This window comes from Citrobacter sp. RHBSTW-00524 (genome assembly GCF_013747755.1).
Classification (GTDB): Bacteria; Pseudomonadota; Gammaproteobacteria; order Enterobacterales; family Enterobacteriaceae; genus Citrobacter; species Citrobacter braakii.
Genome location: NZ_CP056421.1, coordinates 3,737,228 through 3,852,570, shown reverse-complemented (window position 1 = coordinate 3,852,570; position 115,343 = coordinate 3,737,228). Strand labels below are relative to the sequence as shown.

The window sequence follows — 115,343 nt, the reverse complement described above, 5'->3', positions numbered from 1 at the left end:
TCTCCATACAAATGCAGCGCGCCAACGGCTACAACATAGTGACCGGCAGGCATCGCCCTGAGTCGATCGCGCCAGGCCGCATTACGCTGATGCATTAAAACGTCATACAGCGACTGGCTAAAAGTATTGGGTAGAGTGAGTTCGCTATTGCGTGGCGGTGTTTTAAGCCACCAGCCCATCATCTGTTGTAGCAGTCTGGCATTGGTATGCCAGTGCGTCAGGGTATCGTCCAGTAGAGCCAGTCCGTTATCGGGTAACTGACACAACAGCTCGATTTGGCTGGATGCGCCTTCCAGCTCGATTATGGGTTTATGCACCTGTTTTGCCGCATTCAGAAGTTGGTAATCAATGCCGTATTCTGCCCGCAACCCCAACTGCTGCGCCTGCGTTGCCTGCAAGACCATGGCGATTTGCCACAGCGGCTGGGTAGACAGCAGGGAAGGGGAAATACCCAGCTCGTCGGTGACTTTGTGCAGATTATCTAGCAGCTCTGGGCTGATGCGCTCTTCCAGTGCGGCAAAGGTCGGAAGGTTGGCAAACGGCGCGTCGTCGCCGGAAACATCGGCTTCGACAATGAGCGCATCGGCACGCTGGAGCTTTTTGAGTAATTTGGCAGGCAGAGGCGCCATATCGCGGCTGCCCATGTGAATACTGCCAATCAGATGAAAATGGCGGTTTCCGGGCAAGGAGATGTCGATGGCAGGCCAGGTATAGTGGTTGCCGCGTAGCGCGGTGAAGAATGATTTTACCCGGTACAACAGATCCATACGGCCTCCCTAAGTAGACTTCCATGCTAGCGCGTGGTCCTGGAAGGTGCAAATACACTTCATCATTCCCTCAGCCTCTTTATTGGCAGCGAGCAAAAACCCCAGTCACATAGTTGGCTATGCTCCTGGGGTTTTTATACTTGCCGCCTTGAGGCAACGCGAATGATTTGGTGCTCTGTTCAGAGCGACATTCGGTAAAGGCTTACTCTTTAGGTTTGAAGCGCAGCAGTCGGTTAGCGTTGCTCACCACGGTAATGGAGGAGAGCGCCATCGCCGCCCCGGCAACGACCGGGTTGAGCAGTGTTCCGGTGAACGGCCACAAAATCCCGGCGGCAACGGGGATACCGATGCTGTTATAGATAAACGCGCCGAGCAGGTTCTGCTTCATATTGCGCAGCGTTGCCCGGGAGATAGACAGCGCATCGGCAACGCCCATCAGGCTATGGCGCATCAGCGTAATCGCGGCGGTTTCAATCGCCACATCGCTGCCGCCACCCATGGCAATCCCTACGTCAGCCTGAGCCAGTGCAGGCGCATCGTTGATACCATCACCGACCATGGCAACCTGACGCCCCTGGCTCTGCAGACGTTTAATCGCCTCGGCTTTACCGTCCGGCAGAACGCCAGCAATCACCTCATCAATACCCGCCTCTTTGGCAATGGCGTTGGCGGTCGTTGGGTTGTCGCCGGTGAGCATCACCAGACGATACCCGGCGCGGTGCAGACGCTGGAGTGCTGCCACGCTGTCGCTACGCAGAGGATCACGTACCGCTAACAGCGCTGCCGCTTTACCGTCAATCGCTAACATTACTGGGGTTGAGCCTTGGGAAGCCTGAGCGGTGATTTCAGCCTCCATTTCAGTGGTATCTACCTGCTGTTCATTGAGCAGCGCCTGGTTTCCCAGCAGCAGCGAATGACCTTCCGTTTCGCCACTGACGCCTAAACCGCGCAGCGTACGGAAACCGTTGACCTGCGGCAGCGTGACATCACCTGCTTTGTCCAGAATCGCCCTGGCTAACGGGTGGCTGGAACCCTGTTCAAGGGCCGCTGCCAGACGAATTGCCAGCGCTTCGTCGGTATTGCCAAACGTTTTGATGGCGACAACCTGTGGTTTGCCTTCAGTTAGCGTCCCGGTTTTATCAAACACGATGGTATCGAGCGTGCTGGCGCGCTGCAGCGCATCGGCATCACGTACCAGCACCCCAAATTCAGCGGCACGCCCGACGCCGGAAATAATCGACATCGGCGTTGCCAGACCCAGCGCACAAGGGCAGGCAATAATCAGGACGGTGGTGGCGATTACCAGCGTATAGACAATCTGCGGCGCCGGTCCAAAGAAATACCAGATAGCCGCACTGACCAGCGCAATGGCGACCACGACCGGAACGAACACCGACGAGATGCGGTCGGCCAGTTTGCCAATCTCCGGTTTGCTGCTTTGCGCCTGGCGCACCATACGAATAATGCGCGACAGCGTGGTGTGACTGCCAACAGCGCTGGCGCGGAACAGCACGCTACCGTCCTGTACGACCGTACCGGCGTGGACGCTATCGCCTGCACCTTTTTGCTGTGGAATCGGCTCACCGGTCAGCATGGCCTCATCCAGCCAGGCTTCACCCTGAGTGATTTCGCCATCAACCGGAACGCGGTCACCGGTGGTCAGGCGCAGCAACATTCCAGCCTGCACCTCTGCCAGCGGCACGTTCTTTTCACCTTCGTCAGTGACGACGCGTGCGGTCGGCGGTGTCAGATCGAGCAGTTTTTCCAGTGCTTTAGACGAGCGTTGGCGAGCCCGCGCTTCCAGCATGTGTCCGAGGTTAATCAGACCGATAATCATGGCACTGGCTTCATAATAGAGGTGTCGCGCTTCCATCGGGAACCATTGCGGCCAGAGGTTGACGCTCATGGAATAGAGCCATGCCACCCCCGTACCCAGCGCCACCAGCGTATCCATGGTCGCGGTGCCGTTCATCAGGCTTTTCCACGCATTGCGGTAAAAGTGACCGCCCGCGAAAACCATCACGGCAAGCGTTGCCAGACCAATCATCAGCCACAGGCTGCGGTTGTCGTCGCTCACCATCATGTTGTCGCCAATCATGCCCCATACCATCACCGGGATACCCAGGAGCAGCGCGACGGCTGCCTGCCAGCGAAAACGTTTCATGGTTGCCACGGCGGTTTCTTGCTGACGTTCGCGACGCTTAGCATCATCTTCAATCGCTTCTGCGCCGTAGCCCGCTTTTTCAACCGCCTGTACTAAGTCTGCGGCGGAGGCACTGCCCATTACCAGCGCAGTGCGTTCCGCCAGGTTTACCCGTGCCTGCGTGACGCCCGGTACACTTTGCAATGCATTTTGTACGCGGGTCACACAACTGGCGCAGCTCATGCCGTTTAACAGCAACTGTTGGCTGTCATCATCAGCCGTAGCTGCCGGAAGCTCGGAAGGGACCGCTGCCAGTGCTTCCGACGGGATTGATGACTCCGTCAGCGGTTTAGCCTTTGGGTGGCTTAACTCCGCGCCGTAACCGGCTTGTTTAATGGTTTCAATCAGCGCTTCTGCGCTGGCGCTCCCGGTAACATGCGCTTCTGTCACGGTGACATCCGCTTGCTCAACGTCCGGACGTTGTTCCAGACTTTCTTTAACGCGTTTTACGCAGTGACCACAGGACAGGCCGTCCAGGGTTAGATCGATTGTTTGAGACATAACCAACTCCTTTTTTGCAGGATTAACTGACTGTGATAAAGGTTAAACCTTCCAGCAAGGGGAAGGTCAAGGGCGTTTTTAGAAAAGGTGAAAAAAGGGTGTAAAGGGAGAAAAACGGGAACGCCACGTCAGGGGTTCCCGGTCTGTTATTGATTGAGGACGATAATCGGCGTTCGATGCTCCGGTTCATTTATGACCGTGAGATCGGCACCGTACAGCGCGTTCAGCGACCGTTGCTTCAGGACATCCTGCGGATATCCGTTATCAACTATCCTGCCGCGTTCCATCAATACCACACGGTCGGCATAGCGCGCCGCGAGGTTGAGATCGTGCAGGACGCAGCAGACGTTAAACTGCCGTTCACGCACCAGACGACGTAGCAGACGAAAAAGGTGCTGCTGGTGGTGAATATCCAGCGCGGAGGTGGGTTCATCAAGAAACAACCATTTCGGCCCAGGCTCGGGCTCCCAAAGCTGAACCAGCAGGCGCGCCAGTTGTACCCGCTGTTGTTCTCCTCCCGAGAGATGCCGGTAATCGCGTGCGGCCAGCGCCTGGCAATCACACAATGCCATGATGTACTCCGTTTCATCGCCCGTGTTGCGCGTACGATACGGATGTCTGCCCATGCGAATGACCTCCTGAACGCTAAACGGGAAGGCCATATGACTATTCTGGCGCATCACGGCACGGGTTTTTGCCAGCTCGGTGATTGACCACTTGTCCAGCGGCTTGCCAAACATGCTACAACGCCCACTGTGGGGCTGCAGATATCCCGTAAGCTGGCGTAGCAGCGTCGATTTCCCGGCTCCGTTCGGGCCAAGAATCGCGATGATCTCTCCATCAGGTAGCGTCAGGGAAACGTCGTCGGTCAGTCGTCTTCCCTGAATGTGGTAGACCAGATTTTCAGCGACGATCATGACACCCTCCGGCTACGCAGTATTAACCACAGGAAATACGGTCCACCGATCAGGCTGGTTAACAGGCCAACGGGCATTTCGGCTGGCTGAACAAGTGTGCGGGCCAACGTGTCGGCAATCAGGAGTAAACAGGCACCGGCCAGCGTAGAGCAGGGAATCAACCAGCGATGATCGGCACCGGTCGTCATTCTGATCAGATGTGGGATCACCAGGCCAATAAAACCAATTACGCCGCTGACGGAAACCGCAGCGCCAACCAGGAGCGAACTGAGCAACAGTAACTGCTGACGCTTACGTTTGACGTTTACGCCGAGGTAATGCGCCTCTTCATCACCCAACTGCAGTAAATTAAGCGTTCCCGCCATGCAGATGGTTATAACAATGGCTGGAAGAATAAACGTGCTGGCAACCAACAGCGTTGGCCACTGGGCCTGGCCGAGATTTCCCATCATCCACAATGTAAGTTGACGTAGCTGCTGCTCGTCGCCCACATAGCTCAGTACGCCAATAGCCGAACCGCACAGGGCATTGATAGCGATACCGGCTAACAGCAGTTGCATCATTCCACCGTGGTTATGACGCTGGCTTATCAGGAAAATAATCGTGCAGACCACCATGCTGCCTGCGACGGCAAAAATCATCTGCTCATACAGCACCAGCACTACGGGGAACGAAAATGGGATAACTATCGCGATGCCGACCATCAGCGCGGAGCCGCTGCTGACGCCAAGCAGGCCAGGATCGGCCATCGGATTGCGGAAAAGTCCCTGCATGATGACCCCAGCCGTCGCCAGCGCAGCACCGACCAGAACGGCCAGCAGCACGCGAGGCAGGCGGATGTTTAACCAGATATCACGATATTCGTCGTTGAACAGAGCGCTGAAGCTAATGTTCAGCGCCCCCTGGCTGGCACCGAAGAGCATCAGAGCAACCAGCAAAAGAGAAAGACCCGTCAGGATGCTGACGGAAGAAAGCGAGTCCTTAAGCACGTAACGCTCCATAACGTCTTTGCGGCGCGGAGTTCCCGCGCCGTGAGGGGTTTACGCGGGTTTCAGTCCCGGCTCAACCAAACTGTAAATCTGGTTATTGAGTGCCGGCGCAGTGGCCAGTTCGTGAATATGCTTCGCAACATCTGCACGCATTACAAAGCCGTGACACTCCTGAGCCTGTATTCGTTGCGCCTGGCCGGTGGCTGCACCGTTCAGCAAACCGCCGGGGCGGAGAATGGCGTAGTCCAGTCGACTGGTTTGTAGCCAGCTTTCAGCCAGCGATTTTTCCCGTACAGCCTGACCAAATGCGGCCTTTGCGCGTGAAGAAAGAAAAGGCCAACTGTCACCGCAGCCGAGTGAGGTCACCAGAATCATGCGCTTGATCTCCGCTTTTTCTGCTTCATCAATGACGGTTCTGTGCGCCAGATAATCCTGGGCGCCGCCCATGGAGGAGATCACCGTGGCATGTTGACCCGCTGCGCGACAGGCACAGGCGGTGACCTGACTATCGCAGGCGTCGCCGATGAAGACCTGCACACCTTTTTCCTGCAACCCAGCAGCGACCTGTGCGTTGCGAACGACAGCAATCATCGGACGTTGTTCCGCCAGTGCGAGTTCAAGCGTTTTCGCACCGACGCCGCTACCACCCGCACCAAAAATGAGCCATGGAGCCATCAGGCATGTTCCTTTAAAGATGAAGACAGCGCGTGAAAGGCGCTGACCTGTTCGGCCAGTAGCTGTCGATGTTCATCCCGACCGAGGAAAATTTTGAACATCGCGCTACCCGCCTGGTTAAAGAAGAGAATGGACGCGGTGTCCATTCCCATAAATTTGCGTTCAATCAGGGCAATATGCGTACAGTTTTCTGCCTTGATATGACCGGTCATGCCTTTTTTGCCGCGCAGGTTGAAGTAGCCATGACGGTGGAATCCGGAAGGTAATTCCCCGGTGAATTCCAGAATGACATCAGCAGTATGGACCAGGGTGGTGACTTTGCCCCATTCGCTGACGGTTTCCCAGACGGTATCAAATTGATCGCCGGAAACCAGCGTCGGGGAGGGGAGGTTTTTCACCACCTCCAGCAGCGTGGTGTTGTACTGGGCAGCGATAGCTTCCAGCGTACCGTCCGGTTCAGTTTTCAAAAAATCCTGTAAAGAGACATGGCTCATAATTCACTCCTGGTATGGTTGTTCTACCGCAATGCGCGGCGCGTTAAGTGCCTGAATAAGTTCATCAAGAGACTGCAAAATATTGCTTGCCCAAAAACGCCCTTCATTGGTCAGGCGCACGCAGGTGCTGGCATCTCGCGTCAGTCCTGCGTGATGCCATTGGGTCAGTAGCGGGGTTAGTTTTTGTGCATGAGGCGTCAGTTCATCCAGCGGAACGCGGGCCGTTTCAATGCCCGCCTGGAGAGTGTGTCGCCACTGGAAACCACGCTCGGCGGTACGCATCATCATCATTAGCGGTTTTTTCCCGGCGGCGATAGATTCATGCCATGTCGTCAGATTGCGCTCGACCATCCAGGAATAGCCATTGACTGATCCCCCGGCGCCAGAGCCGAATGCCAGACAGTCCGCTCCCTGTTTAATCAGCAGGTTGTACAGATTGCGTTCACGCGTGGTACGCGCCCAGTGGCTGTTGCTGATGCAGCGCCAGCCCGCGCTGTCCATGAAATCGCAACCCTGAAGATAGAGATCGCGACGTTCGGCGGGAGAGGGAACGGTTGTGCGCCCGGTTTCAACTGCTTTGCCAAGCGGTGTATTGGGGATCAGGTTCAGCGCATAAAGATCTACGCCGTCGAGGCCAATGTCACGGGCAATCGCCAGATCGTCGCCCCACAGTTTTGCATCTTGTCCTGGCAGACCAAACAACAGATCGCATACCACGGCGGCACGATCCCGTTTTACCAGCCCCTGCATAAAGGCAATTGCGGTCGGGCCGTCCGAGGTGCGCGCCATTTTCTTGCGGATCCGGCTGTTAAAAGATTGAATACCGATCGAAAACCGATTGGCACCAGCGTCAAGGCAGGCATCAATTCGCGCATCGTCAAAATTGAGCACTCGTCCCTCAATGGTAATTTCGCAGTCCGGCGCCAGCGGTAACTTTTCACGAAGCGCGGTGATGATTCTGCCCAGATCCCGTGCTGACAGCGCTGAAGGCGTACCGCCGCCAAAATAGACGGCGTGAATTGGGGCTGACTGATGTAATGCGCTATCGGCTTCCATCTCGATTTCGCGCAACAGCGCGTTGGTGTAGCGGGCGCAGTGATCTTCTTCGAACCGGTTTTGATAAAAACCACAGAAAGTACAATGCGTTGCACAAAAAGGGATATGCAAGTACACCAGCCGTTTACGCGGCGGGGTAGGCTGGCTGATAACATCCTGCCAGGTTTGTGACAATAGCTCTTTGGCAATCGGGATCGCCCCGCGCCATGGCATTGTGGCGCGGCGATCCTTAAAGGGCTGACTTCCCTCAAGCGCAAAATGCGCGGTGAGATCCAGCGAGTGTTCAGTTTTCATTCTTTTTTATAAATCCAGTTAGTGAGGCCAGAATTGCTGGTGCAGGGCTTCAACCGCATCGGCGACGCGAGGCCCCATTCCCAGAATCAGCGCCTGGTCTACCGCCACAATGCGCTGATTTTTCCAGGCCGCAGTGTGGGTAATACCGGCAATCGCGCTCAGACGAGCTAGATCGCCATCCACCATTTGCGACGTCACCACGATCACCTCCGGGTTGGCGGCGATCAGCGACTCCGCGCTGTAACTTTTATACTGCGCGTGGGTGGCGACATTTTGTGCACCTGCAAGGGTCATAATGGCATCGGCAACGCTGCCCTTGCCGGCGACCTGCGGCGCGCTGCCGCCAGCGGAGAGAATGAACATGGCTTTGACCGGCGCATTTTTCGCCGCCACGCTGTGCTGAACACGATCCAGACGTTGATGCAGGCGATTGACCAGCGCTTCACCTTGTTCAGGAATGCGCAGCGTTTGAGCCAGCTCCCGAATGTTGGCGTACATCTGCTCGACGGTGGCCGGTACGCGCGGCAATGTAACGACGTTAACTTTCTGCGCCCGGAGCTGATCCAAAACGATTTGAGGGCCTGCATCCTGCCAGGTGATAAAGCTGTCTGGGTGCAGCGATAAAATGCCCTCGCTGCTTAACTGCTTCCAGTAGCCGATATGCGGGAGTGCGGCAGTTTCAGGTGGGTACGAGGTGGTTTCATCGACGCCAACCACCCGGTTGCCGACGCCCATGGCGTAAATCAGTTCGCTAAGCGAACCGCCCGCCACCACCAGGCGGTCAGCGGACTGGGCGCTGAAAACACAGGCGAGGCTCAGTAAGCCAATCATGAGTTTTTTCATCGTCAGAAATTCCACGCAAAGCCAACAGCGGCATTGAAACCAGCGTCTGGGATAGATTCATGCGCGGTTCTGTAACGCTTGTCGGTCAGGTTGTTGAGCGCGAGGTTGACCTGATACTGGTCCTGCGGACCAAACTCGGTGTTGAATGCGAGGTTAAGCGTGGCCCAGCCTGGATAGTTTATTTCCGTGGTGCCGGTATTATCTTTGGCGCGGGACGCCGCGCGAATAAAGACATCGGACGTCACGTTAGCGACATTCATCAACCAGGTATGTTTCAGGCCAACGCGCCCGGTCAGCGTGGGTTCGCCGGTATCCCAGGTTTTTATGGTGTTGCCTTCGTATTGACGGCGAATGAGATTACCGCTCAGGTAGGGGGAAACCGCCCAGCCGTTGTATTCTGCGGTTAATTCCATGCCCCAGGTTTTGGCACGATCGATGTTGTCGTAGTAGTAATAGCCGCCGCGGGAAGAGGTGGTGTTGCCGTTGCAAACGGGTTGGCCTGAACAGGCCAGACTGGCGATATAGTCTTTGGCTTCGGAGTAATAAATGGCGCCGTCAATCAGCCACATATTCCCTTTATACCGCGCGCCCAACTCATAGTTATTTGAGTGTTCCGCCTTCAGGTTTGGGTTGCCGTAGGTAACGCTGCCGCCGGCGGATGTCTGCATGAACAATTGAGTAAGCGTGGGGAAGACATAGCCCTGGGCGTATGCAGCCCGAAGTTCAAGATCTTCAAAGCCGGAATAGCGCAGGCTGGTCGAGGTCACCAGTTCATCATCGTGAACGGAATTTCCCCCGGTGGATTGCCAGGTGGTGCCGCTGCTTTGGATAGTTTGCGTATCGTTGCGATTGAGTTTCGAAGACAGCCAGTACTGGCGTGCGCCCACGGTCCACGTCCAGTCATCGGCAAAGCGCCAGTCGTTTTGCGCGAACAGTGAGGTGTTGCTTTGTTCTGCTTCGTTATATGACAGGGTACGGGTTTGCGTATCGAAGAAGCCGGTAGCCGCGGTCTGGCGTGTACTGCCGTCCGTGTCCTGTTTTATTTTGTCATGCTGATACTGAGTGCCAATCACCAGCGTGTTGTTAGCCGGAAGGGAGATATTGCCCTGCAGCGTTACACCCTGGGTATATTGTTTGTCGTTGGTATTGGTTTGATTGCTTACCGTCAGCGCTTTAATCATCGGGCTGGGGATAATCTGGGTCGTTTTGACCCGGTTTTCAAATTTGCGCTCTATTGTCTGGGTGTATGCGTCAAAATGGATGTTCTTCAGGTAATCCCCGTCGGCCGCGTAGTCGTAGAAAAGACCGATTTTCTCGCGTTCCAGCTTAGGAATTTTGACGCTAAAGTCGTCGAACTGACCTTCGGGATCGTCAAACCAGGTTTGAGTGGATAGCTTATAACGGTCGAGTGAGAGCCCAATTTTGTGGCGATCGAGGTTGTAGCCAAGCCACACTCCCTGACCGTTATTACGGAAGTTGGTGTCGGGCAATCTTCCGTCAGGTGTATCGCGATCCCCCTGGTCGGAATAGCTGCCATTGATGCGGTAGTCAAAGTTACCGATGCTTCCCCAGGCTGCCGCTGACTCTTCCCATCCTGCCGTTGCGGAGTTATAAACAGCCTTAACGCTACCACCCAAAGGCTTATCGCCGCCTTTTTTGGTAATAAAGTTCACGACGCCGCCAATTGCCTGCGAACCATAGAGGACAGAATAAGGGCCTTTGACCACTTCAATACGTTCCAGCGCGGATTCGTCAATCAGTAAACCGGCTCCGTAGTTTTGTCCGGCACGTTGGTAGCTGACGACCTGGCCGTCTATCAAAATCAGCACCCGCGAAGAAGCTTCGCCACGGATACGAATTTGTTTCCGACCTGCGAGAGCGTTATCGGTAACTTCGACGCCGGGGATATCTTGTAAATCATCAGCAAGAGAAACGCTGGTGGAGTTTTGTAGCGTCTGGCGATCGATAACCTGAATGGTTGCCGGGCTATCCCAGAGACTACTTTCTGTGCGGTTAGCCGTAACGATCACCGTATCTTCGTCGGACGTTGAACCGTGTGTTGGAGAGGTCGCTGCAAAAGTAGCGCCGGACATGCATAATGTCAGGGCTGAAAGAATAAATGGCCTTTGGTTAATCCGTGGCAACATAAGAGAACCTTTATTGAATGTAAATGATCATCATTATCATTCGCGTTTGTATATAAAATTGTTTCCCTTTGTTCAAGATGAAAGGTGCAGAACCGATACATCTTTTGATTTGAGTCAATTTTGCGTGGTCAATAAATGCTGAAATGTGATCTGAATCGGATATAACAATGTGAATTAAAAGGATTTGTGCATCGCTGTGATGGTGGAAGATGCGCGGGGTTCTTGGGTAAAGGATTACGGCAATGTGGGCTATAATGTGGCTCAGTACCAACAAGATCAGCGGGGGAAATGTGAATATTAGCGATGTTGCGAAAAAAACCGGTTTAACCAGCAAAGCGATACGCTTTTATGAAGAAAAGGGGTTAGTGACGCCGCCGCTGCGTAGCGAAAATGGCTATCGCACATACAACCAACAGCATCTGAATGAGCTTACGCTGTTACGACAGGCACGACAGGTTGGTTTTAACCTGGAAGAGTGCGGCGAGTTGGTGAACCTGTTTAACGATCCGGCGCGTCACAGCGCAGATGTGAAAAAGCGTACGTTAGAAAAGGTGGCGGACATTGAGCGCCATATCAGCGAGCTGCAGGCTATGCGCTTGCATTTGTTGGCGCTGGCGGAGAGTTGCCCTGGCGATGACAGCGCTGAATGCCCGATTATTGATAATCTCTCCGGCTGCTGCCACCATAAAGCGAAGGCTTAACGGGGTGGCGGATTAAGCATAAACACCACAGTGCCGCGGTACCACGGTGATTTCTCAAGCTGCGCTTCAGCCTGCGGGTCCCGGCTACCGTTTTGTACCAGCCCCAGCTTAAATGGAATGCGCAGACGACTGAGGGCGGGCAGATACGCCTGATAATTCGGTACCGTGTGACGTCCCTGATAGCTCTGGACCACCAGTTCATCGACCGCCAGCGCGTTCAGCGTGGCGACGTCGCCCGTTTTTGCCCAATCCAGTAGTCCGGTTACGCCAAGTGCAAACTCGGTCGGTAGCCGTTGGCGTAACTGCTGCAGAAAGTGGGCGTAATCGGCAAGCTGATGGGTCGCCGCGTCAAAATCAACCTGCAGGCCGATGACGTGATTTCCGGCCGCCTGCCAGCGTTGCATCAAGCGTATGATGCGCGCCGGGATCTCCTCCGGTACGTCGAGTGTGGTAAAGCGCACGGTCAACCAGATAGAGGGGAAAGTCAGGCGATTAACCGGCAGTCCTAGACGCTGGAACACCACGTTACCTGAACGAACCAGGACTTCGCCCTGATGCAGATAGACTGTTTGTGCGTTTTTCAGCTCGTCACTGGCCTTCACTCCGGACCATAGCCAGAAGGCCGGATGTTCACGGGCGGCGACGATTTCCGCCGCCTGTGCCTGGCCGAGTAGCAGCGCAGTTACCAGTAGTATTTGAGTTTTTGCGCCCACGGACTTCCCGGATACTGCGTTTTCAGTTGGGTGAACCAGCCTTTACGCTGTAGTTTATCCACTTCCTCACCGCCGCACTCGTTAGAGCCTGACGGCGCATAGCACATGATGGCGCGATACAGCGCAAAGCTCTTATCTTCAACCTCTGCTTTTGGCGATGTGATCACCTGCTGGTAGTAGCTTTGCCTGTCGAACTGGCCGAACGGTTTCTTGCGCGAGATTGCTGATTCAAGCACATCGTTGCCGGAACTGTTTTTCCATAAATCAACGTGGGTTTGCGTAGTGCGGAAAAATTCGCCTAAGCAGTTCAGGGCGTGGGCATCATGTGCTTGTTTGCTCAGAACCGTTACCGTTTCATTGAGGCTGCGACAGGTATAACCGCTCTCGGCAGAGTCGCCGTTCCAGTCGAAAATACTCAGATTAACGTCATCAAACGCTTCGCCAATGACCGGCGGCGTAATGGCGCTGGCCAGTTTTCTGTCATTCAGCCAGTCGTCAAAGCGATGCTCAGTGAGATCCCGCACCAGCAGCGTATGCAGGGCGATGGTACGCTCTTCGTTATTAGGACCGTGGACGGCTTGCTGGCGCAGTAGTTCAGGCGTGGCCTGGGTTTTCAGCACCTGCGAGCGAAAGCGCAGGTTGGTTACTGCGCTTTCCGGGGCGAAAATTGCCGCCACGTCGCCGCTATAAACCAGCGTCGCGGCTAGCTTAGCCTGCACATACTGCTGCTGTTCGTTATCCTGGCTGAGCTTCAGCAATGTCTGCCAGAAATCACGTGCCGTGGTCCATTTCTGCTGGCCCATCAGCGCTTCGCCGTACAGCACCTGTTCGCTGAAGGCCAGCGTATCGTGGGCCGGAAGTTTCTGCGCTGGGGTAACTGCCGAAATAATCGCCGCGTAGTTGCCCGTTGCCAGCCACAGATTCAGCTGCAGATCGCGCCATAGCGGCAGTTTTTGGCTCTGCTCAAACACCGGTTTGCTGGCGTCAAGCTGGGCCTGCGTCAGCGTTGGTTTGTTGTTGTTATTCAGGCGCAATGCGCGCAGCAGTTCGATATAGCTGACAAGCGGCGCATCGGGGAAAGCCTCCACCACGGACTGTTTGTAGAACGCCATGCCGTAGACATTATCGTATTCGATGACGATCTCACGCAGTTGCTGTGCGTCAGCCGACTGCTGGAGCGTCTGCTCATACAACCCCGCCAATTGCGGCCACGCCTGTAAATACCAGTTGATACGACGCAGCATACCGTGCGAGGAAGCGGCGTACAGGCCTTGCGGGTAGTGTTGCAGATAGGCTTGCGCCAGCGTCTGAGCCTGAGAAGCGTCCTCGCGGTTAATTTTTGTGATATCAAAATCGCCGTACTCGCCCACGCTGTTCTGGCTGCTTTTGTTCAACGCCGCACGTATCAGCATGTATTGCGCGGTCTCAGCCAGCCACGGACGATCGCTTTTGGCTAGCTGAGCGAAATCCTGTTCGGCGCTGGCATAATCACCGGCATAAAAACTGGCGGCCGCTGCCAGATAGCTTTTGTAGGACTGAGCTGGAGAATCTGCCGGGAGAGTGGCAAGCGATGACTCAATCTGCTCGCGGGTTGCCCCGGATAACAGTCCTGTGCGCGCCTGGGCCAGGGCCTGACGCTGATTTGCCGTTAACGTTGAGTCGGCCAGCAGTGCGGCAAAAAATGCGCTGACGCTCGCGGTATTATTCGAAACATGACGGTTCTCAAGCTCAGCGTCGTTGACGTTTATTTCGTCTGCGCTAATGTTCAGTTCGGCTATCTGTCGGGACAGGGGGCTGTCTTCGGCAGATACCTGCGCTGCGGCTGGCTGCGGGGCAATGTCATCCCACTGCGGATGATACGCAAAATAGAAATCGCGGGAGCGGGTGATGTCCGCCGGCATCGACTGCACCGGCAGAGCAAATGATTTCTCCTGGCTCAGCAGCCGCAGCAGGTTATCGCGGCTGTCGTTTTCCGGGTTGAAGGTGGGCGTGCCTTTCAGCAGGCAGCTGTCGTCGCTCCATTTGCAGTCTTCCATATCGAAAGAGGCGAATACCTGCGGGGCGGCGATCAATAATGAGCAAAGGGCAAAGGCAAGGGGTGTCTTCCTGACCATAGTCTTATTTCCTGTCTTTTTAGTGTGATACCGCTGTAATAATCAGGGTAATTCCCTCAACGGCAATAACTTCAACCTGCGTTCCGGCGCTCAAATCGTCGCGGGCGCTGACGGGCCATGAGCTGTCGCCGACGCGCATGTGTCCGCGGCCATTGACCAGGGCGGTTTCCAGAATAAATCGACGGCCAACCAACTGCTGCCCGCGCTGGTTAAGATGGCTGTCGGCGGGTTTCTGATCTTGTACACGCCTTGCCAGCCACTTCCACCACAGCCAGGCCGCCAGCAGGGTGAGTACGGCGAACATCGCCCCCTGCCACGCCCAGTCAAGCGGGATAAGCCACACCACCAGGCCGGTAATCACCGCCGCCACGCCGCTCCACAGCAGATAGCCGTTACCGCCCAGCATCTCGGCGGCGAGTAGCAGACCGCCGAGGCTGAGCCAGAAGATGTGCGGGTGCACCAGAATCATCGCTATCATGATTTTTTCCGTTCGCTGGCGCTGTCTTTCACCAGTTCGGCGATCCCGGCAATAGACCCCATCAGGCTGCTGGCATCCAGCGGCATCATCACCACTTTGCTGTTATTCGACGAACCGATGTGCTGCAGCGCTTCGGTGTATTTCTGCGCCACGAAGTAGTTCACGGCCTGAATATCCCCGGCGGCAATGGCCTCCGAAACCATCTGCGTCGCGCGGGCCTCGGCTTCTGCGGAACGTTCACGCGCTTCAGCCTGTAAAAATGCCGACTGGCGTTCACCTTCCGCTTTGAGGATTTTCGACTGTTTCTCACCTTCGGCCTTGACGATTTCTGCCTGACGGATCCCTTCCGCTTCAAGAATATAGGCGCGCTTGGTACGTTCGGCTTTCATCTGCGCGTTCATGGCGTCGATAAGTTCTGCTGGGGGACGCACATCGCGGATTTCAATACGGGTGATTTTAATGCCCCAGGGATTAGTGGCCTCATCAACGATATGCAGCAGGCGCGTGTTGATGTTGTCACGCTGGGAGAGCATTTCATCGAGTTCCATCGAGCCGAGAACGGTACGAATGTTGGTCATGGTCAGGTTGATGATCGCCAGTTCCAGGTTGCTGACCTCATAAGCCGCTTTTGGCGCGTCGATCACCTGAATAAAGCAGACGGCATCGATCGCGACGTTGGCGTTGTCTTTGGAGATGACTTCCTGAGAGGGGATATCAAGCACCTGTTCCATCATGTTGATCTTACGACCGATGCGGTCCATGAACGGTACAACAAGGTTTAAACCCGGTTGCAGGGTTTTGGTGTAACGGCCAAAACGCTCGACCGTCCACTGATATCCCTGCGGGACGATTTTGACGCCAGCACCGACGATGACCAGCGCGACAAAAATGAGAATAGGAATAAAAATGAGCATTGATGAAACCTCCTGTTGTGTTGTCCTTTACTGCCTCATTAGTCAAATTATACCCGATTTATCAAGGTGGGCTCCCCTATAATAAATTACAGGGATAGACTGTCTGCACGAAAGAGGTAAAAAAGGGATTGGTAATGGAAGAAAGCAGCATTCTGCTTCAGTTAAAAAATGTCGCATGGCAGGCAGGGGCGACGCAGGTTCTCAATAACATCTGTTTTAATCTCCGGGCCGGAGAATTTAAGCTGATTACCGGCCAGTCTGGTTGCGGTAAAAGTACGTTACTCAAGATAGTGGCGTCATTAATTAGCCCGACTGCCGGTGAAATTCTCTTTGAGGGCAAGGAGATAAACACTCTTAAGCCTGAAACATATCGCCAGCAGGTCTCTTATTGTGCGCAAACGCCCGCGTTGTTTGGTGACACCGTTTACGACAACCTCATTTTCCCCTGGCAAATCCGCGATAAACGTCCGGATCCGGATGTGTTTCTTGCCGATCTGGCCCGTTTTGAGCTACCCGAAACGATCCTCAAAAAAAATATCAATGAGCTGTCTGGCGGCGAAAAGCAACGCGTCTCATTAATTCGTAATTTACAGTTTCTGCCAAAAATCCTGCTGCTTGATGAAATTACCAGCGCGCTGGATGAAGCCAATAAACGGAATGTGAACGAATTAATTCACCACTATGTTCGCGATAAGAATATTGCTGTGCTGTGGGTGACGCACGACAAAGATGAAATTAATCATGCGGATAATGTCATAACCCTTCAACCGCACGCCGGGGAAATGCAGGAAGTAAGCAATGAACGAGCATAATATTACCAATGAATCACTGGCGTTAGCGATGATGCTGGTGGTGGTCGCGATACTGATCAGCAACAAAGAAAAACTGGCGCTGGAAAAAGATATTCTCTGGAGCGTTTGCCGGGCGGTGGTTCAGCTTATTATCGTTGGCTATGTGCTGAAATATATTTTCGGCGTTAACCACAGCATTCTAACCTTATTGATGGTGCTGTTTATCTGTTTCAACGCGGCCTATAACGCGCAAAAGCGCAGTAAATATATTGATAAAGCTTTTCTCTCGTCATTTATCGCCATCACGGCGGGGGCGGGGTTAACGCTGGCGGTGCTGGTTCTGTCAGGCTCTATCGAGTTTACCCCAATGCAGGTGATCCCAATTTCCGGCATGATTGCAGGCAACGCGATGGTTGCGGTAGGGCTGTGTTACAACAATCTGGGGCAGCGGTTTAACAGCGAACAGCAGCAAATTCAGGAAAAACTCAGCCTCGGTGCGACGCCGAAAGTGGCCTCCGCGCCGCTGATTCGCGACAGTATTCGCGCTTCGCTTATCCCGACGATCGATTCAGCGAAGACCGTGGGACTGGTGAGTTTACCGGGGATGATGTCCGGGTTGATCTTTGCAGGTATTGATCCGGTAAAAGCGATTAAGTATCAGATTATGGTGACGTTTATGCTGCTTTCGACCGCCAGTCTGTCAACCATTATCGCCTGCTACCTGACCTATCGGAAGTTCTATAATTCACGTCACCAACTGGTGGTGACGCATTTGAAAAAAACCTAATGGAGTACCGGATGGCGCGGGCCTACGGGGAGATTGTAGGCCCGATTAGCGCAAGCGCCATCAGGCAAATGCAGCGGATTAGTACAACAGCGCGTACAGCTGGCGGCGGTATTTCGAGGCCAGCGCATCGCCGGTGCCCAGTGCGGCAAGGATCTCCTGGAAGGTTTTACGCGCCTGACCGTCGGCTGCAGTGAGATCTTTCTTCAGGTGACTGAACAGCAATTCCAGCGATTCCTCGTTACGTCCGACCTGGTGTAACTGAATGGCCAGTTGAGTTGCCAGCGCCGCATCCTGTGGATTGCTGGCGACCTGCTGCTGCAACTGTTGGATTTCAGGTGTATCAGCCGCCTGCTTCAGCAGTTCGATCTGTGCCACCAGCCCCTGATAACGGGTGTCCTGATCCTGCAACGGGATAGTTTTCAGCACCGCTTCGGCTTCGTCAGAACGGTTCAGGGCGATTTGCGTTTCCGCCAACAGCAGACCAATTTCGCTGCTCTGGTTGGAGATCTGCCAGGCTTCTTTCAGCAGCGGCAGCGCATCAGCGTGATTGCCGGCTTCGATGAACTCGATCGCCTGGCGCGCTTTCAACTCTTCTTCGCTAGGTAACACTTTCTCCAGCAGCGCGCGAATAACTTCTTCCGGCTGCGGGCCCTGGAATCCATCTACCGGCTGACCGTTCTGGAACAGATAAACCGTGGGGATCGCGCGCAGACCAAACTGGGAGGCGATCATCTGCTCGGCGTCGCAGTCTAACTTGGCGAGAATAAACTGACCGTTGTACTGAGCAACAAGGCTCTCCAGTACCGGCGTTAATTGCAGACAATGCTGGCTGCGCTCAGACCAAAAATAGAACAGGACCGGCGTGGTCATCGACTGTTCAAGGGTCTGCTGGAGGTTCGATTCGTTAATGTTAACAATATTCTGTGTGGACATGGAGTTACTCTCTTTTGTCGATTTCTTGTTACATGGGGGCTGACGCGCGTGCTTCAACTCAACCGTGTAAAATTTTGTCCATTATGCGGCCTGGCAACAGGCGCTTCAGTAGCATAACTGCCCAGGTCACCAGCGTAACCGGATAACGCAGCTTTGGTTTGTCGCTCTCAAACGCATGACGCACTTTGGCGACAACCGCTTGTGGCTCCAGCGTAAAACGCGCGGCAATTCCGGGGTTTTCCACGGGAGCATCGCTCTGGGTCTGGTTGACGTTTTCGGTAAAGCGGGTGCGAATAGGGCCAGGCTCAATCAGGCTGACCTTAATCCCGCTGTGGCGCAGCTCCATACGCAGCGCGTCGGACCAGGCTTCCAGCGCATATTTGCTGGCGGCATAGGCCCCGCGCCCCGGCGTTGAGATCAATCCCATTACCGACGAGGTCATCACAATTCGTCCTTCGCCGTGGGGTAGCATGGCGGGTAACAGGCGCATGGTAAGCTGATGTGCGCCAAAGAAGTTGGCGGAAAACTGCTGTTCCATCTGCTCGCGGCTGATGGTGGGCAGTGGGCCATAGACGCCGTATCCGGCGTTGTTAAAGATCCCATACAAACGATTATCGGTCAGGGCGATCACCTCATCAGCCGCGCGATCTACGCTCTCGGGTGAATCCAGATCCAGCAATATGCCGGTGAATCCCATGCTGTTCATACGCGCCACATCGTCAGGTTTGCGACAGCCCGCCAGAATTTGAAAACCCTGGCGCTTTAGCTCAAGCGCGCTTTCCAGACCGATTCCGCTGGAACATCCTGTTATTAAGACCGATTTTTGCATAACTTTACCTGTCAGGATCTCCGTTGTTTTACGAGTCGTGATTTACTAGAGGAGTGAGATGTTGCGCCATCCAGTCGGCAATAAACGGCTGGGCGTCACGGTTAGGATGAATACCATCATCCTGCATCCACTGGGGTTTCAGATAAACCTCTTCCATAAAAAAGGGCAGCAGAGGTATATCAAACTCTTTGGCGAGTTTTGGATAAATCGCGCTAAAGCTTTCATTATAACGGCGACCGTAGTTTGCCGGCAGACGAATTTGCATCAGCAGCGGTTCGGCATTTGCTGCTTTCACATCCTGCAGAATCGTGCGCAGGGTTTGTTCGGTTTGCGCAGGCGCAAAACCGCGCAGACCGTCGTTGCCGCCAAGTTCGACCAGCACCCAGCGCGGCTGGTGCTGCTTCAGTAATGCAGGCAGACGGGCCAGACCCTGCTGCGAGGTGTCGCCGCTAATACTGGCATTCACCACCGGCGTTTTGGTTTGCCATTTATCATTAAGTAGCGCAGGCCACGCGGCGCTGGCGGACATACGGTATCCGGCGCTCAGGCTGTCACCCAGAATTAATAACGTGTCCGCTGCGGCGGCGCGGAAAGTTAACAGGACCAGGAACAGGAAAGGCCAATGCCAGCGGAAAACATTGTTGAAGTTCATCATCTTAAGAAATCCGTCGGTCAGGGTGATCATGAGCTATCCATCCTTACCGGAGTTGAACTGGTTGTCAAACGCGCCGAGACCATTGCGCTGATTGGCGAGTCGGGTTCAGGAAAATCCACACTGCTGGCGATCCTCGCCGGGCTGGACGATGGCACCAGCGGTGAAGTCAGCCTGGTGGGGCAGGCGCTGCACACCATGGATGAAGAAGCCCGGGCACAGCTGCGGGCGCGACACGTGGGTTTTGTCTTCCAGTCATTCATGTTAATTCCGACCCTTAACGCGCTGGAAAACGTCGAGTTGCCCGCGTTGTTGCGCGGCGAAAACAGCGGAAAAAGTCGCGACGGGGCAAAAACGTTGCTGGAGCAACTGGGGCTGGGAAAACGTCTTGATCATCTTCCGGCCCAGCTTTCCGGTGGGGAGCAGCAGCGCGTGGCGCTGGCGCGGGCGTTTAACGGTCGTCCTGACGTGCTGTTTGCCGATGAACCGACGGGCAATCTGGACCGCCAGACCGGAGACAAAATCGCCGACCTGCTGTTTTCTCTGAACCGGGAACATGGCACCACCCTGATTCTGGTGACCCATGATTCTCAACTGGCGGCGCGTTGCGATCGGCGTTTACGCCTGGTGAACGGACAGTTGCAGGAGGAGGCATGATTGCACGCTGGTTCTGGCGCGAATGGCGCTCGCCTTCATTACTGATTGTCTGGCTGGCGCTGAGCCTGGCCGTGGCCTGCGTGCTGGCGCTGGGCAATATCAGCGATCGTATGGAAAAGGGGCTGAGCCAGCAAAGCCGTGAGTTTATGGCGGGAGATCGGTCGCTGCAAAGTTCGCGTACCGTGCCGAAAGCGTGGATTGACGAGGCGCGACAGCGTGGCCTGAAAGTGGGCGAACAGCTGACCTTTGCCACTATGACCTTTGCCCGGGATACGCCGCAGTTGGCGAACGTCAAAGCGGTGGATGATGTGTATCCGATGTATGGCACGTTGCAAACCAATCCGCCGGGACTGAAACCTCAGCCAGGCTCGGTACTGCTGGCTCCGCGTCTGATGGCGTTGCTGAACTTAAAAATCGGTGATTCCATCGACGTGGGTGATGCCACGCTGCGCATCGCCGGGGAAGTGGTGCAGGAGCCGGACGCCGGTTTCAATCCGTTCCAGATAGCGCCGCGCCTGATGATGAACATGGCGGATGTCGAAAAAACGGCGGCGGTCCAGCCGGGGAGCCGTGTGACCTGGCGCTATAAATTTGGCGGGACACCGCAGCAACTGGAAGCCTATGAAAAATGGCTGCTCCCGCAGTTAAAGCCTGAACAGCGCTGGTATGGGCTGGAGCAGGATGAAGGGGCGCTGGGGAAATCACTGGAGCGTTCGCAACAGTTCCTGCTGCTGTCGGCGCTGCTAACCCTGCTGCTGGCGGTCGCTGCGGTTGCCGTGGCGATGAGCCATTACTGCCGCAGTCGTTACGATCTGGTGGCTATTCTGAAAACCCTTGGCGCGGGCAGAGCACAGTTGCGCAGGCTGATTGTTGGTCAATGGCTGATGGTGCTGGCGCTGTCTGGCGTGACCGGAGGGTTATTCGGGCTGTTGTTTGAACGCGTGCTGGTGGTATTACTTAAGCCGGTACTGCCCGGCGAACTGCCGCCTGCCAGTCCCTGGCCGTGGCTATGGGCATTAGGCACCATGACGGTCATTTCTCTGCTGGTGGGGTTACGCCCTTACCGTTTGCTGCTGGCGACTCAGCCAGTGCGGGTACTGCGCCGTGACGTGGTGGCAAACATCTGGCCGCTGAAGTTTTATTTGCCGGTGGTATTGATAGTCGTGATTGCCCTGCTCGCCGGACTGATGGGCGGAAGTCCGCTGCTGTGGGCCGTGCTGGCCGGAGCGGTAGTGCTGGCGCTTTTGTGCGGGGTGCTCGGCTGGATGCTGCTCAACGTGCTGCGTGGCCTGACGCTCACCTCGCTGCCGCTGCGTTTAGCGGTCAGTCGGCTGTTGCGCCAGCCGTGGTCAACGCTCAGTCAGCTGTCGGCATTTTCGCTTTCCTTTATGTTGCTGGCGCTGCTGCTGGTACTGCGTGGCGACCTGCTCGACCGCTGGCAGCAGCAAATGCCGCCGGAAAGCCCGAACTATTTTCTCATCAACATTGCCACCGAACAGGTGGTTCCACTCAAGGCTTTCCTGGCTGAGCATCAGGTGATCCCGGAATCGTTCTATCCGATTGTGCGGGCGCGTCTGACGGCTATAAATGAGAAGCCGACCGAAGGCAATCACGATGAGGCGCTGAACCGTGAGCTTAATCTGACCTGGCAGGATACCCGACCGGATCATAACCCGATCGTTGCCGGAAGCTGGCCGCCAAAAGCGGGCGAAGTCTCGATGGAAGAGGGGCTGGCGAAACGGCTGAACGTCAAGCTTGGCGATCGGGTGACCTTTATGGGCGATACCCAGGATTTCAGCGCCACGGTCAGCAGTCTGCGCAAAGTGGACTGGGAAAGCCTGCGCCCCAACTTCTTCTTTATCTTTCCCTCCGGCGCGCTGGACGCTCAGCCGCAAAGCTGGTTAACCAGCTTTCGCTGGGAGAACGGCAACGGCATGCTGACGCAGCTTAACCGCGAATTCCCGACTATCAGCCTGCTGGATATTGGCGCAATCCTCAAACAGGTGAGCCAGGTGCTGGAGCAGGTGAGCCGGGCACTGGAGGTGATGGTGGTGCTGGTTACCGCTTGCGGTATGTTGCTGCTATTGGCGCAGGTCCAGGTCGGAATGCGTCAGCGTCATCAGGAACTGGTGGTCTGGCGCACGCTGGGCGCGGGTAAGAAGCTGCTGCGTACCACGCTATGGTGCGAGTTCGCCATGCTCGGGATGGTCGCCGGACTGGTGGCTGCCATCGGCGCGGAAACCGCACTGGCGGTGCTGCAAACCCGAGTGTTTGATTTTCCGTGGGAGCCAGACTGGCGACTGTGGGTCGTGTTGCCGCTTTGTGGGGCATTGTTGCTCTCGTTATGCGGCGGATGGCTCGGTTCACGTCTGCTAAAAGGCAAAGCGCTGTTCCGTCAATTCAGTAGTTAATTCATATTCGTGATGATTACGCACCGGTTTTTTAAATCGGTGCGTTTTTTATCTATGTAGCACAAATTGATAACTCATTGATATTTAACAGCACAGAACAATAAAAACCCGACAACACGAGTGTATTAATAAACGTTAATATTTGTATGCTGAATAATTGGCAGGCTATCTATCAAGGTACAAATAATGACTATAAAAAAAACGGCGCTGGCGGTATCGATCGGCGCAGCAGTGGCATTAACGACGTTCGCCTCCCAGGCGGAAATCACGGTCCTGAAACAAGATCCACAGGCGGGCAACCCGCTGAGCCGTCTTAACTTCACCATTGGCGGGAGTATTCGTCCGCAGTTCCAGAATATGGCCGGTGATGATGGTAAGAATGGCTACAAACGTAATGGTTTCGACGGCGGGACGCGTTTCCGCTTCGCCGCTGATTACTATCTGTTTGATGACATCAGCTGGGTGAGTTATTACGAGCTGGGCGTTAACTTCCCGGCAATGTTCAACTGGGATAATCACTATGCTAACGGCGCCAACGATACCACGCGTCGTATGTTGTACACCGGTCTGAAGAGCGCGACCTGGGGTACGCTGACCTTCGGTCAACAGAACAGCATTTACTATGATGTGGTTGGTGCGAAAACGGATATCTGGGACTACGACATGATCGGTCAGGCACCAGGTAACGGTATCAATGGCGACTATGACGGTTCCTATCGTACGCGTAAATCACTGAAGTATAAGAAAACGGTTGGCGATGTTGATCTCTACGCGTCTTATCTGTTCAGTGATGATTACAACCCGAACAACGGTCTGCGCTACAAGCGTAAAGGCGGTGGCTCGCTGGGTGTGGATTATCACATCACCGATGACCTGACCTGGGGTACGGCGTGGAACTACACCCGCGCGGAAATGCGTGGCGACACCAGCAAAACCTACGATCAAAACATCGTCGGTACCGCGCTGAGCTGGAAACCGGACAACTGGACCTTCTCGATGGGCGGCGGTTGGTATCAAAACTTCATGACCACCAAAAAAGTCTCTGTTAACGATTACTTTGCCGGTGATGCCTGGGGTCTGGAATACTTCGCGGGTTACACCTTCCCGGTTGGTCAGTATGCGCTGAAATCCGTTCAACCCTACGTTATGGGCGACCGTATTGAATACGTGAATGGTCGTAACTACCTGCGTACCGACAATGGTGTGGGTATCAGCTTCCAGCTGGACTACGGTTTCCGTGTGGATTACGAACACGTCTTCACCTCCAGCACCGACAATCTGGGTGATATGAACCTGGTTCGTCTGCGTTACGACTTCTAAGTCAATTTCCCTGCCAAAACCGGGTAACCAGAAGGTTATCCGGTTTTTTACTATCCTTTGCTGAAAAACACATTAGTACCTTCAACGTACATTCAACGACATATCCCGCAACATCATGAAATAATTTCAAGGACAGCAGGTTGTGATCTGTGTCATGTTAACAATCAGCCTGTTAACAGGCCAACAAGAACAACGCCGCAAGAACGGCGTGAGACATGACACCACAACGTTAAAATGGAGAAATTATGGGATTGCGTCAGAGTTTACGCGTCGCGACCGGAGCGCTGTTACTGGCCTGTGGATTACAACTTGCTCATGCGAACAGTGACCCGCATACCATCGTGTTTGGCGTCGCACCTGGTCCGTACGGCGATATGGTGAAACAGGCCATTGCCCCTACGCTGAAAGAGAAAGGCTATAAGGTAGTGGTGCGCGAATTCAGCGACTACGTGCAGCCGAACATGGCGCTTTCCAACGGCAGTATTGATGCCAACTTGTTCCAGCACTCGCTCTACTTTGACAAATTCACCGCTGATAAAGGACTGAAGCTGAGCAAGCTGATTGTGGTCCCGACGGCCGGGATGGGTTTTTACTCACATAAAATCAAAAGCCTGGATGAGTTAAAAAAAGGGGATGTGATCACGCTTTCCAATGATCCAACCAATCTGGCTCGCGGTCTGCGTTTCCTGCAGTCTATTGGCCTTATTACCATCAAAGACACTATCGATCCGACTAAAGCCTCTGAGCGCGATATCGCCAGCAACCCGAAAGGGCTGGTGTTTAAACCGCTGGAAGCGGCACAACTGCCGCGTACCCTGGACGGTGTGACCGGCGCGCTGGTCAACGGTAACTTTGCTGTGGCGGCAAAACTGGATCTCGCCAGTGCCATCAAGCAAGAGCATCTTGACGAAAATCTGAAAAATATCATAGCGGTACGCAGTGAAGATGCAGATAAACCGTTCGCGAAAGATATTGTGGCGGCGGTGAAATCTCCGGCTTATCGCGCGGTGATCGACGATCCGCAAAATATTTACAGCGCCTTCCAGAAACCGGAATGGATGTCGGCAGCCCAATAATCGCTGCGCACAAGGTTAACAGGGGCAGCGGCGACTGCCCTTTTCGCATTTCTGAGGTGGCTATGATTGAGATAGAAAAGGTTTGCGTGGATTTTAGCGCAGGCCGTGGACCATCAACCCGGGCGGTTGATGACGTCAGCTTGCGCATAGGCGCAGGCGAGATATTTGGCATTGTCGGGACCAGCGGCGCGGGGAAAAGTACGCTGCTGCGCACCCTGAACGCCTTAACGCGACCAAGCCTGGGAAGCGTAAAGGTTAACGGCGTAGAAATTTCCGCGCTGGAAGGGGCGCAACTACGTAAAGCCCGTCAGCGTATTGGGATGATTTTTCAGCATTTTAATCTGATGCATACCCGTACCGTGGCGCAAAACGTCGCTTTCAGCCTGAAAGCTGCCGGATGGGAGCGCAGTAAAATTGGCCCACGCGTCAGCGAAATCCTGACGCTGGTGGGGCTGTCTGACAAGGCGAACCGCTTTCCTGTGCAGCTCAGCGGCGGGCAAAAGCAGCGCGTTGGTATTGCCCGTGCGATTGCCAATCACCCGGATGTGCTGCTGTGTGATGAACCGACCTCTGCGCTGGATCTGGAAACGTCGGCCACTATTCTGGCATTGCTTAAGCAGATCAACCAACAGCTGGGGATCACGATCGTGCTGATCACTCACGAGATGAACGTGATCAAATCGATTTGCGATCGTGTGGCGGTGATGTCCGGCGGCAAGGTGGTGGAGTCCGGTGAGGTGTTTGAGGTTTTTGCTCACCCGCAGCACGCTTTCACGCAGCAACTGGTGTCGCATACCCTCAATCTGACGCTACCCGAACGCTTGCGCCAGCATTTGCCTGGCCAGTTGCTGAAAATTCTGTTCATCGGCGATTCGGCGGAACAGCCGGTGTTGTCAGAAGTCGCGGTTAAATTTGGTGTGGCGGTGAACATTCTGCACGGCAAAATTGAATATATCGGCGAGCGTGCGCTGGGGATTCTGGTGGTGCAACTGACCGCGCCGCATAACCCTTCTGCGGTGGATGTCGCCGTGGAGCATATTCGTCAACGCACGGCACAGGTGGAGGTGATTCGTGGATGATTTATTGCCTGATTTGACGCTGGCGTTTAATGAAACCTTTCAGATGCTAAGCATCTCTACGGTGCTGGCGATTATTGGCGGTCTGCCGCTCGGTTTTCTTATTTTCGTCACCGACCGGCATTTATTCTGGCAAAACCGTTTTGTGTATCTGCTCAGCTCCGTGCTGGTGAATATCATCCGTTCGGTGCCGTTTGTGATCCTGCTGGTGCTGCTGCTGCCGCTCACCCAGTTTTTACTCGGAAATACCATTGGGCCGATTGCGGCCTCGGTCCCGCTCTCGGTGGCGGCAATCGCTTTTTATGCCCGTCTGGTCGACAGCGCACTGCGTGAAGTCGATAAAGGCATTATTGAAGCGGCGGAAGCCTTTGGCGCCAGCCCGATGCGTATCATCTGCACCGTTCTGTTACCTGAAGCGAGCGCGGGTCTGCTGCGTGGGTTGACGATAACGCTGGTGAGTCTGATCGGTTACTCCGCGATGGCTGGAATCGTTGGCGGCGGTGGGGTAGGCGACCTGGCGATTCGCTTTGGTTATTACCGCTATGAAACCCAGGTCATGATCGTCACCGTGGTGGCGCTGATTATTCTGGTGCAGGTCGTTCAGGTGCTGGGCGACTGGCTGGCGAAACGCGCGGATAAGCGCGACAGACACTGATCACTGTGCGTTAAGCCAGTCGGCAGCGTCCTGCCATGTGCCGCGAAAGACGACTTTCGCGGCTTTCTTTTCCAGTTGATAACGATACATCGGGTCGTAATACTCGTTGAGCAACGGTACCAGCCAGCCCATATGGGCGTCGGTACTGCCCGTCGCTTGCTGTTCGCGCAGAGCCACGTCGAGCAGGGCGGTCAGCTCGGCAAAACGTTGTAAACCCAGACGGCGGCGAATAGCAAACAGGCCGTGGTGCAGATACTCGCTATACTCCTGCCAGCCCTGACTCTCGCCATAAGCATGGGTAAAATCGTGGTGCATCCGCACGAAATACTCTTCACGCAGTCGCTCCAGACGACGCTCAAAAGGATCGTCCACCACTGCAATAGATGCCTGGGTCATGCGTTCACGCAGGCACTCAGGCAGATGATTAGCCCCGATCATGCGGCCTTCATCTTCCAGTACCCACAGACGCAGATCCTGACGGCTGTCGGTTCTGAGCATTTCGACCGCCAGCAGGTTTTCAAAACTCGCCTGACTCAACTGCGGTTCAACGGTGCGACCAAACGAGGAACCGCGATGGTGCGCCAGACCTTCGAGATCCACGCCGTTCGGCTGCTGTTGCACCAGCTGCGTTTTACCGTTCCCGGTACAGCCGCCAATTAAGACGATCGGCTTTTGCACTAATTCTTCCGTCAGCTGAATCGCCGCCTGACGCAGGGCTTTGTAGCCGCCGTGTATCAGCGGGTAGTCAATCCCGGACTCGTGTAGCCACTGCTGCACAATGTGCGAACGCTGACCGCCGCGCGCGCAGCATAAATAACCCGCAGGATTTTGACGACAGGCATCCAGCCAGGCCTTCATACGTTGTTGGCGAGTCTCGCCGCAGACCAGTTGATGGCCGAGCGTGAGGGCTGCCTCGGGTCCCTGACGTTTATAACAGGTACCCACGGCGGCACGTTCGTCATCGTTCATTAGGGGAAGGTTGATTGCGCCCGGCATTGCGCCTTGCAGAAATTCGACGGGGGCGCGTACATCGATTATAGGCGTACCAGCGAGCAAAATTGCGCGATAGTCCTGTGCTGTTTGTGTGTCTTGCATAGTAAAAAACGAAACCTCAAATCATCCTGTGTACTATTTTACGCGCCAAATGAGAGGATGACTTGATTTTCAATCGCGTGCATTGTTGAAAATTGCTAAAAATCCGGCGATTTCCGGTTTTCGCTGGGTAAACAGCGCCACAATATCTTCTACGGCCTTACCCGCGCCAAACTTATGCCACGCGAGGCTTAAGGGGGAAGGGGGACGCATGGTCGGGATGATACTGCTGACCAGTTGGCCGCTATCTAGTAACGGTTGGCAGAGCGGCTGCGGAACGAATCCAATACCCACACCCGCAAGATGCGCCGCAATCTTGGTTTCCATGTCCGGTACGATGATCTCCTTTTGACCGGGAAGACGCCATGCGACCCGTTTGGTCAGGGTCCGCGCGCTGTCCTCAATGTTAATTGCCGGAAAGCGGCGCAACTGCGCTTCCGTTAATGAGCCGCTGACGTCTGCTAGTGGATGATCCGCTGACATGACAAATCGCCACTGAACAGAACCCAAAGGATCGAGGGTAAAGGTGTTTGCCATCGGTTCCGTGCCGGTTACGCCGATAGCCAGCGAGAATCCTTCGTACAAGAGTGAATCCCATACGCCCATATAAATTTGCCGGGAAAAGTGAAACTGAGTAAAGGGGTAGCGGGCGTTAAGCCAGGATAACAGGCGAGCGACGGCTTCAGGGCTGTACAGCAGGTTGTTGACCACAATATTCACCTGGCGTTCTACGCCGTCATTCACTTGCTGTAATTCGCTGGGCATGCTGTCCAGCCAGGCGAGCCAGTCTTTTGCCTGGGAAAGAAGGTGAGAACCTGCGGCGGTTAACGTCACGCTTCGGGTGGTGCGAAAAAACAGCGCGACGCCGGTATTTTCTTCCAGAAGCTTAATGCGGTAACTGATGGTGGCCGTGGTTTTACACAAGCGATCCGCTGCCCGGGAGAAACTTCCCGTTTCGGCGACGCCGATAAAGGTACGTAGTGTTTCCGGGTCAAACATTTTCAGCTACTCCCTAAATGATCATCTGCAAGCCTGATTTCTTGTTCTCTGATTTATAAGTATTTTTGCATAATGACCTTGTTTAAATTGTGGTCTAAATCTAGTTTTGGAAAATTTTTCCAATTTTTGTGTTGATGTTAAATCACGAAGGTTTTAGATTGCATGGTATTGAAGCCGCTAAGTGTTCTGACTGCGGTTCAGCGGAATTCAGTTACAAGGAAATGATGATGAAACTAGAGGTACTACCGTTAAATCAGCACGCGTTCAGCGCCTATGGCGATGTGATAGAAACTCATAAACGTGATTTTTTTCATATCAATGATGGGCTCGTTGAACGTTATCACGACCTGGCCAATGTGGAGATACTTAAGCAGGATCGCACGCTCATCAGTATCAACCGCGCGCAACCAGCAGCGATGCCGATTGTTGTGCATGAACTGGAGCGCCATCCGCTAGGCACTCAGGCATTTATGCCTATGAATGGCGAAGCGTTTGTAGTGATTGTCGCGCTCGGCGAGGACAAACCTGACCTTTCCACTTTAAAAGCCTTTATCACCAATGGCCAACAGGGTGTGAATTACCACCGAAATGTCTGGCATCACCCGCTGTTTGCCTGGCAAACCGTGACCAATTTTCTGACCATCGATCGTGGTGGTAGCGATAATTGTGATGTTGAAAGTATCCCGGCACATGAGCTCTGTTTTGCGTGACGCTATCGGCCTTCTTGCTTAATATGCGCATATTGTTCATTGTTTATGCTCATATTTTGGGCCGGAGTAAACGTAGTGGAGACGGAAGTAAGACGGCGCGGCAGGCCTGGACAGGCGGAGCCGGTTGCGCAGAAAGGCGCTCAGGCGCTTGAGAGAGGCATTGCGATTTTGCAGTATCTCGAAAGAAGTGGAGGCAGTTCGTCAGTTAGCGATATTTCCGGCAGTCTGGATTTACCGCTCTCCACGACTTTTCGCCTGTTGAAGGTTTTACAGGGTGCTGATTTTGTCTATCAGGACAGCCAGTTAGGCTGGTGGCACATCGGTTTAGGCGTATTCAATGTGGGCTCTGCGTATATTCATAATCGCGACGTCCTGTCGGTAGCCGGACCGTTTATGCACCGATTAATGCTGCTGTCAGGCGAAACGGTTAATGTCGCAATTCGCAATGGCACCGAAGCGGTGTTGATTGGTCAGAAGGAGTGCAAATCGATGGTCAGAATGTGCGCACCTTTAGGCAGTCGTATGCCGTTACATGCTTCCGGCGCGGGAAAAGCGCTGCTTTATCCGTTGATGGAAGAAGAGCTAATGGACATCATCGTGAAAACGGGTTTGCAGCAATTTACGCCAACCACGTTGGTGGATTTTCCTACTCTGCTGCGCAATCTGGAAATGGCGCGTGAGAATGGGTATATCGTCGATCACGAAGAACATGTTATTGGATTGAATTGCATTGCATCAGCTATCTATGATGATGTAGGCAGTGTCGTTGCTGCCATCTCTATTTCGGGGCCCGCATCCAGACTGACGGAAGATCGTTTTATCAGTCAGGGGGAGCTGGTACGGGATACTGCACGAGATATCAGTACGGCTCTGGGTTTAAAAGCCCCCGTAGCTTAAGTCGCAACCCGCTCAGAGGAGCGGGACTTTTTTGGATTTTTTCAAAGTTGGAAAGTTTTTCCAATTAATAGAGGTAGAAAGAAAATGGCAAAAATGAGAGCCGTTGACGCGGCAATGTATGTGCTGGAAAAAGAAGGTATCACCACCGCATTTGGGGTTCCTGGAGCGGCAATTAACCCGTTCTATTCCGCAATGCGTAAGCACGGAGGCATCCGTCACATTCTGGCTCGTCATGTTGAAGGCGCTTCCCATATGGCGGAAGGCTATACGCGTGCGACGGCAGGAAACATTGGCGTTTGCCTTGGCACTTCTGGTCCGGCAGGCACTGATATGATCACTGCGCTGTATTCCGCCTCTGCTGATTCTATTCCAATTTTATGCATCACCGGTCAGGCACCTCGCGCTCGCCTGCATAAGGAAGATTTTCAGGCTGTTGATATTGAATCTATTGCCAAACCGGTCAGCAAAATGGCGGTAACAGTGCGTGAAGCCGCACTGCTTCCCCGGGTTTTGCAGCAGGCATTCCATGTCATGCGCTCTGGTCGTCCTGGTCCGGTATTGATCGATTTACCTTTTGATATTCAGGTTGAAGAAATCGAATTCGATCCCGACATGTATGAACCGCTGCCAGTCTACAAGCCTGCAGCCAGCCGCAAACAGATTGAGAAAGCGTTGGAAATGCTGATTCAGGCTGAGCGTCCGGTCATCGTGGCTGGGGGCGGGGTGATTAATGCTGATGCCAGCGAATTGCTGCAACGTTTTGCAGAATTAACCAACGTACCGGTAATTCCTACGCTGATGGGCTGGGGATGCATCCCGGACGATCATGAGTTAATGGCCGGAATGGTGGGGTTGCAAACGGCGCATCGGTACGGAAACGCCACGCTGCTGGCCTCCGATATGGTGTTCGGTATTGGTAACCGCTTTGCTAACCGACACACAGGCTCCGTCGCGAAATATACCGAAGGGCGCAAAATCATTCATATCGATATTGAACCGACGCAAATTGGCCGCGTCCTGTGCCCGGATTTAGGAATCGTTTCGGATGCCAAAGCTGCGCTAACTTTGCTGATTGACGTTGCTCAGGAGATGCAGAAAGCCGGTCGTTTACCTTGCCGGAATACCTGGGTTGATGAATGTCAGCAGCGTAAGCGGACGCTACTGCGTAAAACCCACTTCGACAATGTCCCGGTTAAACCGCAGCGTGTTTATGAAGAGATGAATAAAGCCTTTGGTCGTGATGTTTGCTACGTCACCACCATTGGGTTATCGCAAATTGCCGCTGCGCAAATGCTGCACGTATTTAAGGATCGTCATTGGATCAACTGCGGTCAGGCAGGCCCTCTTGGCTGGACGCTGCCGGCGGCATTAGGGGTTTGTGTGGCTGACCCAATGCGTAACGTTGTTGGGATTTCCGGTGATTTTGACTTCCAGTTCCTGATCGAAGAACTGGCGGTGGGCGCACAGTTCAACATTCCTTACATCCATGTGCTGGTCAACAACGCTTATCTCGGCCTGATTCGCCAGTCGCAGCGCGCTTTTGATATGGATTACTGCGTCCAACTGGCGTTCGAAAACATCAACTCCAGCGAAGTAAACGGCTATGGCGTTGATCACGTCAAAGTGGCTGAGGGATTAGGCTGTAAAGCCATCCGCGTATTTAAACCTGAAGATCTTGCTCCGGCATTTGAACAAGCCAAAGCTCTGATGGCACAGTACCGCGTTCCGGTTGTGGTCGAAGTGATCCTTGAGCGCGTGACCAACATCTCTATGGGCAGTGAGCTGGATAATGTCACCGAGTTTGAAGAGATTGCAGACGGTGCGATGGATGCACCAACCGAAACCTGTTTTATGAAATACGAATAGAAGGGGTGACAGATGTTACGTTTCTCAGCCAATCTTTCCATGCTGTTTCTGGAATACAGTTTTCTTGAACGCTTCGATAAAGCGGCACAATCGGGATTTCGTGGCGTAGAGTTTATGTTTCCCTACGATTACGACATTGACGTATTAAAGGAAAAGCTGCAGATCAACCAGTTGGAGCATACGCTGCATAATCTTCCTGCCGGAGACTGGGCGGCGGGTGAACGCGGTATCGCCTGTATTCCAGGTCGCGAAGAAGAATTTCGAGATGGTGTCGCGGCGGCTGTTCGTTATGCGAAGGGGCTCGGCAATAAGAAGATCAATTGCCTGGTAGGTAAAACTCCTGCGGGGTTTTCTGCCGAACAGATCCAGCAGACGTTGGTGGAAAACCTGCGCTATGCGGCAAATATGTTAGCGAAAGAAGATATTTTATTGCTGATTGAGCCGATCAACCATTTTGATATTCCTGGATTCCATCTCACCGGGACCCAGCAGGCGCTGGCTTTAATCGATAGTGTCGGTTGCAATAATATTAAGATTCAGTATGACATTTACCATATGCAGCGTATGGAAGGGGAATTAACCCAGACCATGACCACGTGGGCAAATAAAATAGGTCATTTGCAAATTGCCGATAACCCTCGTCGTGGAGAACCAGGAACCGGGGAAATTAATTATGACTTTATTTTTAAGTTTATCGATAAATCAGGTTACGACGGTTGGATCGGTTGCGAATATAAACCATTGACCACCACCGAAGCGGGATTATCGTGGATTAATCAATATCGATAATTTTTAAGGAATTTCAGGCAACGCCATTTTTCCACCGTTCTGGAAGGGGATTGTGTTGCCTGAATTCGGGAAAACCGACAGAGATATAAGAGGTTAAAATGAAACTGGGATTTATTGGTCTGGGTATTATGGGTTCGCCAATGGCGATTAATCTGGCTCGCGCCGGACATCAATTACATGTCACGACCATTGGTCCGGTTGCGGACGAATTGCTGTCATTGGGGGCAGTTAATGTTGAAACTGCGCGTCAGGTAACTGATTTTGCAGATATCATCTTCATAATGGTTCCGGACACGCCGCAGGTGGAAGAAGTGCTTTTTGGCGAACACGGTTGTGCCAAAACCGCATTGCAGGGAAAAACCATTGTCGATATGAGTTCTATCTCTCCTATCGAAACCAAACGTTTTGCGAAACAGGTTAATGCGTTGGGCGGGGATTACCTCGATGCGCCCGTCTCTGGCGGGGAAATTGGCGCTCGCGAAGGTACCTTGTCCATTATGGTTGGCGGTGATCCAGATGTATTTGCACGGGTCAAACCGCTGTTTGATATTCTGGGTAAAAATATCACGCTGGTAGGCGGTAATGGTGATGGTCAAACCTGTAAGGTGGCTAACCAAATTATCGTTGCCTTAAATATTGAAGCTGTTTCAGAGGCGTTAGTCTTTGCTTCGAAAGCTGGCGCGGATCCCGTTCGCGTGCGGCAGGCATTAATGGGGGGATTTGCCTCTTCTCGAATTCTGGAAGTACATGGTGAGCGTATGATCAAGCGCACCTTTGAGCCCGGTTTCAAAATTGCATTGCATCAAAAAGATCTCAATCTTGCATTACAAAGCGCCAGGGCACTGTCATTGAATCTGCCTAATACAGCAACTTGTCAGGAATTATTTAATACCTGTGCCGCGAATGGGGGTAGCCAGTTGGATCACTCGGCCATGGTTCAGGCGTTGGAGTTAATGGCAAATCATAAATTATCATGATCATTCGTATCGCTGCGCTCACTGCAGCGATACATTTTAATCAGACACACTTTGGAAAGGTGCATGTCATGAGTGAAAAGAGAACATCCGGTATTGAATATTGGAAGAAGATCGTCGTCGTAATGAGTCTGGGTTGGGTAGCAATATGGATATATCGCACCGTGCTCACACCTATTTATCCTGAAATTCAGGCATCACTGGGTAATGTTAGCAATGCTGAAATAGGTGCTATCGCCAGTTTTTATTTCTTCGCCTATTGCAGCATGCAAATTCCCTGCGGAATTCTGGTCGATAAGCTTGGCCAGAAAATTATGCTGATGTGTGGGTTTACGCTGTTTATTATTGGTACGCTGAGTATTGCAAAAGCCACTGGACTGGTGATGATCTATGCGGGTTCGCTAATGGCGGGAGCGGGTTGCGCCTCTTTCTTTAGTTCAGCGTATTCACTCTCTTCGGCAAATGTCCCACAGGCTCGTCGGGCACTGGCAAACGCCATTATTAATAGCGGCTCTGCAATTGGGATGGGGATCGGTTTAATCGGTTCCAGCGTGCTGGTAAAAAGCATGAGCATGGCCTGGCAAAATGTGTTGTTCTTGGTTGCTGCCATTCTGGTGGTGATGCTGTGCATATTCACTTTGGTTATCCGTGGTAAGGCAAAAAATGAAGTACCTGCTGCAGATCAGAAAATTCAAACGGTAACGGCATCAGAAGAGAAGAGCCCGCCGCTGTTTTCGGGTCTGTTATGTAGCGTGTACTTCCTCTACTTCTGTACCTGCTATGGCTATTACCTGATCGTGACCTGGCTCCCGTCTTATCTGCAGACTGAACGAGGATTTGATGGCGGTGCGATTGGGGTAGCCTCGGCATTAGTCGCCGTGGTGGGTGTCCCTGGCGCATTATTCTTTAGCCATTTGTCCGATAAGTTTCGCAACAGTAAAGTCAAAGTCATTCTTGGTCTGGAAATCATGGCCGCCGCAATGCTGGTATTTACGGTGTTGTCGCCGAATACTACCATGTTGATGGTCAGCCTGACTCTGTACGGTTTATTGGGAAAAATGGCGGTGGATCCGATTCTGATCTCCTTTGTTTCTGAGCAAGCGTCATCAAAAACGCTGGGCAGAGCATTTAGCCTGTTTAACTTCTTTGGCATGAGCTCAGCTGTTATTGCGCCAACATTAACCGGATTTATTTCTGATTTGACGGGCTCTAAAGAAATAAGCTTTGTTATCTCCGCCTGTCTGGTTGTTACCGGAACGCTTATTTTTGCGGCCGTTACATTATATAAAAAGAAAGCAACGATAGTCATTGCTTCAGCATAAAAAAATAATTAAAACTATTTAACTTATTTTCTATTGTTTTTGTTCCGCATAGCTAAACCCATTACAACGTTATCCGATACGTGACAAGAGGGATTTATGGAACATCAAAGAGATCTATATCAACAACGTGGTTATAGTGACGACTTATTACCAAAAACAGCCGAGCAACGAAACTGGAAAACATTCAACTATTTTACATTATGGATGGGGTCTGTGCATAACGTACCTAATTACGTTATGGTTGGTGGGTTCTTTATTCTTGGGCTTTCCACATTCAGCATCATGCTGGCTATTATTATTAGTGCATTGTTTATTGCGTTAGTTATGGTAATGAACGGTGCAGCCGGAAGTAAATACGGTGTACCTTTTGCAATGATTCTGCGTGGCTCGTATGGCGTACGCGGAGCGCTCTTCCCGGGACTCTTGAGAGGGGGGATTGCAGCAATTATGTGGTTCGGTCTGCAATGTTATGCCGGATCGCTGGCATTTCTTATTCTGATTGGCAAGATATGGCCAGGGTTTTTAACGCTGGGCGGTGACTTTACCTTATTAGGGCTTTCTCTGCCGGGGCTGATTACATTTCTTATTTTTTGGCTCATTAACGTCGGTATTGGTTTTGGTGGTGGTAAGGTATTAAATAAATTTACCGCAATCCTCAACCCCTGTATTTATATTGTATTCGGCGGGATGGCTATCTGGGCGATATCACTGGTAGGAATTGGACCGATTCTGGACTACATTCCTGGCGGCGTACAAAAAGCGGGCAACAGCGGATTCCTGTTTCTGGTTGTTATCAACGCGGTTGTTGCGGTATGGGCCGCTCCGGCAGTGAGCGCATCCGATTTTACGCAAAATGCACACTCATTTCGTGAACAAGCGTTGGGCCAGACGCTAGGGCTCATTGTCGCATACGTGCTATTTGCCATTGCCAGCGTGTGCATAATCGCCGGTGCCAGTATTCATTACGGAATGGATACGTGGAATGTGCTGGATATCGTGCAGCGTTGGGACAGTTTGTTTGCCTCGTTTTTTGCGGTACTGGTTATTTTAATGACGACAATCTCTACGAACGCTACCGGTAATATTATTCCTGCTGGTTATCAGATTGCCGCTATTGCACCTACTAAGTTAACGTATAAAAACGGTGTATTGATCGCCAGTATTATTAGTTTGCTGATTTGTCCGTGGAAGTTAATGGAAAATCAGAGCAGTATTTATCTGTTTCTGGATATTATCGGCGGGATGCTTGGCCCTGTTATTGGGGTTATGTTAGCGCATTATTTTGTCGTGATGCGCGGAAAAATTAATCTTGATGAATTATATACCGCCAGCGGTGATTACCAATATTATGAAAACGGATTTAATCTGACAGCCTTCTCCGTAACGTTAGTGGCAGTCATTCTTTCACTGGGGGGTAAATTTATTCCTCTGCTTGAACCGTTATCGCGAGTGTCGTGGTTTGTTGGCGTTATTGTCGCATTTGTCGCCTATGCCTTGCTGAAGAAAAAATCAGTTGCTGAATCAGCCAGAGCGCAAAAAGCCACAGGACAGATGTGATGAAGTCAGTAATCGCTTATTTAAGCGTGAGTTATTTATAAAAATTATCTGTATCCATACAAGGAGTTTGTTATGTCTTTTGATTTAATTATTAAGAACGGTACTGTTATTTTAGAAAATGAAGCTCGCATTGTTGATATTGCCGTCCAGGCAGGAAAAATCGCCGCCATTGGCGAGAATCTGGGTGAGGCGAAGCAGGTCATGGATGCGACGGGTCTGGTGGTTTCACCTGGCATGGTTGATGCGCATACCCATATCTCTGAGCCGGGTCGTACCCATTGGGAAGGGTATGAGACGGGGACGCGTGCCGCGGCAAAAGGCGGTATCACCACGATGATCGAAATGCCTCTCAACCAGCTACCCGCGACAGTGGATCGTGAAACCATCGAGCTGAAATTTGATGCGGCCAAAGGAAAATTGACCATTGATGCCGCGCAACTTGGCGGTCTGGTTTCATATAACCTCGATCGTCTGCACGAGCTGGATGACGTCGGTGTTGTCGGTTTCAAATGCTTCGTTGCCACCTGTGGCGACCGCGGTATCGATAATGATTTTCGCGACGTGAACGACTGGCAGTTCTTCAAAGGTGCGCAGAAGCTGGCAGAAATGAACCAGACGGTACTGGTGCATTGCGAAAACGCGCTCATCTGCGACGAGCTTGGCGAGGAGGCTAAACGCGAAGGTCGCGTGACGGCGCATGATTATGTGGCCTCACGTCCGGTATTTACCGAAGTGGAAGCGATTCGTCGGGTGCTGTATCTGGCGAAAGTCGCCGGTTGTCGCCTGCATGTCTGCCATATCAGCAGCCCGGAAGGCGTGGAAGAAGTGACCCGTGCCCGTCAGGAAGGTCAGGATGTGACCTGCGAATCCTGCCCGCATTATTTCGTACTGGATACCGATCAGTTTGAAGAGATTGGCACCCTCGCGAAATGCTCTCCGCCAATCCGTGATCTGAAAAATCAGCAAGGTATGTGGGAAAAGCTGTTTAACGGCGAGATTGACTGCCTGGTTTCCGACCACTCTCCATGCCCGCCGGAAATGAAGGCTGGCAATATCATGCAGGCGTGGGGCGGCATTGCCGGACTGCAGAGCTGCATGGACGTTATGTTTGATGAAGCCGTGCAAAAACGCGGCATGTCGCTGCCGCTGTTCGCAAAATTAATGGCAACCAATGCCGCCGATATTTTTGGTCTGAAGCAGAAAGGACGTATTGCACCGGGTAAAGATGCCGACTTCGTCTTTATTCAACCGGACAGCAAATACGTTCTGAAGAACGAAGACCTGGAATATCGCCACAAAGTCAGCCCGTATGTTGGCCGTACGATTGGCGCGCGCATTACTAAAACCATTCTGCGTGGTGATGTTATTTATGACATTGAGCAGGGTTTCCCGGTATCGCCTAAAGGTCAATTTATCCTTAAACATCAACAATAATGTGATGTGAATTAATGCCCGTCATATTGGCGGGCATTCTCTATTCTAAGGTATGAATATGCTTCCTGTTATTAACCGCGAAAGTTTGTTATCCGGCTTTCAGTGGTTTTTCTTTATTTTTTGTAATACGGTCGTGGTCCCGCCAACGCTGGTTTCTGCTTTTCATCTCCCTGTGAGCAATCTGCTAATGCTCACGCAGTACGCTTTTTTAACGACGTCTCTGGCCTGTCTTGCGCAGGTTATTTGTGGCCATCGCCGCGCCATTATGGAAGGACCAACCGGTTTGTGGTGGGGAACCATACTGACGATTACGCTGGCTGAGGCATCACGCGGAACACCACTCAATGATATTGCTACCAGCCTGTCCGTTGGAATTGTGATTTCCGCTGTTCTGACGATGATTATCGGCTTTAGTGGACTGGGGCATCGATTAGCCGGGCTCTTTACCCCAACGGTGATGGTCTTTTTTATGCTGCTGCTTGGCGCGCAGTTGACCACTATATTTTTTAAAGGCATGTTGGGGTTGCCCTTTGGCATTGCGGATACCAGCGTCAAAATTCAACTGGCGCCCTTTAGCCTGGCAGTTGCTGTGATGTGCTTCATCCTTGCGATGATCATCTTTTTACCACAGCGGATCTCACGCTATGCCCTGTTGGTAGGGGCGATAGTGGGATGGGGTCTGTGGCGATTATGTTTTCCATCAATAACCTTGCCGTCCGGTGAATTAAGCTGGCAGTGGTTCCCGTTAGGCAGTCACGGCAGACTGTTGCCGGGCATTATTCTGACGGCAGTTATCACCGGTCTGGTGAATGTCAGTAATACCTATGGCGCGGTGCGCGGCACGGACGTCTTTTATGCACAACAAGGCTCCAGCAGCTCGCGTTATCGCCGCAGTTTTATTATTTCCGGTTTTATGACGTTGGTGACAGTACCTTTTGCCGTTATTCCATTTTCACCCTTTGTCTCTTCTATCGGTCTGTTAACACAGACCGGTGATAGCTCGCGAAAATCATTTATTTACGGCAGCGTATTATGTTTATTCGTGGCAATGTTTACGCCACTAACCCGTTTATTTTGCGCCATTCCGTTGGCGATCAGCAGTGCCGTGATGCTGGTTTCTTATCTTCCGCTGCTTTATTCCGGTTTGGTATTTAGCCAGCAAATCACATTTACCGCACGGAATATTTATCGACTAGCGCTCCCGCTATTTGTCGGCATTTTTTTGATGGGACTGCCTCCGGTTTATTTACAAGATCTTCCGTTGACTATTCGGCCATTACTGAGCAATGGCTTGCTGGTAGGAATTTTACTGGCGGTGCTTATGGAGAATCTCATTCCATGGGAACGCATTAAATAACATGATGAAAAAGGATTGATGATGAAAATTGTAATTGCGCCAGATTCATTTAAAGAGAGCTTAAGCGCTGACCAATGCTGCCAGGCAATTAAAGCCGGATTTTCGGCCATATTCCCGGATGCAGAATATATTTGTTTACCGGTTGCTGATGGCGGAGAGGGAACAGTGGATGCAATGGTGGCGGCGACAGGAGGAAAAGTTATCTCTGTGGAAGTCTGCGGGCCGATGGGGGGACAAGTAAAGGGATTTTATGGCCTGACCGGGGATGGTAAGACCGCAATTATTGAAATGGCGGCGGCGAGTGGGCTGATGCTGGTCGAACCGCAGGCGCGCAATCCATTGCTGGCCTCAAGTTACGGCACTGGTGAGCTGATTCTCCATGCGCTGGATGCTGGTATTCGCCATATTATTCTTGGTATTGGCGGAAGTGCGACGGTTGATGGAGGTATAGGGATGGCACAGGCGCTTGGCGTTCGTTTTCTGGATGCGCAAGGTAAGTCATTAAGCGCTGGGGGTGGGAGTTTGTCTCGCCTTGCACACATCGACCTGCAACAGTGCGATCCGCGGCTGAAAGCGTGCCGAATTGACGTTGCCTGTGACGTCGATAATCCGCTGGTTGGTCCGCGCGGTGCTGCAAGGGTATTCGGCCCGCAGAAAGGGGCTACGCCTGAGATGGTTGAGATGCTGGAAGAAGGGCTACTCAACTATGCCCGTGTGCTGCAAACCCTGACCGGTGAGGATGTTGCTCAGATGCCTGGCGGCGGGGCGGCTGGAGGAATGGGGATTGCTGCGGTTATCTTCCTGCAGGCCAGTATGAAACCCGGGATCGAGATTGTGCTGCAGGCTGTACATCTGGAGCGGGCAATCAAAGATGCGGCGCTGGTTATCACCGGCGAGGGACGTATTGATTCACAAACGGTCGGTGGCAAAGCGCCAATCGGCGTAGCGTCGGTTGCCGTGCGGCATCACGTTCCCGTTATTGGTATTGCTGGGGTGTTGGGCGACGGCGTAGAGGTGGTGCACAGCCATGGTATCGATGCGGTATTCAGTATTCTACCGCGACTCGCGCCGTTAGCAGAAGTGCTGGCGAGCGGTGAAACTAATCTCTATCACTGCGCGCGTAATATCGCTTGTGCGATGAAACTGGGTCAGGCGATGACTCTGCGTTAAGCATAAAAAAAGCCACGGTATATACCGTGGCAAAACCCAACATAGCTAAATAAAAAAAGTATCAGGAGGACTGCAGGCTGTTAAATCTCGACATCCCGGTTGCAATCTTTGGAGTAGATGTAGCTGAATGCTTCACCACGACCCACGCCGTATCCGGCCTGCAGGGAATAAGCGCCCATAAAGATGTAGTCGCCTTTTTTCACCGGGATCCACTGATTGTCGAGGTTATAAACTCCCTGGCCTGAAAGAATATAAGCGCCGTGTTCCTGGACGTGTGTTTCGATATAACCGTGGCTGGCGCCCGGCTCGAACGACAGAATGTGCATATTCATATCGAAACCCAATTCTTTAGGCAGGAAATCCAGCAGAATCACGTCATCCATACCTTCGTAATGGATGCGTTCTAACTGATTGGCGTTACCGGAGACCAGCCACGGCGCATGGCCCGCTACGGGGATGTAACGACGTTTGTATAAAAACAGCTGGCTGTCTTCAGCCTGAGCATTGCTAAAGGTGAGCAGCTCGCCTGGCGGGCAGTACAGATATCCACCCTGCGTTAAAGTGAATGTTTTACCTTCCGCTTTTGCCTCAATTTTGCCGGACATAACATAAACGAACGTTTCAATGCCTTCGCCGCCGAAACCGCTCTGGTTGCCCCCGTTCTGATGTACCGTCACCAGATAATCAACAAACGACGCGCCCAGTTTTGGCGTTGAGAGGATGGTGACGTCACAGTTTTCAAAACCCGGAATGATATTTTTAACCAGTCCATCGGGGGTTAAGAGGGCAAAGTTACCGTGTTTTACAATTGCGCGGTTAGCCAATAAATCATCACGGTAACCCGTGACGTTATTCAGATATCCCATTGTTGACTCCTTATTTTTGCCAGGCAAGTTGATGAAGCATTAATGCCAGAGTTTTGACCCCTTCGGCAAGGTCGTTAATATTTGTGCGTTCAGCGGGGTTGTGGCTGATACCGTTAATGCTGGGAATGAATATCATGCAGGTCGGCACCCGGGGCGCGAAAATCTGCGCATCATGGCCCGCGCCACTATGCATCACGCGATAGTTCAGCTGTTCCTTTTCACACAGTTTAGTGAGGGTAGCGACCAGTTTGCTATCCATCGGAACCGGCGTTTCGTCCATCCACAAATCGATATCAATGCCGATATCCATTTCGTCGCAGATGGCGCGCATGTCATTTTCCAGTTGCTGAGTAAAATCACGCAGCACTTCGGCGTCGGTATGACGGCAATCGATGGTGAAGGTCGTTTTTCCTGGCACCACGTTGACAGTGTTTGGCTGCGGCTCAACTTTGCCAAAGGTCAGAACCAGAGGATCGCCATGTTTTTTGGCTTTCTCAATCGACTGGCTACAGATACGGCTGAAGGCGTAAACAGTGTCACGACGGTAGCTCAGCGGCGTTGTACCTGCATGGTTAGACTCGCCATTCAGCGTTACCGTATAGCGACGCTGCCCGACAATCGCGCTGACGACCCCGATAGACTGACCATTGCTTTCAAGCACGCACCCTTGCTCGATATGTAATTCAACAAAGGCTTTGATGTCACTGCGAGCGTGTAGTGGTTCTGTGGGGAGGGTAAAGCCGCAGGCGTTCATCGCATCAACAAAGCGTGTGCCTTTGGCGTCCTGGATGTTGCGGACGTCATCGGGATTTGCCAGTCCAAAAATGTTCTTGCTGCCCCAGAAAACATACGGGAAACGGCTACCTTCTTCTTCAGCCATGGAGACCACTTCGACCGTTTTCAGTGGAGCGCCGTAGGTTGTCTTAAGCCAGTCAATCGCTAACCACGCCGCCAGCGCGCCAAACTGGCCGTCAAGATTGCCGCCGTTAACGACGGTGTCAATATGCGAGCCGCTTAAAATGACCTGTTCCGGGGATTCGTTCCCGCGCAGGCGACCATACAAATTGCCCACTTCATCAAAGCGCGTTTCCAGGCCGCTGGCATCCATACGCTTTTTGAATTGCTGTTGTGTTTCAAGCCATTCTGGCGAATACAGCAAACGCGTCATCCCACCGGTAGGATCTGCGCCAAAGGAAGAGAGCCAGGGAAGGGATTCTTCTATTGCGTGACGAAAATGGTTGATCATATGAAATTCCTGTTTCAATAATTATTGTGCAAAGGGATTCTTTGTTTCGTATGACTTGATATAGAGAGCATCGGAAATCAGGTATTGATAAATATCGTCAACAATGTCGACACCATGAATCGCAGCATTCCGTTGATTAATATCTTGATCCTGTCCGGGGTAATAAACCTGTTTAAAACCAGGTGCAGGAGCAACGGCATTTAGCTCTTGCATGGTCTGGCTGAGATGCTGACGAAATAATTGGCTGGAGGAGAAAAATTCTGGGTTTATTACTAAATGCAGTTGGCCTAAATTACGTCCAGCATGTAGATCTTCATACATAGAACTGACCTGACGACCAAACGGTAACCCTAACAGGATGCCGGATAACACATCGATCATCATCATCAGACCATACCCTTTTGGTCCGGCCGCGGGTAGCAACGCATTGACTGCAAAAGGATCGGCTGTAGGTGCGCCATTTTTATCGACAGCCCAGGTATCCGGGATCGGTTCATTGCGTGAGCGGGCATCCAGAACTTTGCCCCAGGCTTGCACCGTCGTCGCCATATCGAAGGTCATGATATCGTCGCCAACCCCAGGTGCTGCGAAGGCTAACGGATTGGTTCCGTAGTAAATTTCCGCGCCGCCGAACGGTACGACCATTGGATCGGACTGGCAAATGGAGAGGCCAATCAAGCCTGCACGGGCGGCTTGCTGGACAAAGTAAGAAATGGCTCCGCTGTGTCCCATTCTGCTAATGCCGACCACGGCGACGCCATTTTTTTTAGCAATTTCAATTGCATGCTCCATACCCATCTTTGCTGCGACTTGCCCGGCGGCATTATCGGCATGCAAAATCGATGTGCAAGGACCGGTGTCTTCAAAACGAAAGGTGGGTTCGCGGTTAGTGCCGCCTTTTGAAATGCGCTCGGCATAGTATTCAACACGAACGGCGCCATGAGAATGAATGCCTCTGGCATCGGCATAAACCAATACCTCGGCAACCGTTGCGGCGTGCTCTCGTTTTAGTCCGGCCTTGCAAAGCTTATTCTCGATAAGCTGGTGGAGTGTTTCCCGACTGATTTTCATCTGTCTTCCTTTTTAACGACGGTGTGAAGCATGACTGCCGTTAACATACCGGGAAAATAAATCTAATATGTGATCCAGACAGGCAAAAATATATAGTTAGAATTTATTTGATAATCAGTGCTGGTTTGCCATTTTTTTTAAATAAATAATTCCGTTAGAAAATAACATGTAATCCTTCTGTGGTTATTAAAATTCTTTTGCTAATGATCTGTGTGTGATGCCAGTCACTCTATTTGTGATGTTGGATATATACCTTAAGTTCCACATTAACACTACTCGTGCAATTGCTATGGGTGCAATTATTAAGGGGTTGTTATGATCCACGCCTTTATTAAAAAAGGGTGTTTTCAGGACTCTGTCAGTTTAATGATCATTTCACGTAAGCTGAGTGAGTCCGAAAATGTAGACGATGTATCGGTCATGATGGGAACGCCGGCGAATAAATCGTTACTGGAAACGACCGGGTTTTGGCATGACGATTTTAATCAGGCTACGCCGAATGATATTTGCGTGGCTATTCGTACTGAAGCGGCGGATGAGAGTATTACGCAGGCCATTTTGCAACAGCTGGATGAGTCGTTGCAGCAGCTGGCGCAGGCTACCGGGGGAAGCCAAACGCTACTGCAGGTCAGACGCTGGGAAAGTGCGTGTCAGAAATTGCCTGAGGCGAATATGACGCTAATTTCTGTTGCTGGTGAATACGCGGCAGAACTGGCGAACCAGGCGCTGGATCGCAACCTGAACGTCATGATGTTCTCCGACAACGTCACGCTGGAAGATGAAATCAATCTCAAGCGCCGCGCACGAGATAAAGGTCTGCTGGTGATGGGACCGGATTGCGGAACCGCCATGATCGCCGGTACGCCGCTGGCTTTTGCCAACGTAATGCCGGAAGGCAATATTGGTGTGATAGGCGCCTCCGGCACAGGGATCCAGGAGCTCTGTTCACAGATAGCGCTGGCCGGGGAAGGCATCACTCACGCCATCGGGCTGGGCGGACGCGATCTGAGCGCTGAGGTGGGGGGCATTAGCGCACTTACCGCGCTGGAGATGCTCGGTACAGATGATAAAAGCCAGGTGCTGGCTTTTGTGTCTAAACCACCGGCGGAAGCTGTTCGTCAGCGTATTGTCACGGCGATGAAAGCCACGGGAAAACCCGTTGTGGCCCTGTTTTTAGGTTACACCTGCACAGCGGCCCGTGATGAAAACGTCTGGTTTGCATCGACGCTGGATGATGCGGCCCGTCTAGCCTGTTTACTGGCGCGAGTCACGGCGCGACGCTGCGCGCTTGCTGCCACGGGAGATGGACTGATCCGTGGGCTATATACCGGAGGAACGCTGGCTGCCGAAGCGGCGGGACTGCTGGCTGCACATCTTAACGTTGCTGCGGATGCTCAGCATCATCACGGCATGATGCTGGATGCCGCCGGGCATCAGATTATTGACTTGGGGGATGATTTTTACACCGTCGGGCGGCCGCATCCGATGATCGATCCTGCATTACGTAATCAGCTTATTACGGATCTCGGTTCGCAGCCGCAGGTACGGGTGTTATTGGTCGACGTCGTGATTGGTTACGGTGCGACGGCAGATCCCGCGGCATCACTGGTTCAGGCCTGGCAAAAGGCATGTGCTGCCCGAGACATCGAGCAACCGCTGTTTGCGATTGCGACGGTGACCGGTACAGAACGCGATCCGCAGTGTCGTTCACTGCAAATCGCCACGCTGGAGGACGCCGGTATCGCTGTAGTGAGTTCACTGCCTGAGGCAACTCTGCTTGCCGCCGAACTTATTCGGCCATCTCGACCGTTATCTCATCAATCCGCACCTTCTCTACTGGAAAAAGTAGCGGTCATTAATGCCGGGTTACGCAGTTTTGCACTGGATTTACAGGCGGCAGAAAAGCCTGTGGTGCATTACCAGTGGGCGCCTGTCGCTGGCGGTAACAAAAAACTGGCTCGTTTATTAGAACGTTTGCAATAAGGGGTTCCAATGTTTACATCAGTGGCGCAAGCCAATGCTGCAGTAATCGAACAAATTCGTCGTGCGCGCCCGCACTGGCTGGATGTGCAACCCGCGTCCTCGTTAATCAGCGAACTCAATGAAGGAAAAACGCTGCTTCATGCAGGACCGCCAATGCGTTGGCAAGAGATGACCGGCCCGATGAAAGGGGCCTGCATTGGTGCATGCCTTTTCGAAGGGTGGGCCAATGATGAAATGAGCGCGCTGGCATTACTGGAGCAGGGGAAAATCAATTTTGTACCTTGCCATCACGTTAATGCCGTGGGGCCAATGGGCGGAATCACCTCTGCTAGCATGCCGATGCTGGTGGTGGAAAACATCACTGAAGGGAACCGGGCTTACTGCAATCTCAACGAAGGCATTGGCAAAGTGATGCGTTTCGGCGCATACGGAGAAGATGTCCAGCAGCGTTTACGCTGGATGCGTGATGTCCTGATGCCAGTCTTAAGCGCAGCGTTGGGCACTTTGGAGCAGGGTATTGATTTGACCGCCATGATGGCGCAGGGCATTACGATGGGGGACGAGTTCCATCAGCGCAACATTGCCTCTTCAGCCCTGCTAATGCGAACCCTGGCACCGCAAATTGCCCGTCTGCAACATGATAAGCAGCAGATTGCTGAGGTAATGGATTTCCTCAGCGTAACCGACCAGTTCTTCCTCAACCTGGCGATGGCTTACTGCAAAGCAGCGATGGACTCCGGAGCGATTGTGCGTTCTGGCAGTATTGTGACGGCGATGACCCGTAATGGCGACATGTTCGGAATTCGGGTGAGCGGACTTGGCGATCGCTGGTTTACCGCACCTGTTAACACACCGCAGGGACTGTTCTTTACTGGTTTTTCACAGGAGCAGGCAAACCCGGATATGGGCGATAGCGCCATCACCGAAACTTTTGGCATTGGCGGTGCAGCGATGATCGCCGCACCTGGCGTCACGCGTTTTGTCGGTGCAGGAGGGATGGAAGCCGCGAAATCCGTGTCTGAGGAGATGGCGGAAATCTATCTGGAGCGCAATATGCAGTTGCAGATCCCCGGCTGGGATTTCCAGGGGGCCTGCCTGGGACTCGATATCCGTCGCGTGGTCGAAACGGGGATTACGCCGCTGATCAATACCGGTATTGCGCATAAAGAGGCCGGTATTGGCCAGATTGGCGCGGGAACCGTCCGTGCGCCGTTAGCTTGCTTTGAGCTGGCCCTGGAAGCGCTGGCTGAAAGTATGGGCATTAGCTAAAAGGGGGGCGCATGATGATCATCCATCCTCTGCTCGGCAGCCAGCAGTCTGCGGATTTTCGCCAGGTATGGCAGTTGTCCGGCATCTGGCGGCGCGCGATTAATCTTGTGGCCGAAAGCGGCGCACTGTTGACGTTGCACCGCCAGGGTAGCGGCTTTAGCCCGGGAGGATGGGTGATCCGTACGCATGACTTTGATGCGCTGCGTACGGCGTTACGTGGGAGTGAAACCCCTCTGGCTGTCCCAAGGGGGATCCAGTTGGGGCCATTTTTGCTCTGCCAGCCGCGGCGCTGCTGTTCATTGAGAATAACTTACCGTCCACATTCCCCGCGCCTTGCACCCGACTGGATGGAGCGCGGCGAGGAAACGGGATTGTTCGGGCCATTAATGCTGGCGGCAAACCTGCCTTTGTGCCCCGAGCTACGTCAGTTCCGCCACTGCTTTTTCTCGGCGCTTGCGGGGATGCAGACAGACTGGCGACAGTGGTTAGGCAAAGGGCCCGGTTTAACGCCCAGTCATGATGATACATTGACTGGCATGCTGCTGGCGGCCTGGTATTTCGGCGCGCTGAATAAGGTTTCCGGTCACCGTTTCTTTGATGATTCCGGCTACCTTGAGCAGGCGACGACTGTGGTTAGCGTGAGCTACCTACGCTACGCGGCATCAGGTTACTTCGCTTCACCTTTACTCCACTTCACCCATGCTTTGCGTAGCCAGGAAAGGCTGGATACAGCGATAAATTCGCTGCTGGCGCTTGGGCATACCTCCGGTGCAGACACCCTGTTGGGGTTCTGGATTGGGCAACAAATCATAGAAGGATAGGGAATGAAAACGCTGGTGGTTGCTCTTGGTGGCAATGCATTATTGCAGCGCGGCGAGGCGCTGACCGCAGAAAATCAATATCGTAATATTGCCAGCGCCGTACCTGCCCTGGCGCGTCTGGCGCGCTCGTACCGCCTGGCTATCGTACATGGCAACGGACCGCAGGTTGGCCTGCTGTCGTTACAGAATCTTGCCTGGAAGGAGGTCGAGCCTTATCCATTAGATGTGCTGGTTGCCGAGACTCAGGGCATGATTGGTTATATGTTGGCCCAGAGCCTGACCGCTGAACCGGAGATGCCGCCGGTGACCACGGTGTTAACACGGATTGTTGTGTCAGAGGACGATCCTGCGTTTATGGCACCGGAGAAATTTATCGGCCCGGTATATTTGCCCGAAGAACAAACGCAACTGGAAGCCACCTACGGCTGGCATATGAAGCGTGACGGCAAATATCTGCGGCGCGTTGTCGCTTCGCCAGAACCTCGCCAGATTGTAGAAAGCGATGCCATTAAGCTCTTACTTAAAGAAGGGCATGTGGTAATTTGCAGCGGGGGAGGCGGCGTACCTGTTACTGGCGAAGGATTAGGGTCTGAAGCGGTCATTGATAAGGATCTGGCTGCGGCGTTGCTGGCTGAACAGATTGATGCCGATGGTCTGGTCATTCTGACCGATGCCGATGCGGTCTATGAAAACTGGGGGACGCCGGAGCAGCGCGCGATTCGTCAGGCCTCTCCTGATGAACTAGCGCCGTTTGCTAAAGCCGATGGTTCGATGGGACCAAAGGTCACCGCCGTCAGTGGATATGTGAAACGACGTGGGAAACCGGCTTGGATTGGCGCGTTGTCACGTATTGAAGATACGCTGGCGGGCAAAGCCGGAACCTGTATCCGTCTGTAAAAAATGGGCGGCGTGCGTAAACACGCCGCCCATATTGGCTTATTTCAGCGTTGACTGCGCCCAGATAATACCGCTGGCATATTCCGGCGGCAGCAGGGGGATAAGCGCTTCCAGCGTCGCGCTAAGACGCGCGGTATCGCTGTCGCTCAGGTTCAGGTGTCCCACCTTACGCCCTTCACGCACCTCTTTGTCATACCAGTGCAGATGCACCAGCGGAAGCTTCAGCCAGTCATAGTTCAGGTCGCTACCAATCAGATTTACCATCACCGAAGGAGTGTTCACTACCGGCGTGGGTAACGGCAGGTTGGTAATGGCGCGCAGGTGCAGCTCAAACTGGCTGATGCTGGCACCGTTTTGCGTCCAGTGCCCGCTGTTGTGCACGCGTGGAGCCAGTTCGTTAATCAGCAGACCTTCCGGGGTGATGAAACATTCCATCGCCATCACGCCGACATAGCCCAGCTCCTGCATGATGGCAGAGAGTATCGCTTCGGCCTGTTTCTGCTGTTTGCCGTTAGCCTGCGGGAAGACCACGCTGGTGCGCAGAATGCCGTCCTGGTGCAGGTTATGGGTCAGCGGATAGAAGACGGTGCTACCGTCGTGCGCACGAGCGCCAACCAGTGAGACTTCACCAGAGAAGTTGATTCCCCGCTCAACGATGCACTCGCCGTAGCAGTCGTCCGGCAGTTGTTCGGTTTCATTTGCGCGCAAACGCCACTGCCCACGACCGTCGTAACCGCCGACGCGACGTTTCACGATCGCCAGCTCACCGAGTTTGTCGAATACTGCAGGCCATTCGCTTTTATCCGCCAGCAGTTGCCACGGCGCAGTTGCCAGGCCGAGCTTGTCAAAAAGCTGCTTTTGCGTCAGACGGTCGGCAATAATCGGGAAAACGTCGCGGTTGACAAATGCCGGGTGGCGCGCGAGCTCGCGGGTGAGCGCCGTTTCCGGCCAGCGCTCAATCTCAGCGGTGATCACGCTTTGCTGAAAAGGGACCGCTGCTGGTTCGGCATCCAGCCCGACGGGCCAGACCGCAATGCCCAGCGGCTCACCGGCCTGGCGCAGCATGCGCCCTAGCTGACCGTTACCGAGTACGCAGACCTGCTTCATGCCGCACCTCGCGGGTCCGGATTCTCCAGCACCTCGTCGGTTTGTGCTTTGCGCCAGTCGTTCAGACGCTGGTGTAATGCTTTGTCGTGTGTTGCCAGAATTTGTGCTGCCAGCAGGGCCGCATTTGCCGCGCCCGCTTTGCCGATAGCCAGCGTTCCGACCGGAATACCGCGCGGCATCTGTACGATGGAGTAAAGGCTATCTACGCCGCTCAGCGCCGCGCTTTGCACCGGGACGCCTAAAACAGGCACCAGCGTTTTCGCCGCAATCATGCCCGGCAGATGTGCAGCGCCACCCGCACCGGCAATGATCACCTGATAGCCGTTCTCTTCTGCGCTTTCGGCGAAGCTAAACAGCTTGTCAGGGGTGCGGTGGGCGGAGACGACTTCAACATGATGCGGCACGTTCAGAATTTCGAAGATTTCGGCGGCGAACTGCATGGTAGCCCAGTCGCTTTTGGACCCCATCACGATGGCGACACGCGCCGGGTTATTGCGGGAAGACATGCGTCTGAAAACTCCTGTGATGCACTACACTCGACTTTTGAGGCCACAGAGAATAGCATAATTCGCCGTCAAGGAAAACGATTGCGCGCTTTACACTTCACCCTTCAGGCAGCCTCTGTAGTTGGCTACATCTCAATGAGTTTTGTGTAAAGAGGAACTGGATATCTGCGGAATTAAAACGGAAATGCGATCAGTTCAACGTCATCTGGCGTGACTTTGATCATCGACCCTTCGGTGTGCCATGCGCCTAATACCACGCGGAAAGCGGGTTGCTCATTGGCCGTAAGCTCGTGGACTGCCGGGCGGTGGGTGTGGCCGTGAATTAACCACTGGACCTGATGCTTTTCCATCTCGGTGATGACGGCCTGCGGATTCACATCCATGATCGCCAGTGACTTGCTGCTGTTGGCCGCTTTGCTGTTGGCGCGCATTTTCGCGGCGATACGTTGGCGAACGAACAGAGGTAGGGAGAGGAACAGCTTCTGTAGCCAGGGTTGATGTACTTTGGCGCGAAACGCCTGATAGCCTGCATCGTCGGTGCACAAAGTGTCGCCATGCATGATCAATACCTTGCGGCCATACAGGTTGAGTACTTTTTTCTCAGGCAGCAAGCTCATGCCGCTTTCACGGGCAAAACGTTTGCCGAGCAGAAAATCTCGGTTGCCGTGAATAAAAAAGCAGGGAACGCCAGAATCAACCAGTGATTTTATCGCCGCGGCTATTTCATGATGCAGTGGGTTTGGGTCGTCGTCGCCAATCCAGGCTTCAAACAGGTCGCCGAGAATGTACAGTGCATCAGCTTTTCGCGCATCACCGGCTAAAAAACGCAGAAAACCGGCGGTGATCGCCGGTTCTTCTGTGCAGAGGTGAAGATCTGCAATAAACAGTGTCGTCACGATTACTCGCTGACGGTCACGTTTTCGATGATGACGTCTTCTTTTGGCACATCCTGGTGCATACCGCTGCGACCAGTGGAAACGCCTTTGATTTTATCAACCACGTCCATGCCTTCAACAACTTCGGCAAACACGCAATAACCCCAACCCTGCATGCTTTCGCCGGAGAAGTTCAGGAAGTCGTTGTCTGCAACGTTGATGAAGAACTGTGCGGTTGCGGAGTGCGGAGCCTGAGTACGCGCCATCGCCAGCGTACCACGGGTGTTTTTCAGACCGTTGTTCGCTTCGTTTTTGATCGCTTCTTTCGTGGCTTTTTGCTTCATGCCCGGTTCAAAACCGCCGCCCTGGATCATGAAACCGTTAATAACACGGTGGAAAATGGTGTTGTTGTAAAAACCTTCGCGGCAGTAGTCCAGGAAGTTTTTAACTGTTTCAGGCGCTTTATCATCAAACGTTTTGATTACGATATCGCCGTGATTAGTGTGGAAAGTAACCATTTTTGCATCCTGTTCCGATAGATTGGTGCTTCGACCCCGTGGAGGGTCAGAGTTAGGGGTGTGTTATAGCATAACCGCAAGCTGCGATCACCTCGCAAAGTGTGCTGCTTCCGGTCTAAATTATGGGTATTATACAGACTTTACTATCCACACACGTCTACACGGAATCTTCGATGTTAAAAATCTTTAATACACTGACGCGCCAAAAAGAGGAATTCAAACCTATTCATGCCGGGGAAGTCGGCATGTACGTGTGTGGTATTACCGTTTACGATCTCTGTCATATTGGCCACGGACGTACCTTCGTTTCTTTCGACGTTGTCGCGCGCTATCTGCGCTTCCTCGGCTATAAGCTGAAGTATGTGCGCAACATTACTGATATTGATGACAAAATTATCAAGCGCGCGAATGAAAATGGCGAGAGCTTTGTGGCGTTGGTCGACAGAATGATCGCGGAAATGCATAGCGATTTCGACGCGCTGAATATTCTGCGCCCGGATCTGGAGCCGCGCGCTACGCACCATATCGCTGAGATTATTGAAATCACTGAACAGCTGATTGCCAAAGGTCACGCTTATGTCGCTGATAACGGCGACGTGATGTTCGACGTGCCGACTGACCCGAATTATGGTCAGCTGTCACGCCAGGATCTGGATCAGCTGCAGGCGGGCGCACGCGTTGATGTGGTTGATGTGAAGCGCAACCCGATGGACTTCGTGCTGTGGAAAATGTCCAAAGAAGGCGAGCCGAGCTGGCCGTCGCCGTGGGGCGCGGGTCGTCCTGGCTGGCACATCGAATGTTCGGCGATGAACTGCAAACAGTTGGGCAACCATTTTGATATTCATGGCGGTGGTTCGGATCTGATGTTCCCGCACCATGAAAACGAAATCGCTCAGTCTACCTGTGCGCATGACGGTGAATACGTTAATTACTGGATGCACTCTGGGATGGTGATGGTTGACCGGGAGAAAATGTCCAAATCGTTGGGCAACTTCTTTACCGTGCGTGACGTGCTGAAATACTACGACGCCGAAACCATTCGCTACTTCCTGATGTCTGGTCATTACCGTAGCCAGTTAAACTACAGCGAAGAGAACCTGAAGCAGGCGCGCTCTGCGCTGGAGCGTCTGTATACCGCGCTGCGCGGCACCGATAAGTCCGTTGCCCCAGCCGGTGGCGAAGCCTTTGAAGCACGCTTCATTGAAGCGATGGACGATGACTTCAATACGCCGGAAGCCTACTCCGTGCTGTTTGATATGGCGCGTGAGGTTAACCGCCTGAAGGGTGAAGATATGGCGGCGGCTAACGGTATGGCTTCGCATCTGCGTAAGCTTTCCAGCGTGCTGGGCCTGCTGGAACAGGAGCCAGAAGCATTCCTGCAAAGCGGTGCGCAGGCGGATGACGGTGAAGTTGCTGAAATTGAAGCGTTAATCCAGCAGCGTCTGGATGCCCGTAAAGCCAAAGACTGGGCGGCGGCTGACGCCGCGCGTGACCGTCTCAATGAGATGGGTATCGTGCTGGAAGATGGCCCGCAGGGCACTACCTGGCGCCGTAAGTAATGATATTGATTGCCGGATGGCGGCTCTCGCCCTGTCCGGCAATCAATGTACGAATGTCGGTCGGATAAGACGCTTGTCGTATCCGGCAAATTAATATTTCCGATACCACCACAGCACACCCATCATCATAACTCCCGGTAGCCATACCCATATCAACTCCGAAATTATCACCTGGTGCCCGTATGGTGTGGCGTAGCGTGATAGCGCAAACGGGGCGACTTTAATCACCTGCCACGGTGCAAAGAAGCGTTCATCCGACCACGGCCACAGCCAGCCGACGCCTTTGCCGCCAGTGGTGACCGAATCCAACAGGCTGTGCGACAGCAGTGAAACCGTCAGGAATAGCCAGCAGCGAATTAAGCCTGCCTTGAACCATCGTCGACCCATCCATACGCAGAGCAGCGGCACCACGAAGGCGAACAGCAGCGAATGGGTAAAACCACGGTGACCAAACACGTTGCCGTAGGCGACGCCAAGCTTAAACGACAGTACGTCGGCATCCGGCAACATAGCCAGAATGACGCCAGTAAACAGTAATTGCGGGGGGATGACTTTACGCCCGAGACCTAATCCTAAACAGAGAGGAACGGCAGCGTGGGTAACGATTGTTGGCATGATGATCGCTTCATGTGGAAAAACAACATGCTAACAGTTCACTGTGAAGTGGTGATGAAGTCATTATCTGAAAACGAGAGAGGAAGTGGCCGGACAGGGGTTAACCTCATCCGGCACCTGGTATCACGCCACGACGTTAATGCTGTGGCCTTCAAAGCTGACGGTCTGTCCGGCAACGATTTTGCAGCGTTTACGCGTTTCTACAGCACCATCGACCTTCACTAGCCCTTCGCCAATAGCAATTTTTGCCTGGGCGCCGCTTTCGCTCCAGCCTTCCAGCTTCAGTAAATCGCAGAGTTCAACGTGTGGGTGTTTACCCAGTGAAAATGTCGCCATCTTAAACGTCCTTTACATCATGATATTCAACACACGCCTGCAGCGTGTTTTCGATAAGTGTGGCGACCGTCATTGGGCCTACGCCGCCGGGTACCGGCGTGATATATGACGCGCGTGCGGCTGCATCTTCAAAGACCACATCGCCAACAACCTTACCATTCTCCAGACGGTTGATGCCGACATCAATCACAATCGCACCTTCTTTGATCCACTCGCCGGGAATAAAGCCAGGTTTGCCGACGGCAACAATCAGCAGGTCTGCATGCTCTACATGGCGACGCAGATCTTTGGTGAACCGGTGGGTGACGGTGGTGGTGCAGCCAGCCAGCAGCAGCTCCATGCTCATCGGGCGGCCAACAATATTCGACGCGCCAATAACGACCGCATTCAGACCGTAGGTGTCGATATTGTAACGCTCAAGCAGAGTCACAATACCGCGCGGAGTACACGGGCGCAGGCGCGGCGCACGCTGGCACAGGCGACCAACGTTATACGGGTGGAAACCGTCAACGTCTTTATCCGGCGCAATACGCTCGAGAACTTTAACGTTGTCGATACCCGCAGGTAACGGTAGCTGGACCAGAATACCGTCGATGGTGGTATCTGCATTGAGCGTATCGATCAGCTCGAGCAGCTCCGCCTCGCTGGTGGTTTCAGGCAGGTCATAGGAGCGGGAGACAAACCCCACCTCGTCACAGGCTTTGCGTTTACTCGCGACATAAATCTGCGAAGCCGGGTTGCTACCTACCAGCACAACAGCCAGGCCTGGGGCGCGTAATCCAGCCGCTAAACGCGCCTGAACTTTTTGAGCAACCTCAGAGCGCACCTGCTGCGCAATCGTTTTACCGTCAATAATCTTTGCTGCCATCAGAGAGAGGATTCCGTCTGTTACGTTAAATCGAAGGGGATGCCGCTATTTTGTCAGAAGCGGGACGTGCTGTCAGTTTTCGTTTGCATTTTTACGTGCGCCAGGGGGCGTCACGATCTGCGAATGGGATCAGGACAAAGGCATAAGCCTTGCGGATAATTAATGAGCATGCTAATTAAAATTAACGTGAATGAAACAACTCATCACCCTGGTATTTTCAGGGGTAATGCGCCACAAACCAGTCTGTTACGGTTAATTATGAGGGATTTTACCTCATTCCCACCCAGATTTTTCCTAGGTCCCATTAAGAATTAGCCAGGGTCATTAAAAGGATTTGCAGGTATTTTTCATTAATTGAAATGTTTAATTTATCGCTGTGACGAATAGTCATATTCGCGAGGAATAATTAGTGAATCAAATACTCAGGAGAGTTGGGGTAAAAGGTTAGCTAATTCTCATGCGATATATATCTTTACAGGATGCAGAGATAATTAGCCTGACATTTAATGTCGATAATGATTCAAACGGATCCCGCAGGATGCCGGAGCCGTATGTGTGTAATTCAAGGGAAATCCATGAAACGTAAATTAATGACCTCTTCTGTTATTGCCAGCCTGATGTTAGTCGCCGGTGCAGCGGTTGCAGCCGATCCGGTAAGCGTTAGCGGCGGTACTGTGCATTTTGAAGGTGAACTGGTCAATGCAGCCTGTGCAGTCAGTACTCAGTCATCCGATCAGGTTGTGACGTTAGGCCAGTATCGTACTGCCAGTTTTGCCGCAGTGGGTGACACTACAGCACAAATTCCGTTCTCTATCGTGCTGAACGACTGTGACCCGAACGTTGCCGCAACTGCAGCCGTTGCTTTCTCAGGCCAGTCCGATATTACCAATAACAACCTGCTGGCTGTCACTTCTGCAGACAACGGTACCACTGCAGGCGGTGTTGGGATTGAAATTCTGGACAATACGTCCACCGCGCTGAAGCCGGATGGCGCAACCTTCTCTACCGCTCAGGCGCTGGTAGAAGGGACCAACACCCTGCGTTTCTCTGCGCGTTACAAAGCCACTGCCGCAAGCGCAACGCCGGGTCAGGCAAATGCCGACGCGACATTCATCATGAAGTACGAATAAGCCGTTTTGATTTGCGCAAGGATGACGTTCGCCTCAATGGATGAGGCAATATCCGGGGATGATGAAGGATGCGGCAGATGATAGGGAAAGGCGTGGCGCTGGCGGGAATGCTGTGCGTAATGCCTGTGCTTTCACATACGGTAATACTGGAAAGTGGCCGCGTCCACTTACGGGGGCAGCTCGTCAACGGCGCCTGTACGGTCGCCACTGACAGTCAGGATATGCGGGTGCAAATGGGGCAGTATCGCACCAATGCTTTCTCTGGGACGGGAAGCTTCGCCTCTACCAACGTACCGTTTTCACTGCGCTTAACGTCGTGCAGCTCCGATGTTTATGACCATGTTGGGATTGCGTTTGCGGGCGTGACGCCAGCGGAAGATCCGCAGGTTTTTCTTGCCAGCGGCGATGCGTCTGCGGCTTCGGGGATTGGCCTGGCGTTATTTGACGAGCGCCAACGGCAAATTATGCCGAATGCCCTGCCGCTTCATTATGCGCCGATTATAACGCAAGAGATGACGTTTCATTTCACTGCCCGCTATCGGGCTGTCTCGGAAAATATAACACCGGGAACGCTTCGCTCAGACGTGTGGTTTACGTTGGTTTATCCCTGATTTATTTCCCAACGATAATCGCATCAAAGGTATTTTTAGCTATGTTTAATTATCTAAAATCAGGTTTTATCCTTTTACTGGCCTTATTTTCTGCTGCCAGTGTTCAGGCTGCCGGAGGCATTGCATTAGGCGCCACTCGCGTTATTTATCCGGCCGATGCCAAACAAACGTCCCTGTCTATTAGCAATAGCGATACCAAAGAACGTTACCTGGTTAATTCATGGATTGAGAATAGCGCCGGCGCTAAAGAAAAATCGTTTGTGGTTACGCCTCCGCTGTTTGTTAGTGAACCCAAAAGCGAAAACACGCTGCGTATCATCTATGCCGGTGAACCGCTGCCCAAAGACCGTGAGTCGCTGTTCTGGATGAACGTCAAAGCCATTCCGTCAGTCAATAAAAACAGCCTTGAGGGCAAAAACGTTCTGCAACTGGCGATTCTGTCACGCATCAAACTTTTCGTTCGCCCGAATAATCTGCCGCAAATCCCGGAAGATGCACCAGGAATGCTGACCTTTTCCCGCTCCGGCAACCACCTGAAAATCAACAATCCGTCAGCGTACTACGTCACGTTGGTCAATCTCAATGTGGGGAAAACGAAGGTCGATAACGTGATGGTTGCGCCGAAAAGCGATGCGCAGGTCCTGCTACCCACGGGCGTTCAGGGCAACGTCACGTTCCAGACGGTCAATGATTATGGCGCTGTGACCCCGGCCAAAACGGTTAGTGTGCGTTGAGATAACGATGAATAAGACAACGTATTTTCCTGGCCTGTTACCGGGGGTTACGCCACCGCTGGCGGGGGTGGCGTTGTCCACGCTGGCGGCGCTCTTTCCCTCTCTAAGCTATGGGGAAAGCTATTTTAATCCGGCCTTTTTATCTGCGGATACGGCAACCGTGGCGGATTTATCACGTTTTGAAAAAGGCAATCACCAGCCTGAAGGCGTTTATCGCGTGGATATCTGGCGCAACGATGAGTTTGTTGCCACTCAGGATATTCGTTTTACTACCAGTGCGGCAAAAGCCGGGGAGAAGTCCGGTGGGCTGATGCCGTGCTTTGGACTCGACTGGGTGAAGCGCCTTGGCGTCAATATCGCCGCGTTTCCGGCACTCAGTAAGGATCCGAACGATACCTGTATCAATCTACCTGAGGCGATTCCCGGCAGCGAGATTGCGTTTGATTTTTCTACCCTGCGCTTAAACGTCAGCCTGCCACAGGCGTCAATGTTAAACAGCGCGCGCGGCTATATTCCACCGGAAGAGTGGGATGAAGGGATCCCGGCCGCGCTGGTTAACTACAGCTTTACCGGCAGCCGCGGCAGTGATACTGACAGTTACTTCCTCAGTATGCTCAGTGGTCTGAACTATGGCCCCTGGCGGTTGAGAAACAACGGTGCGTGGAGCTACTCCAAGGGCGACGGATACCACTCACAAAGCTGGAAAAACATCGGTACATGGCTTCAGCGCGCAATTATCCCGCTGAAAGGCGAACTGGTGATGGGCGACAGCAACACTGGCAACGACGTTTTTGACAGCGTCGGGTTTCGCGGTGCGCGGCTCTATTCCTCAGACAGTATGTATCCCGACAGCTTACAGGGCTACGCGCCTACCGTGCGCGGCATTGCGCGTACCGCAGCGAAACTGACCATTCGTCAGAATGGCTATGTGATTTATCAAAGCTATGTTTCACCCGGCGCTTTCTCGATAACCGATCTCAACCCAACGTCATCCAGCGGTGATCTTGAGGTCACGGTGGATGAGAAGGACGGCAGCCAGCAACGCTATACGGTGCCGTACTCCACCGTTCCTTTATTGCAGCGAGAAGGGCGTTTCAAATATGACGTTGTCGCCGGGGATTTTCGCAGCGGCAATAGCCAGCAATCTTCACCGTTCTTTTTCCAGGGAACATTAATTGCCGGGTTACCAGAGGGCTATACCGCATACGGTGGTACGCAGTTGGCCTCACGTTACACCGCGGTGGTTTTAGGCACCGGTCGAAACCTGGGGGACTGGGGGGCGGTTTCTGTCGATCTCACCCATGCGCGCAGCCAACTGGCGGATGACAGTACGCACCAGGGGCAGTCTCTACGTTTCTTGTATGCGAAATCGCTGAACAATTTTGGCACTAACTTCCAGCTGTTGGGGTATCGCTACTCAACGCGTGGCTTCTATACCCTCGACGATGTGGCGTATCGCAGTATGGAAGGCTATGAGTACGAATACGACAGTGAGGGCAATCGCCACGACGTGCCCAATGTGACGAGTTACCACAACCTGAGCTACAGCAAAAAGGGCCGTTTCCAGATCAACATTTCGCAGAATCTGGGGGATTACGGATCGCTGTATATCTCGGGTAGTCAGCAGACGTACTGGAATACTTCAGACACCAATACCTGGTATCAACTGGGTTATGCCAGCGGCTGGCAGGGGATTAGCTATTCACTCTCCTGGTCGTGGAATGAATCGGTTGGCATCTCCGACACCGACCGTATTCTGGCGTTCAATATGTCTGTACCGTTCAGCCTGCTGAGCGGACGGCGTTACTCGCGTGATAACGCCCTCGATCGCACCTACGCCACCTTTAATGCCAACCGTAATAGCAACGGACAGAACAGTTGGCAGAGCGGGATCGGCGGTACGTTGCTGGATGGGCGCAACCTGAGCTACAGCGTGAATCAGGGGCACAGCAGCACCAATGGCTATAGCGGAAACGCCAGCGCCAACTGGCAGGCGGCCTACGGTACGCTGGGCGTGGGTTACAACTACGACCGTGACCAGCATGAATACAACTGGCAGCTCTCCGGCGGCGTAGTGGGGCATGCGGACGGCATTACGCTCAGTCAGCCTCTGGGCGATACCAACGTGCTGATTAAAGCGCCGGGCGCGCAGGGTGTACGGATAGAGAACCAGACCGGCGTTCAAACCGACTGGCGCGGATACGCGGTGATGCCATATGCCACCGTCTATCGCTATAACCGCGTCGCGTTAGACACCAATTCCATGAACAACAATACCGATGTGGAGAATAACGTCAGTAGCGTAGTGCCAACGCAAGGGGCGCTGGTGCGGGCGGCGTTTGATACACGAATCGGTGTGCGGGCGCTGATTACCGCCAAACATGCCGGTAAACCAGTGCCGTTTGGCTCCGTCGTGCGTGAAAACACCAGCGGCGTGACCAGCATGGTGGGTGAAGACGGGCAAATCTACCTGAGCGGCTTGCCGCTAAAAGGCGAGTTGTTGATCCAATGGGGGGAAGGCGCAAACGCGCGCTGCGTGGCGCGCTATGCCTTGCCAGAGGAGAGCCTGAAACAAGCGGTAACGCTCACGAACGTGACGTGCGAATCTCCGTCAGCACGACAGGAATAATACGATGAAACGACAAACGGGTTTGTTACTGGGAAGCGCTTTACTGCTGATGGCCCATTCGTCCTGGGCGACGGTCTGCCAAAACTCGAATGGCACGCCAACGGATGTTTTTTACGATCTGTCGAATGTCTTCAACAGTAGTAACAACCAGCCGGGACAGGTGGTGACGTTACCGGAAAAATCTGGCTGGGTTGGCGTGAATGCCACCTGTCCGGCCGGGACAACGGTAAATTACACCTATCGAAGCTATGTCACTGAACTTCCGGTTCAAAGTACCGAAGGCGGCTTCCAGTATCTGAAGCTCAATGACTACCTGCTGGGGGCCATGAGCATAACCGATAGTTATGCCGGGTTATTTTATCCCCCGCGTAATTACATTCGTATGGGGACTCACCCAAACGTACCTAAGCAGCAGCCTTTTGGCGTGATGGATTCAAAGCTGGTGTTTAAGCTCAAAGTGATCCGCCCGTTTATTAACATGGTGCCGATTCCGCGGCAGACGATGTTCAGCGTCTATGTCACGACCAGTACCGGAGATGCGCTAAGCGTACCGGTTTATACCATCAGCTACAGCGGCAAGGTGGAGGTTCCACAAAACTGCGAAGTAAACGCCGGGCAGATTGTCGAGTTTGATTTTGGTGATATTGGCGCATCGCTGTTTAGCAAGGCAGGAGCGGGAAACCGGCCTGAAGGCATCAATCCGCAGACCAAAACGGTAGCGATAAAATGCACCAACGTCGCTGCACAGGCCTACTTAACCATGCGTGTAGAGGCCGAGAAAGCCACCGGGCAAATGATGGTATCTGACAATCCCGATTTAGGTTTTATTGTCGCCGATAGCAGCGGTAAACCGCTGACGCCCAATAATCTGTCCAGCACTATCCCGTTTCAACTGGATGATAACGCCGCGGCGAGCGTGGGTATTCGAACATGGCCGGTTAGCGTAACGGGCAATAAGCCTACCGAAGGACCTTTTACAGCGCGTGGCTATCTGCGAGTGGATTATGACTAACAAACAAACGCCAGCCGCAGGGACACTTCTGGCAATGGTGTGCCTGCTGACATTCAGCTCGTTGTGCCATGCCGCTTCGTCGCTGGGGGAAATCAATATTGAACTGCGCGGTAACGTGGTGGACTTTACCTGCGCGGTAATTGCCAGCGACAGCAATAAGTCCGTGGAGCTAGGCACCTGGCCGACCAAGCAGCTTCAGAACAGCGGAGATACTACTCAACCGGTCGCGTTTACGCTGAAGCTAGAAGGCTGCCCGCCGGGTTCCGCTTCGATAACGTTTTCCGGAACTCCGGCCCCGGGCACGACGTTGCTGGCGCTTGATGATGCGGTGATGGCGCAAAAGGTGGCGATCGAACTGCACGACAGCGACCGTACGCGATTGCCGCTCGAGCAGGCCAGTCAGACGGTGGGGATTGATGACAACGGCAACGCCACGCTGACCTTTTTCGCAAACTATATCGCGTTAGCTGCTGGGGTTCAGCCTGGCATTGCCAGGGCTGATGCCACGTTCATGATTAACTATAACTAATCAATGCGCTAACAAAACACTCCCGAACGAAATCTCGCCGGGAGTGTTATTACATTAATTCATGCATTTTTGCGTAATCGATCAGCTCAACGATGGTGTGCAACCCGAGCTTGGAGTAGATATTAGCCTTGTGAGCGCTAATTGTTTTATTGCTGAGTAACAACTGCTCAGCAATTTCCTTATTGGATAGCCCGTTTGCCAGATAACGCAAAACGGTAACTTCACGGTTAGAGAGCGGCATGTCATGTAAGACGCCTTTTTGTGCATTTATATTGTTAATGAAATTAAGGGTATCCGAAGGGAAAAAGGAATATCCCGATAAAATCATTTTTACCGCATTGTAGATATCATTGAGATCCTTTCGTTTACTGACAAACCCATTTGCACCGGCCCGGATAGCACGCCCGGCATAAAACGACTCGGATTTTGAGGACAGAAACAGTACCCGAGTTTTCTCCTGCAATGACTTTATTCTTTTGAGTAATGTAAACCCATCAGAACCAGGCAGTTCAATATCCAGGATGACAAGATCGACCGGGTACGTGCGCAGATGTTCTATTGCCGTACGGCTGTCATCGGTTTTCAACACTACCTGAATATTACTGTTTTTCTCGAGTAGTACTTCTATCGACATTCTGACAATAGGGTGTTCGTCCATAATGATAACGGATGCTGGTTTCATTGTTGTATGCCTCAAACTGTTTGCGTATCTTGCGAATTTGATAAAACATCAGGCGTTATAATATTGTCAAATAGCCAAGAATTGTTCTGAGGGAGAGCCGAATAAATATTATTTCATCCTTGTTTATTCGGTTGTTCTTCTGCAGAACAATGAATTTGTGGAAAATCCATTTCACACCGGGAAAACTAACAATTAATCAGGAAACTGTGGGGATTATACCTGCTCTGCTCATTCGGAAAAGACTTACAACATCCTGGTTGTTAATGTCAGTTAGGATATTCTGAAAGATCCAGATGTGTTAATGACTATTGGTATTATTTATCTGTGGTTCGAATTATGGCAGATTGAAAATTTTTTTAAACAGTAAAAACGACACAATAAACCAATTGTTTAGGTTTTGTTAAGGCTGCAATAGGACTATTTTTTATTGAAATGCACAGGATCAGTAAGGTTAAGTGTGAGTGTGCCTCCAGGCATAATACCAGGAATAGTTGTAAATATTAAATATTTGTAAAAATTAGATCTTTTTTCTTATTAAAGAATAAGTAATTTCCTAAAAAATCTTATGGCACAATGAGTTATGGTGTTAAATTAAATGGGGAGAGGTAACATTGAGGCGGTGTATCAGATGCAAAAAGCGCTGCCTGCTGGGTAATCCAAGGCGCGTAATCAACTGGTTCAGGCGATAGATGATGCGGTGGTAGGGTTGTGCCTGTAACAATGCAATCTTTTTTAAGGAGTTACCCTGTAATAGTAAGGTAATCAGCTCCCAGTCGAGCTGATTTATACGCCTGGAATGAATATAGTTAAGAACCGGAGATAATAAAGCATGGCGCATCTCGGGGAGGCGCAAATTGCGTGGCAAGATATAAAATGGACCGGACAGTGAAATAAATGTAGTGAGGTCTTCATCGCGACTGGAAAGCATTATGAAGATTTGGATGTCATTATGCTTCTTAATTAGCTGGCGCAGGCTTTCAAGTATATCGAAATAAGGGGTTGTTAAGCTTTCAATGTCAATCACTAACTGGCTAATTACCGGCTCTTGCATGCTGAGCAAAGTCGATTCAACGCTCTGGAAGATCGCCGTGCGAGTACCTGAGAATAAATGTCGACTCAGCGCATAGGCCAGATAGTAGTCTGTCGTAATTATCGCCTGAGATATAGTGCCGTCCGGTAAGGTGTATTCGAGTTTTTGCGCCAGATACTCGATCCGGTCAAATACCTGTGAGGTACAGTGGGGAAATTGCCAGCTACAGTTAGCGTTTCGTATACGGCGATAGCGGTCCCGGCGTTTTGCACTGTGCATCCTTTTCCATTCCATTTCTGTTGCGGCAGGTCTGGATAAATTGCTGACTACAGGCATCCCTGAACCAAACTTTTGTCAGTGCAAAGGTGAGTTGACTTGTGCCGTTGGGTTTCAGTGCTTCAACAATCATCAGACTGGCAATTGCGTACTCCATCAGAATAATCTGCCGGAAGTTTTCTGATGTCTTACTCAATGCCCAAAAGATCGTTTTATCCAGTTCAACCTCTCTCTGAGATTAGATAAAATATTACCGGGTGTGTCTTTTTGTTACCCCGGAAATAGTATGGCCGGATTATTCTCGCAGCCTGAAGCCAGGTACAGTAGGAGCCGATGCTTAATCCATGATGAGATATTTCTCAATAAAAATTAGGCAGAGATACCCCGTCTAATTTTGCAGAAAGTTCAGATGTGCGCGGATGTATCTTAAGAATTGCTGATCGTTTTTCACATGCAGCTTTTTCATAATGCTGCGGCGGGTCGCTTTGGCCTGGATATCACTGACTGAGAGCAGATGAGCCGTTTCGGATAACGTATACCCGCTGGCGAGAAACATTAAGAACTGGCGTTCTTCGATAGAAAAGTTGCGGGTGGTGCAGTAATGGCAGATAGTCGCGGGCACGCTAGTGCGCAGTGCGCGTTTTTGCAGGATGAGGACCAGTTTTTTGGTTATCTCGTCGACGTCATCTTCCCGATAAATCAGTGGCAACATGTACAGGCAGGGGCGGAACATCAGCTTATCTTTGTCGTTTTTGCTACAGATGACCACCCGGTGTTGGCGCCTGGTGTGGACAGGAACCATGTAACAATCGGCGCTGAGCCAATCTTCATCCAGTGAGATAAACGCGATTTCAGCGCGATCGATATCTTCGACAGGTAAAAAGCTAATCTCCTGATGCCACTGATTTGCCAGATGGGAGATGATGATTTTCAGTCCATGTTCGAAGTGACTGTTTTCTTCCTTGATGGCGATACTTAACATTAAAGAGTTCCTGACCACTGGAGAGGGGATAAAGGAATGTTAAGCAAAATCATAAATATTCTAAATACATGTATCCCTAAATCTGACGTTTTGCGGGCTGAGTTGTTACCAGGTGATTTCCTGGATACCTTTGAACGAGCAGAAAAAATCAACATTCGTACACTTCGCCAGCAACCGAAACAAAAGGCATTGACTCAGCAAGCGCTGACCGTATAATTCACGCGTTTCATCTGCATGAAGTAATCACTTCGCAATGCGCCCTTAGCTCAGTTGGATAGAGCAACGGCCTTCTAAGCCGTAGGTCGTAGGTTCGAATCCTACAGGGCGTACCATTTCAACGTCACTTCTGATGTTCAGCTTCGGCTAATCGCGACAAATTTTCTTTTGCCAACCACATTTCCACTTCTGTAAGACTTAGTTGTACTTCCTCTCTGAGTGAAAAATCAGCTAGCGGCTGCTGTTCAAGCGCTGCGCACATCCTGCTGGCAGAACGCATCCCCATGCTGGCGCAGCTGCTTTTTAGCTGATGTGCCAGACGTTTTATCTTCTCGTACTCACATGCTGCGCGCGCTGCGTCAATCTCATCTAATACAGGAAGGGTGTGTTGCTTAAAGAGCGCTAACCATTCGTGCACCTTTTGCCATCCCATTAGCTGGATATCCCCGGCTAATTGCTGGGTATCTAACCGTTGGTTGTCATTTTCTAATGCAGCCGGGAGAGGGGCGTTACCGTGCAGATAATGGGTAATGAGCCGACTGAGTTCATCCTGGGGAACCGGTTTTTGAATAACGCCGAGAAACAGGGTGCTGGTTCTTTGGCTTAGCGTTTCGTCGATGACGTGTGCGCTAAAGCCTATTAGCTTTAACGTCGGAAACTCGCGGGTTAACTGTTGCGCCAGCGTGATGCCGTCGATATCCGGAAGATCAAAATCAACCAGCGCGGCATTATACTGGGCGTCTTGCTGCAGTATGGTGAGCGCCGCAGCCGCACTGTCGGCAGCGGTGACCTGGGCGCCATTGAGGGTGAGCATTTCTGTACTGATGCGCTGCGTGAGGGGGTTATCCTCGATTAGCAGTAAGCGTAAACCCTGTAACGATATGGCACGTGGAACGGATTTAGCTACCGGCATCGCGCCAGCCCGTAATGGCAGACGCAGACGAAAGCAGCTTCCGACTCCCGGCGTACTGGTGACGCTCAGTTCTCCCTGCATCGCCTGCGCAAGGCTGGCACTGATAGTGAGTCCAAGCCCGGTCCCCCCACGTTTACCGCTAACCTGAACAAACGGCTGAAAAATATCGCGCTGATGGACAAGATCAATCCCGCATCCCGTGTCCTCAACCTCAATATACCAGTCCTGATCTTTACATCGGCTACGCAGGGTGATGTGTCCGCGATCGGTAAAGCGCAGCGCGTTGTTTAATAGGTTAGTTATGATTTGCCGAATGCGGCGCGGATCGCCGCGAAGGGAGTCGGGGACGTCATCGGCAAAATCCGTAACCAGCACGACCGGGCGACCCACAACGCGACCGTGCATGAGCTGAAGCGTACTTTCCAGCAAGGGTCTTGGCTCAAAAGGTTCATCGCCGATCGCCACATTTTTTCCGCCCGCTTCGATGGCGGAATAGTCCAGGATATCGTTGAGGATGGTCAGCAGAGACTCGCCAGAGTCGGTGATTGCGCGCAGATTCTCCTGATGCTGCGCCAGAGCGGGATTGTCTGAGAGCAACTGCGCAGTGCCGAGGATCCCATACAGCGGGGTGCGTATTTCATGGCTCATGGCGGCCAGAAACGCCGATTTTGCCTGATTGGCTTTTTCGGCTTCTGCCCGCGCCTGCCGGTGTTCAGACACCATAGAACGCAGTTCGGCGGTTCGAGCTTTTACCTGAGCGGCCAGATGTTCGCGATGGCTATTAAGGGCGTGAACGCTACCGCGAAAGGCATCCATCAACCGCCCGATAGTATCCAGTTCGCGAACGCCCGCTGTTTCCGGAAATGGGGAGTCAATATCACCTTCAAGCAGACGCTGTAACGCCTGGGTTTGCTGCGCCAACGGACGCGTCACCGAGCGGTAAACTACGCGCCAAAGAATGAGAATTAACAAGCACAATGACACCGCACCTAACAGCAGCAGCAGCGTTTGCCCGCGCTGGCTGGCCTGTTTGAGATGCGCCAGCCCGGTCTGATTGCGTTGGCCAATGATTTCTACCAACTGACTGACTTCGCTACTGAAACGGGTAAATTGCTCGATATTGTTCTGCGATAAGATCTGTAAGCGGGTGGTGATGTCATTATCCTGACGATACAGGGCCAGCAGATCGACATAACGGCTTATCGAATTTACAGCGCCGGCAACCTGAGTGCGTACCACCGGATCTTCAATGCGTATTTGTCGGCGGTGAAGCACTCTGACGGCGGCATTAAGCTGGGTTTCCAGCGCTTCAAGGTTATTCTGCGCCTGGTTATTTCCCAGATTCATCACCATTTGCTGCACGCGTAGCGCGCTCAGGCGCAGTTCATTCATCTGGTTATAATATTCCAGATCGATATCGATAAGCCTGTCGAGAGCGTGTTCCGCCGCCTGCCCCTGATGGCTCTCAATCAAATCATAAATGCTTGCCTGCGTAGCGCCCGCCGAGGTGGCGGCATTACTGGCCTGACCGCGCGCCATTTCGGCAACGTCGGCGGTAGCCTCAACAATATGTTGGCTGAGCTGTTGCTGCCGATCGCGCAGTTTCAGACGTTCGCCAACCAACTCCCCCTGATGGCTTAACGACTGGGCGATCTCTTTTTCCTGTTGTTCAATGGCCGACGTATCAAAGCCCTGCTCGCGCAGGGTTTTCAGTAAAGCGGTAATTTTCAGGCTTTGGGCGGTTAACATACGCCCCTGAGCCAGCCACATATTTTCATTATCTGCGGTGGTCAGATTCTGCGCGGAAAACAGTTCCCAGGCGCTGGCTTCGCTGAGCTGGCGCGCCATGTCCATGGTCGGGATCAGCGCCTGGGTATTGGCCTGCTCAACCTGGCTGACAAAACGCAGGTTATACCAGCCTACCAGCGTACTAATGAGGGTCAGTGCCGCCATCAGCCCGAAGCCTATCCACAGTCGTTTGGTCAGAGATAAATTCACTGTCGGGTCGCCACAGATTAAAAAGGTTGAGTCCAAAAGAGGAAAGCAACTAGGATAAAGCCTTATCAATGTTGAGGCTATCATGCGCGTTTTGGTTTTCCTGCTTATCACACTTTTTCCCGGCTTAGGTCACGCGACCGGGTCCGCACTGCTGCGCTGGCCGGATACCCAGCAGGCAGTGCCGGAGCCGCTAACGGACGTTACTGCAAACAAAGTCTGGAAACTGTGCGCGCTGTATCCCAGCTTGAAGGATTCCTACTGGCTTTCCGTGAATTACGGCATGCTGGAGGCGGCGAAAAAATACGGCGTAAGCCTGAAGGTGCTCGAGGCGGGAGGGTATCGCCAGTTCGACACGCAAAAATCACAAATCGCTCAATGCCAGCAATGGGGCGCGGATGCCATTTTGTTGGGCAGCAGCACGACGACTTTTCCGGATTTGCAGGCGCAGGTTGGCACGCTGCCGGTTATCGAGGTGGTGAATGCTATCCATGACGCAACGGTAAAAGCCCGGGTTGGGGTTCCGTGGTTCCAGATGGGTTATCAGCCTGGCCGCTATTTGGTTAAGTGGAGCGCGGGCAAACCGCTAAAGGTCTTATTATTGCCAGGACCTGATGACGCCGGGGGCAGTCGTGAGATGGTGGCCGGATTTCGTCAGGCGATTGCCGGCAGTCAGGTGCGCATCGTGGATGTGGCGTTGGGCGATAATGATATTGAAATACAGCGTAACCTGCTGCAGGAGATGCTTGAGCGTCACCCGGATGCCGACGTGGTGGCCGGTACGGCAATTGCTGCGGAAGCGGCAATGGGGGAGAAGCGCAATCAGGGCGCGCCGTTAACTGTCGTCTCTTTTTATCTGTCGCATCAGGTGTATCGCGGGCTTAAACGCGAAAGAATCATTATGGCTGCCAGCGATCAAATGGTCTGGCAAGGTGAACTGGCGATTCAGCAGGCTATCAGAGTATTACAAGGGCAGCCGGTGCCGGAAAATATCAGCCCACCGATCCTGGTGCTCACCCCGAAAAATGCCGACAGCCAGCATGTAAAGTGCTCGTTGTCACCCGGCGGATTCCGTCCTGTTTATCTGTATCAGTACACGTCGGCCGCTAAAAAATAGCCTTCCCCGTGCTGCGTTACCAGTAAATCAGCCCGCAGCTTGTGGCGTAAACGGCGGATCAGTACGTCCACGGTGCGTAAGTCCGGATTGTCTACCCGTCGCGCCGAAAGCATGCGCAGTAAACGTTCGCGACTGAGAATTTCCCCCGGATTGGTGACAAACGCGACCAGCATTTCATACTCGGCGCGGGTGAGTTTGATTGCCTCGTCGCCCAGTTCCAGAGTATGACGGGAGACGTTCAAACAATACCCGGCAAACTGATAGCAGTTGTCTTTAGCCTCCGGTCGCGCCTCGCGGGCAAGGTCGATACGCCAGAGTAAATTTTTCACTCTCACCACCAGTTCACGTAGCTCTAGCGGCTTGGTGACATAATCATCAGCCCCCATTTCCAGGCCAACGATACGGTCAATTTGGTCACTACGACCCGTGACCAGGATGATCCCCACCGTTGAGCGTTCACGCAGGGCGCGGGTCAGCATTAAGCCATTTTCATCCGGGAGATTGATATCTAACAGAATAAGATCGACAGAGTGTTGTGACATGATTTCACGCAGGCCGGCTCCGCTGGCTGTGACCGAGACGTGATAACCTTCCTGTTCAAAATAAGCCTGTAATCGTGCCTGGGTAACGGGTTCATCCTCAACAATGACAATGTGATGCGACATCCTGGTTGTTGTCTCTTTCTGTTCATATCTGTTCACATTGTGCCGTAAGCCATTCATCCTGACCAGTGTTGCCGTTCACATTTGCGAAATAAGATCCTCTGTAACTAAACCATATATTTACAGGGGCTATTATGCGGAAACTATGGAGGGCGCTGCTCAGACCGAGCGCACGTTGGTCAGTGTTGGCGCTGGTCGTCATCGGGATGGTGGTCGGTATCGCGCTGATCGTCTTACCGCACGTTGGCATTAAATTAACCAGTTCAACCGAATTTTGCGTGAGCTGCCACAGCATGCAGCCGGTTTATGAAGAATATAAACAGTCTGCGCATTTTCAGAATGCCTCCGGGGTGCGCGCAGAGTGTCATGATTGCCACATTCCATCCGATATCCCTGGCATGGTGAAACGTAAGCTGGAGGCCAGCAACGATATTTACCAGACCTTTGTTGCCCACTCTATTGATACTCCTGAGAAATTCGAAGCCAAACGTGCCGAGCTGGCGGAGCGCGAATGGGCGCGAATGAAGGAGAATAACTCCGCGACCTGTCGTTCCTGTCATAACTATGATGCGATGGATCACGCGAAACAGCATCCTGAAGCTGCGCGTCAGATGAAGATTGCGGCCAAGGACAATCAATCCTGTATTGACTGCCATAAAGGTATTGCGCATCAGCTTCCCGATATGAGCAGCGGTTTCCGCAAGCAGTTTGACCAGTTACGCGCCAACGCAAACGACGATGGCGATACGCTCTATTCCCTGGACATCAAACCTATTTATGCCGCCAAAGGGGATAAAGAACCTGCGGGCTCACTGCTGCCTGCTTCTGAAGTAAAAGTGTTAAAGCGTGACGGCGACTGGCTGCAAATTGAAATTGTGGGCTGGACAGAGAGTAACGGGCGTCAGCGCGTGCTGGCGCAATTGCCAGGTAAACGCATTTTTGTGGCCTCCATTCGTGGCGACATCCAGCAGCACGTGAAAACCCTGGAGCAAACGACCGTCGCGGAAACGAATACGCAGTGGAGCAAGCTGCAGGCCACCGCCTGGATGCAGAAGGGCGATATGGTTAACGACATTAAGCCAATCTGGGCTTATGCCGACTCGCTCTATAACGGAACCTGTAACCAGTGCCACGGCGCACCTGAGAAAGAACACTTTGACGCCAACGGCTGGATTGGCACGTTGAACGGCATGATTGGATTTACCAGTCTGGATAAACGTGAAGAACGTACCTTACTGAAATATCTGCAGATGAATGCCTCTGACACCACGGACAAGCCGCATGGCGATAAGGGAGAAAGCAATGAAAAATAACGATCTCTTTCAGGCATCTCGCCGTCGTTTTCTACTGCAGTTGGGCGGCTTGACCGTCGCCGGTATGTTAGGACCTTCGCTGCTCACACCGCGCAGCGCCAACGCCGCAGAGGTGCAGGGAACTGGCGTCAAAGAGGGGATCCTGACCGGCTCTCACTGGGGGGCAATCCGCGCCACCGTGGTTGATGGGCGTTTTATTGAAGCCAAACCGTTTGAGCGTGATAAGTACCCGTCAAAAATGATCGCCGGACTGCCGGATCACGTGCATGGTGGGGCGCGTATTCGCTATCCAATGGTCCGCGTCGACTGGTTGCGTAAACGCCATCAGAGCGATACCACGCAGCGTGGAGATAACCGCTTTGTGCGCGTTTCGTGGGATGAAGCGCTGGACTTCTTCTATCAGGAGCTGGAGCGAATTCAGAAGACCTATGGCCCGAGCGCGCTGCTGACGGCCAGCGGTTGGCAATCAACCGGCATGTTCCATAACGCCTCGGGGATGCTAGCGCGCGCCATTGCGCTGCACGGCAACAGCGTAAGTACCGGGGGCGACTATTCCACTGGTGCAGCCCAGGTGATTCTGCCGCGCGTGGTCGGGTCAATGGAGGTATATGAACAGCAAACCTCATGGCCGCTGGTGCTGAAAAACAGCAAAACGATTGTGCTGTGGGGTTCCGACCTGATTAAAAACCAGCAGGCGAACTGGTGGTGCCCGGATCATGATGTTTATGAATACTACGAACAACTGAAAGAAAAAGTGGCGCGCGGCGAGATCTCGGTTATCAGCGTTGATCCGGTCATCACCTCGACGCACGACTACCTGGGCCGCGACAAGGTTAAACACGTCGCCGTGAATCCGCAGGCCGATGTGCCACTACAGCTGGCTCTGGCGCACACGCTTTATACCGAGAAGCTCTACGATAAGCATTTTCTCGATAACTACTGCGTTGGGTTTGAGCAGTTTCTGCCTTATCTGCTGGGGGAAAGTGACGGACAGCCTAAAGATGCCCAGTGGGCGGAAAAAATATGCGGGATTGATGCCGATACGATTCGTGAACTGGCGCGGCAAATGGCGGGCGGAAGAACGCAGATTATTGCCGGCTGGTGCGTCCAGCGTATGCAGCACGGGGAACAGTGGGCGTGGATGATCGTGGTGCTGGCCTCAATGCTTGGACAAATCGGCTTACCCGGCGGTGGCTTCGGCTTTGGCTGGCACTATAACGGCGCGGGCACGCCAAGCCGCAAAGGGATTATCCTGAGCGGTTTTTCTGGCTCCACTACCGTACCTCCTGTGCATGACAGCACTGATTATAAGGGGTACAGCAGCACCATCCCGATCGCGCGTTTTATCGATGCGATTCTTGAGCCGGGTAAACAAATTAACTGGAACGGCAAAACCGTCAAGTTGCCGCCGTTGAAGATGTGCGTTTTTGCCGGGACCAACCCTTTCCATCGTCACCAGCAGATCAATCGTATTATTGAGGGCTGGCGTAAGCTGGAAACCGTTATCGCCATCGATAATCAGTGGACCTCGACCTGTCGATTCGCTGACATCGTATTGCCCGCGACGACCCAGTTTGAGCGTAACGATCTTGACCAGTATGGCAACCACTCCAACCGCGGCATTATCGCCATGAAACAGTTGGTGCAGCCGCAATTTGAAGCACGTAATGATTTCGATATTTTCCGCGATCTCTGCCGCCGCTTTAATCGTGAAGAAGCCTTTACCGAAGGGCTGGATGAGATGGGGTGGCTGAAACGGATCTGGCAGGAAGGAAGCCAGCAGGGGAAAGGGCGCGGCGTTCATCTCCCCGCTTTTGACGTTTTCTGGAATCAGCAAGAGTACGTTGAATTCGAACATCCGCAGATGTTTGTACGTCATCAGGCATTCCGCGAAGACCCCGATCTTGAGCCGCTGGGCACGCCGAGCGGATTGATCGAAATTTTCTCGAAAACCATTGCCGGTATGCAGTATGACGACTGCCAGGGGCATCCGATGTGGTTTGAGAAAATCGAACGCTCACATGGTGGACCCGGGTCGCAGCGTTGGCCACTGCATCTGCAATCTGTTCACCCTGATTTCCGTCTGCACTCGCAGCTTTGTGAATCTGAAGCGCTGCGTAAGCATTATGCGGTAAGTGGTAAAGAGCCGGTGTTTATCAACCCGCAGGATGCCAGCGTCAGGGGGATTCGCAACGGTGATATTGTCCGTGTGTTTAACGCACGTGGACAAGTACTGGCCGGGGCGGTTGTCTCCGATCTCTACTCGCCAGGCGTGGCGCGTATTCATGAAGGTGCCTGGTACGACCCTGATAACGGCGGAGAAACTGGGGCGCTGTGTAAATACGGCAATCCAAACGTATTAACAATCGATATCGGCACGTCTCAACTGGCGCAGGCGACCAGCGCTCATACTACGCTGGTGGAAATTGAGAAATATACCGGCAAGGTGGATAACGTGACGGCGTTTAGCGGCCCGATAAAAATGGTGGCGCAGTGCGAATATGTTCCGGCGGAGAAGGTATCGTCATGATAAAACACTCTTCCCTGACAACAGAACAGATGGCCTGTGTTTACGCCTGGCTGGCGCAGTTGTTTTCCCGGGAACGTGACGATGACAGCCTGGCACTTTTGCAGTCCAGCGAAATGGCTGAGTGGTTCGCGGTGCTAAAAGGTGAACCGTCGCTTGAAGCGGAAGTCCTTCAGCTGGAGGAGAAAATTGCTGCGCTTCAGGTGCGTGAGGACGCAACCCTCGAACTGGCGGCTGATTTTTGTAGCCTGTTTCTGATGTCGGAAAAACACGCGGCGTTACCCTATGCGTCGGCCCATCTTGAAGGAGGGCCGAATTACGGGGTCATTAAACGATTGTTAGCCGATGCTGGCATGCAGGTAAGCGAAACGTTTAGCGAGTCAGCCGATCATCTGGCAATTTTTATCGAACTGCTGAGTCATCTGCATTTTTCTCTGGGAGAGTCCGGGCTTAGCCGCCAGCGTATTGATGCGCTGCGCGGAGAAACGCTGGCGGGGCTGTTACGCTGGTTACCGGAATTCACCGCCAAATGCCGCCGCTATGATGACTTTGGTTTCTACGGTGCGCTGAGTCAGCTGTTGCTAGCACTGGTCAGACTGGATATTCAGAACTGAGTGATGGCCTAAGCCACAGAACACCGGGAATACATTCGCTCTAATGCTTGCCATTTTAACGAAAATGAATGGGCGTAATGAGTAACTGAGAGTGGGACATCCGGAGGCAATGAATCTGTTGCCTCCGGTATATTGCTACATTTACCGCTGAGGTGAACGCAACCCTGAGCAAACATCACATGTGCTCAATAATGCTTAACCTATAAACGTTAGTGCAAATTCGCCCCCATTTTGACCCTATCACCGCACAACCAGCACGGGACATTTTGCATGGCGTACTACGGCAGCCGCCGTTGAACCCAGCAGATAAGTGCTAAAACCAGGCTTATGTGAGGCAATAACAATAAGCTCAGCGTCAACCGACTCCGCCAGTTTGAGGATCTGATCCTTCGGCGGGCCGTAAACGACGTGAGTCTGACTCCTGCCTGCAGGAATATTGAACTGCTTAATAATCTCTTCGAGTTTTTCGCTGGCCTTGGCCTGCAGACCGCTTCTGTCCGGGAATTCTGTTGAGTAGGCCAGCCCCAGCGAGGCATAGAACGGAACGGTAGGAATAACGGCTAAAAAGTGGACCTTAGCGGTTTTGGCATGCGCCTGGACCTGTGGAACAACATGGCGGGTTAAATCGGTTTCAGAGATATCAATGGGTACCAGAATTGAGCGATACATATTCACTACCTCCTGTTTGTTTACCTCTACCCAGAGTGTAGCGAAAATCGAATCTGTATAATAAGTGACCAGATCAAGGTTGCATGCATAAATGCGCGTCAATGATAGGTGTGTGTCACAACTCTTGTCGTGAATGTATATCTGAGCACAACCACAAGAGGGGTATCTTCATTAATACGTGTTATCTCGTAATAGAAAAGGGTTCGTTTTTATGTTTTTTCATTGTATATTTTATTATATAGCGACTATTGCCAAGGGCATAATTTTAATGCCATTCAGCACTCATCAAACTTTTATTCTGACGTTTCCATAATTAATGGTTAATTAAACCTTGGATTTGGTTTAATTATCTGAATTTAAAAAGGTATTTTATATTTAATTTCGTTCGTATTAATTATGCGAGCGCCTTCAAACTTACCCACATGCTGATTCTCATTTCCCTCTGCGTTTGATGAATATCAATAAGTAGCCGCGTTAGGGTAATTATTGTCTACCCATTAAAGGGTATTCATCTTGTGGGAATAAAAGATGAGAAAAATAAATAAAACCATCCTCGGGACGATGCTGCTGTGCATTGTTCTTGGTGCTGTTATCGTTTTGGCAGGGCAATGGACGTTGCACAAAACCTCAAGCACGGAATTCTGTTTGTCGTGTCATACGATGCAGGCACCGTATGAGGAATATACCGGTTCGGTTCACTTTCAGAATCAGAAAGGTATTCGTGCAGAGTGTGCTGATTGTCATATCCCCCAGGGCGGCCTGGATTATCTGGTGGCTAAACTGCGGGCCTCAAAAGATGTTTATCATCAGTTCATAACCAAAAAAATCGATACCCCAGAAAAATTTGAAGAACACCGTCTGGAGATGGCGCAAACCGTCTGGGCACAGCTAAAAGCGAGCGATTCTGCGACCTGCCGTAGCTGTCACAGCATGGACGCGATGGATCTTGCCGCACAAAGCGCGGAGGCCCAGAAAATGCACAAAATGGGCATTGAGGAAAAGCAAACCTGTATTGATTGCCACAAAGGCGTCGCCCATTTCCCACCTGAAATAAAAATGGATGACAGCGCGCTCAAAGGGCTTGAAGCGCAGTCCGCCTCCACCCCTGCTTCGGCAACAGAGCTTTATGCCGTAAGCAACACCGCGCTGGGCGATTTGGGAACCGTTTACCCGGCAACAAAAATGCAGGTTCTGAAAACAACGGACAATACGCGACAGGTCGAGATTCGCGGTAGCCAGATGCAGGGAAATGAACAGGTCATTTACTACGCGGCAGGACAGCGTTTGATTCTTGCCAGCCTGAGTGAAAAAGGTCAGCAATCGCTGAAGATCCTCTCCGACTGGAAAAAAGATGATTACGGCAATGTGTGGCGAGATGTCGTGCTGCAGGGTGAATGGAGCGGTTCCGCTCTCGCCAGCCGTGAACCGATGTGGGATTACGCACGCAAACTCGACAATGTGTACTGCGCGGGCTGCCATGCGCCAATTCCGGCGAATCATTTCACGCTCAACGCCTGGCCTTCAGTAGCAAAAGGGATGGGCGCTCGCACCAATATCAGTGAAAACGAACTGGATATCCTGAGCCGTTACTTCCAGTACAACGCTAAAGACATGAACAAATAAGCGATAAATCAGGAGAAATCATGAAACTCACAAGACGTGACTTTATTAAGACGGCCGGCGCGGCAACCGGGACAATGGCGATTTCTTCGGTGATCCCAATGCCGGCCTGGGCCGAAGGCCAAAATGGCGGAGCGATTCTGACGGCAGCGCGTTGGGGCGCGGTATACGTGGAAGTAAAAGATGGCAAAGTGGTTTCCTCAAAAGGCGCGTTGCCTAAAACGGTGCCGAACTCGTTACAGCAAACCGCGCCGGATCAGGTCCATACCAATATCCGCGTAAAATATCCGATGGTGCGCAAAAGCTATCTGGAAAACCCGGGTAATGCGGATGGTAAACGTGGAAGCGATCCTTTCGTGCGGGTTAGCTGGGAGCAGGCACTGAAACTGATACATGAGCAGCATAGCCGGATCCGTAGCAGCTATGGCCCAGCGTCGATATTTGCTGGTTCCTATGGCTGGCGCTCCAGCGGCGTTCTGCATAAAGCGCAAACCTTACTGCAACGCTATATGAGCATGGCCGGTGGTTACGCAGGTCATACCGGAGATTATTCAACCGGTGCCGCGCAGGTGATCATGCCTTACGTTGTGGGATCGGTTGAAGTCTATGAGCAGCAAACCACCTGGCCGATGGTGCTTGAGCACAGTCAGGTCGTGGTGCTGTGGGGGATGAACCCGCTCAATACCCTCAAGATTGCCTGGAGCAGCACGGATGAACAGGGGATTGAATACTTTAATCTGCTGAAGAAATCAGGGAAAAGCGTCATCGCCATCGATCCGATGCGTTCCGAAACCATTGAGTTCTTTGGTGATAATGCAACCTGGATTGCGCCACATATGGGGACCGATGTGGCGATGATGTTAGGGATCGCCCATACGCTGGTGAAGAAAAATCTCCATGACAAAGCCTTCCTGGAAAAATACACCACTGGATATCCGCAGTTTGAAGAGTATTTGCTCGGCAAGAGCGACAAAATAGAGAAAACCGCCGAGTGGGCTTCCGGCGTGTGCGGCGTGCCTGCTGAGCAACTGGAGAAGCTGGCGGAAATTTTCTCCAGCAATAAAACCATGCTCATGGCGGGTTGGGGGATTCAGCGCCAGCAATACGGTGAGCAAAAACACTGGATGCTGGTGACTCTGGCGGCGATGCTGGGGCAAATTGGTACCGAAGGCGGTGGTTTCGGGTTCTCTTATCACTATTCCAACGGCGGTAACCCAACGCGTACCGGGGGGGTATTGCCAGCCATCTCCGCCCAAATTGAGGGTGGGTCATCTGCGGGTAACGACTGGGCGGTTTCCGATGCGGTGATCAGCCTGCCGGTAGCGCGAATTGTCGAAGCGCTGGAAAATCCAGGCGGCAAATATCAGCATAACGGTAAAGAGCAAACCTTCCCGGATATCAAAATGATCTGGTGGGCGGGCGGCGCAAACTTTACCCATCATCAGGATACTAACCGTTTAATCAAAGCCTGGCAGAAGCCTGAACTGGTTGTCATCTCTGAGTGCTACTGGACCGCAGCGGCCAAACATGCCGATATAGTCCTGCCGATAACCACGTCGTTTGAGCGCAACGATCTGACCATGACCGGTGATTACAGTAACCAACATCTGGTACCGATGAAGCAGGTCATTGAGCCGCAGTTTGAAGCACGCAGTGATTTTGACGTATTTGCCGATCTGGCGGAGATGCTCAAGCCTGGCGGTAAGGCGGTCTACACCGAGGGCAAAGATGAAATGGCGTGGCTGAAGCAGTTCTATGATGCCGCGCAAAAAGCCGCCCGCGCCCAGCGTATCGCCATGCCTCAGTTCAACGCGTTTTGGCAGCAAAACAAACTGATCGAAATGCGTGAGAATGAAAAGAATAACAAATATGTACGCTACGCGGATTTCCGCAGCGATCCGGTGATGAATGCGCTTGGAACGCCGAGCGGTAAGATAGAAATCTACTCAAAAACGATTGAAGGCTATCAATACAAAGATTGCCCGCCGCATGCGTCATGGATTGAACCCGATGAATGGAAAGGAACTGCGGATAAAGATCAACTGCAGCTACTGACGGCGCACCCGGCACATCGTCTGCATAGTCAGTTGAACTACGCTTCGCTGCGCAAAGAGTACGCGATTGCCAATCGTGAGCCGGTAACGATTCACCCGGATGATGCGAAAGCCAGAGGTATTGCCGAGGGCGATCTGGTACGCGTATGGAACGCGCGTGGACAGGTGCTGGTGGGGGCACACATCAGTGACGGTATCAAACCGGGAATCATCTGTATCCATGAAGGCGCATGGCCAGATATTGAGAACGGTATCTGCAAAAATGGCGGCGCGAACGTGCTGACGGCGGATATCCCAACCTCAAGGCTGGCGAATGGCTGCGCGGGGAATACCAGCCTGGTATACGCAGAGAAATTCACCGGCGAAGCGCCAAAACTCACCGTCTTTGATGAGCCAGCAATCGTCACTCTGTAATGATGGTTGAAAAGCGGGGGCCGTAAGGCTCGAATGCTGGCAATTAACGAGGATGAGTGGCCGTAGCGATAACGGAGAGTGGCACATACGGAGGTAATGAATCTATTGCCTCCGGTATGTTTGTCACTTCTCTGAAACGATCCTCCCTGTGAACGTGTTAAGGGTACTATCGCCGTACCCTTAACAATCCCGGCTCCCGGCGGGAAAATTGCCGCTCCGCGGTCCCCTCCGTTTATTCCTCCAGGCTACCGGGCCGGGCGCGAGGTAGCGTCCCTGCAAAACGCGCCCTGAACCCGCATCCCTGCGGGTTCTCCCTGCCTTACGGAAACTCGTCGGCAATTTTCAGCCGGACCAGCCCACACCTGCCCACCTGCGTTTTTTATCTGAACAGCAAAACAGATTTAACTGATCGGCAGTAGGCCGTAAGGCTCCCGCTTTTTATTGCTGTTTCGGCAATGTCTTATCGCCGTTACTCTGCCAGCACAATCACATCTCCCGTTGCCGGGGCGTCAGTTCCCGGTAGCCACAATCGACCCCACGAACCGGTGCAATGACAGCCGAGTAGTTTTTCTGGTTGTTGTTGCTTAATAAATTGTCGGGTTCGCCATAGCTTAGCGGGGGAGGCTGTGCGTAAATGGAACCCACCGACGAGGGCGTAAATTTGGTTAACGCCGGTGATGTTTTGGCAATGGCGTACGATATTCTCTATTCCCCGATGCCCGCATCCGGTAATGATGACTAACCCGCGATCAGATTTATAGATCAATACGCCTTCGTCGCAGATGTAATCCGGTTGAGGTGTTTTCTCGCTAACAACGCCATAGGCCTGTGGAGTGGCGACACTAATTTCGCCGGACCACAAAAATCGATCGCCGATCGCCAACGGTTCACGGGTGTATTCCATGATTAGTCGAGAATAATCGTTATCACGCGAGAGTTTTTTTATTTTTCTTGGCGTTCCCGCCAGGGTTATTGAAGCATACCGTTCGCAGGCTATTTGGGGATGGCAAATGATACGACTGTTATCCGCCAGCCATGGCACGCCGCCACAGTGATCGTAATGGCCGTGCGAAAGAACCACGGCGGTCAATTGCGTCAGGTCTACGCCCATTTGGGCGGCGTTAAGTATGAAGCTGTCGTCCGGGCCGGTATCAAATAGTATGGTGGTGGTTTCATCCTGAACTAACAGACTTAATCCAGGCTTTGCCCGTAATGATTTATCTGCGCTCGCAGCGCGCCTGTTTTCAAGCAATACCGTGAGGGTTAATGCCATGCCTGACTCCAGTATTAAAACGGCATACTGTAATACATGACCGTTGAGAGCGCTGTGATCGCAGCGCTCTTTGTGCTGACTTAGCGGTGATAGTAATGGCCGTCATCATCGGAGTGATGGTGACTATGCCGCCACGCATGCTGGTTCTCCCTTTGCTCGCTCTCCTGGCGTTCATGCTCTTTATCACGGTTGGCTTCACGATTTTTGTGATTAGCGATCGCCGTGGCAACTGCTGCGGCCCCAATACCAGCAGCGGTTGCAGAAAGGTAAGGATGTTCGGCACAGCCCGACAGACTAGCCATAATAACCAACGTGGAAATCAGTTTTTTCATTGTGGCGGTATCCGTTACTCGCGCACAATTTTGCCAGCATTCCCGGCATCGCTGTCATTCCAGCTACCGCGACCATTCGTTTTAATGGTGTAAGTGGCATAGCCGACACGGAAGGTCATCGTATCCTGATAGGTATTTACGTCACGCACTTCATTACCATTGACGTACACGCTGGAACCCTCGACGTGAATATCAACGCTGCGTTGACCATTGGCAAATTTGGCTACGTAATTCCCGCTGAATTTGCCGTAAATATCGGCATTATCGTGGTTATCCCGGTCAGCGGTATTTTGCTGCTCTTCACCATGATGATGATGACGGCTCTGCTGGCTGTTGCCGTTCTCAATAAAGCCATGATCGCGGTTCCACTGATAGGATTTATTGATATCGCAGCCATTGAGTTCACTCATTTGTGTACAACCTGAATGTTCATACTTTTTCTGCATTGCCGGGGTAATTGCGCATGCCGTTGTGGCCGTTGTCAGGCCGAGGACAAAGAGGGTCAGCAGACGTTTTTTCATTTTTTTGCTCACTATCATCATTAAGTTTATTTATAGGAATACGAACTGTTCGAATGTCATGTTTACGACGACGGCAGTCTCCCATTAAATATTAATGACGCATACCAGGGGGAATCCTAATTTATATTAATGGTGAGGGTGTGGGGGCTGGAACATGCAACATTACAAGCAGGTGAATTACGTAGTTTATACAAGTGAGATAAAACGCTTAATTATATTTACTTTTTAATGAAGTGTTTAAAGAAATATTAATATTGACATTAACGGCAGGAACGCAGGCTTGTAAATGTACAGGCCTGCGTGGCGCGTTTTGTCCGCAATATTCATACATAGCGTATTGATGGACATTTTATTCAACACAGGGCAACGTTACCCTTGCGAGGGGATCTGTGCGCGGTGCTGCCTGGCCTGAACCTCATGGGCATATGAATGACCGTTATTCACTGACTGGTGAACGACCATCGCTTTTTCATGTTTATTCATTTGTGAAAAAGGGCGTGCCTGGGATGGCGTTGACGTTGAATTATTCGTCTGCGCGACGTGTTCTTGCGCCATTTGTTGATGTGCAGGGGCACTGCTGTTATTCATCATTTCATGGGCTGCTGCGGCCTGTTGATGCATTTTGGGGGTGTCTGCCGCATTAACGCCAGCTGAAATAAAAAACGCGATAGCGAAAAAAGAAGATATCTTATTCATCATATTTCTCCTGTTTGGGTTTACGGAAGAAATTATAATTAGTGAGGGCTGTCAGCGGCGTGACAGGATTATGACGGTTATGTCAGAGAATCGGTGATGATATATATACCGGTCATACTTCAAGCTGCATATGCGTTGGCTGCGCTCGTTCACCCCAGTCATTTACTTAAGTAAGTGACCGGGGATTACCTCTCTTGCCGCCTTCCTGCAACTCGAATTGTTTAAGGTATCAACGCCATTATCATAAATTACATCGCATGCTTGGGCAGCGTCAGAATAAAACGGGTGGCAAGCTGATCGGATGTCACCGAGACTTTCCCCTGATGGGCGATAACAATCGATTTCACAATCGCCAGGCCAATACCGCTGCCTTCGCCTTTACGCTGTCGCGAAGGGTCAACCCGATAAAAACGATCAAATAGCCGCGATAGATGCTGTGGGGGAATGGGGGGGCCGGGATTTTCCACGACTATCTGGACCAGGCCATCCGCCTCTTTCACCCGCACGGTTACCGACTCGCCTTTTGGCGTGTAGCGCATGGCATTTGAAAGCAGATTACTCATTGCCCGGCGTAGCATTAACGGATCGCCTGAAACCCAGCATGCGCGTCCTTCAAAACGTAAGCCAACCTCGCGCTCTTCTGCCCAGGCTTCGAAAAAATCGAACACTTTACCAACCTCATCGGCCAGATTAAGCGCTGTCTTTTCCGGGATAAGCTGATTGTTGTCTGCCTGCGCCAGAAACAGCATGTCGCTTACCATTTTCGACATACGACCAAACTCTTCAAGATTGGAATACAGCACGTCTTCCAGCTCTTTTTGGCTACGGGTTTGGCTGAGCGCAATTTCCGTTTGTGTGACCAGGTTGGTTATTGGCGTGCGGATCTCATGGGCAATATCCGCCGAGAAGTTCGACTGACGTTTAAATACATCCTCAATGCGTTCGATCATGTGATTAAACGAACTTACCAGTTGTTCCAGTTCAATAGGGACCGTTTGCGGATCGAGGCGCACATCAAGATCTTTTGAGGTGATATTTTGGATGCGCCGACTGACATTACGGATCGGTTCATGGCCTTTATACACAGCGAACAGCACGATAAATACAATCATCATGCTAATCAGCGATGCCGTCATAATCAGTTTGTTTTTCAGGTCGTTAATATAGTGCAGATGAAAATCGATCGATAACGCCAGATACAGCGTATACGCCGCTTTTCCATCAGTCAGCTTTCCTACCGGCAGGCGAATCATTCGCCAGTTAGACGACGTTTTTTGTCCGTGAATATGTTTGGCCGTTTGCAGTGTTGGGCCGGATATAATAAAAACATCGCTGGCATGGGCATTTTTATCCGGTCTTGCGCTGGCGATAAATTGCCGGAGATCCGGCGCATTTGGCGAATGAAAAATGGCTTTCTGCTTACTGTCTTCCAGAGAAATAATGACGTTCGAGTAGCCCTCAACCACGTTTTTTAGCGTTTCCAGGCGGCGTGATTCTGGCTCGTTGGGTTGGTTAATAATCCGCTCCAGCGTGGCGCTGATCTCTTGTAAATCATTGATGTCCTGCTCGGCGAAATGGACCTTCACGGAGTGGATCATTATCCATGCAAAGGCGAAAAATGAAGCAATTGTCGCCAGACTGATAAAAAAGGTCAGTCGTGTCGCCAGCGAAAAAGGGCGCCGCCATCGTTTACTGGGCATCAGGAACCTCAAGCATATATCCCACGCCGCGTACGGTCTGAATCAGTTTCGGTTCAAAATCGTTATCAATTTTGGCGCGCAGACGCTTAACGGCGACGTCGATGGCATTGGTATCGCTGTCAAAATTCATATCCCAAACCTGGGAGGCGATCAGCGAGCGGGGTAAAACTTCCCCTTGATGACGCAGGAAAAACTCAAGCAGGGTAAACTCTTTGCTGGTCAGAGTAACACGCGTCCCGCTGCGGGTGACTTTTCTGCTGACCAGATCGACCATTAAATCCGCGACCTGAAACTGGCTTTCGACAATCACCGCCGCCCCGCGGCGCAGCAGCGTTCTGACCCGCGCCAGCAGTTCGGCGAAGGCGAACGGTTTGACCAGATAATCATCAGCGCCTAATTCCAGACCCTTAACCCGATGTTCAATGGTACCCAGCGCGGTGAGGAGAAGAATGGGCATCCCTTTGTTAGCGGAACGCAGCATCCGTACGATATCCCAGCCGTTTACATCCGGCAGCATGATGTCGAGTATGAGCAGGTCGTAATCGCCGGTCATCGCCAGGTGGTACCCGTTCAGGCCGTTATCCGCTAAATCCACGACAAAACCCGCTTCCGTCAGGCCTTTCGTCAGGTATTCACCGGTTTTTTTCTCATCTTCGACTATCAACACCTTCATCGCATTCTCCTTCTCACACGGGTTGTGCGGACTTTCAATTCTAGGGAAGCGGGATCGGATAGCAATCGGTTATTGGGAAAATGACAGTTTTGTCATTTTCCTGTCACCGCTTAAACAGAGTCACTTCGTTAAAGTACAACACTATAAATTCCTACATTTTTTAGGGCCATCAGTCCGGTCAGGACGAGAAGAACTATGAGCAAATTTAAGCTTCTTACCCTCAGCGCTGTATTCGTTCTCGCCGGTTGTTCATTGGCGCCGGACTATCAGCGTCCGACATTGCCTGTGCCGCAGCAATTCTCCTTAAGCCAGAACGCCCTGGTTTCTGCACCGGTGGGATATCAGGACACGGGCTGGCGGAGCTTCTTCGTTGACTCTCAGGTAAAGGCGCTGATTGGCGAGGCGCTGGTCAATAACCGCGATTTACGTATGGCAGTGCTAAAAGTTCAGGAAGCGAGAGCGCAATATGGCGTCACGGACGCTGACCGCTACCCGCAACTCACGGCAGGTTCCAGTGGTACTTACAGCGGCAAATTAAAAGGCGATAGCAGCACCGATCGTGAATTGGAAGCTGGACTCAATCTCAGTTTCGATCTGGACTTCTTTGGTCGGCTAAAGAATATGAGTGAAGCCGAGCGGCAGAACTTCTTTGCCAGCGAAGAGGCGCGTCGGGCGGTACACATCTCATTAATCTCCAACGTATCGCAAAGTTATTTCAATCAGCGTCTGGCTTATGCACAACTGCAAATTGCCGAAGAAACGCTGCAAAACTATCAGCGTTCTTACGCTTTTGTTGAGAAGCAGTTGCTGACCGGAAGCACCAACGTGCTGGCGCTGGAACAGGCGCGGGGCGTGATTGAAAGCACGCGCAGCGAAATCGCGAAGCGTAAAGGTGAACTGGCGCAGGCGAACAACGCGCTGCAACTGTTGCTGGGTACGTACGGGAAATTACCCAACGACCAGATGCGCAGCAGCGGGGATATTAAACCAGTAACGCTGCCGCCATCGCTCTCGTCGCAAATCCTGTTGCAGCGCCCGGATATTTTGGAAGCTGAACACGGATTAATGGCGGCGAATGCCAATATCGGCGCCGCACGAGCAGCGTTTTTCCCGTCGATTACCTTGACCAGTTCGGTTTCCAGCAGCAGCAGCGATCTTTCCAGCTTATTTAATGCGACCAGCGGCATGTGGAATTTTGTCCCCAAAATAGATATTCCCATTTTTAACGCCGGACGTAATCAGTCCAATCTCGACCTCGCTGAAATTCGCCAACAGCAGTCGGTGGTGAATTACGAACAAAAAATTCAGAACGCGTTTAAAGAGGTGGCGGATGCGCTGGTGTTGCGCCAAAGCATTGCCGATCAAATTAGCGGTCAGCAGCGCTACCTGACGTCATTGCAAATCACCTTACAACGCGCCAGAGCGCTTTATCAAAATGGTGCGGTTAGCTACATCGAAGTACTGGACGCCGAACGTTCTTTATTCGCTACGCAGCAATCGCTGCTCGATCTTAATTACGCCCAACAGGTTAATGAAATTAAGCTGTTTGCTGCCTTAGGCGGCGGTTGGGTGGAGTAATCCTTAATATTAACTTTTCAGGAGCATCAAGTATGAATACTACCGCCAAAGCCGTGTTGTTTAGCTTTTTCTCTGTGGTCATGTTTAACGCTCAGGCCAATGAGCATCAGCATGGCGAGATGATGAACATGCAGCCAGCGGCCCAACAGGAAGACGTCATTAGCGCCACCGGGGTGATTGAAGCTATTGATAAAGAAAGTAAAAAAATCACGATCAAGCATGATCCCATTGCCGCGGTGAACTGGCCTGCCATGACGATGCGTTTTACGCGGGTTGCCGACACCAAGGCTGACGATATTAAACCCGGCGATAAGGTTGCGTTTACGTTTGTTCAGCAGGGAAATATCTCTGTGTTACGCGATATTCACATCAGTAAATAACGTTCTCGCTGGTCTCTTTTATTCTTGCCCGGATTCTTCGAAATTCGGGTGAGACTATCGCGCAATGGAAATCACTATGGCGTCTTTAAATATTAAAAATACCGCGCTTATTCTCGCTGGCATGATTGCCGGTGGGGTTATTTCTGTCGGTATTTATACTTATTATTCATCAGCAAACGTAACGGCTGAAACCGGGCAGGCTTCGCAAAAAGAAGCCAGAAAAGTGTTGTTCTGGTATGACCCCATGTACCCGAACACGCGCTTTGATAAGCCGGGTAAATCACCGTTTATGGATATGGATCTGATCCCCAAATATGCCGATGAAGAGACCGCGAGCGCGTCAGCGCCTGGCGTGCGTATCGATCCCACTCAGACCCAAAATTTGGGTCTGAAAACAGAACCTGTGCGCCGTGGCCCGCTGCACTATGCGCAAACTTTCCCGGCTAACGTTAGCTATAACGAATACCAGTTTGTTATTGTCCAGGCTCGCTCAGCAGGCTTTATCGAGAAGGTTTACCCGCTAACCGTGGGCGACAAAATTAAGCAAGGTGCGCCGCTTATCGATCTGACGATTCCCGACTGGGTTGAGGCGCAGAGCGAATATTTGTTACTGCGGGAGACCGGCGGCAGTGCGACGCAGGTGGAAGGGATTCTGGAGAGATTACGTCTGGCCGGTATGCCGGAAGCGGATATTCAGCGCTTAAAATCGACGCGTAAAATTCAGACCCGCTTTACCCTGAAAGCCCCTATTGATGGGGTGATTACCGCATTCGATTTGCGTACCGGCATGAACATTTCCAAAGACAATGTGGTCGCGAAAATTCAGGGGATGGACCCGGTATGGGTCAGCGCGTCGGTCCCGGAATCTATCGCCTGGCTGATCAAAGACGCCTCGCAATTTACCATCACCGTGCCCGCCTGGCCGGATAAGCCTTTCACCATTAGCAAGTGGAATATCTTGCCAAGTGTCGATGCCACCACGCGTACGCTGCAGATCCGTTTGCAGGTCAATAACCCTGATGAGGCGCTCAAGCCGGGGATGAATGCTTACCTGCAACTGAAAACGCAAAGTGAACCGATGCTGCTGATCCCCTCAAAGGCGTTGATTGATACAGGCACCGAGCAACGGGTGATCACCGTCGATAACGAAGGTCGATTTGTACCGAAGCAGGTTGCGGTATTCCATGAATCTCAAGGGCTGACGGCTATCCGCTCAGGCCTGACTGAAGGTGAAAAAGTGGTGTCCAGTGGTCTGTTCCTGATTGATTCCGAGGCGAATATCTCTGGCGCACTGGACCGTATGCGCGCGCAGAACAGTGGTGCGCAAGACGCATCCGCAAAGCCAGCCCAGGCGACCCATTCACACTGAGGACATGATAAATGATTGAATGGATTATCCGCCGTTCGGTGGCAAACCGTTTTCTGGTGATGATGGGGGCGCTGTTTCTCAGTATCTGGGGAACCTGGACTATCATTAATACCCCGGTTGATGCGTTGCCCGATCTCTCTGATGTTCAGGTGATCGTCAAAACCAGCTATCCAGGGCAGGCACCGCAAATCGTTGAAAATCAGGTGACTTACCCGCTGACCACCACCATGCTGTCGGTACCGGGCGCGAAGACCGTGCGTGGTTTCTCGCAGTTTGGTGATTCCTATGTGTACGTCATTTTCGAGGATGGCACCGATCCTTACTGGGCGCGCTCGCGCGTACTGGAGTATCTCAACCAGGTTCAGGGGAAATTACCGGCAGGGGTTAGCGCGGAGATGGGACCGGACGCCACGGGCGTCGGCTGGATCTTTGAATATGCGCTGGTCGATCGCAGCGGTAAACACGATCTGGCAGAGTTACGAACTCTTCAGGACTGGTTTTTAAAGTATGAGTTAAAAACGATTCCGAACGTGGCAGAGGTGGCCTCGGTAGGCGGCGTGGTTAAACAGTACCAGGTTGTTATCGACCCGATGAAGCTGACGCAATATGGCATCAGCCTGGCGGAGGTGAAATCTGCACTGGATACGTCGAATCAGGAGGCGGGCGGCTCGTCTGTTGAGATGGCTGAAGCGGAATATATGGTCCGTGCCAGTGGGTATCTACAAACGCTTGATGACTTCAATAATATCGTCCTGAAAACAGGGGCCGACGGTGTACCTGTTTACCTGCGCGATGTCGCGCGTGTGCAAATTGGGCCGGAAATGCGCCGTGGGATCGCCGAACTGAATGGTGAAGGCGAAGTGGCGGGCGGGGTGGTAATTCTGCGTTCCGGTAAAAATGCGCGTGAAGTGATCTCCGCCGTTAAAGCCAAACTCGACACGCTGAAAAGCAGCCTGCCGGAAGGCGTTGAGGTAGTTACAACATACGATCGCAGTCAGCTCATCGATCGCGCTATTGATAACCTGAGCTATAAGCTGCTGGAAGAGTTTATCGTTGTTGCGCTGGTATGCGCGCTGTTCCTGTGGCATCTGCGTTCGGCGCTGGTAGCGATTATTTCCCTACCGCTGGGACTGTGTATCGCGTTTATCGTGATGCATTTCCAGGGGCTGAACGCCAATATCATGTCGCTTGGGGGCATTGCCATTGCCGTCGGGGCGATGGTCGATGCCGCGATCGTGATGATTGAAAACGCCCATAAGCGGCTCGAAGAGTGGGGACATCAGCATCCGGATGAAAAACTGGATAACGCAACGCGCTGGAAGGTCATTACCGATGCCTCGGTAGAGGTCGGCCCGGCATTGTTCATCAGCTTGCTGATTATCACCCTGTCGTTTATCCCTATTTTCACGCTCGAGGGGCAAGAGGGGCGACTGTTCGGCCCGCTGGCGTTCACCAAAACGTATGCCATGGCAGGCGCGGCGTTTCTGGCTATTGTCGTCATTCCGATCCTGATGGGATTCTGGATCCGTGGCAAAATACCGGCGGAAAGCAGTAACCCGCTTAACCGTTTCCTGATCCGTATTTATCATCCGCTGTTGTTGAAGGTGCTGCATTGGCCTAAAACCACCCTGCTGGTGGCGGTGCTTTCAATACTGACGGTTATCTACCCGCTGAATAAAGTCGGTGGTGAATTCCTGCCGCAGATTAACGAAGGCGATCTACTGTATATGCCTTCAACCCTGCCGGGAATTTCGGCGGCGCAGGCGGCGGATATGCTGCAAAAAACCGACAAGCTGATCATGACCGTTCCGGAAGTGGCGCGCGTGTTTGGTAAAACCGGTAAGGCGGAAACCGCAACGGATTCCGCGCCGCTGGAAATGGTCGAAACAACGATCCAACTGAAGCCGCAGGATCAGTGGCGTCCGGGGATGACGATGGACAAAATCATCGCCGAACTCGACAAAACCGTGCGCTTGCCAGGGCTGGCGAATCTGTGGGTTCCGCCTATTCGTAACCGTATCGACATGCTTTCTACCGGCATCAAAAGCCCGATTGGGATAAAGGTGTCAGGTAACGTTCTGGCTGATATCGACGCCACGGCGGAACAAATCGAAGAGGTAGCCAGAACCGTGCCGGGCGTCGCTTCGGCGCTGGCTGAGCGGCTGGTGGGCGGGCGCTATATTAATGTGGACATTAATCGGGAGAAAGCAGCCCGCTACGGTATGACCGTTGGCGCGGTACAGTTGTTTGTCACCTCCGCGGTCGGAGGCGCGATGGTGGGCGAAACGGTGGAAGGGATTGCACGTTATCCGATTAACCTTCGCTATGCGCAGAGCTATCGTGATAGCCCGGAAGCGCTGCGTAATCTGCCTATTCTGACGCCCATGAAGCAGCAAATCACGCTGGCTGATGTTGCAGATGTGACAGTGGTTTCTGGTCCGTCGATGTTGAAAACCGAAGATGCGCGACCCACCAGCTGGATTTATATCGACGCCCGCGACCGTGACATGGTTTCGGTGGTGAACGATCTGAAAAAAGCGATCGCTGAAAACGTACAGTTAAAGCCGGGGACCAGCGTGGCGTTTTCCGGGCAGTTCGAGCTGCTTGAACGCGCCAGCCATAAGCTCAAACTGATGGTGCCGATGACGCTGATGATTATCTTCGTCCTGCTTTATCTGGCTTTCCGTCGTTTTGGTGAAGCGCTGCTGATTATCACCAGCGTGCCCTTTGCGCTGGTAGGAGGGATCTGGTTCCTCTACTGGATGGGGTTCCATATGTCGGTTGCGACCGGAACCGGGTTTATCGCCCTGGCTGGCGTTGCCGCGGAGTTTGGCGTAGTGATGCTGATGTACTTGCGCCATGCTATTGAAGCCGAGCCTGCGCTGGAAAATCCGCAAACCTTTACGGCGGATAAGCTGGATGAAGCGTTGTATCACGGCGCGGTGCTGCGCGTGCGTCCGAAAGCGATGACCGTGGCGGTGATTATCGCGGGCCTGTTGCCAATCTTGTGGGGGACAGGGGCGGGCTCAGAAGTGATGAGCCGCATTGCCGCGCCGATGATTGGCGGCATGATTACCGCGCCATTGCTGTCGCTGTTTATTATTCCGGCAGCTTATAAGCTGATGTGGCTGCACAGGCATCGCAGCCAAAAGTAATGCCTTGAAGCGCTCGCCTGCGTCGGTTTTGTTGCCGAAGCAGGCGGTGCGTTATGCCGCCAACGCTTTCACGCGTTTGCGGTACTCGCCCGGCGTGCAGCCAAATCCCCGTAAAAAGACTTTGTGAAACGACGATTCGCTGGCGTAACCCACCGACTCGGCAATAACGATCAACGGCTGCGATCCGCGTGACAGCATCTGGGCGGCGAATTGCAGCCGTAGCTCGGTTAACACCGCCAGCGGCGTGGAGTTTGATACTTCACGGAATAGCTGCGCAAAGCTGGCCCGCGACATATGGGCACGCTTTGCCAGTTCTTCGACAGTCCAGGGAAAAGCCGGTGACTCCAGCATCATGAAGACAACGGCACCCAGCCTTGGGTGCAGCAGTAAATTCAGCACATTTTTAGCGGGTGTCGGCTGGGCTAGCCACTCGCGAACGGCTAACGCGAACAGCGTAGCGCATTGCTGGCTGCAAACGATGTTGGAGCCAGGCAGATCGTTGATGTATTCCTGCTGCATCAGCGCAATCATGGCCTTCAGCCAGTGGCTAATGGGACTGTTATCTTCTGGTGTCAGTATTAATACTTCCGGAAGGGCGGTTAAAAAATAGCGTGAAGATGCCTGCAATCGCAGGCTTCCGCAGACAATATGCGTTTGTTCTTCCCCTGTCTGGCACAGCCGATGCGCGGAGTTTTGAGGCAGAATGACTATTGTTCCTGGGCGTAACGTAGAAGACGTTCCGTCTGGCATATCCAGTTGAGCAAACCCCTGGGTTACCGTATGCCAGCGGATAACGGACAGCTCACCCGCCGCATGCGGCAGTTGCCAGTCCCTGCTCAGCAGGCAGTTTTGATCAATCGAGCCCTGCGGGTCGTTAAGCATAAGTAATCGGCTAAGTGCATCCATAAAGACTCCTGAGCAGTTCTTGTTGATGCTTGTCGAGATGAAGTAACGCTGTTACTCATTATTTATTAAATAAATTTATGGTCTTAGTTTATTTCCTCGATGGGTTGAGTGGAAGAGAGAGCGTAGTTATTTAGACGATTTGACAGTAATTTGCGCGATATGGATACATTGTTCATGCATCGTTAAACCTATACTTCAGTTCAACAAACGAACAGTGATATGGCGGAGAGACAGCATGAATCAGTATCAGGCGATTATTATCGGATTTGGCAAAGCGGGTAAAACGCTGGCGGCTACCCTGGCGAAAACGGGCTGGCGAGTGGCGATTATTGAACAGTCAAACACCATGTATGGCGGGACATGTATCAATATCGGCTGCATTCCCACCAAAACCCTGGTACACGATGCTGAACTTCAGCATGACTTTGCTGCGGCGATGCAGCGCAAGGCCTCCGTTGTCAGCTTTCTGCGTGATAAAAATTTCCATAATCTTGCCGATCTGGAAAATGTAGATGTGATTGAAGGTCGTGCTGAATTCATTGATAACCATACGGTGCGGGTCGTGCAGCCAACAGGCGCGATTGAACTAAGCGGCGAAAAGATCTTTATTAATACCGGCGCACAGGCAACGATGCCAAACGTGGCAGGGTTAATGACTACACCGGGCGTGTTTGACAGCACCGGGTTGTTAAGTTTGACGCAACGTCCGGAACGTTTGGGGATTTTGGGCGGCGGTTATATTGGTGTTGAATTCGCATCAATGTTTGCCAACTTTGGCAGTAAGGTCACCATTTATGAAGCCGCCCCACTGTTTTTAGCCCGCGAAGATCGGGATATTGCCGACGCTATCGCCAACATTTTACGCGACAAAGGGGTTGAGATTATCCTCAATGCCAGGGTGCAGGCAGTTTCGTCCCATGATGGCGCGGTGCAGGTGCAAATGCTGGAAGGCGTCCAGACTGTGGATGCGCTACTGGTGGCATCGGGTCGCAAACCGGCAACTGAAAATCTGCAGTTGCAGAATGCGGGTGTGGATGTCAACGAGCGCGGTGCCATTGTAGTGAATAAATATCTGCGTACTTCGGCAGACAATATCTGGGCCATGGGCGATGTGACGGGGGGGTTACAATTTACCTATATCTCGCTGGATGACTTCCGTATTGTGCGCGACAACCTGTTAGGCGAGGGATTACGTAACACCGGCGATCGCCAAAACGTACCGTATTCTGTCTTTATGACGCCGCCGCTTTCCCGTGTGGGGATGACAGAAGAACAAGCTCGCGCCAGCGGCGCGGCGGTCCAGGTTGTCACCCTGCCTGTCGCGGCTATCCCGCGTGCACGGGTGATGAATGACACGCGTGGCGTACTTAAAGCGGTGGTAAATCGCGAAACGAAACAGATATTAGGCGTATCGCTGCTGTGCGTGGATTCTCATGAGATGATTAATATCATTAAAACCGTTATGGATGCTGGTTTACCTTACACGACATTGCGCGATCAAATATTTACTCATCCGAGCATGAGCGAATCACTGAACGATCTCTTCTCTCTAATAAAATAATAATATAGTTTGCATGATTGCCCCACCTGTGTGGGGCTTTTTTTTATCATATATAAAGAAATACTCATGAACAGTTATTCTGGCGTTATGGAGGAAATAAGATAAGCAATAATGTTTTATTCTATTACGAGTGAAATCACTTGTTAATGGAAATAGAAATGAACATGCTTAAAACTTCATTATTGTTGACTGCTTTACTGACCGCGCCGGTGACATTTTCTGCACTGGCACAGCAGCCAGTCGAAGTAGCCCGCGTCAGCGTGTCGGCAATTGCCGCCGCACCTTCTGTTGTTGAACATGCAATCGCCAGACTGGCGCAGGAAAAGAAGGCAACTTCCTGGAAAATCACCTCAATGCGCATTGATAGCAGCACTCACGCAACCGCAATTTTGTACAAGTGAGGAGAGTCTGAATGGAAAAATATCTGCGTTTACTCAGCAAGGGCGACAGAATTGGATTAACATTGATTCGCCTGAGTATTGCCATTGTTTTTATCTGGATTGGCTTATTGAAATTTGTACCTTACGAAGCCGATAGTATTACGCCATTTGTTGCCAATAGTCCGGTAATGTCATTTTTTTATGAACATCCAGAAGAATATAAGCAGCATTTAACCCACGAAGGTGAGTTTAAACCGCAGGAGCGGGAATGGCAGAAGGCGAATAACACCTATACGTTCTCCAATGGCCTGGGCGTAGTCGAAGTGCTGATCGCATTGCTGGTGCTGGCTAATCCTGTTAGCCGTTGGTTGGGATTAATTGGTGGCGTACTGGCATTTGCTACTCCGATTGTGACGTTATCATTTTTAATTACCACACCGGAAGCATGGGTGATGCCACTGGGCGATTTGCACCACGGTTTTCCGTACTTGTCCGGAGCCGGGCGTCTGGTGTTGAAAGACACATTAATGCTGGCGGGAGCGGTGATGATCATCGCAGATTCATCGCGATCAATTATTAAGCAAAAGTATTGAATTTTTAACGTTGTACCCTCTGTAAGACAGTAAGCCTCTATAGTTCGATTCGGTAATTACCGGGCCAGCAGGATGCTGGCCTTTTTTCTGCCCTAAGGTAAATTTATTTTACAGGTGAAATATAATTATTCACTTTTTCACAATAACTAGTCGGAGCTATATTCCTGGTTAATGATATAGTGCCGTAAGCATTTTCTCTTCTTCTTGCGATAGCACGCCAGTCCGCATACTGCATGGTCCTTCCATCAAAACCCATTCATTTCCCTCTATTTTTTTCTGTGTAGTTCTTGCTATTTGTTATCTCAAAATGACATCTCAAAAAATTTTATTATTCTCTTTTGTTATAGTTAGCCAACAACTTCATGTGGTTTTAGGCATGGCTTCAGCTAGGGAAGGTGCGAACAAGTTCCTGATATGAGATCATCATATTCATCCGGAGCGCATCCCAGAGGGACATCATGAGCCATCAACTCACCTTCGCCGATAGTGAATTCAGCACTAAGCGCCGTCAGACCCGAAAAGAGATTTTCCTCTCCCGCATGGAGCAGATTCTGCCATGGCAGAATATGACCGCTGTCATCGAGCCGTTTTATCCCAAGGCGGGCAATGGCCGACGGCCCTATCCGCTGGAGACCATGCTGCGTATTCACTGCATGCAGCATTGGTACAACCTGAGCGACGGTGCCATGGAAGATGCCCTGTACGAAATCGCCTCCATGCGCCTGTTTGCCCGATTATCCCTGGATAGCGCCCTGCCGGATCGCACCACCATCATGAATTTCCGCCACCTGCTCGAGCAGCATCAACTGGCCCGTCAATTGTTCAAGACCATCAATCGCTGGCTGGCCGAAGCAGGCGTCATGATGACCCAAGGCACTTTGGTGGATGCCACCATCATTGAGGCACCCAGCTCGACCAAGAACAAAGAGCAGCAACGCGATCCGGAGATGCATCAGACCAAGAAAGGCAATCAGTGGCACTTTGGCATGAAGGCCCACATTGGTGTCGATGCCAAGAGTGGCCTGACCCACAGCCTGGTCACCACCGCGGCCAACGAGCATGACCTCAATCAGCTGGGTAATCTGCTTCATGGAGAGGAGCAATTTGTCTCAGCCGATGCCGGCTACCAAGGAGCGCCACAGCGCGAGGAGCTGGCCGAGGTGGATGTGGACTGGCTGATCGCCGAGCGTCCCGGCAAGGTAAAAACCTTGAAGCAGCATCCGCGCAAGAACAAAACGGCCATCAACATCGAATACATGAAAGCCAGCATCCGTGCCAGGGTGGAGCACCCGTTTCGCATCATCAAGCGGCAGTTCGGCTTCGTGAAAGCCAGATACAAGGGGCTGCTGAAAAACGATAACCAACTGGCGATGTTATTCACCCTGGCCAACCTGTTTCGGGTGGACCAAATGATACGTCAGTGGGAGAGATCTCAGTAAAAACCGGAAATAACGCCAGAAATGGTGGAAAAAATAGCCTAAATAGGCTGATTCGATGTGTTTGCGGGAAAAAAATCGGCCCAGATCCGCGAAATTTTAATCAGCGAGTCAGCTTGGGAAGAAATGACCTGCTTATTCGCACCTTCCCTAGAATTAACTTTGATTAAATGTTTTTACGTATCAATAAATGGCTAAAGATAGTTAAAAACTTAATTTTTAACCAACTGTTCGACATGGAATCCACTATGGTAATTAAGCACCAGGGGTGGATGCTGATCTCGCGTTTTGTGAGTAACCAAAAGCGAGACATATCTTAAATATGGAAATAAGGGTTTTAGAATGAGCTTTGGATTAGCAAAGGACAACAAGTTTGAAATCATCGCTACCCTTCGTGAAGAGTTGCACAAGAAAACGAAACTGGAAGTTTTATGTGAAAACCATAGTGTTATCACGCAGTTAGAGAAGATTGATTTCGAGCGGTTTGTCATCTCCGGACACGAAGACATTGTTCCTGAAAAGGTCCAGTACTTTATCCTGCACAGTGAAAGTGGGATTGTAAAATTTAGTGCCAGATTCGAACAAACCTTATCAGCAGGTGCACAAGCAGGATTATCCTACTTCATCCCGGATATGATTTTCTTTGCCCAGCAGCGACAAAATCAGCGTTTTTCCTTCCTGAAGGGTTACGACTTTTTCTGTTTTGGTCGTTACAAAAACGGAGAAAACTACTCTCTGAAGATTAAAAACATCTCGCAGGGCGGTTGTGCATTAATTGTTAAAGATGTGAACTCCCGTTTTCTCTATAAAGATGCGGTGATTAAAAATGCCGCGTTGGATTTTGATACGTTTGGCAGTTTACAGCTGGATTTGAAAGTGATCGATGTCGTCATGATCAATGAATTTGATGAGGATAATCAATTGTATGCCTGTCATCAGATCTCATGTGAGTTCGATTTTAAAAATCGTCGTGAAGAGGCAGAGGTCGAGAAGATTATTATTAAATTTTTAATGAGTAACAAGATTTGATGCTGATAAGGAGCGATGAACAGGATGTTGATGTGTGGCAGTGATAATTTTGTGGGCAACGGTTTGTTCGCCTACCTGACAAGCAAACATGTACCGATACAAACATTCCAGTTTGAGGATATGTTGCATCAGTCATCATTATGCCAGCATCAAACCATGGTTTTTAATATCATTGATAACGAACAACCATGTTCAGCTATCGTGCAGTTTTTGAATAAAAACCGCTTCAAGTTTTATAATAATGTCGTGGTAATTATTGCTGATAGTTTGGTGGCGAAATTATGTGTAGAGTTATTATATGTTGAAAAAACGATAGTTTTGACGGAGAAATCTTCACTGCGCGATTTCGGTCAACTGGCGTCGTTAACGGCCGGGAAATGGAATCCCCGGCTGTATCGTTCACAGAAAAGATTAACCGAGAGAGAGCAGCAGATTCTGAATTTATTGGTAAACGGATATACCGCCAGAGAAATTTCAGAGTTAGTCAGCCTGAATTATAAAACTATCCAGGCGCATAAAATGAGGGTCGTCACCAAGCTGGGACTGACCAATACCTCGGAATTAAATAAATTAATTGTCAGATTTACCCATCGTATGTCTTTTTTACCCTAACCTGGCCATTCTATTCTGATGTAACACACCTAATAGTAGATACAATTCGGGAGTGATATTGACTGGTTTTTAATTTTTATGATTTGTTGAGGGAGAGAGGAATGTTTAATTCTAGTGAGGTGTTAACCGCGCTTGAAAAGGCATTGAATACCAGTCAGCTTTATATGGTTTATCAACCAATTTTTAATTTGCGTAATCAGCGTATTAGCGGGTTTGAAGCATTAATGCGTTGGAATAGCCCCCAGATGGGGATGATCTCTCCCGATGTTTTTATTACCTTGCTGGAAGACAGCGGCAATATCATGTCAATTGAAGATATGGTTACCCACACTCCCTGGGATGTGGCAACCCGTTGGCCAGAGCCCCTTGTATTGTCCGTCAATATTTCCGCGCTTGAATTCTGCGATCCGCTGTTACCCCAACGCGTCAGAAAAAATCTTACTGTATGTGGTCTCCCGCCCCATCGATGCCAGATAGAGGTCACGGAAACGTCGCCGCTGTGCGACAGTCAGGTCGCGGCTAAAAATATGACGGAGCTGAAGGCGATAGGGGTCAAAATTGCCCTTGATGATTTTGGAACCGGCCACGCCAATCTTAACTATCTGTTGAAATATCCTTTTGATACCTTAAAAATTGATAAGGAATTTATCGCCGGCATTGAACCCGATACCCGCTCAACAAAGATTGTTGAGGGTATAATTTCACTGGCGCACAATTTTGGTATTGAAGTTCTTGCTGAAGGGGTGGAAACCCAGTCCGAACTGGACCGGCTGATGCAGATTGGTTGTGACAAAATTCAAGGCTTTTTCATTTCTCCCCCAGTGTTAGCAGAAGATATCCCGTTACTCCTGACGCAGTATAATCCTTAATCTTCTCCCTCTCTGTTGTTCCCCTGAACCTCGTTTGTTTCGCGTTGCCAGAGGGCCGCTCCCGCGCTTTTCCTGCCTATAAAATAAGTCCGTAGGCCTGATACGTTAAGCGCATCAGGTTGCTTTGTATCCGTGACAGGCAAAAAAAAAGCCCCCTGTTAAACAGAGGGCTAGCGAGTTTATGTCAGCTTAGAACGATTTCTTAAAGCCAATTGATGCATTAACCGGCGCTTCAACCTGCGACTTACTGCCACCGTTGCTAAATTGCGTACCCAACTCTCCGTAGACCTGCAGGTTTCTGTCGATAGACCATGACAGACCGGCTGCAACTTCAGTGCTGGAGTACTGTTGTGAAGACTCAAGCGTGGTGGTGGCTACCGCATTGCTAAAGTGCGTTTTGTCTTTTGAACCCAGACCCTGCCAGACGTTGACCCTGCCGTAAGGCTGGAATTTGCCATGGTTGGTGTCATAGTCAGCGACCAGACGCACGCCCAGACGGGCGGTAAAGGAATCCGCGGTATCCATTTTCACTTTCGTTTGGGTCACACCATCAAGCCGCCCGTTATCAAAGTCGCTGTATTGATAGATCAGCTGAGCCTGAGGTTCCAGACTCCATGCGCTGGCGCCTAAACGGAACGATTTACCCACTTCTGTTGACGCCGTCAGCGTGTTGCCTCTGACGGTATACGAGCCGTTGTTACCGGTCGCCGCCAGGCGGGATTTATGGTTACCGTATTGCAGGACGTTATCAACATACATCCCGTCGCCTGAGAACCAGGTGGCGTAGCCGCCGACATAAAACGCGTTGTCGTCGATGTTGCCGCCTTTGCCGTCGCTGCCTGTCTTCGTGCCTTTCACGTTGCTGTCGATATCAAGAATGCTGGTATACATCCCGGCTTTCCAGCTTTCGTTGGCATACATATCGACGCCAACCTGAATCCCCATGGTGTGGGAGCTGGTTTGCGTTCCAGCCGCATCATCCAGTTTGGTTTTACCGGAGTAGCCAATCATTCTTGCCCAGGCGCGATTGTCTTCATCAATACCTGGTTTAACCTCGTCACCCATACGCTGGTGCATGTTGCCTAACAGGCTGATGTCGCCCTGACGAACGACGCTGGCGAGACCAGAATACAGCATAGTTTCTGGACGATATTCGCTTCTCAGATACCAGTTTTCACCCTGACCCTGAGCGTTACCCGCATGCAGTTGATACTCAAATGCGCCTGCTGCCATACGATCGGCGGCAAGATGGAAGGCGTCTCGTGACGTTTGTGCCGTAGTGGTTGCGCCATTGAGCGCGGTTACCACTTCGATACCATCACCAATAGTTGGTGCGCCGAGACCAGAACCATCGACATCCAATAGCGTACTACCGCTGGCTTTACCGCCATCGATAATCAGACGGTCGGCAATGCCTGCGCCGCTGCCATTTTGTGTGGCCGCCATGTTGATAGTCCCTTTTTCGCCGGTGTAATCCCCTTTGACGGTTAACGTTGTGCCAGTCTGCTGGCCGATGAGTGAAACATCGCCGCCGTTGCTCAGTCCCGCTACCGTCTGGTTGTAACCTTGCGTGTTGAGGGTAGTGTCAGCGACAACGTAGTGGTGTGATGCGCTACTCAGAGTGTTGGTATTACCCGCCTGCAGTACACCGTTGGCAATCAGCGTTGCGCCGCTGTAGCTGTTTTCACCATGCAACTCCGTAACACCGCTGCCGGTTTGATGCAGCTGGCCTTCGCCGCTGATATTACCGGTCAGCGCCAGGGTATCGCCACGATTGACGTTGAGTACGCCGTTATCAACGATATCCCCCTGAATGCTGCCGATATCACCGCCGTTACCCAGCTGTAGAACGCCTTGCTCGATGGTGGTGCCACCGGTGTAGGTGTTATCCAGCGTCAGGGTGAGGGAGCCTTTACCGGTTTTGGTCAACTGACCGTTACCTTCGACTTCCGTCAGCAGAGAAACGTTATGTCCGTTGGTGTCGAATGTCCCGCCGCCGGATTCCAGAGTCACCTGACGAGCGGTATCAAACGCTTCACCATATTTCAGCGTACCACCATTAAAGGTAATTCCCGTCTCTGGTGCGCCAAGGTTGGTATCACCCGCCACCTGCAGCGTACCTGAGGTGATGGTGGTTCCACCGCTGTAAGTATTGTCGCCAGTGAGGATGAGCGTACCGAGGTCGCCTTTATTCAAGCCGCCAGTGCCGCGGATCACGCTGTCGATAGTCGCGGTGTAGTTAGCGCCGTCTACTGTGCCATCGCCGACGCGAATCAGCGTATTAGCCGTATCGGTGGTAATGGCTTCCCCGCCCACGCGATAACCATCGGTGGCGAACTGTGCGCCACTGATGATGACGTCGCCTTTGCTGTTATCGACGGTTACGTTGCCCGCTTCCCCCTGGAAGACGGCGAACGCAGCATCGGTAAACGGTGCATTCAGCGCGCCTTCTGGCGTTGATTCATCCGTTGTCCAGTTGTCATTACCCTGGCTGGATTGCCAGATACCGTCGCCGCCGTTGATGACGCCGTTGTTTTTCAGCTCGCCATTCTCACCGCCGGTGCCGTCCCAGAAGCGCAGCGTCAGCCCGGCATGGTTGACCAGGTTAACCTGGTTTTTAACCGAGGTTTGTACGTACAGGCTGTCCGCAGCTTCCGGCGCGTCGGCAATGTCCATCACATTGTTGGATAGTGTGCCGGTGTAGTTGATGACGCGGTAAACACCAACGTCAAAGCTTCCGCCTGGAGAGGTCTGGATATTGAGCTTACCATCGAGCGTCAGATCGCCATTCACATCTATCAGGTCATTGAAGGCTCCGCCTGGGGTATAGGCTTGACCAAACTGGTAATCAAGCTGTGCGTTATCGCTGAGCGTCAGTGAACCGGTAGTCAGTTTACCCACGCTGTTGATAGCCGCACCCGCGGTAATATGGCCGTCATCCAGTACATCAACCGCGCCGCCGATAATACCGTTCCCGCCGAGCGTTGCCCCAGATTTCACCGTCACCTGACCGGTCGCGGCAGACTGATTACCGTTGACCAGCAGTACGCCTTCATTGACGTCCGTGGTGCCGGTCCAGGTGTTATCGCCGGTCAGCGTTAACGTGCCGTCACCGATTTTCACCAGGCTGCCGTCGTTGCCGCTGATAATGCCGCTGATGGTGTCATCAAGGTGCAGATTACCCAGTGACAATTCTTTATTGCCCAGTTCGACATTCCCCGCGCCGGACAACGAGCCGATAGATGTTGCGCTGTCGACTGCGCTGATATCGACCTTGCCGCCCGCCAGGTTTTTAACGACGGTATTCTCTGCTAACGCCTGGTCCGCAAAGGTCATCAGTCCGCTGTTATTCACGCTAGCAGTACCACCGCTGGCGTTTTCTTCCAGCGCCAACGTACTGTCTTTTGACACGTTAACCGTCGCCTCGCCCGCGGTGGCGTTATCGGTTAACAGCGCTTTCGCTGTGCCCGTCAGGTTCAGTTTTGCGCTCGCGGCGGTGACGTTATCCGCCAGCGTTAACAGACTGTCGGCAATGTTCATGGTCAGGGATTTCAGGCTGGTCTCTGTTCCGCTGACATTGAGCGTTGCCCCGTTATTGACGTTCACGGTGCTGCTTTCATTGCTACCAAAGGCCCCGGTTTTGCTGACGTTGACCGTCACATTGTTGGCATTTCCGGTACCGGCAATTTCTGTGTCGCCTTTATAGCTGTTCGCGCGATTGAGCGACAGAGTACTGCCCGCATCGCTTGAGCTGCTGGTGACTTTCAGTTTACCGTCGCCGGTAATCTCACCTGTTGGCGTGAAATCATGTGAATTGAGGTCAAACACCGCCGCGTTATCATTCGCGCCCAGCGCAATGGTGCGATTGCTGGTTAGGTCCGCGCCCATCTGCAGCGTGGAGCCGTTGTTGATAGCCAGGTCGGTTCCGCTCTGACCGAGGTTGCTGTCGGCGGAAATCTGCAACGTACCGCCATCAATGCGTGTGCCGCCGCGATACGCGTTATCACCGCTGAGGATCAGACGGCCAAGGTCGGTTTTCACCAGCGTCAGCTTGTCAGTCGTGCTGGCTTCGCGGATGACGGACTCAATGGTCGCGGTATAGTTTTGCCCCGCGCCACCTGCGCCAACGCGCAGCAGCAGTTCACCGGTTCCCGGCGTCTGGCCGGCGTGGGTCGCGTTTTCCGTGGTGGCATAAGCGTTAAGTGCGTCGCCTTTAACGACATAGCCATCGGCGTCAAACTGTGCCCCGGAGAAGTTAACTTCTCCTGCGGCGTTATCCACGGTAACGGTGCCACCTTTGGTGGTGAAGACGGCAAAGGACTTCTGCGCCCAAGGTGCGTTACCTTCGCCCGTTGCCGTGGTCCAGTTGTTATCACCCTGACTGCCGATCGCCATCCATTTGCCATCGCCACCATCAATTTTGCTGTCGCCCTCAATGCCCGACGCGCCGTGGCTCTGACTTACCGTCGCCCCGTCCCAGAACTGCAGGGTAACGCCGTTGGCGTTCACCAGGTTGACCTGTTTGTCGATAGAGGTCTGGACAAAAATATTGCTCTTATCCTGACTGTCCGGTATTGCGCCCAGCTCCAGCGTCTGGTTATCCAGCGTACCGCCGTAATTATAGATACGGTACACGCCCGGTCCGAAGTTACCGCCTTGCGACGTGGTAACATCCAGGGTCCCGTCCAGTTGCAGATCGCCTGCCACGTTCACCAGATCGTTTAGCGCACCGCCTGGCGTAAAGGCCTGCCCCAGTTCGAAAGCGGAGGTCGTTTTGCTGCCAAGCTGCAGATTACCGTTAACAGATAGCGTACCCGCACCGCCGTCACCGGCACTGATGGTTGTGGCATCGTTCATCAGCACGTTGCCGCCGATAATGCCCTTACCGCCAAGTGTGGACGTACCGCTGATGGTGGTGACGCCGCGCGCCGCGCTTTGATCGCCATTCACCAGCAGCGTGCCGTTAGTAACGGTGGTGTTACCGGTATAGGTATTGTTGCCGTTCAGACGGGTAATGCCGCCGCCGATTTGCTGTAGCGCACCGATACCGGAGATCACACCGTTGAGCAGCACGGTGTTGGCGCGATTAATCGCCAATACGCCGTTGTCGATGATGTCAGAGACGGCGCTCACTTCGCCTTCATTTCCACCGTCACCTAATTGCAGCGTACCGGTTTGATCAATGGTGGTAGAGCCGGTGTAGCTGTTGTTAGCGGTAAACACCGTGGTGCCGCCCGCCGCACGTTCAAATTTCCCGTCGCCGCTGATGATCCCGCGATAGATCTGTGCTGCTGAGGTATCTCCCTGAGTATCGAAGATAACTTTGCTGTCTGCGCCCTGGGTGGTGACATTGTAATCGCCAATGCTTGCGGCAGTGCTGGTTGGCTCGACGTGGTCGCCGGTACGCAGCGTGGCGCCATTGTTTACAGCAAGGGTTTCGCTCGCCAGATTCAGGTTTTCAACGATGCGTACATCTGCATTTGACCCGCTGATGGTCAGTGAATCCCAGCCGGTGCCAATGTTGGTACCGGTATTCAGGTTGTCGCTAGCCAGCGTACCAATCTTCGCATCTTTTGTATCAGTGAAGGTGAGGGCGTTGCCCGTACCCGCTGCGGTAAGGATGTGGCGCGTTTTATCCAGCGTCACATTGCCGATATTGGCTTTATTGTTACCGCCAGTACCTGCGAAATTCACTTCGCCAGCATAAGAGCCGCTACGCCAGTTGAAGGTATCTGTACCTTCGCCGGTGTTGATTACGCCGCTGGTCACACCGCCGCTGATATCGATGGTGTCATTGCCTTTACCAGACTGAACTGCCACGGCCGAGTCGTTGATGGCCTGCAGGGTTCCCGTGTTGGTGATGGCTTTACTGCTGTCGCCGCTGGCGTCTATTACCGGTGAGGTGGTACTGGCAGAGATAATCTTGCCGCTGTTGGTCAATGCGCTAACATTTTTCGCGATGATTGCAGAACCACCTGCGCTGTCATGCACGTTGATGTCGGCATTGGTGGTGATACGACCGTCCGTATTGGCGCGAATACCGCTGCCTTCGCTGTTGAGTACCTCAATGGTATAGCCTTTGCCGATGGTTAGATTACCCGTCACCGCGTCGCCATTACGTTGTTCAAAGGCGAAGCCGGTACCTTTACCGTTGACGTTGAGGATGTTGTTCAGCCCATCGTTCATGGTCAGCGCCACGCTGGTGCGGATCCCTGGGCCATCGTTGGAGTCGATGGTGACATCACGCAGCGTGATATTGGTGTTGTTGGCATCGTTTTGAATACCGGCACCGGTACCATCAGCGCGGATCATCACGCTTTGCGCGGCCAGAGCGCCAGCGCCTTCGGCCAGGCGAATACCGTCCGCGGAGCCATCGGTGGTAATGCTGTCGCCAGTCATGCCGTTAATCAGCAGGCTTGCCCCTTGGGTCAACAGAACGCCAGCGGTGCCATCATCAACCTGAATTTTGCCCAGCTTATTAATCTGCGCGCTGGAGCCTGAGGCGCGTACGCCGATACCGTTGCTGACATGCAGGGCGAGGGAGGAGTTATTGGTTAAGCTACCGCCTTTTTGAACATCGACACCGATGCTGTCGACGCTGGCCAGATCAATAATCGATTTGGTATCGAGGATCAGGTTGCCCAGATTCCTCGCCACATAGGCGATTACCTTGTTGCCGCTGGCTTCAGAGGTGATCTTCGCGTTTGAGGTCAGGGTCGTGCTCGTGGCATTGCCCTGCGTATTACCATTCAACTGATGCGCCTGACCATCCACAACCCCGGCAACGGTTCTTTCACCGGTTAAATTGATGGTGGTTTTATCGCTGATGGTCCCTTTCGCGCCGCCTTCGATAACCAGCGCCGCAGAGTCAGTGCCCTTAACGGTAAACGTTGCTTCACCGGTATCTACGCTACTGCCTGCGCCAGTGGCGAGAACGCCCACGGAATTGTTACCGCTGAGAGTCAAATCCAGGTTGGAGGTGGACTGATCTTTCGGGTTAGTGGTATTACCGGCCAGCAATGCGCCATTGGCGATACGGAAAATGGTGGTGCGATCCTGACCGTTGTCATTCATCACCGCCTGACCAATATTGGCGGTAGCGCCCTTACCATACAGGTAATAACCAATCTGATCGGTGCTGTTAAATGAGGGGCTACTTAAGCTGTCAACGTTAGCGATGGCGTTATCACGCACGTGGACGCCGATGTTACCGGCTTTATCCAGCGTAATATTAGAGTAGACGTTGACCACTGCCTGACCGTTGGCGCCACCTTCCGCCCAGATGGCGTAGTTACGGTTACCGACGCCGCCTTCACCGTCCACCACGATAGCGCCTGCAGCGCTGGTGGTGACTTCGGCATTTTTGTTATTGGCGCTAACGTGGATCCCTACGTTGTTGGTGCCATTCACGTTAATCTTGCCGTCGTTACGGATTTCCTGATTATTTTCTGCGCCGCTGTCGTGTACGGAGATGCCGTAGTTTTTACTGCTGCCCCCTTTAGAACCGCCATTGATCACGATATTGCCGGTATTGAGGACGTTGCCCGTGGCATTTCCGACCAAAATCCCCGCGGCGTTACGGACGCCGGTTCCCAGCGTGATAAGACCGTTGTTAATCACCTCTTTGGTGCTCTTGATCATAATACCGGCGCTCAGGCTGGAACCGCCTGCCATGGTGACATCTTTAGACGGATCGCTTGCGTCGCGACCAAGATAAATAGAGGCATTCTGAGCGTTGGTAAAGGTGGCATTCCCGGCGACTTCTACGCCATAAGCGGTGCCGCTGGCAAAGGATGTACCGCTTTTACGTCCGTCTACGACGTTAATATCGCCGTTGTTGACCCCTTGTGCATCGTCAGACAATTGCATACCAATCGCCAGCGTCAGCGAAGAAGCGGGGACGTTTTTGCTCCAGGGATCGGCTGCCGAAGCGGTACCAAAGTTATCGGTGGTGATCGCCTGGTTGATGATGCCGTTGTTAGCGATCTGGCTGGTGCCTTGACCTTGCATACCAAATGCGCCATAGCTGTTGACGTTTTGGTTGCCGTCTTTATCGATAAACAGCCCGGAGTTGATCATCCCGTTGTTGGTTGCCGTCGCGTCTTTTGCCAGCATGCCAATCGCCAGGCTCTGCCCGGTAGACGTTCGTAATGCGTTCAGTTCGCCAAAGTTTGTGATAACCCCGCTATCAACGGCTTTCATGACGCCATTAATACTGCCGTCAACGGCAAGAATCGCATCTTTGTTCAGGGTGCCGGAGGTGCCTGCGCCGTTGGCGTAAATAGCATGCAGCTCACCGCGGTCAGCGGTCGCGTTATTGGCATGCGATAAGCCGTCTGTCCAGACGTCGTAATCCCAACTGAGCACGTCTGAGGGCTTGCTGGAATTGATCAGACCATCAATCAGCTCGGCATACTTCGTTTGTGCTGCGGTGACGGTAGTGACTTCATTCGCTTCCAGCCACAGTTGGATTTGGCTGACTTTTTCGCCTTCCGGGTTTTCCGCCGCGTCGCTGCTATTGCCCAACAGCCAGTCGTTAAATTCGGCCAACTCCTGCGTGTTGGTGATGTTAAATGTGCGCTCACCCGTTTCGACGACTTTGCCGTCCGTATCATAGCCGTAGGTCATGAGCGTGACATCATCGCCAAACACGGAGGTTTGCGCTGAGCCGGCGAAGGTTTTTTCAGGAATAACCGGGGCGGCGTTAAATTTTATAAAGTTATCGGATTGCCAGTAAACCTGGCTACCCGCGTCCTGAGCCTCCAGTAAGGAGGAGTCTTTGGCCAGTAATTCGATGGTATTGGCTTTGGCGCGTACATTGAGCGTGTCGTCGCCAATATTCAGATTGGCCGTGGAGCCGTTTGTCGCCAGCGCGATGCCAAATTGTTTGTAGATTTTAGACTGCGTCGGATCGTAAGTGTTTAATGCCGAATCGCCAATCTGTGATTCGGTAAGAAAGTTACTTAACGCATTGGTATCAAAGACTTTAATGGTTGTTTTTTCGCCGGGGAACGCCGGGTCGTTAATCTCAAATTCTGTGCTCTGCGAAGGCGTTGATGATTGGTTATAAGTCAGGTATTCCGCCAGTTCCTCGGCAGTAGTAATCGTTTTTACGCCCTGGGCAGCGCTGGTGGCCTGCAGGGTGATTTTGCCGGTTTGCAGTAGCTCTCTGATGGTCGTTGATTCAACAACGCCACTTTGACCCGGACTGATGGTTGGGATCGCGCCGCTGATATTGAGCGCCTCACCAGCAGTGATATCTTCATATAAGAATCCGTAGTCGTGGACACCCTCATAATCCCCAACAGAAATACCTGTCTGGTAGTCGGTGAAAATATTATGTCCACCGATATCGATAATCGGAGTTGCTGAAGCTTGCATTGAAGCGGCGCTTAATGCGCCGGCCGCGAGTACGGCTACAGTTTTACGCGAGCTGCTTTTTTTCTTTCCTTTGGTTAATTCGGAAACGACCACCCAGATACCGAGCGCCGCGTTCCAAATAATGCTGTAAACTTTGTTCATATATAACCCTCGTCTACATTCCTGTTATGTGTATTGTTAATACATTGAGTTGTTGGCTATGGTTGGCACGCGGATGTGCTACCCGGTAATAGATTTTTGGAAATAGGATTCCCTTCCGTGCGATGCGGAATTAAAAAGTGAGCCGAAAGAAAATCTTTTAAATAATAACCGTGATAATTGTCCTTAAATAAGTCAGTTACGGCTGGCTATAGTGAGAAATGGTGTACTTGAGCCGGGTGTTATTTTTCCCGAGTTTTCTGGCAATGTTGCTTTTGTACGCCCCGATGGTTTTTTCACTTTTTTGTGATGCTCCAGCGATTTGAGTCAATGACCAACCCCGGGCAAGCATCATCATTACGTTAAATTCGTTTGCTGTGATTTTGTTATTTATTTCTTTGATACTACGTGGTTTTTTGTTTTGTGATATGCGCGTCACGGCAAGCAGTAACCGATCAAGGCTGGCGTCTTGATCGAGGAACAGCATGTTTTTCCCGCAAACGGTTTGAAAAATAGAAAAAGTAGCTTCATCTGCCAAAACAATAATTTTTGTGGCAGGGCGTAAAGCCATGTTGCGGATAATCCTGGCATATTTTAAAAAATCTGAGTTGTCAGGATTAATAATGATGCAATCCATTTCATAAGGGATTATGTTGACGGCAGAAAGCGTCTGAGAGGAGTAGTACGCGATATCAATATATAATGATGAACCACGTAGGATTTCACGCATGCCTAGCCAGGGATAAATTGATTCACCCAAAAAAATAGCCTTAGACATAACGATCTCCTTGAAATTTTGGTGCAGGCGGTCGCCTCTTTTTTTAGTCTAAAAAAAGAGTTTCTTGCGACGCATGAAATGTTAATTAAATCTCGTATGACGTTCTTTGGTGTGAACGCATCCTTATTTATTGCAAATTCAAAAGATATTTTCTGTATTAATTTGAATCATTAACTATTCTTAAAGTAGATATTACACTTTGTTAAAATTTAAGATAAATCGTTTATTTCAGCTCTGAGTAAATGATTGATAGATTTCGCTTATGGATCACGCGAATAATGTTTCAGCCATTTCTATAAAGACAGGGTATTCCTATTTATACTGGAGGGGATTTATATGAAAAATCTTATATTTCAAACAGATAACCATTCTTCTTAATGGGACTATTGGCAGGTAGGAGAATTCTTAATCAAGGCCAGGATAAAGAGAGAGGGAGAGCGGTGGGAGAGAGAAATATTGTCTTATTTGCAGTTATCGACCTAAAACTCGAGTATTTAAGTTGATAATTCTGACTTATCTTAATAAATAAGAATTTTGCGCTATTTTTATCATTTGGTGCTTAATCTTCAAATCTCGCTTGAAGATGTTATATTTTCTGCTCGCTATCGCTGATAGCGCTTAGCCCGCCAACAGCTCCTGCTCAACCTGTTGCACCTGTTGTTCCAGCGTATTGCGGATTTCAGTAAGCGCCCGTTGTTGATCGGAGAAGTAAGCCTCTTTATCCGTCACGGAGGTGGCAAGGCGCCAGGCGTTCTCAGCTTCCAGTTCGGTAATCTCTTTGAGCAGTGCGTTAATTTGTTCTCTGAGCTGCTGTATTTTGCTGCGTAAATGCTGCAGATCGTTCAATCGGTCACTCGCCATCATCGGTTCGAGGCCGCTTTGCAATTGAGTCAGTAGCGCCCGAACGGCAGCAAGGTCGGCATTCTGGCGCGCCTGGTTAAGCTGCACCATCATCTGATGCGCTTTCTCTTTCAGATCGTCTGCCACCACGTCCGGATGACAAAGACGGCTGGCCTGACGCCACAGGCGTTTTAACTCATTACGCTCTTCAGAAGAAAGTCGTTGGTCCCGGCTAAAACGATGTTGCGCATCCTGCTGCTGCTCCTGATATTCATCATATTCATGGCTGGCTTCTTCCTGTGCCTGACGGGCTGCGCTGTCGTCCTGGCGAGAAAAGTCGTTTTCCAGCTCACGAATCTCCGCCAGCAGGGCGGTAATAAGCTCCGTTTGTTGCTGAATTCGTTGACGTGTTTCCACCGATTCGCGCGAATCTGAATTCTGGTTCATCCAGAGCTGCTTAAGCCTGGCCAGTTGATCAACGGCCTGGGAAATATAGTGCTGGCAGGATTGATAGTCTTGTTCCCGGCGTTTTCGCTCCGCTTCCTGTTTGCGCTGGGCGCTGGCGGCGAGCTGTTTACGCAACTCGAGGATCCGGCTCATCAGCGGCCCAAGGCGAAGATGATACAGATCGTTGAAATCATCGAGGATTTGAATGCGCGTGTTGCGCTTATCGATCAGGTCACGCAACTGTGTTTCGAGCGCTTTTAGTTCCAGTTTACTGGCGGCAATGGCAGGATCCTGCCACGTTGAGACTGCCCGTTGAGATTGCAGCCAGGCCGTGATTTCACGTAGGGCATCACTAAAGCGCCGTGCTTCGAGCGCCTGAACGATGGCGCCTGGCAAGACTGACATAGGCTCATTTTTCAGATGATCTACCTGCTGGAAAATAATCTCCTCATCTTCCAGTTCAATAGCGCTTTTGACGATTTCCAGTCGTTTGATGATCTTATTCATGACAGTCGTTGCCTGGCCTGGCTCAAAAACGAGTGGCTGAAACACAGCGGGTTCACCCGTTTGAAAATGTTAGAAAAACAGTAAAGCGCATTCTGTGGCCTGCGATGCCTTTTCGTCCAGAATAATTCACTGTAATTATGAACAAACGCAATGCCACGGGCACAGCGGGTCCTTATTGCGCCTTGCGACAACCAGGTTGAAATGTTAAAAGAAGCCCCTTCAATAAAAACGACACAGGGGAAGGGCGTGAAAAACGCGTCAACTGCATCTGACACCAGCGTGTCTGATGCCGCGTCAACGAATGAGCCGACGCTTCAGCGGGGGTTGCAAAACCGCCATATTCAATTAATTGCGCTGGGCGGCGCAATTGGTACCGGCCTGTTTTTGGGCATTGGCCCGGCTATTCAGATGGCGGGACCTGCGGTGTTACTGGGTTACGGCGTTGCCGGGATCATCGCTTTTTTGATTATGCGTCAACTGGGCGAAATGGTGGTGGAAGAACCCGTTTCCGGATCGTTTGCCCATTTTGCCTATAAATACTGGGGACCGTTCGCGGGTTTTCTGTCCGGCTGGAACTACTGGGTGATGTTTGTGCTGGTTGGCATGGCGGAACTGACCGCGGCTGGGATCTACATGCAGTACTGGCTGCCCGATGTCCCGACCTGGATTTGGGCCGCGGCATTCTTCGTGATCATCAACGCGGTTAACCTGGTCAACGTACGTCTGTATGGCGAAACGGAATTCTGGTTTGCGCTGATTAAAGTGCTGGCCATTATCGGCATGATTGGTTTTGGCGTGTGGATGCTGTTTTCCGGTCACGGCGGGGAACATGCCAGCATTGATAACCTGTGGCGTTACAACGGCTTTTTTGCCACCGGCTGGAATGGGTTGATCCTGTCGCTGGCGGTGATTATGTTCTCCTTTGGCGGACTTGAGCTTATCGGGATTACTGCCGCAGAAGCGCAGGATCCGCAGAAAAGCATTCCAAAGGCGGTAAACCAGGTGGTGTACCGTATTCTGCTGTTTTACATCGGTTCTCTGGTGGTGCTGCTGGCGCTGTACCCGTGGGTGGAAGTGAAATCCAACAGCAGCCCGTTTGTGATGATCTTCCATAATCTTGATAGCAACGTGGTGGCTTCAGCGCTGAACTTTGTCATTCTGGTGGCTTCGCTGTCGGTGTATAACAGTGGCGTCTACTCTAACAGCCGTATGCTGTTTGGTCTCTCTGTCCAGGGGAACGCGCCGAAGTTCTTAACCCGCGTCAGCCGTCGCGGCGTACCGGTGAATTCACTGATCCTCTCCGGTGCTATTACGTCTCTGGTCGTACTGATCAACTATGTCCTGCCACAAAAGGCCTTTAGCCTGCTGATGGCGCTGGTTGTGGCGACGCTGCTGTTGAACTGGATTATGATCTGCCTGGCCCATCTGCGATTCCGGGCGGCGATGCGTCGTAAGGGACGTGACACGCAGTTCAAAGCGCTGCTGTACCCGGCAGGGAACTACCTGTGTATTGCTTTCCTTGGCATGATTCTGGTGCTGATGTGTACGATGGACGATATGCGCCTGTCAGCTATCCTCCTGCCGGTGTGGATCCTGTTCCTGTTCGTTGCCTTCAAACTGCTGTGTCGTAAGTCCCGCTAAGTTTCTACCGATCCCATCGTCAGGATGGGATCGGATCTTCTCTCAATGTTTATCGTGACCGCTCTCGCAATTTTGCCTTTGCTGGCAGGATCTTTATTTTGTAATCGATTACTTTTCTATTGAATCTATTTTGTAATCGATTACTTTTTAAAGGTGAGGCAAAAAATGGTGTCAACAACCGAAAGTAGTGGAAAACAGAACGTACAGTACCGGCTGCTGGTACCCCGGCTGTCGCTAATGATGTTCTTACAGTTCTTTATCTGGGGAAGTTGGTCCGTCACGCTGGGGCTGGTGATGAGCCAGCACAACATGTCGCTGCTGATTGGCGATGCGTTTTCAGCCGGGCCCATTGCCTCTATTCTGTCGCCGTTCGTCTTAGGGATGCTGGTAGACCGCTTCTTTGCCTCGCAAAAGGTGATGGCGGTGATGCACCTTGCAGGCGCGGCGATCCTCTGGTTTGTTCCGCAGGCATTGGTGGCGCAAAACGGTGCGCTGTTGATTGGTCTGCTGTTTGGCTACACGTTGTGCTACATGCCAACGCTGGCGCTTACCAACAACATTGCTTTTCATAGCCTGTCGGATAAAGACAAAACTTTCCCGGTGGTGCGGGTGTTTGGCACCATTGGCTGGATTGTCGCGGGGATTTTTATCGGCGTAACCGGAATCTCGGATACTACCGGCATCTTTACGCTGGCGGCGGTTATTTCTGTGATTCTGGCGCTCTACAGCCTGACGTTGCCCAACACGCCCGCACCGGCGAAAGGACTGCCGGTAAAAGTGCGCGATCTGTTTTGTGCGGATGCTTTCGCCTTACTCAAGGTTCGTCACTTTTTTGTCTTCTCGCTCTGCGCGACGCTTATTTCTGTACCGTTGGGAACCTATTACGCATATACCGCGTCGTTTCTGGCTGATGCGGGCGTTGGCGATGTCAGTACGGCGATGTCGTTTGGTCAGATGTCTGAAATTTTCTTCATGCTGGTGATCCCGTTCCTGTTCAGGCGTCTGGGCGTGAAATACATGTTGTTAATCGGGATGTGCGCCTGGTTTGTGCGCTACGCATTCTTTGCCCTCGGCATCAGCGAAGAGGGCCGATTCCTGCTGTATCTCGGCATTCTGCTGCACGGCGTGTGCTACGACTTCTTCTTCGTGGTCGGCTTTATTTACACCGATCGTATTGCCGGGGAGAAAGTAAAAGGCCAGGCGCAAAGCATGATCGTTATGTTTACCTATGGGATCGGTATGCTGCTTGGTTCGCAAATTTCAGGCGCACTTTACAACCGTCTGGTGGCGGGGCAAACGGTGCCTCAGGCGTGGACCACATTCTGGTGGATCCCGGCAGTGGCTGCCGCAGTGATTGCCGTGATTTTCCTTTTCTCTTTCAAGTATGACGACAAAGAGCAGGCGTAATTTTCAGGAGGGGTTATGAAAACCATCAAGGGGCCTGGCATTTTTCTGGCGCAATTTATCGGGGATCGCCCCCCATTTAACACCCTGGAAGGCGTGGCAAAATGGGCGGCGGAGCTGGGCTATAAGGCATTACAAATCCCGTGTAATCACAAGTCTTTGTTTGATGTCGAACAAGCAGCCAGAAGTCAGGCCTATTGTGATGATATTCGTGGGATGCTGGCCGGGCATGGGCTGGTGATTAGCGAACTATCTACCCATCTTGAAGGCCAACTGGTTGCCGTCCATCCGGCTTACGATGACGCTTTTGACGGATTTGCTCCGCTATCTGTACGCGCTAATCCGCAAGCCAGGCAGGCGTGGGCCATCGAAACCCTCCACCAGGCCGCTGCGGCTTCGCAAAGGCTGGGGCTGACGGCGCATGCCACGTTTTCAGGTTCGCTCGCCTGGCCCTTCTTTTATCCGTGGCCACCGCATAACCGTCAGCGCTTTGAAGAGGCTTTTCTGGAGCTGGCGCGCCGCTGGAGGCCCATTCTCGATCGCTTTGATCATCATGGGGTGGATGTTTGCTTTGAGATCCATCCCGGTGAAGACCTGCACGATGGCGTAACGTTCGAGCGCTTTCTGGCGCTGGTTAATCATCATCCTCGCTGCAACATTCTCTATGACCCGAGCCATCTGTTATTGCAGCAGATGGATTACCTTGGGTTTATCGATGTTTACCACTCGCGCATTAAAGCGTTTCACGTCAAGGACGCTGAGTACCACGCCAGTAGCCGCAGTGGTGTCTATGGCGGTTATCAGCCGTGGCTCGATCGCGCTGGGCGTTTCCGTTCCCTGGGGGACGGGCAGGTTGATTTCAAAACCATCTTCAGCAAGCTCACACAATATGATTTCCCTGGCTGGGCGGTACTGGAATGGGAGTGTTGCCTGAAAGACGCGCAAACCGGGGCGCGTGAGGGGAGCGATTTTATACGCCGCCACATTATTCCGGTTTCTTCACGCGCATTTGATGATTTCGCCGCTGGCGATGAGGTACGCAAATGATACAGGTTGGCATTATTGGCAGCGGTTTTATTGGGCCTGCACATATCGAGGCGTTGCGTCGACTCGGCGGTGTGAACGTGGTGGCGCTCTGTGATAGCTCGCTGGCGGTTGCCCAGGAACGTGCAGATGCTCTCCATATTCCTCAGGCGTACGGCAGCGTTGAGGCGCTGCTGGCGCATCCCGGACTGCAGGTGGTGCATAACTGTACACCGAATCATCTGCATGCCGACATCAATCGGCAGATTTTACGCGCGGGTCTGCACGTGTTTTCTGAAAAGCCGCTGTGTATGACGCCTGATGAGGCTCGTGAACTGGAAACGCTGGCGGAGCAGGTAGGAGTGGTACACGGCGTGAGCTTTGTCTATCGTCAGTTTGCGATGGTACAACAGGCTGCCAGCATGGTCAGGCGCGGTAGCGTGGGGCGTCTGTTTGCCGTCCAGGGGAGCTATTTGCAGGACTGGATGCTGCTGGAAACTGACTACAACTGGCGGGTCGATGCCAAACAAGGCGGCAACTCACGGGCGGTTGCGGATATCGGTTCCCACTGGTGTGACACGGTGCAATTCGTCACTGGAAAACGTATTGTCGAGGTGATGGCCGATCTGGCTATCGTCTGGCCGGTACGAAAAGCCAGCATCGCCGGTAACGCTACGTTTGGCCAGCAAATGACT

The 115,343-nt window shown here is 52.1% G+C and carries 97 protein-coding genes and 1 tRNA gene (2 of these 98 running past the window's edge); 54 read left to right on the top strand and 44 right to left on the bottom strand.

Features of this window, described 5'->3' with window-relative positions; genetic code table 11:
* The 9 genes from HV229_RS18620 to HV229_RS18580 all read right to left on the bottom strand — a co-directional run.
* Positions 1-767 carry the 5' portion of a TraB/GumN family protein gene (locus tag HV229_RS18620; protein WP_047358021.1) on the bottom strand. Its footprint begins 28 nt before the window's first position, so only the first 767 of its 795 coding nucleotides appear in the window; its start codon is at positions 765-767; the stop codon falls past the left edge of the window.
* Positions 768-969: 202 nt separating this feature from the next.
* Positions 970-3,471: a copper-exporting P-type ATPase CopA gene (gene copA, locus HV229_RS18615; RefSeq protein ID WP_053389376.1), complete on the bottom strand. Its 2,502-nt coding sequence runs from the start codon at positions 3,469-3,471 to the stop codon at positions 970-972.
* Positions 3,472-3,617: 146 nt separating this feature from the next.
* On the bottom strand, positions 3,618-4,388 hold the full coding sequence (locus tag HV229_RS18610; RefSeq protein ID WP_019076187.1) for a heme ABC transporter ATP-binding protein: 771 nt from the start codon (positions 4,386-4,388) through the stop codon (positions 3,618-3,620).
* Complete coding sequence (locus HV229_RS18605; RefSeq protein WP_046276104.1) at positions 4,385-5,377, bottom strand: iron ABC transporter permease; 993 nt, start codon at positions 5,375-5,377, stop codon at positions 4,385-4,387. The genes HV229_RS18610 and HV229_RS18605 overlap by 4 nt, the downstream gene beginning before the upstream one ends.
* 51 nt (positions 5,378-5,428) lie before the next feature.
* The gene (chuY, locus tag HV229_RS18600) at positions 5,429-6,052 is read right to left on the bottom strand and encodes an anaerobilin reductase (protein WP_181546128.1); all 624 of its coding nucleotides are present in this window, start codon (positions 6,050-6,052) and stop codon (positions 5,429-5,431) included.
* Positions 6,052-6,546: a heme utilization cystosolic carrier protein HutX gene (hutX, locus tag HV229_RS18595; RefSeq protein WP_016155886.1), complete on the bottom strand. Its 495-nt coding sequence runs from the start codon at positions 6,544-6,546 to the stop codon at positions 6,052-6,054. The genes chuY and hutX overlap by 1 nt, the downstream gene beginning before the upstream one ends.
* Before the next feature lie 3 nt (positions 6,547-6,549).
* Entirely contained in the window at positions 6,550-7,896 is a 1,347-nt protein-coding gene (hutW, locus tag HV229_RS18590; protein ID WP_019076190.1) for a heme anaerobic degradation radical SAM methyltransferase ChuW/HutW, read from the bottom strand.
* Between the two features lie 18 nt (positions 7,897-7,914).
* Entirely contained in the window at positions 7,915-8,739 is an 825-nt protein-coding gene (locus tag HV229_RS18585) for an ABC transporter substrate-binding protein (protein WP_016152100.1), read from the bottom strand.
* Positions 8,740-8,741: 2 nt separating this feature from the next.
* Positions 8,742-10,886 carry a TonB-dependent receptor gene (locus HV229_RS18580; RefSeq protein ID WP_016152101.1) on the bottom strand — a complete coding sequence of 715 codons (2,145 nt, stop codon included), beginning with the start codon at positions 10,884-10,886 and terminating at the stop codon, positions 8,742-8,744.
* Positions 10,887-11,176: 290 nt separating this feature from the next.
* On the opposite strand from HV229_RS18580, the gene cueR reads away from it, so the two are divergent.
* Complete coding sequence (cueR, locus tag HV229_RS18575; protein ID WP_029139441.1) at positions 11,177-11,587, top strand: Cu(I)-responsive transcriptional regulator; 411 nt, start codon at positions 11,177-11,179, stop codon at positions 11,585-11,587.
* Here the strand turns inward: cueR and HV229_RS18570 are convergent.
* From HV229_RS18570 to HV229_RS18555, 4 genes are read right to left on the bottom strand one after another with little or no spacing between them, the layout of a single operon-like run.
* On the bottom strand, positions 11,584-12,300 hold the full coding sequence (locus tag HV229_RS18570; protein ID WP_047416837.1) for a DUF3142 domain-containing protein: 717 nt from the start codon (positions 12,298-12,300) through the stop codon (positions 11,584-11,586). The two genes, cueR and HV229_RS18570, sit on opposite strands and share 4 nt — an antisense overlap.
* On the bottom strand, positions 12,270-14,414 hold the full coding sequence (locus HV229_RS18565; RefSeq protein WP_181546126.1) for a hypothetical protein: 2,145 nt from the start codon (positions 14,412-14,414) through the stop codon (positions 12,270-12,272). Before HV229_RS18565 ends, HV229_RS18570 begins: the two co-directional genes overlap by 31 nt.
* A 19-nt stretch (positions 14,415-14,433) precedes the next feature.
* Positions 14,434-14,892: an NfeD family protein gene (locus HV229_RS18560; protein ID WP_016152105.1), complete on the bottom strand. Its 459-nt coding sequence runs from the start codon at positions 14,890-14,892 to the stop codon at positions 14,434-14,436.
* Entirely contained in the window at positions 14,889-15,806 is a 918-nt protein-coding gene (locus tag HV229_RS18555) for an SPFH domain-containing protein (protein ID WP_016152106.1), read from the bottom strand. Before HV229_RS18555 ends, HV229_RS18560 begins: the two co-directional genes overlap by 4 nt.
* Before the next feature lie 134 nt (positions 15,807-15,940).
* Here HV229_RS18555 and fetA point away from each other — a divergent pair, with 134 nt between their 5' ends.
* A complete protein-coding gene (gene fetA / locus HV229_RS18550; RefSeq protein WP_019076194.1) occupies positions 15,941-16,618 on the top strand; it encodes an iron ABC transporter ATP-binding protein FetA in 678 nt (225 codons plus the stop codon).
* Positions 16,605-17,384 (top strand): iron export ABC transporter permease subunit FetB, encoded by a 780-nt coding sequence (fetB, locus tag HV229_RS18545; RefSeq protein WP_047358028.1) that lies wholly within the window; start codon positions 16,605-16,607, stop codon positions 17,382-17,384. The genes fetA and fetB overlap by 14 nt, the downstream gene beginning before the upstream one ends.
* 78 nt (positions 17,385-17,462) lie before the next feature.
* Here fetB and HV229_RS18540 read toward each other — a convergent pair whose 3' ends face one another.
* From HV229_RS18540 to tesA, 3 genes are read right to left on the bottom strand one after another with little or no spacing between them, the layout of a single operon-like run.
* On the bottom strand, positions 17,463-18,317 hold the full coding sequence (locus HV229_RS18540) for a co-chaperone YbbN (RefSeq protein ID WP_016152110.1): 855 nt from the start codon (positions 18,315-18,317) through the stop codon (positions 17,463-17,465).
* Between the two features lie 58 nt (positions 18,318-18,375).
* Positions 18,376-19,146 (bottom strand): SDR family oxidoreductase, encoded by a 771-nt coding sequence (locus tag HV229_RS18535; RefSeq protein WP_047416830.1) that lies wholly within the window; start codon positions 19,144-19,146, stop codon positions 18,376-18,378.
* 28 nt (positions 19,147-19,174) lie between these two features.
* Positions 19,175-19,801, bottom strand: a complete 627-nt coding sequence (gene tesA, locus HV229_RS18530) for a multifunctional acyl-CoA thioesterase I/protease I/lysophospholipase L1 (protein ID WP_085951033.1) — start codon at positions 19,799-19,801, stop codon at positions 19,175-19,177.
* On the opposite strand from tesA, the gene ybbA reads away from it, so the two are divergent.
* From ybbA to HV229_RS18500, 6 genes are all read left to right on the top strand, one after another.
* Positions 19,769-20,455: a putative ABC transporter ATP-binding protein YbbA gene (ybbA, locus tag HV229_RS18525; RefSeq protein WP_016152113.1), complete on the top strand. Its 687-nt coding sequence runs from the start codon at positions 19,769-19,771 to the stop codon at positions 20,453-20,455. The genes tesA and ybbA overlap by 33 nt on opposite strands.
* Positions 20,452-22,866, top strand: a complete 2,415-nt coding sequence (ybbP, locus tag HV229_RS18520; RefSeq protein ID WP_080858968.1) for a putative ABC transporter permease subunit YbbP — start codon at positions 20,452-20,454, stop codon at positions 22,864-22,866. The genes ybbA and ybbP overlap by 4 nt, the downstream gene beginning before the upstream one ends.
* Positions 22,867-23,052: 186 nt before the next feature.
* Positions 23,053-24,186, top strand: a complete 1,134-nt coding sequence (locus HV229_RS18515; protein WP_080858969.1) for a porin — start codon at positions 23,053-23,055, stop codon at positions 24,184-24,186.
* A gap of 245 nt (positions 24,187-24,431) precedes the next feature.
* Complete coding sequence (locus HV229_RS18510; RefSeq protein WP_016152116.1) at positions 24,432-25,262, top strand: MetQ/NlpA family ABC transporter substrate-binding protein; 831 nt, start codon at positions 24,432-24,434, stop codon at positions 25,260-25,262.
* Positions 25,263-25,324: 62 nt separating this feature from the next.
* Entirely contained in the window at positions 25,325-26,341 is a 1,017-nt protein-coding gene (gene sfbB, locus HV229_RS18505; RefSeq protein WP_080859061.1) for a virulence-associated ABC transporter ATP-binding protein SfbB, read from the top strand.
* Positions 26,334-26,993: a methionine ABC transporter permease gene (locus HV229_RS18500; protein WP_003831085.1), complete on the top strand. Its 660-nt coding sequence runs from the start codon at positions 26,334-26,336 to the stop codon at positions 26,991-26,993. The genes sfbB and HV229_RS18500 overlap by 8 nt, the downstream gene beginning before the upstream one ends.
* On the opposite strand, the gene mnmH is transcribed toward HV229_RS18500, so the two are convergent.
* Together mnmH and allS are read right to left on the bottom strand one after the other, a co-directional pair.
* Positions 26,994-28,088 carry a tRNA 2-selenouridine(34) synthase MnmH gene (gene mnmH / locus HV229_RS18495; RefSeq protein WP_181546124.1) on the bottom strand — a complete coding sequence of 365 codons (1,095 nt, stop codon included), beginning with the start codon at positions 28,086-28,088 and terminating at the stop codon, positions 26,994-26,996.
* Positions 28,089-28,157: 69 nt separating this feature from the next.
* On the bottom strand, positions 28,158-29,084 hold the full coding sequence (allS, locus tag HV229_RS18490) for an HTH-type transcriptional activator AllS (RefSeq protein WP_104651323.1): 927 nt from the start codon (positions 29,082-29,084) through the stop codon (positions 28,158-28,160).
* Positions 29,085-29,311: 227 nt separating this feature from the next.
* Here allS and allA point away from each other — a divergent pair, with 227 nt between their 5' ends.
* The 10 genes from allA to glxK all read left to right on the top strand — a co-directional run bounded on the left by allA (position 29,312) and on the right by glxK (position 41,160).
* On the top strand, positions 29,312-29,794 hold the full coding sequence (gene allA, locus HV229_RS18485) for an ureidoglycolate lyase (RefSeq protein ID WP_104651324.1): 483 nt from the start codon (positions 29,312-29,314) through the stop codon (positions 29,792-29,794).
* Between the two features lie 75 nt (positions 29,795-29,869).
* Complete coding sequence (allR, locus tag HV229_RS18480; RefSeq protein ID WP_249417766.1) at positions 29,870-30,691, top strand: HTH-type transcriptional repressor AllR; 822 nt, start codon at positions 29,870-29,872, stop codon at positions 30,689-30,691.
* Between the two features lie 84 nt (positions 30,692-30,775).
* Positions 30,776-32,557: a glyoxylate carboligase gene (gcl, locus tag HV229_RS18475; RefSeq protein ID WP_181546122.1), complete on the top strand. Its 1,782-nt coding sequence runs from the start codon at positions 30,776-30,778 to the stop codon at positions 32,555-32,557.
* Between the two features lie 12 nt (positions 32,558-32,569).
* The gene (hyi, locus tag HV229_RS18470; protein ID WP_104651327.1) at positions 32,570-33,346 is read left to right on the top strand and encodes a hydroxypyruvate isomerase; all 777 of its coding nucleotides are present in this window, start codon (positions 32,570-32,572) and stop codon (positions 33,344-33,346) included.
* Positions 33,347-33,444: 98 nt separating this feature from the next.
* Positions 33,445-34,323: a 2-hydroxy-3-oxopropionate reductase gene (gene glxR / locus HV229_RS18465; RefSeq protein WP_172860569.1), complete on the top strand. Its 879-nt coding sequence runs from the start codon at positions 33,445-33,447 to the stop codon at positions 34,321-34,323.
* A gap of 68 nt (positions 34,324-34,391) precedes the next feature.
* Positions 34,392-35,642: an MFS transporter gene (locus HV229_RS18460; RefSeq protein WP_104651335.1), complete on the top strand. Its 1,251-nt coding sequence runs from the start codon at positions 34,392-34,394 to the stop codon at positions 35,640-35,642.
* A 96-nt stretch (positions 35,643-35,738) separates the two neighbouring features.
* Positions 35,739-37,199, top strand: a complete 1,461-nt coding sequence (locus HV229_RS18455) for a putative allantoin permease (protein ID WP_181546120.1) — start codon at positions 35,739-35,741, stop codon at positions 37,197-37,199.
* Positions 37,200-37,271: 72 nt separating this feature from the next.
* Positions 37,272-38,633, top strand: coding sequence for an allantoinase AllB (allB, locus tag HV229_RS18450; RefSeq protein WP_104652290.1), 1,362 nt, complete (start codon positions 37,272-37,274; stop codon positions 38,631-38,633).
* 58 nt (positions 38,634-38,691) lie between these two features.
* Positions 38,692-39,990, top strand: a complete 1,299-nt coding sequence (locus HV229_RS18445; protein ID WP_181546118.1) for a uracil/xanthine transporter — start codon at positions 38,692-38,694, stop codon at positions 39,988-39,990.
* 21 nt (positions 39,991-40,011) lie between these two features.
* The gene (glxK, locus tag HV229_RS18440) at positions 40,012-41,160 is read left to right on the top strand and encodes a glycerate 3-kinase (protein ID WP_181547732.1); all 1,149 of its coding nucleotides are present in this window, start codon (positions 40,012-40,014) and stop codon (positions 41,158-41,160) included.
* Positions 41,161-41,240: 80 nt separating this feature from the next.
* Here the strand turns inward: glxK and allE are convergent, their stop codons facing one another.
* From allE to allD, 3 genes are read right to left on the bottom strand one after another with little or no spacing between them, the layout of a single operon-like run.
* A complete protein-coding gene (allE, locus tag HV229_RS18435; protein ID WP_181546116.1) occupies positions 41,241-42,026 on the bottom strand; it encodes a (S)-ureidoglycine aminohydrolase in 786 nt (261 codons plus the stop codon).
* Between the two features lie 10 nt (positions 42,027-42,036).
* Positions 42,037-43,272: an allantoate deiminase gene (allC, locus tag HV229_RS18430; protein ID WP_181220716.1), complete on the bottom strand. Its 1,236-nt coding sequence runs from the start codon at positions 43,270-43,272 to the stop codon at positions 42,037-42,039.
* 21 nt (positions 43,273-43,293) lie between these two features.
* Positions 43,294-44,343: an ureidoglycolate dehydrogenase gene (gene allD / locus HV229_RS18425; RefSeq protein WP_181546115.1), complete on the bottom strand. Its 1,050-nt coding sequence runs from the start codon at positions 44,341-44,343 to the stop codon at positions 43,294-43,296.
* A gap of 315 nt (positions 44,344-44,658) precedes the next feature.
* Here allD and HV229_RS18420 point away from each other — a divergent pair, with 315 nt between their 5' ends.
* From HV229_RS18420 to HV229_RS18405, 4 genes are read left to right on the top strand one after another with little or no spacing between them, the layout of a single operon-like run.
* Positions 44,659-46,326: an acyl-CoA synthetase FdrA gene (locus tag HV229_RS18420; RefSeq protein ID WP_181546113.1), complete on the top strand. Its 1,668-nt coding sequence runs from the start codon at positions 44,659-44,661 to the stop codon at positions 46,324-46,326.
* Positions 46,327-46,335: 9 nt separating this feature from the next.
* Positions 46,336-47,595 carry a DUF1116 domain-containing protein gene (locus HV229_RS18415; RefSeq protein ID WP_181546111.1) on the top strand — a complete coding sequence of 420 codons (1,260 nt, stop codon included), beginning with the start codon at positions 46,336-46,338 and terminating at the stop codon, positions 47,593-47,595.
* Positions 47,596-47,606: 11 nt separating this feature from the next.
* Positions 47,607-48,416, top strand: coding sequence for a DUF2877 domain-containing protein (locus HV229_RS18410; RefSeq protein ID WP_181546109.1), 810 nt, complete (start codon positions 47,607-47,609; stop codon positions 48,414-48,416).
* A gap of 3 nt (positions 48,417-48,419) precedes the next feature.
* Complete coding sequence (locus HV229_RS18405) at positions 48,420-49,313, top strand: carbamate kinase (protein ID WP_104652281.1); 894 nt, start codon at positions 48,420-48,422, stop codon at positions 49,311-49,313.
* A gap of 39 nt (positions 49,314-49,352) precedes the next feature.
* Here the strand turns inward: HV229_RS18405 and purK are convergent, their stop codons facing one another.
* From purK to ppiB, 4 genes are all read right to left on the bottom strand, one after another.
* Positions 49,353-50,420 (bottom strand): 5-(carboxyamino)imidazole ribonucleotide synthase, encoded by a 1,068-nt coding sequence (gene purK, locus HV229_RS18400; RefSeq protein WP_181546107.1) that lies wholly within the window; start codon positions 50,418-50,420, stop codon positions 49,353-49,355.
* Entirely contained in the window at positions 50,417-50,926 is a 510-nt protein-coding gene (gene purE, locus HV229_RS18395; RefSeq protein ID WP_016152120.1) for a 5-(carboxyamino)imidazole ribonucleotide mutase, read from the bottom strand. Before purE ends, purK begins: the two co-directional genes overlap by 4 nt.
* Before the next feature lie 173 nt (positions 50,927-51,099).
* Complete coding sequence (lpxH, locus tag HV229_RS18390) at positions 51,100-51,822, bottom strand: UDP-2,3-diacylglucosamine diphosphatase (protein ID WP_103765973.1); 723 nt, start codon at positions 51,820-51,822, stop codon at positions 51,100-51,102.
* Between the two features lie 2 nt (positions 51,823-51,824).
* The gene (ppiB, locus tag HV229_RS18385) at positions 51,825-52,319 is read right to left on the bottom strand and encodes a peptidylprolyl isomerase B (RefSeq protein ID WP_003021875.1); all 495 of its coding nucleotides are present in this window, start codon (positions 52,317-52,319) and stop codon (positions 51,825-51,827) included.
* Between the two features lie 173 nt (positions 52,320-52,492).
* On the opposite strand from ppiB, the gene cysS reads away from it, so the two are divergent.
* Positions 52,493-53,878: a cysteine--tRNA ligase gene (gene cysS / locus HV229_RS18380; RefSeq protein WP_006685638.1), complete on the top strand. Its 1,386-nt coding sequence runs from the start codon at positions 52,493-52,495 to the stop codon at positions 53,876-53,878.
* A gap of 90 nt (positions 53,879-53,968) precedes the next feature.
* Here cysS and HV229_RS18375 read toward each other — a convergent pair whose 3' ends face one another.
* The 3 genes from HV229_RS18375 to folD all read right to left on the bottom strand — a co-directional run bounded on the left by HV229_RS18375 (position 53,969) and on the right by folD (position 55,697).
* Positions 53,969-54,493: a metal-dependent hydrolase gene (locus HV229_RS18375; RefSeq protein WP_046276061.1), complete on the bottom strand. Its 525-nt coding sequence runs from the start codon at positions 54,491-54,493 to the stop codon at positions 53,969-53,971.
* Positions 54,494-54,616: 123 nt separating this feature from the next.
* Positions 54,617-54,829, bottom strand: coding sequence for a ribosome-associated protein YbcJ (ybcJ, locus tag HV229_RS18370; RefSeq protein ID WP_016152124.1), 213 nt, complete (start codon positions 54,827-54,829; stop codon positions 54,617-54,619).
* Between the two features lies 1 nt (position 54,830).
* On the bottom strand, positions 54,831-55,697 hold the full coding sequence (folD, locus tag HV229_RS18365) for a bifunctional methylenetetrahydrofolate dehydrogenase/methenyltetrahydrofolate cyclohydrolase FolD (RefSeq protein ID WP_003021887.1): 867 nt from the start codon (positions 55,695-55,697) through the stop codon (positions 54,831-54,833).
* Between the two features lie 575 nt (positions 55,698-56,272).
* Between folD and fimA the strand changes: the two genes are divergently transcribed.
* From fimA to sfmF, 6 genes are all read left to right on the top strand, one after another.
* On the top strand, positions 56,273-56,827 hold the full coding sequence (gene fimA, locus HV229_RS18360) for a type 1 fimbrial major subunit FimA (RefSeq protein WP_032946983.1): 555 nt from the start codon (positions 56,273-56,275) through the stop codon (positions 56,825-56,827).
* A gap of 77 nt (positions 56,828-56,904) precedes the next feature.
* Positions 56,905-57,438, top strand: coding sequence for a type 1 fimbrial protein subunit FimI (gene fimI, locus HV229_RS18355; protein WP_181546105.1), 534 nt, complete (start codon positions 56,905-56,907; stop codon positions 57,436-57,438).
* Positions 57,439-57,479: 41 nt separating this feature from the next.
* The gene (fimC, locus tag HV229_RS18350) at positions 57,480-58,172 is read left to right on the top strand and encodes a type 1 fimbria chaperone FimC (RefSeq protein ID WP_016152127.1); all 693 of its coding nucleotides are present in this window, start codon (positions 57,480-57,482) and stop codon (positions 58,170-58,172) included.
* Between the two features lie 7 nt (positions 58,173-58,179).
* On the top strand, positions 58,180-60,801 hold the full coding sequence (locus tag HV229_RS18345; protein ID WP_181546102.1) for a fimbrial biogenesis usher protein: 2,622 nt from the start codon (positions 58,180-58,182) through the stop codon (positions 60,799-60,801).
* 49 nt (positions 60,802-60,850) lie between these two features.
* The gene (fimH, locus tag HV229_RS18340; protein WP_230330236.1) at positions 60,851-61,813 is read left to right on the top strand and encodes a type 1 fimbria D-mannose specific adhesin FimH; all 963 of its coding nucleotides are present in this window, start codon (positions 60,851-60,853) and stop codon (positions 61,811-61,813) included.
* On the top strand, positions 61,806-62,342 hold the full coding sequence (gene sfmF / locus HV229_RS18335; protein ID WP_181546100.1) for a fimbria assembly protein: 537 nt from the start codon (positions 61,806-61,808) through the stop codon (positions 62,340-62,342). The genes fimH and sfmF overlap by 8 nt, the downstream gene beginning before the upstream one ends.
* 49 nt (positions 62,343-62,391) lie before the next feature.
* Here sfmF and fimZ read toward each other — a convergent pair whose 3' ends face one another.
* The 3 genes from fimZ to fimW all read right to left on the bottom strand — a co-directional run bounded on the left by fimZ (position 62,392) and on the right by fimW (position 65,312).
* Positions 62,392-63,024 (bottom strand): fimbria biosynthesis transcriptional regulator FimZ, encoded by a 633-nt coding sequence (gene fimZ / locus HV229_RS18330; protein ID WP_016152131.1) that lies wholly within the window; start codon positions 63,022-63,024, stop codon positions 62,392-62,394.
* Between the two features lie 586 nt (positions 63,025-63,610).
* On the bottom strand, positions 63,611-64,333 hold the full coding sequence (locus HV229_RS18325; protein ID WP_131347933.1) for a fimbriae Y protein: 723 nt from the start codon (positions 64,331-64,333) through the stop codon (positions 63,611-63,613).
* Between the two features lie 385 nt (positions 64,334-64,718).
* On the bottom strand, positions 64,719-65,312 hold the full coding sequence (gene fimW, locus HV229_RS18320; RefSeq protein WP_016152133.1) for a fimbria biosynthesis transcriptional regulator FimW: 594 nt from the start codon (positions 65,310-65,312) through the stop codon (positions 64,719-64,721).
* A gap of 36 nt (positions 65,313-65,348) precedes the next feature.
* Between fimW and HV229_RS18315 the strand changes: the two genes are divergently transcribed.
* Positions 65,349-65,528 carry a hypothetical protein gene (locus tag HV229_RS18315; protein WP_016152134.1) on the top strand — a complete coding sequence of 60 codons (180 nt, stop codon included), beginning with the start codon at positions 65,349-65,351 and terminating at the stop codon, positions 65,526-65,528.
* A 39-nt stretch (positions 65,529-65,567) separates the two neighbouring features.
* Positions 65,568-65,644 (top strand) — tRNA-Arg (locus HV229_RS18310).
* An 8-nt stretch (positions 65,645-65,652) separates the two neighbouring features.
* Here the strand turns inward: HV229_RS18310 and torS are convergent.
* Positions 65,653-68,439, bottom strand: coding sequence for a TMAO reductase system sensor histidine kinase/response regulator TorS (gene torS, locus HV229_RS18305; protein ID WP_181546098.1), 2,787 nt, complete (start codon positions 68,437-68,439; stop codon positions 65,653-65,655).
* A gap of 82 nt (positions 68,440-68,521) precedes the next feature.
* On the opposite strand from torS, the gene torT reads away from it, so the two are divergent.
* Positions 68,522-69,553: a TMAO reductase system periplasmic protein TorT gene (gene torT / locus HV229_RS18300; protein WP_047358039.1), complete on the top strand. Its 1,032-nt coding sequence runs from the start codon at positions 68,522-68,524 to the stop codon at positions 69,551-69,553.
* Here the strand turns inward: torT and torR are convergent.
* Complete coding sequence (gene torR / locus HV229_RS18295; protein WP_016152137.1) at positions 69,526-70,218, bottom strand: two-component system response regulator TorR; 693 nt, start codon at positions 70,216-70,218, stop codon at positions 69,526-69,528. The two genes, torT and torR, sit on opposite strands and share 28 nt — an antisense overlap.
* 131 nt (positions 70,219-70,349) lie before the next feature.
* On the opposite strand from torR, the gene torC reads away from it, so the two are divergent.
* From torC to torD, 3 genes are read left to right on the top strand one after another with little or no spacing between them, the layout of a single operon-like run.
* Positions 70,350-71,528: a pentaheme c-type cytochrome TorC gene (torC, locus tag HV229_RS18290; RefSeq protein WP_016152138.1), complete on the top strand. Its 1,179-nt coding sequence runs from the start codon at positions 70,350-70,352 to the stop codon at positions 71,526-71,528.
* Positions 71,518-74,058, top strand: coding sequence for a trimethylamine-N-oxide reductase TorA (gene torA, locus HV229_RS18285; protein ID WP_016152139.1), 2,541 nt, complete (start codon positions 71,518-71,520; stop codon positions 74,056-74,058). The genes torC and torA overlap by 11 nt, the downstream gene beginning before the upstream one ends.
* A complete protein-coding gene (gene torD / locus HV229_RS18280; RefSeq protein ID WP_181546096.1) occupies positions 74,055-74,669 on the top strand; it encodes a molecular chaperone TorD in 615 nt (204 codons plus the stop codon). Before torA ends, torD begins: the two co-directional genes overlap by 4 nt.
* A 240-nt stretch (positions 74,670-74,909) precedes the next feature.
* Here torD and uspF read toward each other — a convergent pair whose 3' ends face one another.
* A complete protein-coding gene (uspF, locus tag HV229_RS18275; RefSeq protein WP_003835732.1) occupies positions 74,910-75,338 on the bottom strand; it encodes a universal stress protein UspF in 429 nt (142 codons plus the stop codon).
* A gap of 528 nt (positions 75,339-75,866) precedes the next feature.
* Here uspF and HV229_RS18270 point away from each other — a divergent pair.
* The gene (locus HV229_RS18270) at positions 75,867-76,961 is read left to right on the top strand and encodes a NapC/NirT family cytochrome c (RefSeq protein WP_016155916.1); all 1,095 of its coding nucleotides are present in this window, start codon (positions 75,867-75,869) and stop codon (positions 76,959-76,961) included.
* A gap of 20 nt (positions 76,962-76,981) precedes the next feature.
* Positions 76,982-79,426, top strand: a complete 2,445-nt coding sequence (locus HV229_RS18265; RefSeq protein ID WP_016152143.1) for a trimethylamine-N-oxide reductase 2 — start codon at positions 76,982-76,984, stop codon at positions 79,424-79,426.
* 469 nt (positions 79,427-79,895) lie between these two features.
* Here HV229_RS18265 and HV229_RS18260 read toward each other — a convergent pair whose 3' ends face one another.
* The 6 genes from HV229_RS18260 to cusR all read right to left on the bottom strand — a co-directional run bounded on the left by HV229_RS18260 (position 79,896) and on the right by cusR (position 84,621).
* Positions 79,896-80,699, bottom strand: a complete 804-nt coding sequence (locus HV229_RS18260) for an MBL fold metallo-hydrolase (RefSeq protein WP_181546094.1) — start codon at positions 80,697-80,699, stop codon at positions 79,896-79,898.
* An 80-nt stretch (positions 80,700-80,779) separates the two neighbouring features.
* Positions 80,780-81,031 (bottom strand): membrane lipoprotein lipid attachment site-containing protein, encoded by a 252-nt coding sequence (locus tag HV229_RS18255; protein WP_181546092.1) that lies wholly within the window; start codon positions 81,029-81,031, stop codon positions 80,780-80,782.
* 14 nt (positions 81,032-81,045) lie between these two features.
* Positions 81,046-81,552, bottom strand: a complete 507-nt coding sequence (locus tag HV229_RS18250; RefSeq protein WP_047418251.1) for a hypothetical protein — start codon at positions 81,550-81,552, stop codon at positions 81,046-81,048.
* Positions 81,553-81,921: 369 nt separating this feature from the next.
* Positions 81,922-82,248 carry a hypothetical protein gene (locus HV229_RS18245; RefSeq protein ID WP_016155922.1) on the bottom strand — a complete coding sequence of 109 codons (327 nt, stop codon included), beginning with the start codon at positions 82,246-82,248 and terminating at the stop codon, positions 81,922-81,924.
* Positions 82,249-82,496: 248 nt separating this feature from the next.
* Complete coding sequence (locus HV229_RS18240) at positions 82,497-83,948, bottom strand: Cu(+)/Ag(+) sensor histidine kinase (RefSeq protein WP_080858977.1); 1,452 nt, start codon at positions 83,946-83,948, stop codon at positions 82,497-82,499.
* Positions 83,938-84,621, bottom strand: a complete 684-nt coding sequence (gene cusR, locus HV229_RS18235; protein WP_047358044.1) for a copper response regulator transcription factor CusR — start codon at positions 84,619-84,621, stop codon at positions 83,938-83,940. Before cusR ends, HV229_RS18240 begins: the two co-directional genes overlap by 11 nt.
* Positions 84,622-84,816: 195 nt before the next feature.
* Here cusR and HV229_RS18230 point away from each other — a divergent pair, with 195 nt between their 5' ends.
* The 4 genes from HV229_RS18230 to HV229_RS18215 all read left to right on the top strand — a co-directional run bounded on the left by HV229_RS18230 (position 84,817) and on the right by HV229_RS18215 (position 91,103).
* Complete coding sequence (locus HV229_RS18230; RefSeq protein ID WP_080858978.1) at positions 84,817-86,199, top strand: efflux transporter outer membrane subunit; 1,383 nt, start codon at positions 84,817-84,819, stop codon at positions 86,197-86,199.
* Between the two features lie 32 nt (positions 86,200-86,231).
* Positions 86,232-86,579: a cation efflux system protein CusF gene (cusF, locus tag HV229_RS18225; RefSeq protein ID WP_047415064.1), complete on the top strand. Its 348-nt coding sequence runs from the start codon at positions 86,232-86,234 to the stop codon at positions 86,577-86,579.
* A 76-nt stretch (positions 86,580-86,655) separates the two neighbouring features.
* A complete protein-coding gene (locus HV229_RS18220; protein ID WP_047415066.1) occupies positions 86,656-87,948 on the top strand; it encodes an efflux RND transporter periplasmic adaptor subunit in 1,293 nt (430 codons plus the stop codon).
* An 11-nt stretch (positions 87,949-87,959) separates the two neighbouring features.
* Entirely contained in the window at positions 87,960-91,103 is a 3,144-nt protein-coding gene (locus tag HV229_RS18215; RefSeq protein ID WP_016152153.1) for a CusA/CzcA family heavy metal efflux RND transporter, read from the top strand.
* Positions 91,104-91,154: 51 nt separating this feature from the next.
* On the opposite strand, the gene rclR is transcribed toward HV229_RS18215, so the two are convergent.
* Complete coding sequence (rclR, locus tag HV229_RS18210; protein ID WP_181546090.1) at positions 91,155-92,009, bottom strand: reactive chlorine-specific transcriptional regulator RclR; 855 nt, start codon at positions 92,007-92,009, stop codon at positions 91,155-91,157.
* A 235-nt stretch (positions 92,010-92,244) separates the two neighbouring features.
* Here rclR and rclA point away from each other — a divergent pair, with 235 nt between their 5' ends.
* The 8 genes from rclA to HV229_RS18175 all read left to right on the top strand — a co-directional run bounded on the left by rclA (position 92,245) and on the right by HV229_RS18175 (position 98,489).
* The gene (gene rclA, locus HV229_RS18205) at positions 92,245-93,570 is read left to right on the top strand and encodes a reactive chlorine resistance oxidoreductase RclA (protein ID WP_181546088.1); all 1,326 of its coding nucleotides are present in this window, start codon (positions 92,245-92,247) and stop codon (positions 93,568-93,570) included.
* Between the two features lie 164 nt (positions 93,571-93,734).
* Positions 93,735-93,971, top strand: a complete 237-nt coding sequence (gene rclB / locus HV229_RS18200; protein WP_029139445.1) for a reactive chlorine resistance periplasmic protein RclB — start codon at positions 93,735-93,737, stop codon at positions 93,969-93,971.
* A gap of 11 nt (positions 93,972-93,982) precedes the next feature.
* Positions 93,983-94,543 carry a reactive chlorine resistance membrane protein RclC gene (gene rclC, locus HV229_RS18195; protein WP_016152157.1) on the top strand — a complete coding sequence of 187 codons (561 nt, stop codon included), beginning with the start codon at positions 93,983-93,985 and terminating at the stop codon, positions 94,541-94,543.
* A 458-nt stretch (positions 94,544-95,001) separates the two neighbouring features.
* The gene (locus HV229_RS18190; protein ID WP_000019445.1) at positions 95,002-95,982 is read left to right on the top strand and encodes an IS5-like element ISKpn26 family transposase; all 981 of its coding nucleotides are present in this window, start codon (positions 95,002-95,004) and stop codon (positions 95,980-95,982) included.
* Positions 95,964-96,149 (top strand): hypothetical protein, encoded by a 186-nt coding sequence (locus tag HV229_RS26520; protein ID WP_346655005.1) that lies wholly within the window; start codon positions 95,964-95,966, stop codon positions 96,147-96,149. Before HV229_RS18190 ends, HV229_RS26520 begins: the two co-directional genes overlap by 19 nt.
* A gap of 172 nt (positions 96,150-96,321) precedes the next feature.
* Positions 96,322-97,008, top strand: a complete 687-nt coding sequence (locus HV229_RS18185; protein WP_016152158.1) for a PilZ domain-containing protein — start codon at positions 96,322-96,324, stop codon at positions 97,006-97,008.
* Positions 97,009-97,032: 24 nt separating this feature from the next.
* Complete coding sequence (locus tag HV229_RS18180) at positions 97,033-97,620, top strand: helix-turn-helix transcriptional regulator (RefSeq protein ID WP_046275132.1); 588 nt, start codon at positions 97,033-97,035, stop codon at positions 97,618-97,620.
* A gap of 101 nt (positions 97,621-97,721) precedes the next feature.
* Positions 97,722-98,489 carry an EAL domain-containing protein gene (locus HV229_RS18175; protein ID WP_049271336.1) on the top strand — a complete coding sequence of 256 codons (768 nt, stop codon included), beginning with the start codon at positions 97,722-97,724 and terminating at the stop codon, positions 98,487-98,489.
* Between the two features lie 189 nt (positions 98,490-98,678).
* Here HV229_RS18175 and HV229_RS18170 read toward each other — a convergent pair whose 3' ends face one another.
* From HV229_RS18170 to HV229_RS18160, 3 genes are all read right to left on the bottom strand, one after another.
* Positions 98,679-108,011 (bottom strand): autotransporter outer membrane beta-barrel domain-containing protein, encoded by a 9,333-nt coding sequence (locus tag HV229_RS18170; protein WP_181546085.1) that lies wholly within the window; start codon positions 108,009-108,011, stop codon positions 98,679-98,681.
* A gap of 196 nt (positions 108,012-108,207) precedes the next feature.
* Positions 108,208-108,786, bottom strand: coding sequence for a LuxR C-terminal-related transcriptional regulator (locus HV229_RS18165; protein ID WP_094760887.1), 579 nt, complete (start codon positions 108,784-108,786; stop codon positions 108,208-108,210).
* Positions 108,787-109,404: 618 nt separating this feature from the next.
* Positions 109,405-110,580 carry a DnaJ family molecular chaperone gene (locus HV229_RS18160; protein WP_016152164.1) on the bottom strand — a complete coding sequence of 392 codons (1,176 nt, stop codon included), beginning with the start codon at positions 110,578-110,580 and terminating at the stop codon, positions 109,405-109,407.
* A 246-nt stretch (positions 110,581-110,826) separates the two neighbouring features.
* On the opposite strand from HV229_RS18160, the gene pheP reads away from it, so the two are divergent.
* The 4 genes from pheP to HV229_RS18140 form a co-directional block, all read left to right on the top strand.
* Positions 110,827-112,221 carry a phenylalanine transporter gene (pheP, locus tag HV229_RS18155; protein WP_032931079.1) on the top strand — a complete coding sequence of 465 codons (1,395 nt, stop codon included), beginning with the start codon at positions 110,827-110,829 and terminating at the stop codon, positions 112,219-112,221.
* A gap of 165 nt (positions 112,222-112,386) precedes the next feature.
* Positions 112,387-113,628 carry an MFS transporter gene (locus HV229_RS18150; RefSeq protein ID WP_016155933.1) on the top strand — a complete coding sequence of 414 codons (1,242 nt, stop codon included), beginning with the start codon at positions 112,387-112,389 and terminating at the stop codon, positions 113,626-113,628.
* Between the two features lie 15 nt (positions 113,629-113,643).
* Positions 113,644-114,672 carry a sugar phosphate isomerase/epimerase family protein gene (locus tag HV229_RS18145; protein ID WP_181546083.1) on the top strand — a complete coding sequence of 343 codons (1,029 nt, stop codon included), beginning with the start codon at positions 113,644-113,646 and terminating at the stop codon, positions 114,670-114,672.
* On the top strand, positions 114,669-115,343 hold the 5' portion of the coding sequence (locus HV229_RS18140; protein WP_181546081.1) for a Gfo/Idh/MocA family oxidoreductase. The gene runs 477 nt beyond the window's last position; 675 of the gene's 1,152 nt are visible here — the first part of the coding sequence; it begins with the start codon at positions 114,669-114,671; the stop codon falls past the right edge of the window. Before HV229_RS18145 ends, HV229_RS18140 begins: the two co-directional genes overlap by 4 nt.

What these genes read in the sequence shown, in the direction of transcription:
- torC (WP_016152138.1), top strand. Translation starts at nt 70,350, where the DNA reads ATGCGGAAACTATGGAGGGCGCTGCTCAGACCGAGCGCACGTTGGTCA.
- HV229_RS18515 (WP_080858969.1), top strand. Translation starts at nt 23,053, where the DNA reads ATGACTATAAAAAAAACGGCGCTGGCGGTATCGATCGGCGCAGCAGTG.
- hyi (WP_104651327.1), top strand. Translation starts at nt 32,570, where the DNA reads ATGTTACGTTTCTCAGCCAATCTTTCCATGCTGTTTCTGGAATACAGT.
- cysS (WP_006685638.1), top strand. Translation starts at nt 52,493, where the DNA reads ATGTTAAAAATCTTTAATACACTGACGCGCCAAAAAGAGGAATTCAAA.
- rclB (WP_029139445.1), top strand. Translation starts at nt 93,735, where the DNA reads ATGCTTAAAACTTCATTATTGTTGACTGCTTTACTGACCGCGCCGGTG.
- HV229_RS18315 (WP_016152134.1), top strand. Translation starts at nt 65,349, where the DNA reads ATGTTAAGCAAAATCATAAATATTCTAAATACATGTATCCCTAAATCT.
- HV229_RS18535 (WP_047416830.1), bottom strand. Translation starts at nt 19,146, where the DNA reads ATGCAAAAATCGGTCTTAATAACAGGATGTTCCAGCGGAATCGGTCTG.
- tesA (WP_085951033.1), bottom strand. Translation starts at nt 19,801, where the DNA reads ATGATGAACTTCAACAATGTTTTCCGCTGGCATTGGCCTTTCCTGTTC.
- HV229_RS18185 (WP_016152158.1), top strand. Translation starts at nt 96,322, where the DNA reads ATGAGCTTTGGATTAGCAAAGGACAACAAGTTTGAAATCATCGCTACC.
- folD (WP_003021887.1), bottom strand. Translation starts at nt 55,697, where the DNA reads ATGGCAGCAAAGATTATTGACGGTAAAACGATTGCGCAGCAGGTGCGC.
- allA (WP_104651324.1), top strand. Translation starts at nt 29,312, where the DNA reads ATGAAACTAGAGGTACTACCGTTAAATCAGCACGCGTTCAGCGCCTAT.
- allE (WP_181546116.1), bottom strand. Translation starts at nt 42,026, where the DNA reads ATGGGATATCTGAATAACGTCACGGGTTACCGTGATGATTTATTGGCT.
- HV229_RS18415 (WP_181546111.1), top strand. Translation starts at nt 46,336, where the DNA reads ATGTTTACATCAGTGGCGCAAGCCAATGCTGCAGTAATCGAACAAATT.
- HV229_RS18150 (WP_016155933.1), top strand. Translation starts at nt 112,387, where the DNA reads ATGGTGTCAACAACCGAAAGTAGTGGAAAACAGAACGTACAGTACCGG.
- HV229_RS18580 (WP_016152101.1), bottom strand. Translation starts at nt 10,886, where the DNA reads ATGTTGCCACGGATTAACCAAAGGCCATTTATTCTTTCAGCCCTGACA.
- fimW (WP_016152133.1), bottom strand. Translation starts at nt 65,312, where the DNA reads ATGTTAAGTATCGCCATCAAGGAAGAAAACAGTCACTTCGAACATGGA.
- ppiB (WP_003021875.1), bottom strand. Translation starts at nt 52,319, where the DNA reads ATGGTTACTTTCCACACTAATCACGGCGATATCGTAATCAAAACGTTT.
- mnmH (WP_181546124.1), bottom strand. Translation starts at nt 28,088, where the DNA reads ATGCAAGACACACAAACAGCACAGGACTATCGCGCAATTTTGCTCGCT.
- hutW (WP_019076190.1), bottom strand. Translation starts at nt 7,896, where the DNA reads ATGAAAACTGAACACTCGCTGGATCTCACCGCGCATTTTGCGCTTGAG.
- HV229_RS18240 (WP_080858977.1), bottom strand. Translation starts at nt 83,948, where the DNA reads ATGCCCAGTAAACGATGGCGGCGCCCTTTTTCGCTGGCGACACGACTG.
- HV229_RS18175 (WP_049271336.1), top strand. Translation starts at nt 97,722, where the DNA reads ATGTTTAATTCTAGTGAGGTGTTAACCGCGCTTGAAAAGGCATTGAAT.
- HV229_RS18325 (WP_131347933.1), bottom strand. Translation starts at nt 64,333, where the DNA reads ATGCACAGTGCAAAACGCCGGGACCGCTATCGCCGTATACGAAACGCT.
- HV229_RS18460 (WP_104651335.1), top strand. Translation starts at nt 34,392, where the DNA reads ATGAGTGAAAAGAGAACATCCGGTATTGAATATTGGAAGAAGATCGTC.
- HV229_RS18510 (WP_016152116.1), top strand. Translation starts at nt 24,432, where the DNA reads ATGGGATTGCGTCAGAGTTTACGCGTCGCGACCGGAGCGCTGTTACTG.
- glxK (WP_181547732.1), top strand. Translation starts at nt 40,012, where the DNA reads ATGAAAATTGTAATTGCGCCAGATTCATTTAAAGAGAGCTTAAGCGCT.
- HV229_RS18215 (WP_016152153.1), top strand. Translation starts at nt 87,960, where the DNA reads ATGATTGAATGGATTATCCGCCGTTCGGTGGCAAACCGTTTTCTGGTG.
- HV229_RS18265 (WP_016152143.1), top strand. Translation starts at nt 76,982, where the DNA reads ATGAAACTCACAAGACGTGACTTTATTAAGACGGCCGGCGCGGCAACC.
- ybbA (WP_016152113.1), top strand. Translation starts at nt 19,769, where the DNA reads ATGCCAGCGGAAAACATTGTTGAAGTTCATCATCTTAAGAAATCCGTC.
- HV229_RS18455 (WP_181546120.1), top strand. Translation starts at nt 35,739, where the DNA reads ATGGAACATCAAAGAGATCTATATCAACAACGTGGTTATAGTGACGAC.
- rclA (WP_181546088.1), top strand. Translation starts at nt 92,245, where the DNA reads ATGAATCAGTATCAGGCGATTATTATCGGATTTGGCAAAGCGGGTAAA.
- cusF (WP_047415064.1), top strand. Translation starts at nt 86,232, where the DNA reads ATGAATACTACCGCCAAAGCCGTGTTGTTTAGCTTTTTCTCTGTGGTC.
- allS (WP_104651323.1), bottom strand. Translation starts at nt 29,084, where the DNA reads ATGTTTGACCCGGAAACACTACGTACCTTTATCGGCGTCGCCGAAACG.
- cusR (WP_047358044.1), bottom strand. Translation starts at nt 84,621, where the DNA reads ATGAAGGTGTTGATAGTCGAAGATGAGAAAAAAACCGGTGAATACCTG.
- copA (WP_053389376.1), bottom strand. Translation starts at nt 3,471, where the DNA reads ATGTCTCAAACAATCGATCTAACCCTGGACGGCCTGTCCTGTGGTCAC.
- glxR (WP_172860569.1), top strand. Translation starts at nt 33,445, where the DNA reads ATGAAACTGGGATTTATTGGTCTGGGTATTATGGGTTCGCCAATGGCG.
- HV229_RS18560 (WP_016152105.1), bottom strand. Translation starts at nt 14,892, where the DNA reads ATGATAGCGATGATTCTGGTGCACCCGCACATCTTCTGGCTCAGCCTC.
- HV229_RS18420 (WP_181546113.1), top strand. Translation starts at nt 44,659, where the DNA reads ATGATCCACGCCTTTATTAAAAAAGGGTGTTTTCAGGACTCTGTCAGT.
- fetA (WP_019076194.1), top strand. Translation starts at nt 15,941, where the DNA reads ATGGAAGAAAGCAGCATTCTGCTTCAGTTAAAAAATGTCGCATGGCAG.
- allC (WP_181220716.1), bottom strand. Translation starts at nt 43,272, where the DNA reads ATGATCAACCATTTTCGTCACGCAATAGAAGAATCCCTTCCCTGGCTC.
- sfbB (WP_080859061.1), top strand. Translation starts at nt 25,325, where the DNA reads ATGATTGAGATAGAAAAGGTTTGCGTGGATTTTAGCGCAGGCCGTGGA.
- chuY (WP_181546128.1), bottom strand. Translation starts at nt 6,052, where the DNA reads ATGGCTCCATGGCTCATTTTTGGTGCGGGTGGTAGCGGCGTCGGTGCG.
- fimH (WP_230330236.1), top strand. Translation starts at nt 60,851, where the DNA reads ATGGCCCATTCGTCCTGGGCGACGGTCTGCCAAAACTCGAATGGCACG.
- HV229_RS18220 (WP_047415066.1), top strand. Translation starts at nt 86,656, where the DNA reads ATGGCGTCTTTAAATATTAAAAATACCGCGCTTATTCTCGCTGGCATG.
- fetB (WP_047358028.1), top strand. Translation starts at nt 16,605, where the DNA reads ATGAACGAGCATAATATTACCAATGAATCACTGGCGTTAGCGATGATG.
- torR (WP_016152137.1), bottom strand. Translation starts at nt 70,218, where the DNA reads ATGTCGCATCACATTGTCATTGTTGAGGATGAACCCGTTACCCAGGCA.
- gcl (WP_181546122.1), top strand. Translation starts at nt 30,776, where the DNA reads ATGGCAAAAATGAGAGCCGTTGACGCGGCAATGTATGTGCTGGAAAAA.
- HV229_RS18540 (WP_016152110.1), bottom strand. Translation starts at nt 18,317, where the DNA reads ATGTCCACACAGAATATTGTTAACATTAACGAATCGAACCTCCAGCAG.
- HV229_RS18555 (WP_016152106.1), bottom strand. Translation starts at nt 15,806, where the DNA reads ATGCTCATTTTTATTCCTATTCTCATTTTTGTCGCGCTGGTCATCGTC.
- HV229_RS18170 (WP_181546085.1), bottom strand. Translation starts at nt 108,011, where the DNA reads ATGAACAAAGTTTACAGCATTATTTGGAACGCGGCGCTCGGTATCTGG.
- fimZ (WP_016152131.1), bottom strand. Translation starts at nt 63,024, where the DNA reads ATGAAACCAGCATCCGTTATCATTATGGACGAACACCCTATTGTCAGA.
- HV229_RS18565 (WP_181546126.1), bottom strand. Translation starts at nt 14,414, where the DNA reads ATGGTCAGGAAGACACCCCTTGCCTTTGCCCTTTGCTCATTATTGATC.
- rclC (WP_016152157.1), top strand. Translation starts at nt 93,983, where the DNA reads ATGGAAAAATATCTGCGTTTACTCAGCAAGGGCGACAGAATTGGATTA.
- rclR (WP_181546090.1), bottom strand. Translation starts at nt 92,009, where the DNA reads ATGGATGCACTTAGCCGATTACTTATGCTTAACGACCCGCAGGGCTCG.
- HV229_RS18345 (WP_181546102.1), top strand. Translation starts at nt 58,180, where the DNA reads ATGAATAAGACAACGTATTTTCCTGGCCTGTTACCGGGGGTTACGCCA.
- HV229_RS18410 (WP_181546109.1), top strand. Translation starts at nt 47,607, where the DNA reads ATGATGATCATCCATCCTCTGCTCGGCAGCCAGCAGTCTGCGGATTTT.
- fimC (WP_016152127.1), top strand. Translation starts at nt 57,480, where the DNA reads ATGTTTAATTATCTAAAATCAGGTTTTATCCTTTTACTGGCCTTATTT.
- fimA (WP_032946983.1), top strand. Translation starts at nt 56,273, where the DNA reads ATGAAACGTAAATTAATGACCTCTTCTGTTATTGCCAGCCTGATGTTA.
- HV229_RS18270 (WP_016155916.1), top strand. Translation starts at nt 75,867, where the DNA reads ATGAGAAAAATAAATAAAACCATCCTCGGGACGATGCTGCTGTGCATT.
- ybbP (WP_080858968.1), top strand. Translation starts at nt 20,452, where the DNA reads ATGATTGCACGCTGGTTCTGGCGCGAATGGCGCTCGCCTTCATTACTG.
- torD (WP_181546096.1), top strand. Translation starts at nt 74,055, where the DNA reads ATGATAAAACACTCTTCCCTGACAACAGAACAGATGGCCTGTGTTTAC.
- purK (WP_181546107.1), bottom strand. Translation starts at nt 50,420, where the DNA reads ATGAAGCAGGTCTGCGTACTCGGTAACGGTCAGCTAGGGCGCATGCTG.
- hutX (WP_016155886.1), bottom strand. Translation starts at nt 6,546, where the DNA reads ATGAGCCATGTCTCTTTACAGGATTTTTTGAAAACTGAACCGGACGGT.
- HV229_RS18160 (WP_016152164.1), bottom strand. Translation starts at nt 110,580, where the DNA reads ATGAATAAGATCATCAAACGACTGGAAATCGTCAAAAGCGCTATTGAA.
- sfmF (WP_181546100.1), top strand. Translation starts at nt 61,806, where the DNA reads ATGACTAACAAACAAACGCCAGCCGCAGGGACACTTCTGGCAATGGTG.
- ybcJ (WP_016152124.1), bottom strand. Translation starts at nt 54,829, where the DNA reads ATGGCGACATTTTCACTGGGTAAACACCCACACGTTGAACTCTGCGAT.
- HV229_RS18445 (WP_181546118.1), top strand. Translation starts at nt 38,692, where the DNA reads ATGCTTCCTGTTATTAACCGCGAAAGTTTGTTATCCGGCTTTCAGTGG.
- HV229_RS18375 (WP_046276061.1), bottom strand. Translation starts at nt 54,493, where the DNA reads ATGCCAACAATCGTTACCCACGCTGCCGTTCCTCTCTGTTTAGGATTA.
- HV229_RS18610 (WP_019076187.1), bottom strand. Translation starts at nt 4,388, where the DNA reads ATGATCGTCGCTGAAAATCTGGTCTACCACATTCAGGGAAGACGACTG.
- HV229_RS18405 (WP_104652281.1), top strand. Translation starts at nt 48,420, where the DNA reads ATGAAAACGCTGGTGGTTGCTCTTGGTGGCAATGCATTATTGCAGCGC.
- HV229_RS18255 (WP_181546092.1), bottom strand. Translation starts at nt 81,031, where the DNA reads ATGAAAAAACTGATTTCCACGTTGGTTATTATGGCTAGTCTGTCGGGC.
- torT (WP_047358039.1), top strand. Translation starts at nt 68,522, where the DNA reads ATGCGCGTTTTGGTTTTCCTGCTTATCACACTTTTTCCCGGCTTAGGT.
- HV229_RS18145 (WP_181546083.1), top strand. Translation starts at nt 113,644, where the DNA reads ATGAAAACCATCAAGGGGCCTGGCATTTTTCTGGCGCAATTTATCGGG.
- HV229_RS18180 (WP_046275132.1), top strand. Translation starts at nt 97,033, where the DNA reads ATGTTGATGTGTGGCAGTGATAATTTTGTGGGCAACGGTTTGTTCGCC.
- HV229_RS18250 (WP_047418251.1), bottom strand. Translation starts at nt 81,552, where the DNA reads ATGAAAAAACGTCTGCTGACCCTCTTTGTCCTCGGCCTGACAACGGCC.
- HV229_RS18165 (WP_094760887.1), bottom strand. Translation starts at nt 108,786, where the DNA reads ATGTCTAAGGCTATTTTTTTGGGTGAATCAATTTATCCCTGGCTAGGC.
- allD (WP_181546115.1), bottom strand. Translation starts at nt 44,343, where the DNA reads ATGAAAATCAGTCGGGAAACACTCCACCAGCTTATCGAGAATAAGCTT.
- fimI (WP_181546105.1), top strand. Translation starts at nt 56,905, where the DNA reads ATGATAGGGAAAGGCGTGGCGCTGGCGGGAATGCTGTGCGTAATGCCT.
- HV229_RS18190 (WP_000019445.1), top strand. Translation starts at nt 95,002, where the DNA reads ATGAGCCATCAACTCACCTTCGCCGATAGTGAATTCAGCACTAAGCGC.
- HV229_RS18230 (WP_080858978.1), top strand. Translation starts at nt 84,817, where the DNA reads ATGAGCAAATTTAAGCTTCTTACCCTCAGCGCTGTATTCGTTCTCGCC.
- HV229_RS18585 (WP_016152100.1), bottom strand. Translation starts at nt 8,739, where the DNA reads ATGAAAAAACTCATGATTGGCTTACTGAGCCTCGCCTGTGTTTTCAGC.
- uspF (WP_003835732.1), bottom strand. Translation starts at nt 75,338, where the DNA reads ATGTATCGCTCAATTCTGGTACCCATTGATATCTCTGAAACCGATTTA.
- allB (WP_104652290.1), top strand. Translation starts at nt 37,272, where the DNA reads ATGTCTTTTGATTTAATTATTAAGAACGGTACTGTTATTTTAGAAAAT.
- HV229_RS18245 (WP_016155922.1), bottom strand. Translation starts at nt 82,248, where the DNA reads ATGAATAAGATATCTTCTTTTTTCGCTATCGCGTTTTTTATTTCAGCT.
- torA (WP_016152139.1), top strand. Translation starts at nt 71,518, where the DNA reads ATGAAAAATAACGATCTCTTTCAGGCATCTCGCCGTCGTTTTCTACTG.
- HV229_RS18260 (WP_181546094.1), bottom strand. Translation starts at nt 80,699, where the DNA reads ATGGCATTAACCCTCACGGTATTGCTTGAAAACAGGCGCGCTGCGAGC.
- purE (WP_016152120.1), bottom strand. Translation starts at nt 50,926, where the DNA reads ATGTCTTCCCGCAATAACCCGGCGCGTGTCGCCATCGTGATGGGGTCC.